Origin of the sequence: Bdellovibrio bacteriovorus (assembly GCF_001592745.1) — a bacterium.
Taxonomy (GTDB): Bacteria; Bdellovibrionota; Bdellovibrionia; order Bdellovibrionales; family Bdellovibrionaceae; genus Bdellovibrio; species Bdellovibrio bacteriovorus_B.
In genome coordinates, this window is sequence record NZ_LUKD01000008.1 from 195,833 (window position 1) to 301,490 (window position 105,658).

Annotated in this window: 85 protein-coding genes and 1 riboswitch; of the genes, 56 read left to right on the top strand and 29 right to left on the bottom strand. The window is 46.0% G+C overall.

The annotated features are described in order from the left end of the window. Nucleotides 1-86 precede the first annotated feature (86 nt). Nucleotides 87-842 carry a hypothetical protein gene (locus AZI87_RS15585; protein ID WP_253696901.1) on the bottom strand — a complete coding sequence of 252 codons (756 nt, stop codon included), beginning with the start codon at nt 840-842 and terminating at the stop codon, nt 87-89. A gap of 83 nt (nt 843-925) precedes the next feature. On the opposite strand from AZI87_RS15585, the gene lgt reads away from it, so the two are divergent. Next, nucleotides 926-1,984 (top strand): prolipoprotein diacylglyceryl transferase, encoded by a 1,059-nt coding sequence (gene lgt / locus AZI87_RS15590; RefSeq protein ID WP_063208963.1) that lies wholly within the window; start codon nt 926-928, stop codon nt 1,982-1,984. 318 nt (nt 1,985-2,302) lie between these two features. Here lgt and AZI87_RS15595 read toward each other — a convergent pair whose 3' ends face one another. Both AZI87_RS15595 and hisS read right to left on the bottom strand, forming a co-directional pair. Further along, complete coding sequence (locus AZI87_RS15595; RefSeq protein WP_155722589.1) at nt 2,303-4,162, bottom strand: C1 family peptidase; 1,860 nt, start codon at nt 4,160-4,162, stop codon at nt 2,303-2,305. A gap of 241 nt (nt 4,163-4,403) precedes the next feature. Further along, on the bottom strand, nt 4,404-5,651 hold the full coding sequence (hisS, locus tag AZI87_RS15600; protein ID WP_063208967.1) for a histidine--tRNA ligase: 1,248 nt from the start codon (nt 5,649-5,651) through the stop codon (nt 4,404-4,406). Between the two features lie 52 nt (nt 5,652-5,703). Here hisS and AZI87_RS15605 point away from each other — a divergent pair, with 52 nt between their 5' ends. The 4 genes from AZI87_RS15605 to AZI87_RS15620 are packed head-to-tail and all read left to right on the top strand — an operon-like array spanning nt 5,704 to nt 8,667. Further along, nucleotides 5,704-6,222 (top strand): DUF3299 domain-containing protein, encoded by a 519-nt coding sequence (locus AZI87_RS15605; protein ID WP_253696903.1) that lies wholly within the window; start codon nt 5,704-5,706, stop codon nt 6,220-6,222. Nucleotides 6,223-6,240: 18 nt separating this feature from the next. After that, entirely contained in the window at nt 6,241-6,723 is a 483-nt protein-coding gene (locus AZI87_RS15610) for a ZrgA family zinc uptake protein (protein WP_063208969.1), read from the top strand. Beyond that, on the top strand, nt 6,710-7,402 hold the full coding sequence (locus tag AZI87_RS15615) for an ABC transporter ATP-binding protein (RefSeq protein WP_063208971.1): 693 nt from the start codon (nt 6,710-6,712) through the stop codon (nt 7,400-7,402). Before AZI87_RS15610 ends, AZI87_RS15615 begins: the two co-directional genes overlap by 14 nt. Further along, complete coding sequence (locus tag AZI87_RS15620) at nt 7,402-8,667, top strand: ABC transporter permease (RefSeq protein WP_063208973.1); 1,266 nt, start codon at nt 7,402-7,404, stop codon at nt 8,665-8,667. The genes AZI87_RS15615 and AZI87_RS15620 overlap by 1 nt, the downstream gene beginning before the upstream one ends. Before the next feature lie 47 nt (nt 8,668-8,714). Here the strand turns inward: AZI87_RS15620 and AZI87_RS15625 are convergent, their stop codons facing one another. Genes AZI87_RS15625 through AZI87_RS15635 form a run of 3 tightly spaced genes read right to left on the bottom strand, consistent with a single transcriptional unit; the run spans nt 8,715 to nt 13,981 of the window. Further along, nucleotides 8,715-10,541: an adenylate/guanylate cyclase domain-containing protein gene (locus tag AZI87_RS15625; protein ID WP_063208975.1), complete on the bottom strand. Its 1,827-nt coding sequence runs from the start codon at nt 10,539-10,541 to the stop codon at nt 8,715-8,717. 15 nt (nt 10,542-10,556) lie between these two features. Further along, on the bottom strand, nt 10,557-12,170 hold the full coding sequence (locus AZI87_RS15630; protein ID WP_063208977.1) for a fibronectin type III domain-containing protein: 1,614 nt from the start codon (nt 12,168-12,170) through the stop codon (nt 10,557-10,559). Next, a complete protein-coding gene (locus AZI87_RS15635) occupies nt 12,170-13,981 on the bottom strand; it encodes a FecR domain-containing protein (protein ID WP_063208980.1) in 1,812 nt (603 codons plus the stop codon). Before AZI87_RS15635 ends, AZI87_RS15630 begins: the two co-directional genes overlap by 1 nt. Nucleotides 13,982-14,073: 92 nt before the next feature. On the opposite strand from AZI87_RS15635, the gene greB reads away from it, so the two are divergent. The 3 genes from greB to AZI87_RS15650 all read left to right on the top strand — a co-directional run bounded on the left by greB (nt 14,074) and on the right by AZI87_RS15650 (nt 16,174). After that, nucleotides 14,074-14,604 carry a transcription elongation factor GreB gene (greB, locus tag AZI87_RS15640; RefSeq protein ID WP_063208982.1) on the top strand — a complete coding sequence of 177 codons (531 nt, stop codon included), beginning with the start codon at nt 14,074-14,076 and terminating at the stop codon, nt 14,602-14,604. A 113-nt stretch (nt 14,605-14,717) separates the two neighbouring features. Further along, on the top strand, nt 14,718-15,209 hold the full coding sequence (locus AZI87_RS15645) for a DUF3465 domain-containing protein (protein ID WP_155722590.1): 492 nt from the start codon (nt 14,718-14,720) through the stop codon (nt 15,207-15,209). Beyond that, a complete protein-coding gene (locus AZI87_RS15650) occupies nt 15,197-16,174 on the top strand; it encodes a YheT family hydrolase (protein WP_063208984.1) in 978 nt (325 codons plus the stop codon). Before AZI87_RS15645 ends, AZI87_RS15650 begins: the two co-directional genes overlap by 13 nt. Here AZI87_RS15650 and AZI87_RS15655 read toward each other — a convergent pair. Continuing rightward, nucleotides 16,171-16,902, bottom strand: coding sequence for a glycosyltransferase (locus AZI87_RS15655; protein WP_155722591.1), 732 nt, complete (start codon nt 16,900-16,902; stop codon nt 16,171-16,173). The genes AZI87_RS15650 and AZI87_RS15655 overlap by 4 nt on opposite strands. 17 nt (nt 16,903-16,919) lie before the next feature. Here AZI87_RS15655 and AZI87_RS15660 point away from each other — a divergent pair, with 17 nt between their 5' ends. From AZI87_RS15660 to AZI87_RS15670, 3 genes are all read left to right on the top strand, one after another. Further along, complete coding sequence (locus AZI87_RS15660; protein WP_063208988.1) at nt 16,920-18,425, top strand: flippase activity-associated protein Agl23; 1,506 nt, start codon at nt 16,920-16,922, stop codon at nt 18,423-18,425. 2 nt (nt 18,426-18,427) lie between these two features. Further along, a complete protein-coding gene (locus AZI87_RS15665) occupies nt 18,428-20,647 on the top strand; it encodes a transglycosylase SLT domain-containing protein (protein ID WP_063208990.1) in 2,220 nt (739 codons plus the stop codon). Nucleotides 20,648-20,718: 71 nt separating this feature from the next. Further along, on the top strand, nt 20,719-22,296 hold the full coding sequence (locus tag AZI87_RS15670; protein ID WP_063208992.1) for a LysM peptidoglycan-binding domain-containing protein: 1,578 nt from the start codon (nt 20,719-20,721) through the stop codon (nt 22,294-22,296). 49 nt (nt 22,297-22,345) lie between these two features. On the opposite strand, the gene AZI87_RS15675 is transcribed toward AZI87_RS15670, so the two are convergent. Further along, nucleotides 22,346-23,449, bottom strand: coding sequence for a hypothetical protein (locus AZI87_RS15675; RefSeq protein WP_155722592.1), 1,104 nt, complete (start codon nt 23,447-23,449; stop codon nt 22,346-22,348). 197 nt (nt 23,450-23,646) lie between these two features. Here AZI87_RS15675 and AZI87_RS15685 point away from each other — a divergent pair, with 197 nt between their 5' ends. After that, nucleotides 23,647-24,384: a DUF5020 family protein gene (locus tag AZI87_RS15685; RefSeq protein WP_063208998.1), complete on the top strand. Its 738-nt coding sequence runs from the start codon at nt 23,647-23,649 to the stop codon at nt 24,382-24,384. A 156-nt stretch (nt 24,385-24,540) separates the two neighbouring features. Next, nucleotides 24,541-24,622, bottom strand: a riboswitch (cyclic di-GMP riboswitch). A 427-nt stretch (nt 24,623-25,049) separates the two neighbouring features. Here AZI87_RS15685 and AZI87_RS15690 read toward each other — a convergent pair. Next, on the bottom strand, nt 25,050-25,844 hold the full coding sequence (locus tag AZI87_RS15690) for an Mrp/NBP35 family ATP-binding protein (protein WP_063209000.1): 795 nt from the start codon (nt 25,842-25,844) through the stop codon (nt 25,050-25,052). Nucleotides 25,845-25,894: 50 nt separating this feature from the next. Between AZI87_RS15690 and AZI87_RS15695 the strand changes: the two genes are divergently transcribed. After that, on the top strand, nt 25,895-26,290 hold the full coding sequence (locus AZI87_RS15695) for a hypothetical protein (RefSeq protein ID WP_063209002.1): 396 nt from the start codon (nt 25,895-25,897) through the stop codon (nt 26,288-26,290). 2 nt (nt 26,291-26,292) lie between these two features. Here the strand turns inward: AZI87_RS15695 and AZI87_RS15700 are convergent, their stop codons facing one another. The 4 genes from AZI87_RS15700 to AZI87_RS15715 all read right to left on the bottom strand — a co-directional run bounded on the left by AZI87_RS15700 (nt 26,293) and on the right by AZI87_RS15715 (nt 30,829). Beyond that, complete coding sequence (locus AZI87_RS15700; protein WP_063209004.1) at nt 26,293-26,775, bottom strand: hypothetical protein; 483 nt, start codon at nt 26,773-26,775, stop codon at nt 26,293-26,295. A gap of 118 nt (nt 26,776-26,893) precedes the next feature. Continuing rightward, entirely contained in the window at nt 26,894-27,277 is a 384-nt protein-coding gene (locus AZI87_RS15705; RefSeq protein ID WP_063209006.1) for a YbaN family protein, read from the bottom strand. Beyond that, a complete protein-coding gene (locus AZI87_RS15710; protein ID WP_063209008.1) occupies nt 27,274-30,375 on the bottom strand; it encodes an efflux RND transporter permease subunit in 3,102 nt (1,033 codons plus the stop codon). The genes AZI87_RS15705 and AZI87_RS15710 overlap by 4 nt, the downstream gene beginning before the upstream one ends. 142 nt (nt 30,376-30,517) lie before the next feature. Next, nucleotides 30,518-30,829 (bottom strand): hypothetical protein, encoded by a 312-nt coding sequence (locus tag AZI87_RS15715; protein WP_155722593.1) that lies wholly within the window; start codon nt 30,827-30,829, stop codon nt 30,518-30,520. A 161-nt stretch (nt 30,830-30,990) separates the two neighbouring features. Between AZI87_RS15715 and AZI87_RS15720 the strand changes: the two genes are divergently transcribed. The 11 genes from AZI87_RS15720 to AZI87_RS15770 all read left to right on the top strand — a co-directional run bounded on the left by AZI87_RS15720 (nt 30,991) and on the right by AZI87_RS15770 (nt 43,122). Then, on the top strand, nt 30,991-32,331 hold the full coding sequence (locus AZI87_RS15720) for a glycine--tRNA ligase (protein ID WP_063209012.1): 1,341 nt from the start codon (nt 30,991-30,993) through the stop codon (nt 32,329-32,331). A 236-nt stretch (nt 32,332-32,567) separates the two neighbouring features. Continuing rightward, on the top strand, nt 32,568-33,272 hold the full coding sequence (locus AZI87_RS15725; RefSeq protein WP_063209014.1) for a MotA/TolQ/ExbB proton channel family protein: 705 nt from the start codon (nt 32,568-32,570) through the stop codon (nt 33,270-33,272). 14 nt (nt 33,273-33,286) lie between these two features. Beyond that, nucleotides 33,287-33,742, top strand: a complete 456-nt coding sequence (locus tag AZI87_RS15730) for an ExbD/TolR family protein (protein WP_063209015.1) — start codon at nt 33,287-33,289, stop codon at nt 33,740-33,742. 10 nt (nt 33,743-33,752) lie between these two features. After that, nucleotides 33,753-34,250, top strand: a complete 498-nt coding sequence (locus AZI87_RS15735; protein WP_063209017.1) for an ExbD/TolR family protein — start codon at nt 33,753-33,755, stop codon at nt 34,248-34,250. Between the two features lie 23 nt (nt 34,251-34,273). After that, nucleotides 34,274-37,267 carry a tetratricopeptide repeat protein gene (locus AZI87_RS15740; RefSeq protein ID WP_253696904.1) on the top strand — a complete coding sequence of 998 codons (2,994 nt, stop codon included), beginning with the start codon at nt 34,274-34,276 and terminating at the stop codon, nt 37,265-37,267. Next, complete coding sequence (locus tag AZI87_RS15745) at nt 37,264-37,518, top strand: hypothetical protein (RefSeq protein WP_063209019.1); 255 nt, start codon at nt 37,264-37,266, stop codon at nt 37,516-37,518. The genes AZI87_RS15740 and AZI87_RS15745 overlap by 4 nt, the downstream gene beginning before the upstream one ends. Further along, the gene (locus AZI87_RS15750; RefSeq protein ID WP_063209021.1) at nt 37,515-38,645 is read left to right on the top strand and encodes an AgmX/PglI C-terminal domain-containing protein; all 1,131 of its coding nucleotides are present in this window, start codon (nt 37,515-37,517) and stop codon (nt 38,643-38,645) included. Before AZI87_RS15745 ends, AZI87_RS15750 begins: the two co-directional genes overlap by 4 nt. 3 nt (nt 38,646-38,648) lie before the next feature. Further along, the gene (locus AZI87_RS15755; protein ID WP_063209023.1) at nt 38,649-39,809 is read left to right on the top strand and encodes a hypothetical protein; all 1,161 of its coding nucleotides are present in this window, start codon (nt 38,649-38,651) and stop codon (nt 39,807-39,809) included. Continuing rightward, nucleotides 39,806-40,516, top strand: coding sequence for an outer membrane beta-barrel domain-containing protein (locus tag AZI87_RS15760; RefSeq protein ID WP_063209025.1), 711 nt, complete (start codon nt 39,806-39,808; stop codon nt 40,514-40,516). Before AZI87_RS15755 ends, AZI87_RS15760 begins: the two co-directional genes overlap by 4 nt. Further along, complete coding sequence (locus AZI87_RS15765) at nt 40,513-42,108, top strand: tetratricopeptide repeat protein (protein ID WP_063209027.1); 1,596 nt, start codon at nt 40,513-40,515, stop codon at nt 42,106-42,108. Before AZI87_RS15760 ends, AZI87_RS15765 begins: the two co-directional genes overlap by 4 nt. Before the next feature lie 3 nt (nt 42,109-42,111). Next, nucleotides 42,112-43,122 carry a VWA domain-containing protein gene (locus AZI87_RS15770; protein ID WP_063209029.1) on the top strand — a complete coding sequence of 337 codons (1,011 nt, stop codon included), beginning with the start codon at nt 42,112-42,114 and terminating at the stop codon, nt 43,120-43,122. Nucleotides 43,123-43,187: 65 nt separating this feature from the next. Here the strand turns inward: AZI87_RS15770 and AZI87_RS15775 are convergent, their stop codons facing one another. Then, nucleotides 43,188-43,493, bottom strand: coding sequence for a hypothetical protein (locus AZI87_RS15775; protein ID WP_063209031.1), 306 nt, complete (start codon nt 43,491-43,493; stop codon nt 43,188-43,190). A gap of 304 nt (nt 43,494-43,797) precedes the next feature. Between AZI87_RS15775 and ppdK the strand changes: the two genes are divergently transcribed. The 3 genes from ppdK to smc all read left to right on the top strand — a co-directional run bounded on the left by ppdK (nt 43,798) and on the right by smc (nt 51,429). Next, nucleotides 43,798-46,512, top strand: a complete 2,715-nt coding sequence (ppdK, locus tag AZI87_RS15780; RefSeq protein ID WP_063209033.1) for a pyruvate, phosphate dikinase — start codon at nt 43,798-43,800, stop codon at nt 46,510-46,512. A 555-nt stretch (nt 46,513-47,067) separates the two neighbouring features. After that, the gene (locus AZI87_RS15785; RefSeq protein ID WP_063209035.1) at nt 47,068-47,589 is read left to right on the top strand and encodes a hypothetical protein; all 522 of its coding nucleotides are present in this window, start codon (nt 47,068-47,070) and stop codon (nt 47,587-47,589) included. Nucleotides 47,590-47,841: 252 nt separating this feature from the next. Next, entirely contained in the window at nt 47,842-51,429 is a 3,588-nt protein-coding gene (gene smc / locus AZI87_RS15790; RefSeq protein WP_063209037.1) for a chromosome segregation protein SMC, read from the top strand. A gap of 85 nt (nt 51,430-51,514) precedes the next feature. On the opposite strand, the gene dbpA is transcribed toward smc, so the two are convergent. After that, nucleotides 51,515-52,900, bottom strand: a complete 1,386-nt coding sequence (gene dbpA / locus AZI87_RS15795; RefSeq protein WP_063209040.1) for an ATP-dependent RNA helicase DbpA — start codon at nt 52,898-52,900, stop codon at nt 51,515-51,517. A gap of 111 nt (nt 52,901-53,011) precedes the next feature. Here dbpA and AZI87_RS15800 point away from each other — a divergent pair, with 111 nt between their 5' ends. Together AZI87_RS15800 and AZI87_RS15805 are read left to right on the top strand one after the other, a co-directional pair. Continuing rightward, the gene (locus AZI87_RS15800) at nt 53,012-53,668 is read left to right on the top strand and encodes a hypothetical protein (protein WP_063209041.1); all 657 of its coding nucleotides are present in this window, start codon (nt 53,012-53,014) and stop codon (nt 53,666-53,668) included. A 131-nt stretch (nt 53,669-53,799) separates the two neighbouring features. After that, a complete protein-coding gene (locus tag AZI87_RS15805; protein WP_063209043.1) occupies nt 53,800-55,155 on the top strand; it encodes a hypothetical protein in 1,356 nt (451 codons plus the stop codon). 52 nt (nt 55,156-55,207) lie between these two features. On the opposite strand, the gene AZI87_RS15810 is transcribed toward AZI87_RS15805, so the two are convergent. The 4 genes from AZI87_RS15810 to AZI87_RS15825 all read right to left on the bottom strand — a co-directional run bounded on the left by AZI87_RS15810 (nt 55,208) and on the right by AZI87_RS15825 (nt 66,762). After that, the gene (locus tag AZI87_RS15810) at nt 55,208-58,573 is read right to left on the bottom strand and encodes a 6-bladed beta-propeller (protein ID WP_081112254.1); all 3,366 of its coding nucleotides are present in this window, start codon (nt 58,571-58,573) and stop codon (nt 55,208-55,210) included. A 150-nt stretch (nt 58,574-58,723) separates the two neighbouring features. After that, nucleotides 58,724-62,071, bottom strand: coding sequence for an NHL repeat-containing protein (locus tag AZI87_RS15815; protein ID WP_063209047.1), 3,348 nt, complete (start codon nt 62,069-62,071; stop codon nt 58,724-58,726). A 116-nt stretch (nt 62,072-62,187) separates the two neighbouring features. Further along, nucleotides 62,188-65,907, bottom strand: a complete 3,720-nt coding sequence (locus tag AZI87_RS15820) for a TolB family protein (protein ID WP_063209049.1) — start codon at nt 65,905-65,907, stop codon at nt 62,188-62,190. Between the two features lie 213 nt (nt 65,908-66,120). Then, entirely contained in the window at nt 66,121-66,762 is a 642-nt protein-coding gene (locus AZI87_RS15825) for an NAD(P)H-dependent oxidoreductase (protein ID WP_063209051.1), read from the bottom strand. Nucleotides 66,763-66,934: 172 nt separating this feature from the next. Between AZI87_RS15825 and AZI87_RS15830 the strand changes: the two genes are divergently transcribed. The 6 genes from AZI87_RS15830 to AZI87_RS15855 all read left to right on the top strand — a co-directional run bounded on the left by AZI87_RS15830 (nt 66,935) and on the right by AZI87_RS15855 (nt 73,225). Then, nucleotides 66,935-67,345 (top strand): RrF2 family transcriptional regulator, encoded by a 411-nt coding sequence (locus tag AZI87_RS15830; RefSeq protein WP_063209053.1) that lies wholly within the window; start codon nt 66,935-66,937, stop codon nt 67,343-67,345. 17 nt (nt 67,346-67,362) lie between these two features. Continuing rightward, nucleotides 67,363-67,917 carry a GNAT family N-acetyltransferase gene (locus tag AZI87_RS15835; RefSeq protein ID WP_063209055.1) on the top strand — a complete coding sequence of 185 codons (555 nt, stop codon included), beginning with the start codon at nt 67,363-67,365 and terminating at the stop codon, nt 67,915-67,917. After that, nucleotides 67,907-68,089 carry a DUF5522 domain-containing protein gene (locus AZI87_RS15840; RefSeq protein WP_063209057.1) on the top strand — a complete coding sequence of 61 codons (183 nt, stop codon included), beginning with the start codon at nt 67,907-67,909 and terminating at the stop codon, nt 68,087-68,089. Before AZI87_RS15835 ends, AZI87_RS15840 begins: the two co-directional genes overlap by 11 nt. A 252-nt stretch (nt 68,090-68,341) precedes the next feature. Next, on the top strand, nt 68,342-69,988 hold the full coding sequence (locus tag AZI87_RS15845; RefSeq protein WP_063209059.1) for a microtubule-binding protein: 1,647 nt from the start codon (nt 68,342-68,344) through the stop codon (nt 69,986-69,988). 9 nt (nt 69,989-69,997) lie between these two features. Then, a complete protein-coding gene (locus AZI87_RS15850; RefSeq protein WP_253696905.1) occupies nt 69,998-70,900 on the top strand; it encodes a hypothetical protein in 903 nt (300 codons plus the stop codon). Then, on the top strand, nt 70,901-73,225 hold the full coding sequence (locus AZI87_RS15855; RefSeq protein ID WP_063209061.1) for an FHA domain-containing protein: 2,325 nt from the start codon (nt 70,901-70,903) through the stop codon (nt 73,223-73,225). Here the strand turns inward: AZI87_RS15855 and AZI87_RS15860 are convergent. Continuing rightward, nucleotides 73,222-73,512 (bottom strand): KH domain-containing protein, encoded by a 291-nt coding sequence (locus tag AZI87_RS15860; protein ID WP_063209063.1) that lies wholly within the window; start codon nt 73,510-73,512, stop codon nt 73,222-73,224. The genes AZI87_RS15855 and AZI87_RS15860 overlap by 4 nt on opposite strands. Before the next feature lie 211 nt (nt 73,513-73,723). Here AZI87_RS15860 and AZI87_RS18435 point away from each other — a divergent pair, with 211 nt between their 5' ends. The 3 genes from AZI87_RS18435 to ftsY all read left to right on the top strand — a co-directional run bounded on the left by AZI87_RS18435 (nt 73,724) and on the right by ftsY (nt 76,933). Continuing rightward, complete coding sequence (locus AZI87_RS18435; protein ID WP_063209065.1) at nt 73,724-73,915, top strand: helix-turn-helix domain-containing protein; 192 nt, start codon at nt 73,724-73,726, stop codon at nt 73,913-73,915. A gap of 129 nt (nt 73,916-74,044) precedes the next feature. Beyond that, nucleotides 74,045-75,631, top strand: a complete 1,587-nt coding sequence (locus tag AZI87_RS15870) for a methyl-accepting chemotaxis protein (protein WP_063209067.1) — start codon at nt 74,045-74,047, stop codon at nt 75,629-75,631. 135 nt (nt 75,632-75,766) lie between these two features. Then, nucleotides 75,767-76,933, top strand: a complete 1,167-nt coding sequence (gene ftsY / locus AZI87_RS15875; protein WP_063209069.1) for a signal recognition particle-docking protein FtsY — start codon at nt 75,767-75,769, stop codon at nt 76,931-76,933. Nucleotides 76,934-76,957: 24 nt separating this feature from the next. On the opposite strand, the gene AZI87_RS15880 is transcribed toward ftsY, so the two are convergent. Together AZI87_RS15880 and AZI87_RS15885 are read right to left on the bottom strand one after the other, a co-directional pair. Next, complete coding sequence (locus AZI87_RS15880; protein WP_172795533.1) at nt 76,958-77,629, bottom strand: NAD(P)H-binding protein; 672 nt, start codon at nt 77,627-77,629, stop codon at nt 76,958-76,960. Continuing rightward, nucleotides 77,629-79,176, bottom strand: coding sequence for a L,D-transpeptidase (locus AZI87_RS15885; RefSeq protein WP_063209071.1), 1,548 nt, complete (start codon nt 79,174-79,176; stop codon nt 77,629-77,631). Before AZI87_RS15885 ends, AZI87_RS15880 begins: the two co-directional genes overlap by 1 nt. Before the next feature lie 162 nt (nt 79,177-79,338). Here AZI87_RS15885 and AZI87_RS15890 point away from each other — a divergent pair, with 162 nt between their 5' ends. From AZI87_RS15890 to AZI87_RS18175, 11 genes are all read left to right on the top strand, one after another. Next, the gene (locus AZI87_RS15890) at nt 79,339-80,967 is read left to right on the top strand and encodes a hypothetical protein (RefSeq protein ID WP_063209073.1); all 1,629 of its coding nucleotides are present in this window, start codon (nt 79,339-79,341) and stop codon (nt 80,965-80,967) included. A gap of 136 nt (nt 80,968-81,103) precedes the next feature. Then, nucleotides 81,104-82,792 (top strand): L,D-transpeptidase family protein, encoded by a 1,689-nt coding sequence (locus AZI87_RS15895; protein WP_063209075.1) that lies wholly within the window; start codon nt 81,104-81,106, stop codon nt 82,790-82,792. A 12-nt stretch (nt 82,793-82,804) separates the two neighbouring features. After that, entirely contained in the window at nt 82,805-83,776 is a 972-nt protein-coding gene (locus tag AZI87_RS15900; protein WP_063209077.1) for a hypothetical protein, read from the top strand. 15 nt (nt 83,777-83,791) lie between these two features. Then, nucleotides 83,792-84,379: a hypothetical protein gene (locus tag AZI87_RS15905; RefSeq protein ID WP_253696907.1), complete on the top strand. Its 588-nt coding sequence runs from the start codon at nt 83,792-83,794 to the stop codon at nt 84,377-84,379. 120 nt (nt 84,380-84,499) lie between these two features. Further along, nucleotides 84,500-84,808: a cell division protein ZapA gene (locus AZI87_RS15910; RefSeq protein ID WP_063209078.1), complete on the top strand. Its 309-nt coding sequence runs from the start codon at nt 84,500-84,502 to the stop codon at nt 84,806-84,808. A gap of 26 nt (nt 84,809-84,834) precedes the next feature. After that, entirely contained in the window at nt 84,835-85,398 is a 564-nt protein-coding gene (locus AZI87_RS15915) for a 5-formyltetrahydrofolate cyclo-ligase (protein ID WP_253696922.1), read from the top strand. 6 nt (nt 85,399-85,404) lie between these two features. Beyond that, nucleotides 85,405-86,970, top strand: coding sequence for a ribonuclease Y (gene rny / locus AZI87_RS15920; RefSeq protein ID WP_063209082.1), 1,566 nt, complete (start codon nt 85,405-85,407; stop codon nt 86,968-86,970). 18 nt (nt 86,971-86,988) lie between these two features. Continuing rightward, a complete protein-coding gene (gene tyrS, locus AZI87_RS15925; RefSeq protein WP_063209084.1) occupies nt 86,989-88,197 on the top strand; it encodes a tyrosine--tRNA ligase in 1,209 nt (402 codons plus the stop codon). 11 nt (nt 88,198-88,208) lie between these two features. After that, entirely contained in the window at nt 88,209-88,616 is a 408-nt protein-coding gene (locus AZI87_RS15930; RefSeq protein WP_253696924.1) for a 2Fe-2S iron-sulfur cluster-binding protein, read from the top strand. 51 nt (nt 88,617-88,667) lie between these two features. Then, the gene (locus AZI87_RS15935) at nt 88,668-89,477 is read left to right on the top strand and encodes an alpha/beta fold hydrolase (protein ID WP_063209086.1); all 810 of its coding nucleotides are present in this window, start codon (nt 88,668-88,670) and stop codon (nt 89,475-89,477) included. Between the two features lie 131 nt (nt 89,478-89,608). Further along, nucleotides 89,609-89,785 (top strand): hypothetical protein, encoded by a 177-nt coding sequence (locus AZI87_RS18175; protein ID WP_155722596.1) that lies wholly within the window; start codon nt 89,609-89,611, stop codon nt 89,783-89,785. A 70-nt stretch (nt 89,786-89,855) separates the two neighbouring features. Here the strand turns inward: AZI87_RS18175 and AZI87_RS15940 are convergent, their stop codons facing one another. The 3 genes from AZI87_RS15940 to AZI87_RS15950 all read right to left on the bottom strand — a co-directional run bounded on the left by AZI87_RS15940 (nt 89,856) and on the right by AZI87_RS15950 (nt 92,952). Next, nucleotides 89,856-90,182: a HesB/IscA family protein gene (locus AZI87_RS15940; RefSeq protein ID WP_063209088.1), complete on the bottom strand. Its 327-nt coding sequence runs from the start codon at nt 90,180-90,182 to the stop codon at nt 89,856-89,858. A gap of 117 nt (nt 90,183-90,299) precedes the next feature. Then, on the bottom strand, nt 90,300-91,490 hold the full coding sequence (locus tag AZI87_RS15945) for a cysteine desulfurase family protein (protein WP_063209090.1): 1,191 nt from the start codon (nt 91,488-91,490) through the stop codon (nt 90,300-90,302). A gap of 31 nt (nt 91,491-91,521) precedes the next feature. Further along, entirely contained in the window at nt 91,522-92,952 is a 1,431-nt protein-coding gene (locus AZI87_RS15950; RefSeq protein ID WP_063209092.1) for a hypothetical protein, read from the bottom strand. A 171-nt stretch (nt 92,953-93,123) separates the two neighbouring features. Between AZI87_RS15950 and AZI87_RS15955 the strand changes: the two genes are divergently transcribed. From AZI87_RS15955 to AZI87_RS15965, 3 genes are all read left to right on the top strand, one after another. Next, nucleotides 93,124-95,418, top strand: coding sequence for a vitamin B12-dependent ribonucleotide reductase (locus AZI87_RS15955; RefSeq protein ID WP_063209613.1), 2,295 nt, complete (start codon nt 93,124-93,126; stop codon nt 95,416-95,418). Nucleotides 95,419-95,652: 234 nt separating this feature from the next. Continuing rightward, nucleotides 95,653-96,846 (top strand): S1 RNA-binding domain-containing protein, encoded by a 1,194-nt coding sequence (locus tag AZI87_RS15960; RefSeq protein ID WP_063209094.1) that lies wholly within the window; start codon nt 95,653-95,655, stop codon nt 96,844-96,846. A 90-nt stretch (nt 96,847-96,936) separates the two neighbouring features. Further along, on the top strand, nt 96,937-97,551 hold the full coding sequence (locus tag AZI87_RS15965) for a DUF4337 domain-containing protein (protein WP_253696926.1): 615 nt from the start codon (nt 96,937-96,939) through the stop codon (nt 97,549-97,551). Here AZI87_RS15965 and AZI87_RS15970 read toward each other — a convergent pair. Both AZI87_RS15970 and AZI87_RS15975 read right to left on the bottom strand, forming a co-directional pair. Further along, nucleotides 97,548-98,651, bottom strand: coding sequence for a competence/damage-inducible protein A (locus AZI87_RS15970; RefSeq protein ID WP_063209096.1), 1,104 nt, complete (start codon nt 98,649-98,651; stop codon nt 97,548-97,550). The genes AZI87_RS15965 and AZI87_RS15970 overlap by 4 nt on opposite strands. Nucleotides 98,652-98,664: 13 nt before the next feature. Next, the gene (locus AZI87_RS15975) at nt 98,665-99,777 is read right to left on the bottom strand and encodes a calcium:proton antiporter (RefSeq protein WP_063209098.1); all 1,113 of its coding nucleotides are present in this window, start codon (nt 99,775-99,777) and stop codon (nt 98,665-98,667) included. A gap of 166 nt (nt 99,778-99,943) precedes the next feature. Between AZI87_RS15975 and AZI87_RS15980 the strand changes: the two genes are divergently transcribed. Continuing rightward, entirely contained in the window at nt 99,944-101,152 is a 1,209-nt protein-coding gene (locus AZI87_RS15980) for an acyl-CoA dehydrogenase family protein (protein ID WP_063209100.1), read from the top strand. 5 nt (nt 101,153-101,157) lie between these two features. Then, nucleotides 101,158-101,874 (top strand): TrmH family RNA methyltransferase, encoded by a 717-nt coding sequence (locus AZI87_RS15985; RefSeq protein ID WP_063209102.1) that lies wholly within the window; start codon nt 101,158-101,160, stop codon nt 101,872-101,874. Between the two features lie 128 nt (nt 101,875-102,002). Here the strand turns inward: AZI87_RS15985 and AZI87_RS15990 are convergent, their stop codons facing one another. Then, nucleotides 102,003-102,623, bottom strand: a complete 621-nt coding sequence (locus tag AZI87_RS15990) for a hypothetical protein (protein ID WP_063209104.1) — start codon at nt 102,621-102,623, stop codon at nt 102,003-102,005. A gap of 103 nt (nt 102,624-102,726) precedes the next feature. On the opposite strand from AZI87_RS15990, the gene AZI87_RS15995 reads away from it, so the two are divergent. Next, entirely contained in the window at nt 102,727-103,611 is an 885-nt protein-coding gene (locus AZI87_RS15995) for a phosphatase domain-containing putative toxin (protein ID WP_063209106.1), read from the top strand. Further along, on the top strand, nt 103,611-104,033 hold the full coding sequence (locus AZI87_RS16000) for a hypothetical protein (protein ID WP_063209108.1): 423 nt from the start codon (nt 103,611-103,613) through the stop codon (nt 104,031-104,033). Before AZI87_RS15995 ends, AZI87_RS16000 begins: the two co-directional genes overlap by 1 nt. Here the strand turns inward: AZI87_RS16000 and AZI87_RS16005 are convergent. Then, nucleotides 104,030-105,598, bottom strand: a complete 1,569-nt coding sequence (locus AZI87_RS16005; RefSeq protein ID WP_063209109.1) for a class I SAM-dependent methyltransferase — start codon at nt 105,596-105,598, stop codon at nt 104,030-104,032. The genes AZI87_RS16000 and AZI87_RS16005 overlap by 4 nt on opposite strands. Nucleotides 105,599-105,658 lie beyond the last annotated feature (60 nt).

Here is a 105,658-nt window from a genome sequence, read left to right on the forward strand (position 1 = left end):
TGAGCAGCTTCGCTGGTGCGGTTATCAATGTTCATACTTATGTAAATTAAAAGGGCCCTGATGGGCCCTTTTGTTTTTTGCGTAATCTAGAAGTAGATTTTCAAACCTGACCTAATCCCTTGGCGATCGGTGACCGTGTCATCCGTCGCCGCAGGGATTTTTGTTTTCTGGTTCTCCTTATACCAGGCACCGAATATGCGCACGGCTTTAAAGTCTATAAAAAGCCCGGCCTCGGTGTAACTTCCTTCCACATCTCCTAATTCATCCGTGGAAGTGGGAAGGAAATAACGATATTTCCCGTCTAATCCAAAGTACTTGGTTAAATAAACTTGCAACGATGCTTGACCGAATTGCTGTGAAAGCCGCGAATCACTGCTTTCACGTGTGCGTTGGCCATAATGAATAGTGAATGACGTGTTTTGAATGGAGTTCCCTAAAAGGCGGATGTTCAGCATTCCGGCCAGATCGTTGAAACTCTCTTCGGTGTTGTTTTCATATTCCGCGGTGAGCCCCACGAATTGCGCGTAGGCCGAAGCTTCTCCAGCGAAGCTTGTGTACGAGTTTTCAACGCCAGAATCTTGAACTTCGGTTTTGAAAGAGTTGTAGGATCCGCCGATCATGAACTCAAAAGGTGAGGGAGAGTTCATGGAAAGCCACATATCCATCATGCGATTGCGATTCTTCATTTCCAGCCACTCCGTCAAAGACCAGCGGCTTTTTTCGCGATTAGCGGCCCGTTGAGTGAAGTCGATACCACTTCCCCAGCGAGATCTGGACTGTGCCTCGGAGATGCCTGAAAAGGCCATAATGCAGAGTAGAAGCAGAGATGAAAATCTAGACATACCCCTATTTTCCCGCTTTTATAGGGCTACGTCTAAATATTCCCACGTTGATACAGTTTTAACGTCTCAGAAAAGGATACGTTGTGGTTCATGATTTCGACCCGTTTGCACTAAGAATTTCCGGAGATTTTGGCGTCCGTTGGTACGGGCTTTCTTACATGATGGGGTTCATTTGTGCTTACTTGCTGATTCGTTGGTTGGCGCAAAGACAGCGTTCCGGCTTGGCACCAAACATGGTGGGCGATTTTATCACGTATGCTGCGATCGGAACTTTGGTGGGCGGTCGTTTAGGATATGTATTCTTCTATGGCATTGATCTTCTGTGGAAGTTCAAACCCGAATTCCCATTCTGGGGAGTTCTAGCCGTGAACGAAGGCGGGATGGCGAGCCATGGTGGTATCATCGGTATCGTGATCGCGTGTATGTTGTATGCCAGAAAGTATGGCGTCAACACTCTTTACCTTTTTGACCTTGTGGCCGTGACAGGTCCTTTGGGTGTTTTCTTTGGGCGCATCGCGAATTTCATCAACGGAGAATTGGTGGGACGCGAATGTGATCCATCTTACCCACTGGCGGTAAAATTCCCTCAAGATATTTACACTTGGCCAAATCAAAACTTCGCGAAGTTGGGTGAGTTGACTCCGGTGATGGAAAAAGTCGGTGTGGCTCGCGAGCAATGGTTAGAACTTGTTGATAAATACCGTTTCGATGGTTCAGCTCGTGAACAAGTATACTCGTTGATGACGAAAGCCATCGATGCGATTCAAAACGGCAACGAAGCAGCGAAAGAGGCGATTGCGCCTTTATTGACGCCACGTTATCCGTCGCAGTTATTTGCCGCTTTTGGTGAAGGCTTGTTGCTTTTCATTCTTCTTTTCTTCCTTTGGAGAAAACCACGTAAACCAGGCTTCATCGCCGCGTGCTTTATCATCTTCTACGCGATTGTCCGTATTGCTGATGAACAATTCCGTATGCCTGATGCTCATATCGGCTTTCAATGGATGGGCCTGACTCGCGGTCAGCTTCTCAGTATCGGAATGTTAATCTTGGGCTTTGTTATGATGTTCGTATGGACTCGCGCAAGTTCATTGAAGATTCCTGGCTGGGGTCGCGGTCAATCGATCAAGTTGAATCGTAAGTAGGATTTTTCTGAAAAATAAATTCTGAATAAAAAAGCCGCTGAAAAGCGGCTTTTTGTTTTTGAGTTATCGTATCGTCGCGTCTTGCAGGGACAAATTCACGTCCACGGTGGAAGTAAGAAATTTCACTGCCATCGTGGCAGTAAACAGCCGTGCCATGTTTCAGCGGTCAGCGTATTCTACCGCCACGGTGGCGGTAAGCGTGTGCGTTATAAGTTCTGAGTTAAGTGAAATGCAAGATAGATGAACTTGTTGGCAGTAAGAATTTCTGTTGGATGAACATAAAAAAACTCCCCAAGGAATCCCTGGGGAGTTCTGTTGTTATCGCCACAAAGCAACGATGGTGCCGGATTTCGCGGATTGGTTTCCTGCGGCGTCGACGGCTGTGAACTGATAGTTATAGTACACGTTCTTTTTGATGTTGCTGTCGCCGTAGCTCAGTGAAGTCGTTTCAGCGATTTTTACCCCGTTACGATAGATGAAGTATTTTACTACTTTCACGTTATCCGTCGAAGCAGCCCAACCCAAGTTGAATCTTGCAGTTCTGTTGCGATTGAATGTCGTTAGGGACAATGTCAATCCAGTCGGGGCAGACGGTGCAATAGTATCAACTACTGGTGTAGGCGTGGGGGTCGGAGTTGGAGTCGGTGTCGGTGCTGGCGTTGTTCCCGCAACCAACATACTTGAATTTCCATCTACAGTCAGTGGTACATTCGCTGCTGACAGCAAAGTATTTCCCACACTTGGATTTACGATGTTGAATGCCGATGTTGTCAAAGCACTTCCGGCAGTTGAGTCTTTCATAGTCAGATAAAACTTCTGCGTATTGATGTCGGATGCAGCTAACGAAGAAATATCAAAGTAAAAGCTTCCAAGCTTCTCTGCCGTTGTTCCGTCAAATGCATAGTTACCACCGCGATTTGCGAAAGCGAACGGTGACCACGTCGCCGAAGGACTGCTTGACGTATTTGCCGAAGAGCCGAACTGCAATGACATCTGTGCGCGCATTGCGTGCGACATTTTGACTTCCGCTAACAAGCGAGGAGCGTACGACGTGTAAGTCGAATAAAATACCATTCCACTTTGCGTAAGCTGAATTCTGCCAGCGGGTGCAAAGTTTGGAACCGTTGAGGTTGCGCGGAAGGCATCATAAGAAGCCCAGGCGTAACCCTGGTTTTTCCAAGACGCCCCAAAAGAGTTGGCAATTTTAAATGCGCCCACTTCGGAAGCTTCAACCGCGCCATTGCCATTGATATCTGTCCAAATCGTGTCGTCGTAACCGACGATCACCATGGCATGACCAGAAACCGTGCCGTTGATGTGTGTTGCGATAGCTTGGCCCACAAAAGGATTTGAAGCCGCTTGTGGATTTGCTTGCACCGTACGGTACACCCAACTGTTGATGTAGGTACCAAAAGACACCACGTGGCCATTGGCTAAGATTTGTTTTACGTTCGCCATATCCGCATCAGTGTTAATGCGGGAATAGCTAAACGGTTTCATGCGTGAATTGATCGCACGCTTCCAGTGATCCGAGTTTATACTCCAGGCGCGGAAGTCGCTGTCATAGGGGAATTCTGCCGATGTGGCTGCGCCATGCTTTTCCATCACCGCAAAAGCATCCGACAAAGAGGAACCGTTGTCGACGCCGCCGTTGATCATATTATAAGTCCATTTGGGGGAATAAATGCGAGCAGCGGATGTTTTGTTATTACAACCCAGTGTTAAGCACACCTCGTGGCTCATCAGATAATAGGTCGTAGCAAAAGCCACGCACGAGCCCAAGGTTCCTTGGCTGACAATAGGGGGGAACGAAGGTAAAGCCGAGTTGTCAACTTGCGCGGGCGCTGATCCTAGAGTCGCCATTGCGGCACTCTCCGCCGTTTCCGAAGACGAAGAAGCTTGCAAGCTGTCGTCTACTTCAACTTCTGGTTTTGTCGTATCGACTTGAACTGGTGCTTGGCCACGACGAGTTCTTTCTTTATTAACGCGCTCTAAGCCCAAACGATTCGGACGAACTTTTTTGATTTTACGGCGTTGCAGTTTTTGCTGCTCTTCCTGAGTCATCTCTTTCAGGCCGGGACGGAAGCCTTGATTGTTAGCAAGAACGGTGGACGGAGAAACGTGCAGACTTAATGTCAGCGCAATCATTCCGCCGACAGGTTTCAAAAAGTTTTTCATTTCTTTTTCTCCAGAGGTTTTTAGTTCCGCACCCGCCAGCAAGTCCGGCAGTGCGACTTCGTCACAATGTTAAGTAGCAAAGCTCTAAAATCCCTAAAGAAATGATCCATTCAAATGCGAATGCGAGGTTATAAACTCGAGATTTGTCGATAATTTCGGCGAGAATAAAAAAGAAAACGGCGAAAGGAAAACCTTTCGCCGTTTGAAGATAAGTCTTTAGTCGAAGTCTTTTACAGGACCTCTATTTAAAATCAAAAGCGGCAAGCTCGGTGCGAGAGATTTCTTTTTGCTCTCCGGTTCCGAAGTTTTTCACGGTGACCGTCTTATTGGTCACTTCATTACCACCTAGGATCAATGCGTAATGCGCGCCAATCTTGTTGGCTTTTTGCATTTTCTTTTGCATTTTTCCGGAAAGAAAATTTTCTGTCTTGAAGCCGCGAGAACGAATTTCATGCGCCACTTTGACGCTTTCTTCTTCGCCTTGATCATCCGCTCCGACAACGGCGATGATAACTTCTTTTTTCGTCGCCAATTCTTTCGGAGTCAGATCCGCTAAACGATCAATGCCCGCGGCCCAGCCTACGCCTGGAGTTTTTGGACCGCCCATAGTTTCAATCAAACCATCGTAGCGTCCGCCGGCAAGGACTGTTCCTTGAGCGCCGAGCTTCGTTGTCGTGAATTCAAAAACAGTGTGACAGTAATAATCTAAACCGCGCACGAGGTGCGAGTTCACGTTGTAAGGGATTCCTAATTTTTCAATACCCGCCAAAACTTTTTTGAAGAAGGTTTGAGATGTTTCGTTCAAGTATTGCTCAAGCTTTGGTGCTCCGGCATTCAGCTTTTTATCGCCTTCGTCTTTTGAATCTAAAATGCGCAACGGGTTTTTTTCTAAACGCATTTTGCTGTCAGCAGAAAGCTGATCCTGGTGTTCGGTGAAATATTTCACCAAAGCATCGCGATAGGCAGCGCGGCTTTCACTGTCACCCAAGGTATTGATCTCGAGTGTGCACTCCGCGGAAATGCCGATTTTCTTTAAGATGTCCCACGCCATTGCAATGCATTCCACGTCAGCTAGCGGACTGTCATAACCTAAACACTCTGCGCCCAATTGGTAAAATTGACGATAACGTCCTTTTTGTGGTCGTTCATATCGGAACATGGGGCCAGAATAATAAAATTTCAAAGGAAGGTTCTGCATCATGCCTTCAGAGATAAAAGCGCGTGCAACTCCGGCCGTTCCCTCAGGTCTTAATGTGAGACTTTCTCCTCCGCGATCTGTAAAGTCGTAAGTCTCTTTATTCACAACATCGGAAGTTTCACCGAGCGTGCGATGAAAAACGTCAGAAAATTCAAAAATAGGGGTTTCGATTTCTCCGTATCCGTACAAAAGAGCCTTTTCATAGGCTGATTCTTCGACAAAACGGAAAAGAAGACTGTCCTCGGGAAGCAGATCGCGGGTGCCACGAACTCTCTGAATTTTGTTGCTCATATTACGTCCTCAATACTAACAGGGAAATTAGGTTATATCAGAGCCTCGGGCAGTGCGCAAAGCTATTGCATTTAAGTGGGTCCGCGTTTTTAATAGAAATGACATGGAATCAGCACAGAAAATGAAAAAATGGGTTATCGCAGGAGCTGCCGTTTTGATCGTCGTTATCGGCGCGGTGGTCTATCAATCAATGTTCAGCAAAGGTGCCGCTTTAACGGGAGTTGAAGTGGATTGGCGTCTTTTGGGCGAGATGGACTACATTACAGGCAAATCTTCTTCGGAACTCCAGGCTTTGAACGGCAAGGGTGTGAAGATCCCTGGTTTCATGGTGCCGCTTGAAGACGACCAAAGAGACGTGGTGGAGTTTTTATTAGTACCAAGCCCTCAGGCTTGTATCCACGTGCCGCCACCGCCACCGAATCAAATGGTTTACGTAAAAATGAAAAAAGGAACCGAAGTAGCTGTAGGCCCTATCTGGGTTTATGGCACTTTGAATCTCGTAACGAAAAAATCCATGTACGGAGATGCATCGTTTGAGCTCGTAGGTGAAGCTGTAGAGCCGTACAAATAACTTTGTGAGGAGGTCTCTATGATGAAGGTTCTTCTATTATCAGCCATGGTCTTTGCTGCGCGTGAACACGGGTCCCATGTACACGGCTCGGGCAAAGCCAGTGTGGCATTTGATGGAAAAAGCGGAAAAATTGAATTGCATGTCCCTGCTGAATCCATCATTGGATTCGAACATCAAGCCAAGAGCAAAGCCGACAAACAGAAAAAAGACAAAGCTTTAGCGAAACTCGAAGAAAAAATCGGCGAAATGATTGTCTTGGATCCAGCACTTAAATGCGAAATTAAAAAAGACATCTTTGAAGTGAACCAACATGATTCGCATGCGGAAGTCGAAGCTGAATTCAATGTAACTTGTGAAGCTCCGGCTGCGGGTAGTACGATCACATTTAATTTTTCAAAACAATTTCCGCGTTTAAAGAAAGTGCAAGTGGATATTCTTGCCGATGGCGTGCAAAAATCCACGCAAGTTTTGAAGAACGGAGACACTGTTGAGCTCAAGTAACATCCTGATTGAAGTACGTGATTTGCAGTACACTTACCCCGGCGCAACTCAACCCACTTTGAAAATCCCTGAATTTTCGGTGTTGCGCGGGGAGGAGCTCTTTCTTTATGGCCCGAGCGGAACGGGCAAGACGACATTGTTAGAAATGTTTTCGGGCGTTTTAAAACCCACCCAAGGCAGTCTTAAAATTTTGGGTTTTGATTTCGTGAAAATGAGTGACGCTGATCGCGATGCTTTTCGTGCCGAGCACATGGGGTACGTTTTTCAAAACTTCAATTTGATTCCTTATCTGAGCGTGCAGGAAAATATCGAACTGCCTTTGCACTTAAGCCCCGCGCGAAAAGCACGACTGGGCAGTGTGGATACGGAAATGGTCATTCGCGCTCTTTGCGGAAATTTGGGGATCGGTGATCTTCTTGGTAAAAAAGTGGCAGAGCTCAGCGTGGGGCAACAGCAACGTGTGGCCGTGGCACGCGCTCTACTGGGAAAGCCCGATCTTATTTTGGCTGATGAACCCACCTCTGCATTAGATACAGATCATCGCGAAAAATTCCTGAAGCTGATGTTCGAACTTGCAGATCTTTACGGCACAACCGTTGTCTTCGTATCTCATGATCGCAGCATGGAAAAACTTTTTAGTCGCAGCATCTCGTTGGACTCCATCAATAGGGTTGGATAATGGTCTTTCTTAAACTTGCTATCAAATCTTTGAAGAACCGTGCTTTTGCTACAACGCTGACCGTACTTTCCATCGCTTTGAGCGTGACGCTTCTTTTATCAGTTGAAAGAGCCAAAAGAGCGGCGGAAGAGGGCTTTACCCAAACTATCAGTAAGACGGACCTGATTGTCGGAGCTCGCAGCGGATCTTTGCAGCTTATCCTGTACACGGTCTTTAATATGGGAAATGCCACTCATAATATTTCCTATGAGACTTACGAGGATATTAAAAAGAATCCGGCCATTGAATGGACCATCCCATACTCATTAGGCGATGGTCACCGCGGGTTTCGTGTCGTGGGTACGAATGAAGATTTTTTTAAGCACTATCACTTTCGTGGCAGCGAAAAGATCCAATTAAGCCAAGGCCAGGTCTTTAAAGACTTATGGGATGTGGTTATTGGTGCCGAAGTTGCGCACAAACTGAAGTATCGTTTAGGTGACCGTATTGTGGTCGCGCATGGAGTGACAAAAGGAGAGGGGATTCAAAATCACGCCGACAAACCTTTTGTTGTCACAGGCATTATGGAGCCAACTGGAACGCCACTGGATCGCGCAGTTTACATGTCATTAGAGGGCATGGAAGCTTTGCACGTTGATTGGGCGGACGGGGCCGCGCCGACGGCAGAAAAGGCAATTCCTCGTGAACAGCTTTCACGTGCCGGGATGAAAATTCACACGATCACGGCTTTCTTCGTGGGAGCAAAGTCTCGCATTGAAACTTTAAAACTTCAGCGTGATATCAATACCTATAAAGAAGAACCCTTGTTGGCGATCATTCCTGGAGTCGCATTGAGCGAACTTTGGAATGGTCTGTCTTATGTTGAAGGTGTCTTAAGAATTATCTCTTGGATGGTGGTTCTGGTGGGCCTTGTTTCAATGTTGATCGCCTTGACAACTACATTGAACGAACGCCGTCGAGAGATGGCTATCCTAAGAGCCGTCGGAGCGAAGTCTTCACAGATCGTCGGTCTGTTGGTGTTTGAATCAGCGCTACTGACTGTTGTGGGCATCACTTTAGGGACTCTTCTTTCGTGGACGCTGATCGCGATTCTTCGTCCGTGGATCGCCAGCGAATTCGGTCTTTATCTTGTGGGCCCGTGGGTCACGAAGATCGAGATTTTATATATAGCTATCACTTTCTTCGGTGGCACGCTGATGGGATTGATCCCGGCATTGCGGGCCCAGAACCTCGCCTTGAAAGATGGGTTGAGTGTGAAGTTATAAAAGAAAAACCCCGGTCGCTCCGGGGTTTTTTAGTTTAGAGCTTCTTTTTAGGCGGCTTTGACTTTCACTTTATCCGCCGCCTCCGCTTCGTAATCCGAATAAGGCGTTTTTACTTCGACCATGGTGCCGTCTTCAGCGCGGTAGCCACGGACTTTGAACATCTTTAAAGCTTCCGAACGACCTTTCACTTCGGCGGCTCCAGCAAGCTCTGTTTTAAAATCTTCTCCGATTTTTTCAATGACCGTATCCGAAATCAAAAGATCGGCGCCGAAAGCTTTTGTAGAAGCCTCAATACGGGAAGCCGTATTCACCGTATTGCCGATAACGGTATACTCCATACGTTCATCTGAACCAATCGTTCCAGAGATCGCAAGACCTGCATGCAAGCCCATACCAATATTGATCGGAGGTTGACCACGAGCAACACGTGTTTCATTGAGTGTTTCAAGAGCACGACGCATTTCTAAACAAGCACGAACGGCATTGTGAGCATCACGATCCGTGGTTTTTGGAGCACCCCAAACCGCCATGATCGCATCCCCGATAAACTTATCAACAACACCACCGTGAGAGTTGATAATCTTAACCATCACACCGAAATATTCATTCAGCATTTCAACGACTTCCTCGGGAGAACGCTTTTCCGAAAATGCGGTAAAACCGCGGATGTCTGAGAAGAAGACCACCACGTCTTTGGATTGACCACCAACGCCGATGTCTTTACCGATCAAATCTTCGGCAACCGAAGAGCCGTGGAACTTTGAAAAAAGGCTTTTCACCTTATCACGCTCCTTAAGACCTTCAGTCATGTGATCAAAAGCTTCTGCCAAGTCTCCCACTTCGTCATGGGATTTCACTTGCGCGCGCGCCTTCACATCAAAGTTACCTCGAGACACCAAGTTGATCATATCCGCCAACTTTTCAATCGGGGAGGTGAGTGTCATTGAGAATAAGAAGATAAAGAAGATGGCCATGGAAATAGCAGAGCCTGCCACAAAGATAGCTCGGCGGCGGACCTCGCGTGACACTTCAAGAATGGTTTCTTCCGAAGTTTGCGAAATGACTGTTGCACCAAATGAAGTTTTTACGGAAGCACCGAAATAATTTTTGTCAAAATCCGGATCCACGAATTTAGTTTGATACTGCGGAGATTTTTGCGTCAGAGCCTTTTTTACAAAAGGGTTCTTACTTACATTCAACCGGGCCATGGCTTTTTGTTCGTCTTTATGCGCCAACAACTCGCCATAGCGGTCGACTAAGTACTGTGTTCTCTCTGAGGGATCAGTAAAGGGTTTTTCTAAAGGCGCTAAGGTCACGTCCGCCAAAGCCACGTGAGTGATTTTACCTTGAGCATCGCGAACCAATGGAATGCCGATTGTAATCAGTGCCGGCGCCTTAGGGTAAGACGCATTTTTTAGTTCGATATTTCCCTGAGCCACATTGCGGATAGGGAACTTCTGCCAAGAGCGAACATTGATAATATAGTTGCTAGCCAAATTGTAAGGACGAAGAACATCTTCCTTTACTTTGCGAGCCACGGTGTGAACCGATGTGCCGTCTAGTCTTAAAATTTCCAAAGAAACAAAGTTTTTATCTTTTGTGAAGTTGAAATCAAAATCATCACTGGCCGCTGTCTGATCCGAAGTGTCCTTCATCAACAAAGAGGCCGTCACACGGGTTTTATCCACCAACGAGCTTACGATATTTTCCACTTCCTTGGCTTTTGCCGCCGCAGATTCAAGATTCGCGATATCGACTTGTTCAGAAGCTTTCTTTTCGAAATAGTCTGAAGAGATCCATGTGATCGTGCCCGTCGCTGCTACCAGGATCAGGATGGTCACCGTAATGAGTTTTGTCGAAATAGGTATTCTCATATCATCTCCAAGAGCTTAGAAAGCCCACTCCGCGAAAATATTTAGATAGTTCCCGACGATGGTGGATTCATTCGTATCTCCGTCCACGGCAAAGTTATCTGATGCAGGGACTGCTTTATAAGACATTTTATCTTCACGACGGGCGTAACCTACCAGGCCCGTGAATGTCGGAGTGAAGCGATAGCTTCCTAAGAAACCATACTGTGTCGACATTGACGGTGTCAGGGGAGCCCCGTTCGGTGTGCTGATTTTCAAAAGTGACATATACATATGAGCATTCACTTGAATGCCTAATTTCGGCGTCAAAGAAAACCAATATTCCGCACCAAAGTGCGGACCCGCCGAAGTGATTTTTAGATCTTCCGAACTGCCAGAGAAAGGATCACCCACAGTTTCTGGAAGTTCTTTGTAGTAAGGGCCGACTTGGAAGCGCAACTCTCCACGGTCACCCATGGTTTTGCGATAGACCGCATTGGCTTCCGCAGAGGCAAAAGTCTGTGTCTTACCATTGAAAGTAAAGCCACTCATATCGATGATACCTAAAAATCCCCAAGGAGTTCTGTCGCCAAACCAACCCAATCCCATACGACCGGTACCACCCAAGGCACTGTAAGCCACGGCCGAATTTTTTTCGGGGTTCTTTCCGCTAAATTGCATTTCTGTTACTAGGTAACTGGCAATCGCATACCATCCCGTCACACGGTCAATGGATTTACGAACAAGTGCTGTGTACTCGGCTGCTGGAGAACGATCTCCGTGACGAACTGAGAAGCTTTGTTTAGCTAGAGGAGAGCTGGGACGTAAATTCGATTTTGCACGTACCGCCACTTGATAGCGGCCACCGGGCCATGTTTCGTCAAAGGGCAAGGACTCTTCCTGCGTGTTTTCGATGACTTTGAACTTTTCCCATTTTTTGTCTTTTTCATTCAACTTCAGTACAAAAACGTCAAAAGAAGAGACATTGTCGGGACGATTCCATTTTACTTCGCGCACGAACTCACTTTCAGGTTTGCTGATCTTTGGATTTTCCAAAGCCTTCCCTAAAACAGAGAATTGTGACACGGAAGTCGCATCACTGCGAATGCCTTCATTCGTGGCGGCTAGAACCTTCCAAGTGTAGTTGTTCGCCACTGGAAGGGACAATTTCACTTTCGTATCGCGAATGACTTCACTGACTTGAGTTTTGCCATCCTCCGAAGTTAGAACGAATTGGTACATGTCTGCGCCGCCCACAGGATTCCATTGGAATTCCATCTTAACACTGTCTTCTTCTTTGCTGGCGATTCTGGCGCGAGAAGCGGGGGATTTTAAAATAGCGGCCTCTAAGCCCACATTGAAATCACTCTCTGGAGACCAATCACCCGGAACACCCCGATAGTCACGCGCACGCAACTTCATGAGGTACTTGCCGGGAGTCAAGCGTCCATTCCATGCAGCTTCTTTCACTTTGAAAGTAAAAGTTTTGGCGTCTTTCGGATCTTCTTTCACCTGGCGAAGTTCGATGTCGTAGCTTTTTGCACCTTCGATCGCATCCCACTCAAAGTTCACCAAACGGCGATAAGGCGCCGCCCAGACCGCCGAGGTCCAGAATGTGAAAATGAGAATAAGGAACGCGGTCATCAAACGCATCAATTCACCTTAATCTTCTTCAATGTGGGGGCGCGCAGATTTGATTTATCTGGCACCAGAAGTTTTCTTGCGGGAGCGACCTCGCTAGGGCGACCATAGTTATCCATCGCCGAAAGCTCGATTTCATATTCTCCTGGAAGAAGATTTTTTAAAGCTGTCATATTGTTTGTGTATTTCGAACGTTTCAATTCTTTGCCATTTTTACGAATGGTCAGCCAATATTCTTTGGCGCCATCGAGTTTCGTCCACTCCAGTTGAGTACGACCGTCAAAAGTAGCTTGCAAAGGTCCTTCAGCAGGAACGAACAACGGAGCTTGAAGTAGTGGAAGAGGTGACACCGTCAAAGGCTGCGACACCTTCGTGCCAAGAATTTGACCGTCTTTATTCACCGCTTCGATGGAAGCGATGTAACGACCTGGCTTGGGCACGGTTGCAGAGAACTTAGTGTCTTTCACTTCCAATGAAGAGGCTGATCTTGGATCTGCATTTTCTTCTAGAAGCTTCACGCGGTAAAGAGCCACATCGTCCGTTTTATCCGCTTTCCATGTCAAACCCACTTGAGGTTTTTCTACATAGTACTGAGTCATTTGCGTTTCAGGCATTGTGAAATCCACATTGACTGGAACCAGCGGAGCACGCTCCACCTTCGCCTGAACTTGTTCCGCAGGTTTTACGGTGAACTTTTGAACTTTTCCTAAGACCGGCTTGTCAGACTCGACATAATAAGAACTCATCCGCCAATAATAAGTGCCAGCTTTCAATGAAGGCAGAGTGTAACTTTCTTCATTTGAAAAAGATTGAGTAGCGATTTTCTTTTGCAAAGTGGGGTCAGACCAAACTTCCAAAGTCATCTGGCGAGTGTCATCACCTTTTTGCCATTTAAATGTCATATCAAACGGAGTTTTCGCCGCTGGGATATCCGCGTCCGCAGTAGGAAACACCACTGTCGGCGCGTAGCGAGCTAAAACTTCTGTTTTATAAATTGGGCTTTCTGCAATCACATTCCCCAGGGATGATGTCCCGACAAGTTTCCAGTAGTGACGCCCAAAGGGAAGTGAAGCATTAACTTGGTTTTGATTTAAAGCGGCTTGAACAAATGGTTTTAACTGCTTTCGACTTGGGCCCACCCACAAGGAAACTTGTGTGCCTTGCGGAAAGCCTGTCCATTGAAACGGTACGGGCTGTGGTGATTCCGCATCCATCGCGATAGGTTTTTGCGGAAGGGGAGTCAAAACTTTGATGACGGTTGTTGAAGTCAAATCTTTGCTTCGACCATCGTCACCTTTTACCGAGGCTTTACCCTCTAAGACTTGAACGTCGACGGAGTTGCCGCGGCCTTTGGATAATGAAGCTGAAGCTTGAGAAAGATCCACTTTTCCATTTGCTGAATTCAACACAAGGCCCGGGGCGTTGGCTTCGGCTCCACCAGCTTTGGCGTTAACGAATAAACTACCTTCCATCAAATCAAGGGCGATCTCGCCCTCTGATTTTTTGATGACGATCAACGACTCGGGCTCGAGATCCAAATAGCGATCTGAATCAACGAACTGAATGCGCACTTCACCGCGTTCGCTGGTGCGAATCGCTTCTCCGTTATAGAGAGGTTCCCCTGTGTTCACGAGTTGCCATAGCAGGCGCGAAGCGGGACGACGTTGAATGTCTTCAACAACTTTCCCAACGTAGGCCAATGGTTTTTCATTTCCATAAGAGGAATTACGGTCTTCGGTGGATTGATACCAATACCAAGTCACAGCGAAAACTGATGATGAACTAAGTGCTGCGACAAGCAGCCGTTTCCACTGTTTTTTCATGCAATCCTCCTTCTTAGTTTTTCGGAGAATTTTTCTCGGTATTTAATAGCGCTTAAGTCTAGGACCGAAGGCTTAGTCAAAAAAAATTAACGATGAATCAGAAAACAGGCTGGAGAGTTTCTATCGAATGGTCTAGAGTCTTGCCTATGGATAATAATAAGAACTACATTACGCCCCAAGGTCTAGCCAAACTCAAAGCCGAGTACCATGAGCTCATGCATGTGGAGCGCCCGAAGCTTGTTGAAGTGGTGGCTTGGGCCGCCAGCAATGGAGATCGTTCTGAAAACGCCGATTATCAATATGGAAAACGTCGCTTGCGTGAAATTGATAAGCGCGTTCATTTTCTGACAAAAAGAATTGAAGACGCCGAAGTCGTGGACCCAAAAGCGATGAAAGGCACGACGGTTCTTTTTAGTGCGACTGTCACACTGGCGGATGAAGAAGGTGAAGAAGTCGTCTATCAAATCGTGGGCGAAGACGAATTTGATCCTAAGAACGGGAAGATCTCCTGGAAATCTCCGGTGGCCAAAGCACTTCTAGGAAAAAAGGTTGGCGACGAGGTTCGTATCGTAAAACCTGCGGGCGAAGAGTACGTCACGATTGAGAGCGTCGAATACAAGTAAAAATTACAGCTGCGTGTTAGTAATAGGGCCTTTATGTGGGCCCTTTTTATTTTTAAAATTGTCTTTGCTTCCATAACCGGACACACTCGCTTCGCACATCCGGGGGGATATTCATGAATATGAAATGGGCTTTTGTTCTAACTTGTGTCTTTGTACTTTCATCTTACGAAACAGTTGAAGCTAAACGCAAAAATCGCCAAGAAGTAAATCCCGTTTTCGAAAAAATTGAGCAGCCTTCTGAATCCTTTCTTATCGACGAAAATTCCAGCGATGCAGACATTGTACGTGCCGTGAATGATCAACGTCGCGTTGATTTCGTTGAGGGTGGCAGCATGGTTGTGGTGAAAGTCCTGCCTGATGACAACCAAGGTTTGGCTCATCAAAAATGGACGGTGCGCCTTTCCAATGGAAAGAACATGCAAGCTGTGTATAATTCAGATATGTGCCCACGTGTTCCTATTAAAGTCGGCGACGTGATCGCGATGGGTGGACAGTTTATTTGGACAAACAAAGGTGGCCTCCTCCATTGGCTGCATCATGACCCGCGCGGCAAACGCCAAGATGGTTATGTTTATGTAAACGGGAAGTTCTATTGCAAAGACTAGATTTGATTCCATGTGAAGCTCCGTTTTGGGCCGACAGCGGTCACGGGCAAACTTTGTGGTCTCACTTTCTTAAGTCTCCCGAACTCGAAAATTTTGGAACTCAATTTGAAGTCGATCTTCCTGATGGAGATCGACTTTTTTGTTTTCATATTCCAGGTGCAAGTGACACGGTCGTAAGTGTCTATCATGGTCTTTCCGGAGATGTGACTTCGGACTACATGCAAAGAACCGCCTTGGTGTGCCAGAAGCTGGGGCACTCTGTGGTCCTCGTCAATCACCGTGGAGCAGGGATTGGAGCCGCTTACGCTCGCAATCCGTATCACTCGGGTCGTGCCGAAGATATGTCGGCGGTGTTAAAAAAACTGCGCGAGATGTTTCCGGCAAAAAAGCAAATCGCCGTGGGTTTTTCGATGAGTGCCAACATCCTGCTTTGTTTGTTAGGTGGATTTCGTGGCGAAGTAAAGCCCGATGCCGCCATCACGGTGAACGCCCCGATTGATCTTATGCAGGGCTCACAGTTACTAAAAACAGGCTTCAATCGTATTTATGATTTGCGTTTTGTTCTGCGTTTAAGAAAAAACGTTGAAGAAAAATTTCGTCAGGGATTGATCACTCAGAAATACGACATTCCCGCTTGGTCGACAATTTGGGATATGGATCAGATTTACACAGCGCCCGCAGCCGGATTTAAAGATCGTTCTGATTATTACCAAAATTGCTCGGCGATTCATTATCTTTCAAAAATCCAGACGCCCACTTATGTTTTAACCGCACAAGATGATCCTTTTGTGTCCGTGGAAAATTATATGAAGGCGTCTTTTTCTAAGAGTACCATGCTGCACGTAGAAGCTCGTGGTGGACATATGGGGTATTTGGCAAAACAAAATACGCCCTTAGGTTCTGTGCGCTGGCTAGATTATTACGTCCACGAGGCTTTGCAGTCTTTGAAACAGGTGTTGGCTTAAAGAACACTTTTCTTCAACAAATCCCAACGCGCGCTCCAGTACCCATAGGATAAAGACGTTGCGCCAGAATCCCAGATAGGAACTTCCAGAATCTTACGGGCATGTTGCGCATAAGCGTGATGTAAATCCGGGTGTAAGTACCAACCGGAAAGCTTGGCCGGCAGTGATTTGTCGATGGCTAACCAAGACTCCTTCGTGAATCCTCCGATTTCGCAGAAAGGGTCCAGTGAGCTGAAGCTTTTGTTCTTCTCTTTAAAAATTCCGGTGAATAAGTGTTCGATAGAATGTCGGGGACCCGTGCGACGGTGGAACAGACTGTCCTTTTTCGATATGCGTTCACCCCAACATAAAGCCACAGTCGGGTCTGTCATCAGGTTCTGCAAGACTTTGAAAAGATCGCCAAAGGGCGTGGAAAGCAAAGGATCTGCAACCAGAACATAAGGCGCTTGGGCTTTTGAAAAAGCTCGGCGTAAACTTTCTGCACGCCCCAGATATTTCTCGTTAAAAAGAGTTTGAATGTCTTCACGTTGTGGAGATTCTGTTTGAGCGGCTTTAACCTGAGCCAGCGCGTCTTCTGCATCTTTTTCGATAACCGCGAGGAGTTCATAGTTCAGTGGGAACTTCTGAAAAAAACCGCGCAGATCCTTCATGAAAGAAGGAATAAACGCTGCATCTTTATGCAGATAAATAACGAATGAGCAATGCAGGGTTGACTCTGAAGATTCCATCTTTACGATAGTTAACAATGAAATCAGCAAAGGTCACGCAATACTATGGGACTCTGTTTTGGCTAGCACTGCTGCTTTTGACAGTTGTCACACGATTTTATGACTTAGATAACAAGCCCATTCACTTTGATGAAAGCATTAATGGCTGGTTCGTGATCCAAATGAAGTCTTGGGGTTACTACAAGTATGACCCTAATAACTATCACGGACCTTTACTTTTCTATCTGATTCAGGTCTTCGAGTATCTTTGGGGGAAAAGTCTTGAAACACTGCGCGCTGTACCTGCAGTCTTCAGTGTCTTTAGTATCATGTTGTTTGCCTTTCCGGTTTTACAAAATCGTTTTGTCCTGACAGCGACCTCTCTATTTCTTTTACTTAGTCCGGCGTTTTTATTTTTTGGACGTTCAGGAATTCACGAATCGCCCTTTGTGTTCTTTCAGTTGTTGTTTGCCATGGGATTTTTGCGCTGGTTTGAAAAGCCAGATGGCAAAGCATGGGCCCTGGTGTTAACCGGTGTTGTCGGCATGATGACGTTGAAAGAGACATTTACAATCACAGGTTTTTGCTGGCTTCTGGGTCTTCTTGCTCTGGGCCCCAAAAATTTTCAACAGATATTTTCGTGGACCCAGTTAAAGCAAACATGGTCTAAGAAGACAACAGTTCTTGCCTTTGTGCTTTTGATCCTTTTCGTGCAATTGTTTACGGGTTTTTTCCAAAACATGGCCGGCCTTGCGGATTTTGTGAAAGCGATTGTGCCATGGTTGAAAACGGGCGTGCATGGAAAGGGACATGAAAAGGAATTTCTATATTGGGTGAAAGTCATGTGGCAGGCCGAACCGCTGGCGTTGTTGGGCGTGCTTCTTTCTTTTGCCGGGATGTTTTCAAAACAAAAAAGTCTTCGTGTCCTGAGTGTGTTTTCGTTGTCGCAGCTTTTGATTTACTCTTTAATTCCGTACAAAACGGTTTGGTGTATTCTGTCCTTGGTGTGGGTTTTTTATCTAGTGCTGGCTTTTTATCTCCAACTGTTTTTTACCAATGTGAAGATGAGGGCCGTGTCTTTAGCGGTCGTGACAGCGTTGTCTTTCTTGAATGCGCGAAGTCTTTACGCTTCTTCTTACGCGGATCCCTTGGATTTTGATCATCCGTATATTTACGTGAATTCCACCTATGATCTTGAGAATCTGCAAAGATTTATTTTGGAAGAAGCTCGTAAGCGTCCCGAACTATTTTTGCAGCCCGTCCAAATCGGCATGAAAGAGCAGTGGCCGTGGCCTTGGATTTTGCGTTCGTTTCAGAATTTAGATTATAATTTGTGTGAAAAAAATCTGATTGAAGACGCGTCCGTTTACTTCTGTGATCCTACGGAGTCTTTGGATGTGGATCGGGTCTTGAATGAGCCATATTGGAAATTGCAGATCGTGCTTCGACAGTCGAGAGAGCCTTCAATCGTATACTTGAAACAATCTGTCTTCCCGAAGATTCCGTTTCAAAATAATGTCGACGTTGTCGGGGGTGAGGAGTGAGTATGAAAAAAGCGACTTTCTTAAGTGTCCTTCTTTGCAGCAGTTCTGTTTTAGCGCAGGTGCAAAAAGTCGATGTTCTAAAGGATCTCAGCGCCAAAAAAAGTGTGGACCTGTATCAATCCTCTGATAGGAAGCAAAAACTTTCTCCATTATCACAATTGAAAGATTATGAAATTCATTTGAAATGGTCTGAATGTTCAAGGCTGGCGCCCTCGGTTTTTTCCGCCCAAAAAGAATTGCGCGGGTGGGTGGCGCAAAGCTGGTTGCATTGTTTGACTCAAGAACAGAAAAAGAAACCGAATTTCGCGACAGTCGAAAAAGCTTTAACTGCTATGTCTGCGCATAAGAATCTTTTTCAAGAGGGCCCCTGGGCCGATCAAGTGGCGGAAAATTGGGTGAGTCTGCGTCTTTCCTATCTTACGGATCAAGTGGAAAAGAAAAATCAAAAGGCGGGTCCGCAGCTAGAAGATCTTCTAGGAGGCGGGCTTAAACTCAATAAAGAACAAAAATCCCTGATCTTTCAATTGTTGGCCGACCTGGCGATGTTGAAAGTGAATTACACCGAAGCCCAGTTTTTATATGAAGAGGCGCAAGACCAGAAGGATTCCAAATACCTTCAAGAGAAAATCGAATTCTTATTAAAGGCCAAAGGGGATCTAACAGAAAAGGCACCGACGCTGGCTGGCAGCGAAGTGCTGACGGAAGAAGTAAAAATTGAAGAGCGTTTGCGCCAATCACTCAAACAGAATGATTCGATTTCCGCTTTAAAAGATGCCGTGCTCATTCTTAATCAGTATCCAGGCAGTCGTTCGGCGAAAAGACTGAAAGACAAGCCTTTGGAGATCTATAACTCTCTTTCTGAAAAGCTCGCGAAGATCAAGGCGCTAGATGAAATGGAAGAGGCCGACGGAACGCGATTGATTGAATGGGCGCAGTTCCTACACCGTCGTGGCGATTTCAGCGGCTCTATGTCGCTTGCGCAAAAAGCCTTGCAGAAAAATCCTGGGGCCACTCAGTCTACAAGCGCTCTTTGGATTGTCGGAAGATCCGCCCATTTCTTGGGACAGTATGATCGCGCCCTTGAAACTTATAATTCCTTGATGTCTTACCACAATGGATCTGATGAAGCTGCCGAAGCCATGTTCCGGTCTGCGTTGATTCATTTCCGTCGCAAAGATTATTCTTCAGCCAGCGCTCTTTTAGAGAAACTTCTTTTACAAAATCGCGATCGTTACGATCTGAATGCGCAACACTGGTTGGTGCGCAGCCTTCAGGAAACAAATCCAGAACGGGCAAAGCAAGCCGCGGCTGAGCTTATCGAAAAATATCCTTTTTCATACTATGGCCTTCGTTTGAAAGCGGAGGCGCAAAATGGAAAGCTCACTTGGCCTGAGTTCAAGGACAAAGCTCCGAAGTTGCAAAGTGAGTTATTCTTGGCGGGTCCACAAAGAAAAATGTGGCAGCGGTTTAAAACTCTTTCCGATGCCGGATGGTTGATTGAAGCGCAAACCGAGTTGGAAGGTTTACCGTTTATCAAAGATCCCACTCTTAAAATGGCGTTGGCAGAAAAGCTCTCGGAGCGACGGCAGTACATGACAGCGATTCGCTTCGTCGGCTCCGCGATGGATGCAGATCCTAGATTGCGTCGCGAGCAATTTGTGAAGCTGGGGTATCCGCAAGTGTATGCATCCCTGTATCAAGCTGAAGCAGAACGCTATGGTATCCACATCAATTTGTTGCGCAGTCTGACTCGCCAAGAGAGTGCTTTTAATCTTCAAGCGGTATCAACATCGAACGCTCTGGGGTTGATGCAGATGATTCCACCGACGGCTCAGGAAGTTTCAAAAAAACTCGGGATGAAAGTCGAGCTTCCAGAGGATATGTTCCGCCCCGAAGTGAATATACCGATGGGATCTTTCTATATTTCCCAGATGTTGGACCAGTTTGAGAGAAACGTGCCCTTCGCCTTAGCTGCGTATAATGCGGGACCCCACCGTTTGAAGACGTGGATGGAGGGCCGCACAGAGATCACGGAGCTTGTTTCTCAGAGTGCAGGCAGTGTTCGTGACGAGATTTGGTTTGATGAGCTTCCCTGGACGGAAACAAGCTTCTACGTGAAAGCCATTCTGCGTAATATTTTGCTCTATAGTCTCGTCGAGGACGGCAGTTTCACTCTGAAACCAGTACTATGGCAGGATATGCTGAATAAAAAGGCAAAATAAGGGAGATACTTTATTGAAAAAAGGCTCTGAGTTTTGTAGCCTGAAATCTGTGTGTCGATAGGAGAGGACTCATGAGGAGACTTTTAACATTGAGTTTGGTTCTGGCCTTTGTGGCGGGATGTGCGCATAAGGGCAGCAACACTGGAAACGGTGGAGCCGCAGGAACCCAGTCTGGTGACGGTGAAATTAAAGATATCGGTTCATTCCGTCTATCAGATCCCGAAGGCCCTAAAGTGGTCGACCAAGAATTGGAATCCATCCCAACGGAAGTCAATCCGCTGGTTGAAAAATGGATTGCTTACTTCCAGGGACGTGGACGTCCTCACATGGAAAGATATTTAGCCCGTTCTACTCGCTACGAAAAACTCATGAAAAAAGTTTTGCGCGATAACGGTCTTCCTGAAGATCTTTTCTATATCGCTTTGATCGAATCCGGTTTTAGTTCCAAAGCCACTTCTCATGCTTCTGCTGTTGGTTACTGGCAGTTCATTCGTGGAACAGGGAAGCGCTACGGTCTTGATATCAACGCGTTTGTTGATGAAAGACGTGACCCTGTCTTCGCCACTCAAGCGGCGGCAGAATACTTCAAAGGTCTTTATAGTGTATTCGGTTCTTGGTACTTGGCGATGGCTTCGTACAACGTCGGTGAAAACCGCGTAAAACGTGAAGTGATGAATCACTACACACGTGACTTCTGGGAACTGGCTCGCAAAAAAAGACTTCCTAAAGAAACAATCAACTATGTTCCAAAATTCATCGCCGCGAAGTTGATCGCAAAAGAGCCAGATAAATATGGTTTCGGCGAGATCGATTATCTTCCACCTATCGAGTTTGATCACATCACAGTGAATAAACCTATCAACCTTCGAGCGATGGCTGATAAGTTGAACCTGAACTACGAAGACTTTAAAGCTTTGAATCCAAAGTATAAAGGTGAAGTGGCTCCGGTAAAAGGATCTGAACTTGTTCTTCGTATTCCTCCTGGAACTTCCGAGCAAGCCTTGATTGCTGCAAATGAAAGCGTTGTTTCTAGCGTGCAGTTCGTTGCGGATTCTGGTGATACCCAAGTTTACCGTATCCGTCGGGGAGATACTTTGAGCACGGTGGCTCGTCGTTACCGTACGACAGTGGCTTATCTTCGTGATTTGAATGATCTTCCTCGTCGTAAACCATTGCGCGTCGGTATGAGAATCCAAGTTCCAGACCGTACGCCACTGAGAGAGCGTTCAACTTCAACGATGTTGGCGAAAAAATCTAAAACAGAAACTCGCAGTGTGAGTGTAAGTACCGATGGACGTTATTACATCGTTCAGCAAGGGGACTCTTTGTTCACGATTGCGCGTAAATACTCAACAAGCGTGTCTGAACTTCAGCGTTTAAATCAAATCAAACGCGGTCGTACTTTGAAGGTCGGCATGAAGTTGCGTGTGCCGACTCCTGACAGCTCTTCGGCTCGTGAAACAACGAAGTCGGTTGCAAAAGCGAAGTCAAAAGTTCACGTTGTTAGAAGAGGCGAAAACCTAGTGGGTATCGCGGAACGCTACAATGTTTCTATGACCGATATTAAAGAAAAAAATAAAATCCGCAATCCATCGTCTTTGATGGTGGGTGCAAGAATTCTGATTCCGGTAGCGGAAGCAAATCAATAAAATTGAAAAGCAGAATAAAGCAAAAAAGGCGATCTTAAGATCGCCTTTTTTATTTCTGATATTCGAAAGTCAGATGCGTGATCGCCTCTTTGATCTTACGAATAGAGATATTTTGATCAGGCGTCGCCGTTCCCTGAATAATGGACTGGTGACGGCCCTGGTAAAGGTAATACAGATAGTCTTGCAAAGTCTCTTCGCGGATGCCCTCATGTTGAGGAGCCCGATTGCGAAGTTCTTTTAGTAGCTCAGCTGCAAAAGCCAAAGTCGCGACGGCGGCGTTTTCTGGGTATTTCAGAGTGGACTTTGTTAATCGATACTTTTCTTCAACAGAGTCTGGAATGTCCTTAATCTGAGTGGGACCGCGGCTGTTTTCATCCGTATCAAGCCCATTTCCTTTAGCGATAGAGACGACAACAGGAATCGACTGTTTCAGGCGATACTTCATGCTTTTCCCATAATCAGTCTCTGGGGAAAGAACGCCAAAAGCAAACTCTGCCAACATGTTGTACTCATCATCTTCCAGTTTTAGAAGCTCCATCAGTGCTTCTTTTTCTTTCTCTAAAGTTTCTACGTACGTGCGTTTGAAAGTGTCGTTGTCATCGACGCTGAAGCGAACTTTCACACTTTGTTCGTTGAAAGGGGAGTAGTTAAAACTAGGGCGGTTGCGCAAGACGCGAGCAGCGTTGAAAGTCAGAACGTGATTGCGAATGCGGAACTTGTGATCTTCTGACACAGGTAAAACGTAAACGAATGTGCCTTCAGGGATTTGCAAAGAGCCTTGAAACACACTGCGAACTTGCGCATCTTTTTGCGCTTTCAAAAAATGAGTTCCTGCGCGTTGGCCGGCGTGAACGTAAATTCCTGCGCCACCTTGATCCAACTCATCGCCGTTTTTAACTTTGATTTGGGATGATGAAATCACGTTACCTTGGGCAGAAAAGTACGTGGCAAGTTGTTTGGTCTTATTCACCACAACGTAAGGAGCATGGTGAAACTTTTCGTGCGCCAGACGAATGACGGTTTGATTATCCTGAGAATTGATCTTGTTTCGTTCTTCAAAGTAAGACCGAAAGCTTTCCGCATGGGCCGAGAAGGCCATGGCGAAAGTGAGGACTAAAAAAGCGGGAAGGGGTAAAAACGCGGTTTTCATCATGTCTCAAATCCGTGCAAATATGCGACCTTCCAAGGCTTAATGTATTGATTGTCATAGGGAAAACCTGACGGGGAATTTGTCAGTATGACGATTCTGGGCACTGATATTTCCGCCTCTGAAATACGCATTTCCCCTCTTACGACTAGATCTTCAAACCCGAGTGCAAAGCCTTCGGCAGATTGCATAGCCTTAAAAGCATGAAAAAATGGGGCTTCGTATTCGCATCTGCTGTTCTTGTTCTGACAACTCAAAATTCTGTCGCCGCCGATTGGCAAGAGACGAATATTCAGTTTCTGCACTGGGATTCTTATAAAACTCCGACTGGAAAAGAACTTTCTCAAAGCGTGATCACGTTAGAACACGCAAGCAGTTGGACCTATGGAAGCAATTTCTTTTTCATCGACATTTCAAATCCGGATACGGAAGATGAAACCAGTTTTTACGGCGAGATTTCGCCGGGATTTAGTTTAAAAAAGATGGGGTTATTAGAGCTCAGTGAAGAGAGTGGACCTTCTGACGTTCTTTTGCAGCTTAACTACGAGTTCCCTCAAGGACCGGCGAAAAGAGCCGCGCTCGCGGGCGTGAATTTCGTGTGGAAAAATCTTGGTTTTGATTTTCTTTCAACCCAATTTCTATTTCGCGACACCTTGGGGTTGGACGGTCATACGGGCCAACTTACACTGGCGTGGTTGAAACGCTTTGGCAGCGAAGCATGGCCTTTGGAATTTAGTGGTTTTATCGACTGGGCGGGGGCCGAGGCCACCTCTCACGAAAATATTCACACGCAGCCGAATCTGCTTTTAGATTTCTCTCGCAAAACAGCACGCAAGGTTCCTTTAAAGCTCGGCATTGAATGGAAGTACTGGAAAAACAAATACGGTATCGACGGCCTTGAAGAAAGCGTTCCTCAGGCAAAGCTCGTCTGGATTTTTTAATTCGGAATTTTAAAGAAGAAAAAGTGAAGTCCCCAAAAACAAAAGTGCCTGCGAGGAATCTTCAGTGATAACTCACAGGCTAAGGGGAATGAAACCAATCCTTGTATGTATTGATACCTTCCATATGCACACCTCTGATTCCTCAGGTGACTCACCTTTGGCAGCTGGCTGGCGTGGACGAACCGACACCCCTCTAGCTTTGCGTCCCGCCGTTTCCGACGGTTTGCCTTGAGGCAAAGGAAGGATCTAAATCCTAACGAGTATAACCCTAGGAACCTCCTTATGAGTTATTCGATAGATCCAACCAGTTCATCGTTTTTTATAGAGGCCTGAACCCGGAACCTCTGCGTAGTAATCCTGGTGACGCCTCGTCACTTCGGTGGTTCATCATGATGATCGTGAATACGGTTTTTCATCTGTGTCCTCCTTAGCTGGCCCTAAAGCATTCACTTACTCAGAGGTAAGTCTCACGAGCCATCTGGTTTCAACTCTTTTAGGATAGCTCGACCAAAGTTTTATTTTCAAGGGGACCACTTTCGATTCTCAAAATACGTCGAAATCTCGTTTCCGTCTGAGAAACAAGGTGTGATTCTGTTTTAGGATGAAACAAATTTAAGAAGAAAAAGAAGATGAAGAGGCTCGAAAAACCTCTTCATCAGAAATTTTTAAGGCAGGATTTCGCGGATGTTGTTCGCGATGGACATGAATTCTTGAGCTTCCGCACCGTTGCTGTTGGCTTCAACGATAGGGATGCCAGCTTCACACGCAAGACCTACTGAAGGATTGAAGGGAACGGCTCCCAATTTTTTCATTCCTTTGGCGTGAGCGTAAGTGTCCATTTCTCCCTTAGGGAAAAGTTGGATTTTTTCACCATTCGCTGGATTGATCATGTAGGCCATGTTTTCAACCATGCCCAGCAAAGGCACGCCCACACGCTCAAACATATCGACGGCTTTTTTCACATCGAGCAAGGCCACGTTCTGCGGTGTAGAAACCACGACCGCACCACTGACCGGAACTTTTTGTGCTAATGTTAGTTGGATATCGCCAGTGCCCGGAGGAAGATCCACGACCAGGTAATCAAGTTCGCCCCAGTTCACATCGCGTAGGAATTGATCCATGGCTTTAAAGAGCATGGGACCACGCCATACGACAGCCGCATTTTCATCAACTAAAAAGCCGATGCTCATAAGTTTGATGCCATAACGAGTGATTGGCTCAAGTTGATTCGTTTCAGGATTAATTTGTGGTTTTTGTCCTAAGCTACCTAACATGCGAGGAATACTTGGACCGTAGATATCGGCATCCAAAAGACCGACACGGCTCTTTTTACCCAAGGCCATAGCCAAGTTAGTGGCGACGGTGCTCTTACCAACTCCACCCTTGCCTGAAGATACGGCAATAATATGTTTCACTCCGGGAATGGGGGTCTGTTTCTCGAACGGATTTGGTGCAGCCATGAAGGTGACTCCTTGATAAATTTAAGCTCCCAACGAATAATAGAAAGTGGATGAATAGCCAAGACTTTTTGACATTGAATTTAGTGGGAGCGGGAGCTTTCATCTTCTGGTACTTACTCTCGCGAGGAGGGTCGCGTCGTCCAACGCAGCTCAATATGGGTGCAAAGGACAGCGCTCCGCCTTTAATCACAGCTGAAGAGCCTCCACCGGCTCTCGAACCCTCGCGTCGTCATCCTGATCTGACTCAAGCCAAAGTAAAATCCCTAAATGTGATGTTTAATTACAATGGTCACACCTGGGACGCTTATGAAGTCCTCGGAGTTCCGGCGGGGGCGTCGATCAAACTTGTCACCGAAGCCTACCATGTGGCCCTGCGACGCTGTGATAAGGAATCGATGGAGTTTATCGAAACGGCCTATCGGGCCATTCTGAATAAAGGTGCTTAGTTTTATTGCTCGCGGGTGAAGAGACAGCTAAAGCCGCGTCCGTTCTGACTGTGTTCCCAAAGAAACTTTCCGGTTTCATCCACAATCACCGTGTCTTCTTCGGAAAGACTGGCAGAGCTGTTGTTGTTAATGAAGATCACTGTTTGGTTCTTGCTAATCAAGTTTTCTGACTTCGTCACTTCCGACAGAATTCTTTTATGACCGCGCTCTAACTTTTCAAGCTCCGTCTGCGGGCCTTTGTTGGCGTGACAGAATTTTTGGACAAGGGGAGCTTTCGCGGAAAGAGAATTCAGAGTGAAGCCTTGGCATTCGGCAATCCATTCGATCTGCTTAGGGCAGTCATCAGTTCCGCTTACGAGTGAATAAACAGCTCTTGCAGCAGGCACCACGCTTTGTGGCGCGCGCATCGTGGTCTCGACGGAAGTAAAATTCTTTCCGACCCAGATCAGTCCCAAAATGAGAAATAATGCGATATTGCCCAGCATGCGGCTCCTTTGCTTTTGGATTTTTAAAGCAAGGGTTGTGCTTTGTGAGCTGAACTAAATTTGAGCACAGGGAGGTGTTCTCAAATTGAAATGTTGAACTTCTCCGGAAGTGACAAAATTAGTTCGCGGGCTTGCGCGAAGGACGGGTCCAAATAAAAACTAAGACGCAGGTGCAGATAATGCCCGCACACCACTTGGCATAAACGGGGACCGTGGGTTTTAGCAATGAGAAAGTCACCAGCGGCACCATTAAAGCAGTCGCAAGAATTTTAGCGCGGGGGCGAATCACGCCGTGCAGTTGCCAGTCTAGAATAAAAGGTCCTAGATGCGGTTGATTGATCAACCAACGATGCCATTTTTCAGAGCTTCGTGAAAAACAAAACGCCGTCAGTAATAAAAACGGCGTCGTAGGCAAAAGGGGAAGAAAGATGCCTATCACCCCCAGGCCTAAAAAGATCCAGCCGAATACAAAATAAATCGTGCGCTTTGTCTGTTGAATCATTTCGCTGGGGCCACCGAAGTAGGAAGTTCATCATCAAGTTTATGAGTCTTCTTACTTTCAAGTGGCGAAAGCATCAAGTACAAAGCGGGTACAACGAACAATGTTAAAAGCGTCGAAACAATCGTTCCCCCGATGATGGATAAACCCATCGGAATACGTGTTTCCGCCCCAATGCCAGATCCAATCACCAAAGGAGTTGCCGCCGCCACAGTTGCGACCGAAGTCATCAGGATCGGGCGAAGGCGCACGGGGCAGGCCTCTAAAAGTGCTTTGGAAATATCTTTTTCCCCGTGATGTCGCACTTGGTTTGTGAACTCCACCAAAAGAATTGAGTTCTTCTTCGCGATACCCATCAGAACGATCAAGCCGATAAAGCTAAACAGATTCAAAGAAACATCAAACATCCAAAGGGCAATCAAGGCCCCGGTCACACTGAATGGAAGAGCAACAAGAACCGAGATCGGATGAATGAACGAGTTGAATTGCACTGCTAAGATTAAGTACGCGACTAAAATACCGACCATCATCGCTGAATAGAGACTTTTAAACGAGTCGGCAAAACCGGCAGAAGCACCTTCCAGCGCGAATGAATAGCCCGCGGGAAGAATTTCTTTGGCGATGGAGCTGGCACGCTCTAAGACTTTTGCTTGAGATTCTCCCGGAGCCAAGTTTCCGAACACAGAAATCGCTCTTTGACGATTCACGCGCGAAATTCCCTGGATGGCTTTTTCTTCCTTAATATCTACCAACTGAGATAGAGGAATAAGATTTCCGAAGTTGTTACGTACGTAAAGACGTTTAAAATCTTCAGGTTTTTGAATCTGATCTTCTAAAAACTTAAAACGGATGTCGTAACGACGTCCATCGGCCGTGTAACGCCCTTCGCGAAGGCCTCCTACACCGGCAGAAAGAATTTGCCCGACGTCTTCAACTGAAACTCCTCGCGCCGCCATGGCGCCGCGCTTAGGAAACAAAACCAATTCCGGAATCCCCATACGGAAATCCGTATCAAGATCTACCGCCAGTTTTTCTTTTTCTAGACGCTCCATCAATTCATTGGATTTATCAAAAAGGACTTTCAAATCCGGTCCACGCAAGTTGATGGCCAAAGGATTTTGGCGTCCTGTCGAAAGATTTCGTGCGGAAATATCACGCATGGAAATACGCATACCTTTAAGTTCTTTGAATTTTTGGCGCCAGATATTCATGATCTGTGTGTGACCCAATTGACGATCCGCGCGGGGCTTTAAGGCCACCGGAAGGAAGAATTGATTCACGTTTGCGGAACCACCACCTCCACCGACAGAGATAACGAAGCCTTCGACGTTGGCGTCCGCCTTAATGATAGCTTCGACCTTTGCGGCTTCCGCACTGGTTTTTTCCAGAGAAGTGCCCGGAGGCATCTGGCCATTGATGATGATGAAGTTTTGATCTTGCGCCGGTACGAACTCTTGACGTACTTTGCTGACTAAAACCAACGAAACGACGAAGAACACCAAAGATCCGCCGACAACTAAATATTTAAATCTTAAAGTGCCGTGCAAAACTTTTTGGTAAGAGTGAGAGAACTTTTCAAAAAGAACATCCAAGAAGTGCTCAAGCTTTGAAACTTTTGGTTCTGTACTTAAAAGAGCTGCGGCCCGCATCGGTGTGATGGTGACGGCTTCAAGAAGTGAAAGCGATACCGCCGCACTCATCGTAACGCCGAACTGGAAGAAGAACTTACCGATAATACCGTCCATAAAGACGACGGGTAAGAACACCGCGATAACGGCCAATGTGGCTGCTGTCGCTGCCGGCAAAACTTCTTTGGAACCATCAGAGGCGGCCCGGGCAGAGCCTTTACCCATGCGATAGTGACGGACGATGTTTTCTAAAAGCATGATGGCATCATCGACGACGATCGAAATGGAAAGCGTCAGTGCCAAAAGCGTAAATAGATTCAGCGTAAAGCCCGAGAAGTAAAGAATGATGAAAGTTCCGACAATAGAAGTCGGAATTGAGAAAAGAATGTTTACTGCTGCCTGAATACTTCCTAGGAACAAGAAACAAACCAGGATGGTGATTAGGGCTGCCACCCAAAGTTTCTCAATCGTTAAGTGAACAGTGGCATCTGTAGGAAGTGTGAAGTCCACATTCACGCGGAAATTAAATCCTTCAGGAAAACTGCCTTTGATGGAATCTAATTTTTGACGAACTTCCTGTGCCACGGTCACTTCGTTCGTGCCGCGCTGTTTTTTTACGGAAATAGAAATCGCCTGACGACCATCGACACGCGCTACACGGCGAACATCAGAAAGACCATCTTCTACGCGAGCCACGTCGCGAATATAGATGTTGCGGTCATGAATACGCTGCCCTCCGCGACGAAGAATTTGGATGTTCGCCACTTCGTCAACATTAGTTGCTTCGCCCAACCAGCGAACACGCAGTTCACGTTCTTTTTCGGTAAATTGTCCTGCGGCACTTTCCACGTGCTGCGTGCTGATGGCTTCAATCACATCGGACAAAGTAAGATAAAGAGCTTCTAGTTTTTTAGTATCCACCCAAATACGCAAGTTTCTTTGACTGAAGCCTTGGATGCTGACTTCGCCCACACCCGGAAGGAAACGGATCTGATCCAACAAGTAGTTCTCAGTCCAGTTAATCATCTCGCGCAAGTCAGACTCGCCATAGATGGAAAGAATGATAATGGGGTCTTCTTCAGGGTTTTGTTTACGGACGGTCGCAGGATCGACACCAGGAGGCCAACGCATACGGCTGAGCGCGGTTTGCACTTCTTGCAGCACGACGTCGACGTTGCGGTTGATGTCGAACTCTAAAGTCACCGAACCTGAACCTTGGCGCGCACTCGAACGCATCTCTTTGATGCCTTCGATCGCCAAAAGTCTTTCCTCGATGGGATCGATCAACTCGGCCTCGACAATTTCTGGCGCAGCCCCTTCATAATCCACCGAAACGCTGATGACTGGGAAGTCGACGTCGGGCAACTGGCTGATCCCCATGCGGTTCATACAGATGGCACCAAAGACGATAAGAGCAAACATTAGAACCCAGGCAAAGACGGGGCGGCGAATCGAGAGATCGATCAAATTCATGGGTGTTCCTTTCGCGCACAGATATTTTTACCCATTAAAACAGGGTGTCAACAAAGCGGGCTTTCGGCCGACTGAATTTAGACGGAATGCAGAGGCATTTAGTTCGAATTATTTTCGAAAAAAAATGGGAGCTAATTTTTAATTACTGAGCTTTGGCAGAAAGAGGCTCTTTATAATCGGGCATCAATTTCCCACGATGACACATGTAACACGTGGCCATGGGGCCTTTTTTCCCATCGAAACCGTTTTCTTTCAACATTTGAGTCAGCTTCATATGGTCTTTGCCGACTTTGAAAGATTTCTTCGAATCGTCGCGGAAATTTTGAACATTGTGGCACTCAGCGCAGGTGACTCCCAGCTCGCGAGAGATAACGATCATCTGTTCGCGAATTTTTTCTTCTTTGGTGACAAACTTAGTGACGGATTCTGAGTGCGCCTTTGGTAAAAGGAGCACGAGGCCTAGTAAAAAGAGGGCGTGGCTTTTTCGGATGCGCTGCATGAGATTAGCTTCGCTGACGTCAGGTCCTTTAGGCAAGCAGACCCTGACTTCTTGACTGCTTCTGGACCAAATGTAAAAGTACACGTGGTATTGTCTTACCTATTTTGGAGCCCAGCATGAAAATTAAGCACTGTGAAGACCTCAATACTCTTGTAAGTCTTAGCAAACGTCGTGGTTTTGTCTTTCAATCGAGTGAAATCTACGGAGGTCTAGCTAGCTGCTGGGACTACGGTCCTTTGGGCTCTTTGATGAAGTTGAACGTGAAGCGCGCATGGTGGAATGCTATGACCCGCAGATCGGATATCGTGGGTTTGGATGCGGCTATCTTGATGCACCCCACAGTTTGGAAGGCTTCCGGTCACGTCGATGGTTTTAGTGATCCTTTGGTTGACTGTAAAGAATGTAAGACACGTTTCCGTGCCGATAACACAGAATCTTATCTTAAAGATAAAAAGTGTCCGAACTGTGGCAGCAAGAATCTTTCTGAAGAAAGAAACTTCAACTTGATGTTCAAAACTCACATGGGTCCTTTGGAGGATTCTGCGAGCGTAATCTACTTGCGTCCAGAAACGGCTCAAGGTCACTTCGTGAACTTCCAAAACTGCCAACAATCATCTCGTTATAAAATTCCATTTGGTATCGCGGCGATCGGTAAGTCTTTCCGTAACGAAATCACTCCAGGAAACTTCATTTTCCGTACGCGTGAATTTGAACAAATGGAGATGCAATATTTCGTAAAACCAGGCACCGACGAAAAATACTTCGCGGACTGGAAAGAAACGCGTTGGAACTTCTATATTAAGTACGGCATCCGTCCTGAGAACTTAAAATTCAAAGACCATGATAAGCTTGCGCACTATGCTCGTGCCGCCGTGGACGTGGAATACAAATTCCCAATGGGCTTTTCAGAGCTTGAAGGTATCCACAACCGTTCGGACTTTGATTTGACCCAACATTCGAAATTCTCTGGCAAAAACTTGGAATACTTCGACGAAGCCAACAAAGAGAAATACATCCCTTACGTTATTGAAACAGCCGTAGGTTGTGACCGCCTGTTCTTGGCTTTCTTATGTGATGCTTATCGTGAAGAAATCACGACGGATGAAGCCGGTAAAGAGGACACACGTGTGGTTCTGGGGCTTCACCCGGATATCGCGCCATTTAAAGTGGCCGTTCTTCCTTTATCTAAAAAAGAAGAGCTGACTTCGATTGCTGAAAAGTTGCGCGATCAATTGGCGGAAGACTTTGATGTGACTTACGACGAAACGGCTTCCATTGGTAAGCGCTACCGTCGTCAAGACGAAGTGGGGACACCTTATTGTGTGACCGTGGACTTTGATACTATCAACGACCAAGCTGTAACAGTGCGCCATCGCGATAAAATGACTCAAGAGCGTGTGCCTATGAGTCAATTAAATGCGTACGTGGCCGCAAAGTTGAAAACATTTAATCAGTAGTGCAATTCAATTTTGGGAGCCTGAAACGGGCTCCCAGTCTTCCTGTCGTTCCGCCAACATACCATTTAAGATCTGCGGACATTTTTTAGAATTCTGACAATTAAAAGTTAAGTTTTTGTAGTTAATAGGCCGTGTCAATGTGCATTTCGCTTTGCAAACCCCTGGACCATGGTCTGTAATCTTTCGCGAATAGGTGGGTAATTCGTTTTTATCCACAAACATATTGGAGGGGAAATATGGAATTCCTAACGAAAGTTGCTCAAGCATTTCAACACGGTGGATTTTGGATGTGGCCTATCATGTTCATTCAAATTACATCAATCGCGATCATCATCGAAAGAACTTACGCGCTTTTCGTGCGTCGCAAGTTGAATCAAACTGCTTACGCATTGGGCTTTGAAGAGTCTATTCGTCGTGGCGAAATGGATGCGGTTATCACAAAAGCACAATCAGGTGCGACTGAAAACCCAGTAGCGCGCGCGATTGCAGCCGGTGCAATGGCGGCTCGTAATATGGGTGGTAAAGAAGAGATCCAAGGTAAAATGGATGAAGTTCTTCTAGAAGAGAACGGTCACCTTGATTACCGTACAGGTTTCCTAACTATGCTTGGTAACGTGGCGACGTTGACAGGTCTTCTTGGAACTATCAGCGGTATGATCAGCTCGTTCGCAGCGGTGGCTTTCGCGAATCCAGCAGAAAAAGCTTCTTTGCTTTCTGCAGGTATCTCTGAAGCGATGAATGCGACAGCTTACGGTTTGATCGCAGCGATCCCAGCTCTAGTAGCTTACGCTATCTTGCAAAACAGAGCGAATCGCTTGGCTGAAGATTTGAATCAGGGTGGTTTGAAAGTTTACAACTGGTTGAGCTACTCTTACGATCCAATCACATCTTACCAAATAAAAACGAACAAATCTGAGCGCCACACTGAAGTGAATGCGTAAGCTTAAGAGGGTTTATGAAACACTCTAAAAAGCATTTGGATTTTGAAGTTAACCTTATTCCGTTCATTGACTTGTTGTCAGTGTCGATCTGCTTTCTTTTGATCACAGCAGTGTGGTTGAACGTGGGATCGATGGACGTGAAGCAAGCCGTTGGCGGTCAAGCACAAGAGGATACTAAGAAAAGTCCTCTTGTGTGGATCCGTATGACTCCGGCAGGGGACTTGGACCTTGAAGTGCAGCAAAGCTCTTTGGTTCCAGCAGGTCTTCGTAAGTTTCGCGTTTCTCAGGTCGATAAAAAGGTGAATTACGAAGGTTTGGAAAAAGCTCTGACGAACTTAAAAGCAGTCGAGCCTTCTTTGAACACAGGTCTAATTCAACCGACAGCGGCAACATCCTACGAAGAGATCATCGACGTGATGGATAAGTTGAAGAAAAGCGGAATGAACGATTTGGGCGTTTCTCCTTTATAATGGGGGTTTTGTGATTTCTGATGGCATTTTAAAGACATCAGTTTTAACGGGGACTTTAGAGGGTCACTCTATTATCAGTCCTCGTGGAGCTAAAGGAAAACGCAACATCGCGGCCGATCTTCTTTTGACGGCTCTGATTGATGCGTTCTCTATTCTTGTGATCTTCCTTCTTATGAATTTTTCCAGCACGGGTGAAATCCTGATGATTGGTAAAAACCAGGAACTTCCTAAAGCCCACCTTGCGGCGGTTTTAGAAAGAAATCCGGTGATCAAAATCGATGATAACAAGATTTACGTTGAAGATAAGTTAGTCACTGCAGACACCATCACTGCGGAACTTTTGGAGCTTCGTAAAAAGCACCAAGAGCTTCACCCGAACGTCGAATTCCAAGGAGTGGCGACGATTCAGGCGGACCGCCGAGTGAAGTATGAGTTCTTAAACCAGATCATACTCGGAATGAATCAAGCAGGATACAGCGACATTAAATTTGCAGTAGTACTGAAGTAGTTTTAGGGACGGAGGGGGTCTCGATGATGAAAAAAGGACTTTTAATATTCTCTTTGTCAGTGGGTGTGGCAGCGTCAGCTCAAGCATCTGCGACTCAAACAGGGTCAACTCAAGACCTCCTAATTCAAAAACTCACACAAGTGCAATTGGGCTTGGCTCCGGCAGATCCTGCCAGAGCCGGAGTTCTTTTGCGTTTGGCGGATCTACATGCAGAACGTGCCCGTCAACTTTCAATGAAAGAGTTGAATGACGGTTGCGTGGTTTGTAAAGCGGGTGAAAAAGACCGTGAAAAAGCGCTTTCATACTATACAGAGGCTTTGACGAAAGTTCCGGCGAACTCTGTGGCGAAAGTGCATTTGCAAATGGGTCATCTTTATGAACTACAAGGTCGCAATGAATTGGCTGAAAAAAGCTATCAAGCGATGTTGAGTTCTTCTTCATCTCCGATTGAGATGGCCGAAGCCAATCTGTCACTGGCAGAAATGGCCTTTAGAAAATCTGATTTCAAAAAAGCCCAAGAACTTTATGGAAAAGTTTTGGCAACAGAAGGAGCGAGCTCTCAAGGTCTTGCGGCTTACCGCAATGCTTGGTGTTCGTTCCGTATGGGTGATCTTGAAGGTTCTATCGTGAAACTTCAGGACATTCTTAAAAATCCAAAATTGCAGTCTCGCATGGCGGCTTCCCGCGGTGTTGCGGACGTGCAATTCTTGGAAGAGGTTTCTCGTGATTTAGCGACCTTCATGGCCGCACGTGGAATCAAAGACGGTGATGCGGAAACTTTATTCGCGCTATCTCCTGAACAATTCAAACTTCAACAAGTGACGATGCTGGCTCGCGAAGGTCTTCGCTTGGGTCAAAAAGAACCGTCATTGAAAGTTTGGGATTTCGTTTACCAAAAACAAGCAGATCCAAAAATGCGTCTTGAAGCTCAAGTGCGCATGGCTCAATTAAACTTCGATCTTAAAAACGTTCCTGCCGCTTTCAAAGCTTACCAAATGGGTTTGAACCTTTGGGGAGCGACTGACTGCACAGCGACGACTTGCGAAGAATCTGCAAAAGGTCTTCGTCAATTTGTTGTAGGCTGGAATCGTATTGAAAACAGCAAGCCAAGTGCCGAGCTTTTGGGTGCTTACGACGAATACTTCAAAGTCTTCCCTGAAGATGAAGATATGTACGTATGGGGTTCTCAAGCGGCAGCAACAGCAGGCCAGTATGCGCAAGCGGCTCAATGGACAGCGTCTGCGAATAAAATGATTCTTGCGAAGTACTCTGTAGAAAAAGATTCGGCTCAACAAAAAGTTCAAGCTGAAAAGCTAGAGAAGAATTTGCTTTTGGGTATCGAGAACGCAGAAAAATCAAAAGACGAAAAGCTTTTGGTCGCGGCTCAAGACGACTACCTAACGAAATCTGTATTGAAACAAAAATCTTTCGATGTTCAGTACCAAAAAGCTTATGCGATTTACCAAAAGGGTGATTACGCAGCGGCGGCGGGACAGTTGAATGATCTAGCAATCAACGGCAAAGGTTCAAGCCAGATTAAAGTTCAAGCGGCAGAATTGTCTTTGGATGCTTTAGCGCTTCTTAAAGACGACGCTCGCATTCAACAATGGTCGGCGCTTTACGCTTCTAAATTCGCGGATAAAAAAGGCGAGTTCCAACAGATTCACGAAAAGTCCGTGTTGACTCAATCTGCGAAACTCGCAGAAGCGCAACCAGATCAAGCTTTGACTGTATTGGCGAGCTTCAATATGGCGGCGGCGACTCCTGAAGACAGAAAGATCTATCTTAAAAATAAAATCTTATTGAACGAGAAACTGAATAAGATCACGGAAGCTCGTGTGGCGACCGAAGACCTTCTTCGCGAAAAAACTTTGACGACAGAAGAACGTGAGTTCGCTTTGGGTCGTAAGGTTTGGTTCGCAGAATTGGAATTGGACTTCGCGACGGCTTTGGCGGCCGCAGAACAAATGCAATTCAGCTCTTTGTCTCAAGAAGAAAAGGTTCTTAAGCTCGCTCTTTACTCAGAGCTCGCAGACAAGAGCCCGGCAACTTATTACTCTCAATACTTGAAACAATCTAAAGACGACGAAAAGAAAGCTTTGATTGCGACTCAATTGATCCGTTTGTCGAAAGCTCCGGCGAAAGACTTCGATGCCTATAAACCTTACTTCAAAAACAACGCGGGTCTTTATGCTCGGGCGGCTCTTGAAGTTTACGGCATGACAAAAGACCGCAAGGTTCTTGAGAAAGCGTTGAAGGAAAAAGGCAGCTCAAAACAAGATGCTTTCGTGATGATCGAAAAAATTCTGGTTTTGGCTGATCTTAAAGATCTAGGCAAACAGACTGCGGCTCACAACATCGATACTAAAAACCAGAATACAATCGCGATGGGTCTTAAAGCTCGCGTGAAACTTTTGGAAAAAATCGATTCCCTTGCAAATCGTGCTATTGCGACGGGCGACTGGTCGTCTCAATTGTTGGCTTTGGATCTTGTGGCGAAGGAAAACTCTCGCTTCTACAACGAAGCTTTGGCTTTGCCGATGCCTGCGGGTTTAACTCCTGAACAAGAGAACGAGTACCTAACTATTCTTTCTCAGCAAGTGGCGCCAAATCAAAACACCGCGATGATGGCAGAAACGAAAGTGAAAGAGTTCTGGAGCCAAAAAACTGCTTTGGATTCTTACAAAACTTTCGCACACCAAAACTACAACTGGGCGAATTACATCGTCGAAGAAGTTGAAGCTGTAGCGGCGATTGCTCCCGAAGATCAAAAGATCGCTTGGACGGGAGCAGTTTCTGAAATCAAAGCTTCGGTGACGGCTCAGCAAAAACCTTCTTTGGCTGAAATGGAAAAAGCGCGCACTAACTTGAAACAGAATCCATTTACGGTGAGCGCGATCGAAGAAGCGATTGCCGTAGAAAAGAAAGCTCAACGTAAGAGCATGGTCGAGTACCTACAGGGACGTTTAGCAACACTGGCTAAAAAAGACGGTGAAGTGAAAGGGGACAAACAATGATGAAATACGCATTGATGATGGTTTTGGTTGTAACATCCACAGTGGCATTTGCCGCTCCGGACGCAAAACCGGCAAAAAAGACTGACATGAACTTCGAAGACCTTTTGGTCAGCGGTCAGTACCACTTTTCTGACGAAGCCGTGACAACAGTGGAAGAAGATAAAGTATTAAACAGCTTGATTGGCGTTAGAGCAGACTTCAAAGACCGCATGAAACAATCGGCGACTTTGGGTGAGGTGAAGGGCAAATGAATCTTAGACTCATTTTAGAAGACAATGCAGGTAATGTGACTCGTCAGATTCCGGTAACGGAAAAAAAGGCGCAGTTGATTCAACGTTCTGATACGAAACGTTTGGAAGTTGTGACTGACACTGCGGCTTTGACGAAAGAAAAAATCAAATTCTCAAAACTAGCGGATCTAGATTTTGACGAAATGAAGAACAAGAAATTCCCATTGGGTAATTTCGGATCTCTTCGTCTGGTTGAAGCGATCGAAACTGTTCCTGTGGATGGTTCTGTTCGTGCGGATGAAAAGAAAGACCTTAAGGCTTCTATGCTTTTGGCTTTCGCGGTCCTTCTTCTTTTGATTTCGATCATTAAGTTCGCGCCAAAAGAAAACGCGAAAGTGACTGAAGAATTGAAACAACAAGTTGTTAAAATTGTTCAGACAAAAGAAATGAAGCGTAAGACGGTGGCTCCGACAAACAATATGGCCGCAGATCCTACCGCGACAAAAATGCCAACGAAACGTGCGGAACTTGTAAAGCGTTCGGGAGCTCTTTCCGCTCTAGGAAGCCTTCGTTCTGGTAAACAACGTGGTGGCTTGAACTTGGGTGCCGTGAATACAACAGCGGGCATCGGTTTGGGTGGCACAGGTGGCAGCGGTGGTGTGCAAACATCACTTTACGGTAAAGGTATCACTTCCGCACCTCTAGGTACGGGTGGAAACATTCAAGGTGGCGGCGGCTACGGAACTAAAGGGAAGGGTGGCGGCCAAGCTGGTTACGGCAGTCTTTCTTTGGTGGGTTCTGCGGGTGGCGCGCCAGTTCCATTGGGTGCAGAAGCTGAAGTTGCACAAGGTTTGGACCGTTCAGCGATCGACGAAGTCATTCGTCGCAACTTAGGTCAAGTGCGCTTCTGTTACGAGCAAGCGTTGCAAGGCACACCGAATTTGAGCGGTCGTGTGGCGATGGGTTTCACCATCGGTGGCAACGGTCTTGTAAAATCAGCATCAGTTGAAAACTCTTCGATGGCGAATAAAGGTGTCGAGGATTGTATTACAATGCGTTTGAAAACGTGGAAGTTCCCAGTGCCTCAAGGAGGCGTGGACGTAAAAGTAACTTATCCGTTCGTATTACGCAGACAAGGGCAGGGGTAGACAATGAAATTAGTATTGGCTTTATTAACAGGCTTGATGTTTTTAACTGCCTGCGAAATGCAGCAGGATCCTTTGAAGGATGCTCCCGAAGCGGTTCGTGAAGGACGCGCTCCTGAGGCGGAAAAACCCGTTCAAGAAAAACCGTTCTCTAAAGATGCGATGTTCATTGATGCTCCAACGGTTGTTAACGGCCGTGTGGGCAGCCCTATGGAATTTAAAATCAACGGCCGCGTGATGGTTGAAGGTGTGACATTTAAATTGAACATCGACAACTTGGCGGACTTTGAAGGGGCGACATTTGATGCTGCCACTGGCGAATTCAAATGGATTCCAACGAGAGCGGTTGTCGCGGGACTTCCAAGCATCGAGCTTCCTCTTCGTATCACTCTAGCAACAGATTCTTCGGCGAAATATCCTTTGATCTCTGTTGAAAAGAAAACTCTTTCTTTGATGGTTGTGAATGTGTACTCAAAACCTATCGTGCAAACGATCACAGGCAATGGAACACTAACGACAGGAACGACTCATTATCTAGACTACACGATGGAAGACATTGATGCTTTCAGTGAAGCGGATGTGACTTTGGATGTTCGTGACTGTGGCATCGCAAGCTATCGTGATTCTATCGCTCACTTGGTCAGCGTTCGTAATATCACGAAGTCAACGACGACTCCGAATAAATACGAAGGTCGTATCGAGATCGACTTGAGAAATGCCGATCACTTGGCAAGCACATACTACTGCTTTGCTTTACAAGCGATTTCAAAACACGGTGTGAAATCCGAAATCTATAAACGTGATATCACTATCAACACACGTCCTAAATCAACTCGTATCACGATGGAATCAGCTCCGACGTTGCTTGTAGGTCAATCGGCGCAAATCGCGTTCACGATCTATGATACGACGGCGAACGGAAGTCTAAGAATGGTTTCTATGGATGACATTGCAAAGGTTCTTCCGGGCAGTACTTTGACTTGTAAATCAAACTACACAAGCAAGTTCCAAATGGATTGTTCAGGTTATATCACAACGACAGGTTTGACAGCTCCAACAGCAGACGCCGTTTACAACATCAAAATGGAAGTTGAAAATACAGTTGGCAGCGTGTCCGTGAACACTACTCACACTCTTCGCATTAATGTTAAGGCGGTGACTCTATGAAATCTTTAAGCTTTATTTGTGCTCTTTTCATTTCTTCTATGGCTTTTGCTCAATCTGTTGAGCATGAAGTGGATTCTTTCGGTGGTAACGAGGCGCTTTACCTTAAAGCGAAAGCTTTGAACCCTGAAGTGGAAAACGAAGTGGTTCAAAACCGTTTCATGGAAAGATCCAATCGTTTTGAAGTGGCTCCTGAGTTTTCAGGTGTTTTCAATGGCGATTCTTACAACCGCACGACGAATGCGGGTTTGAACGTTCACTACCACATCAATCCAAGCTGGAGTGTGGGTGTGAAGTACAACTACTCTTTCAACACTTTGACTCCAGAAGGAAAATCTGCGGTTGATAAGGCGAGCCAAAACGCGGCTCAAAATCCAAAAGAGCCTAGCTATCTTTTCCCGCAAGTGATTTATCCTAAATCAGAAACTTTGGGACTCGTGAACTGGTATCCAATCGTAGGTAAATTGAGCTTCGGTAAATATGGCGTAGCACACTTCGACACTTACCTGACAGCGGGTTACGGCCAAATGGAACTATCTAATGGCACAAGTCCTGCGGCGACATTGGGTGTGGGTTTTGGTTTCTGGGTGAATTCAAATCTAACAACGCGTTTGGAATACCGCGCTCAACAATACAAAGCGGAATACTACAACAAAACTGAGAACATGTTAACAAACGTGGCCTCTGTACAAATGGGTTGGATGCTATGATGTTAGTTAAATCTTTAACTGTTGCTTCTTTAGTTCTTGGAGCTCACACAGTCGCTTTCGCAGAAGACGACTTGATGAGCATCCTTGAAGGAAAGACCAGCCAAGCGGCGGCTCAGTTCGTAGAAAGCGAAGAAGTAGCCAAGCTAAAAAAAGCGGTGAATCCTTCAACGGCGGAACAAAATATCTTCTTCCAATTCTTGGTTGAAAAGAATTATGAAAAAGCTTTGTTCCAATGGGCAACAGCTTTCAATGGTTCATCATTTCAACAAACTGAAACGGGCAAGGCTCTTGAAGCTTTCTTGAACTATAAAAACGGTTTGAAGCTGACGGGTGTTGAAGCGCTTTTGAACATTTCGGCTCCAGAGAAAATCGACAGCACAGTGATCAGTCTTTGGAAAGAAAACTTGAATGACAAAGACCCTGTGTGGGGAATGGCGCAAGTCACTTGGAAACCTTATTGGACTCAAGTGTTCGGCGTGGGTGCTGAGATGGCGGTTCTTCTTCAGAAGAACTACGTCAACGAAGATATCGCCGCTTTGACTGAGCTTATTAAAAAGACACCGGTAGATTCAGTTGAAAGAAACCTTTTGCAATGGCAATTGGTTTTGAATCTAGGAATCCGTGGTGAAGCGGGTAAAGCAGCGCAAGTTCTAGCCCACTTGATGAAAGCTAAGAACAATCCGATTGATAAAGATCTTATGACGATCACTGCGGGTCGTTTGCTTTACCAAAACGGTTTCTTGGATGCTTCTATCCAGTACTATAAAAAGATCGGTAAAAAATCAGACTACTGGTTCCAAGCGCAAGAAGAGATGGCTTGGGCTTTCATGAGAAAAGGTGAGCCGCAAAATGCGATCGCGATCACGAAAACTCTGACTTACCCGCACTTTAAAGGTTGGGTGGGTATTGAGTCTTATCTTTTAAGCTCGTTCAGCAGCTTGAAAGTGTGTGATTACCCTCACGTTCTTCAGACAATGAAAGCGATCAAGCCACAATTCGGCGAGCACTTGGTGGCTCTAGAAAAATTGACGGTAGATCCAAATCAGCCTGCAGTGACAAACTTGATGAAAGCTTTGTCTGTAGGACCTGTGAGCCCTGAAAAATTGGGTAAAGATGCTCACCTGATCCCAGCGCACGCATCTCGTGACGAAGTTTTGACGTTGCTCGTGAAAAGACATGCTTACCTGACGAAAGAATCTGAATTGGCTGAACAGCTTTACGCTCGTTCTTTGACATTCGGGAACTTGCAAGGTCAGTTTGAAACTTTGAAGAACCAAGTTCAAACGCGCGCGCAAATGACTCAAGGTGCGGGTCTGCAACGTGTTCAAGAGTTGGCGAAGTCTGAACTGGAAGATTCAAAACAAGTCATGCAACGTCTTCGTATCGTGGAAGTAGAAATGATCCAACAAGTGGACTCTGCTTCGAAGTTCATCAAGAACGTAGGAACGACGGAATCCAAAATGGGTTCGACGGGTTCAACGAACAAATATGCGATGAGCTTTGCAAATGACAAAGAAATCTGGTTCGACGAACTTTCTAACTTCAAAGTAGACGTTAAAAAGGGCTGCGCGAAAGCCAGCGTGAAGGAGTAAAGAATGAAGTTCGTATCTAAAGCTCTTTGCTTCGTCGTTGCTTTTGGTGCTTTGTCGGGATGTGGAAGTGATTCTCCAGATCTTATCGGTAAAGCCATCCTTAAAAACGAAGAGTTCCAAGAAAAACCAAAAGACTTTACGGTGTTCAATCCGAAGGTCGACATCCTTTTCGTGATCGATAGCTCAGGAAGTATGGCCGATGCGCAAGCGAACTTAAGCCGCAATGCTTATGCTTTTGCTGATGCGATCTCGAAAGTATCTATCTTGGATTATCACATTGGTGTGATCACAACTGACATGGACGACTGCCGCAACCATTGCGGTAAGTTGGTAGGCCTTCCGACCTTCGTTGAAAAAACAACGCCGAATCTAGTGACATCTTTGGCTCGTCGTATGGAAGTAGGTACAAACGGAAGTGCGTCTGAAGAGATGTTCGGCCCGGTTGTTGAAGCGCTTTCTCCTTCTTTGGAAGTGGGCGCGAATATGGGCTTCTATCGTCAAGATGCGTTCTTGGCGGTGATCTTCATCACAGATGCGAAAGACCAATCTCGTTTTGCTCCTCAGGATTTCTTGCAAATTTTGACGACGAAAAAAGGGGATGCATCTCGTGTCTTGGGTTACGGAGTTATCCGTACGTTGGCGCAAGAAAAAGTCTGCGTAGCCTCCGAAGACCTGGATGAAAAATTGGAAGTTTTCCTAGAGTCCGTGGTGAATGGTGATAAAGCTCAGAAAAACATCTTGAGCCTTTGTTCTCCAGACTACGGTGTGAAACTTGCGGAGTTCGCGAAAGACATCGTAAAAAGAACGGCGGGGACAGTAAAACTAAGCCGTACCCCTGATGTGAAAACGATCAAGGTTTCTTACGGTACCCAAGTGATCCCGAACAGTTTGACTGAAGGTTGGGTTTACGAGCCTTCGACAAATTCTATTCTGTTGTCAGAAGGAATTGTGTGGAATGTGCAAGGCCCTGGCGTAGGTCTGACGATCGACTTTGAAGCCATTGATATGGAATAGTCGAAAATTCAAATTTCTCTAAAGAAAAAGGGCTTCGTCAGAAGCCCTTTTTTATTTTCAAATTCTTAGTACAAATAAATCTCTGTCGGAGAAGCGTTGATATCGCGGTAGACGATACCCGTCACGGTATCGCCCTCTTTCACATTGCAAGATGTGATCACGCCAAAAGAGCTGACTTCATCGATATCCAAGGGGCACTGAAAGCTCGGGTTGAGCTGCCAATTGCCAGTCCAAGACAGCTTCACACGGCATTGACCGTTGTTTGCGGGTTCAACGGATGCTGCTTTTGCGATCAATTGAGCTTCTAGTTGGTTGCAAGCAAAGGCGGGAGTTGCTGCAAAAATTGACAAAATAATCAGAGCTTTTTTCAAGGGGATCTCCTTCTTTTGTGGGGTGTCGTCGGTTTACCACAAGGACGGCGCGATTTTCTTTAAGATTGTGTCAGGCTCGATGTCGGTTTTAAAAACGCCTAAGTCCTTCATTTTTTAAGGGAATTCCTAAAGCATTTTAAACGGCTTGTGATTGAGCACTGGCTCTATAACTCAACGCGAAGTCTGACTAATATATTTCATTGATATTAAGGACTTAGAAGTGTTTTATACCTTAATATAGCTAGCTCAAAATATAAGTAGTTAGCCATAGATATTACTTCGTTACTTTTCTGGAGGGAGACTTATGCACCAGAATGTAAACACGGCTGAAAAAGCCTCTTCAACATCTACGATTCCGCAGAAGTTCGTGTACTTCTTTGCTGCCGGCGAAGCCGAGGGCAATGCGGGAATGAAAAACATCTTGGGCGGTAAAGGGGCCAATCTTGCAGAGATGACGTCTTTGGGGATTCCTGTTCCTCCGGGCTTTACAATCTCGACAGAGATTTGCGCGCACTTCTATGAAGCGGGCGGCAAACTTCCAGAGTGGGTTCGTCCTGCCGTGACGGCCGCCATGGCGAAAGTGGAAGCGAAGATCGGTAAAAAATTTGGTGATGTGAACAATCCACTTCTAGTCTCTGTTCGTTCAGGTGCTCGCGCCTCTATGCCGGGGATGATGGATACAATCTTGAACTTGGGATTGAATGACCAAACGGTGGAAGGCTTAGCGAAGTCTTCAAACAATCCACGTTTTGCTTGGGATTCTTACCGTCGCTTTATCCAAATGTACTCTGACGTGGTGATGGGTATGAACTCCTCTCTTCTTGAAGTGACTTTGGAAGACATGAAAGAAGACAAGCACTACAAGGCAGACACAGAGCTGACTGTTGATGACTTGAAACTTCTTGTTAAAAAATTCAAAGAGCTTGTTCATCAAATGACAGGTCAGTCTTTCCCAACAGATCCTTGGGAACAATTGTGGGGCGCAGTTTCTGCGGTATTCCACTCTTGGAATACTCCACGCGCGATTACTTACCGCGAACTTCACAGCATCCCAGCTTCCTGGGGTACAGCCGTGAATGTTCAATCCATGGTCTTTGGGAACATGGGGGATGATTCTGCAACGGGCGTGGCGTTCACGCGCAATCCTTCTACGGGTGAAAAAGCTTTCTACGGTGAATTCTTGATCAATGCCCAAGGTGAAGACGTTGTTGCGGGGATCCGTACGCCACAGCCTATCACTAAGATTGCGGCTCAAGGCTCAGGCATGAAGTCTTTGGAAGAAGCTCTTCCTCAAGCTTACAGCCAGCTTGTCGACATTTACAAAAAACTAGAAGCTCACTATCGCGATATGCAAGATATTGAGTTCACAATCGAGCGTGGCGTTCTTTGGATGCTACAAACTCGTAACGGAAAGCGTACGGCGGCGGCGGCATTGAAAATCGCTTGCGATATGATCGATGAAAAGTTGATCAATCAAGATGAAGCTTTATTGCGCCTAGATCCAGGTGCTTTGGATCAACTTCTGCATCCAACTCTAGACCCTAAAGCGCAGAAAACTCTTTTGGCGAAAGGTTTGCCAGCGTCTCCAGGAGGCGTGAATGGTCAAATCGTATTTACTTCTGAAGAAGCTGTTGAATGGAAAGAACAAGGAAAGAAAGTCATCCTTGTTCGCGTTGAGACGTCTCCAGAAGACATTGCTGGTATGGTTGCCGCGCAAGGTATCTTCACGACTCGTGGAGGTATGACATCTCACGCGGCGGTAGTAGCTCGTGGTATGGGTAAATGCTGTGTGGCGGGTTGTGGTGAAGTGGAAGTCGACTACCGCACGGAAACTATGAAGGTGAAAGGCTACGTTCTTAAAAAGGGCGATGTGATCACTTTGGATGGTTCTACGGGTGAAGTGTACTTGGGTGAGGTAAAAACTATCGAGCCAAAACTTGATGGCAACTTCGAGCGCATCATGAAAATCGCTGACCAAGTTCGTAAATTGAAAGTTCGCACGAACGCGGATACTCCGAAAGACGCTCAAACAGCGCGTAACTTCGGTGCCGAAGGTATCGGTCTTTGCCGTACAGAGCACATGTTCTTCGGTGCGGACCGTATCGATGCCGTTCGTGAAATGATTATCGCGGATAATAAATCAGACCGTGAAAAAGCCTTGGTTAAACTGCTGCCCATGCAACGTGATGACTTCTATCAGTTGTTTAAGATCATGGACGGTTTGCCAGTGACGATTCGTTTGTTGGATCCACCTCTTCATGAGTTCGTGCCTCACACAGACGAAGAAACTAAAGAATTGGCAAAACGTTTGGGCACGGACTACGAACGTCTTCGCGCGAAAGTAAAATCTTTGCACGAGTTCAATCCGATGTTGGGTCACCGTGGTTGCCGCTTGGCGATCACGTTCCCAGAGATTTATCAAATGCAAGTGCGCGCGATTGCGGAAGCGGCTTGTATGTTGATTGGTGAAGGTAAAAAACTTGTTCCTGAAATCATGATCCCCCTTGTGGCGACGGATAAGGAATTGGACATCCTTCGTGTATCGGCGATCAACGAAGTGAAGAAAGTACAGCAAGAAAAGGGTGTGAAGTTCGACTATCTAGTAGGAACTATGATCGAGCTTCCACGTGCCGCTATCACAGCAGATGCGATCGCTGAATACGCGGACTTCTTCAGTTTCGGTACGAATGACTTAACTCAAACGACATTGGGTCTTTCTCGCGATGACTCCGGTCGCTTCTTGGGTTCATATGTTTCTTCCGGCATCTTGCCTAAAGATCCATTCATGTCGATCGATCAAACGGGCGTAGGTTCGTTGGTGAAGATGGGAACAGAGTTGGGCCGTCGTACGAAGCCAGACTTGAAAGTCGGCGTGTGCGGTGAGCACGGTGGTGATCCAGAATCTATCGAGTTCTTCCACAAGGTTGGACTTGATTACGTCTCTTGCTCTCCATTCCGTGTCCCCATCGCGCGCCTAGCCGCAGCTCGCGCCGCCCTTTTAGGAAAGAAACTCCATTAAGGTGCCTGCTTCTTTTTTGGGTCTACGCTGCAGCATTGTTGCGGGGCCCTTAAGAAGTACGGAATGTTTTTAAATAAGAAAAAGCCGCTTTCAACGAGCGGCTTTTTTATTTGATGGCTCAGAGATCTTGAGCTCTGAGGATTTCATTTACTTTGTGAAGTAAGTGACTAGGATCGCAAAGATCATCGTTGAGAAAAGAATCTTGAACGCGATTTCGCCATTAGAAACTCGCGGTCGTTATTCAGTTTCAGTTTTTTTGTACTGCATAGGTCCTCCTGAATATGAAGGTACTCTTGAATATCTTAAGGCCGAGTTAAAAGACGGATCTTCGCTATAAATTTATCGTAAAAACCCTGTTTCACTCTGAGACGGCTGTTCCGTCAGTGACACTTTAGGGGATGCCCTTTGTCGGCACTGTCAAAGCTGCAGACAGATTTAGGGTGTCTCACATTGATTCCACACTTAGTTAAGTTCATAGAATCAGGCGGGAAGTCGCCGTGCCAGTGTTCTTGGCAGACCCCTTGCTCTTACCTTAGTCATCAAGGAAAAAAATATATGAAAACAAACAATATCTTTTCGAAAATTTTTAAAGCCCTGGCTCTTGTTTCTTTGTCAGTGTTCCTAGTGAACTGTAGCAAGGACAACAAAAGCTCTACGACAAACACTGGTTACGTTATGCAAAATGGTATTTGCTATCAAAACGTAAACGGGCAGCTGATTCAGCAAGCAAATACTTCTCTTTGCTATAACAGCGGAAATGGCTACGTGATGCAAAATGGTCTTTGCTACCAAAACATCAACGGACAGTTGATCCAACAAGCTAATACGTCTTTGTGCTACACAAACACAGGCAGTTACGTTTACCAAAACGGCATGTGTTACCAATACGTGAACGGACAATACATCCAGCAAGCAAACACGTCGCTTTGCTCTGGCTACAATACAGGTGGTTATACAACTCAAGTTTGTAACGGGTACCACACTGATGGTTACCAATGGGTGAACTGCGGTGTTCAATTTAACTGCTCTGGTTACACTTTGATGAACCAGTCTGGTCAGATCACTCGCTGCCAATAGAACCTTGAACTTCCGAAAAGATATGCGGCGCACCACACATGGTGCGCCATTGTCTGTTTTGATATGCGTAAGAGCTAAGCAGATCTGATCCCTGAAGATATTGCGACGCGAAAAATACGCTCCCAACTCTGCCTAAGTTTTCAGCTTCCCTTCCTCTTTTGTAAGCCTGTTGTTGACATAGTTTCTAACTCTCGCGAGATTGAAATGGTCTTTGGTCTAGCTAGACCAAGGGCGGTATGAGGGGAATGTTTCGTGAGAATCAAAAAAATTGAACTGATTGGTTTTAAGTCATTTAAAGATCGCACCGTCATTCACTTTGATGCTGGTATCACTGGTATCGTGGGTCCGAATGGTTGCGGTAAATCCAATATCGTCGATGCCCTCATGTGGGTTATGGGTGAAATGTCTGCGAAAGATCTTCGTGGATCGCAAATGACTGACGTTATCTTCGGTGGTGCCGAAGGTTATGCTCCACTAGGTATGTGTGAAGTGTCTTTGACGCTTGAAAATGACGGTGGCGCTTTCCCAGCTAAATACATCAAACACACTGAGATCATGGTGACTCGTCGTCTTCACAGAAATGGTGAAGGGGAGTACTTCATCAATAAAGAACCTGCACGTTTGAAAGACGTGCAAGAGATCTTTATGGATACGGGTGCGGGCTCTAAAGGTTTCTCTATCATCGCTCAAGGTATGATCGGTAAGATCATCACCGCGAAACCTGAAGATCGTCGTATGCTTATCGAAGAAGCTGCCGGTATTACGAAGTTCAAAGCTCGTAAGAAAGAATCTCAACGTAAACTTCAGGCAACAGACCAAAACTTGGTGCGTTTGCAAGACATCATCGGAGAGTTGAAACGCCAAATCGATTCTTTGCAAAGACAAGCACAGCGTGCTGAGCGCTATCGCAACATCAAAAACCAAATCGAGGATTTGGATCTTTGGTTGTCTTCAGCTCAATACATCGAGTTGAAACGTGCGGCAGATGAAGCTCAAGCGATCTTCAATGAAGCGCAAAGCATGGAAGTCGAAGGTGAAACAAACCTTTCGACTCTTCAAGGTCAGTTGGAAGTTCTAAAATTGCAAATTCTTGAAAAAGAAAAGGCAGTAGAAGAACAACAAAACGAATTCTACACAAAGCAGTCTTCTGTTCAGAAAAAAGAGATGGAGATCCAAGAGCTTCGTTTCGAAATCGAACAGGCTCGCCGTAACGAACAAATGACAGGTACGATCTTGCAAGAACAGCAAGCTCGCCAGGAGCTTTTGGCTCGTGATAAAGCGCAACTTGAAGCGCAAGTGGCAGAACTGAAAGAAGAGTCGGAGTCTTTGACGGCGGCCTTCACAGAGAAAAACGACATCTACCAAAACTTCAACTCTCGCATTGCGGAAGTCGATGAAGAGTTGACGACGAAACGTCGTGAATTGTTCGCGGTCGGTCAGTCCGAATCTTCTTTGGATGCTCGCGTGAATTCATTGTCAGCACAAATCGCTGATTTGACAGAGCGCCAAGATAACGAACAACAAGTCGTGAACGAACTTCGCGAAAAACAAGTTGAGTTCGAAGCTCGTCGTAAAAAAGTATTCGGTGAGCTTGAAAAAGAACGCCAAATGCAATTGGACTTGGCTTCTGACGTAGACTCATTTGAAGCGAACAAAAAGATCCTGACAGAATCTGTGGCCGAGAAAAAAGCGGAAGTGGAGTCCTTCAAAGATTCTTTGAATGAAGTGGCTTCTCGCTTGTACGGTCTAGAGAACTTGCAAAACAACTTCGAGGGTTTCCAAGAAGGTGTGAAGCAAGTCATGCTATGGCAGAAAACTCGCACTCAAGAGTTGATGGCCGATGGTTCTGTAGTCACTCACTTCCAACCGGTTTCTGAGGTTGTTGAAGTTCCTGCAGAATACGAAGTGGCGATGGAAGCAGCATTGGGTTCACGCCTGCAAATGCTTCTTTCTTCAGATGCGAATATCGCGGTAGACGCGGTTACACATCTTAAAGAACAAAAATCAGGTCGCTCTAGCTTCCTATCTGCTAACGACAAAGGTTTGACGTTCAACCGTTCTGAAGCCCCTGTGGGTGAAGACGGTGTTCAAGCCATCCTTAAAGATGTTGTTCAAGCCGCTGATAAATTTAAAAACACAGTGACTTATATGTTGGACGGAGTTGCGATTGTTGACTCTATCCGCACGGCTTTGAATCTTCGTGCAAAATACGAAGGCTGGACATTCGTGACTCTTGACGGGGACACGTTGACAGCGGACGGAGTTTTGACGGGTGGTTCTTCTGAATCTGCGGATTCAGGTGTTTTGAAACGCCGTCGTGAAATCAAAGAATTGTCAGAGAAAAAAGACGAATTCGCCGGCAAGTTGCAATTGGCTCAAATGGTTTTGAAAAAGACAGAAGAGCAATTGGCAAATGTCTTGAATGATTTCGAAGGTGCGCAAAAACGTAAGATCGATCAAGAGATCAAAGTTACGGAGCTAAGAAAAGACCTCGAGCGCGCCGAAAACGAATTGGTAAACGCCCAAACAGCGGTAGAACGCCAAGAGCGCGAGCTTAAGAAAATCACAGAGCAAGTGGAACTTCAGGAACAAAAACTTGAAGAGTTGAACGAAGCTTTGATTGAAGCTCGTGAGAAGAAAGTTCTTCTTGAAGGTGAAGTTGAGTCTTTGAATACAGAGTTGAACTCAACTCGTACGGGCTTTGATGGCTTGCAAGCAGAAGTGACAGATCTTCAAGTGAAGTCGGCTTCTAAAACGCAAGAATACACAGGCGTTCTAAGACAGCTTGAGATGGTTTCTAAATCTTTGAGCGATCTGGATACTCAGCTAGCTCGCATGAGCGAAGAAGCTGAAGGTTACAACTCTCAGATGACTGAGAGCCAAGTGACTTTGGAAGAAAAGAAAATCGAATTTGAACGTCTTTTGACAGAAGTAGAGACTTTGAAACTTCAAGTGTCTCGCACAAAAGATGAATACGAAGTGATGTCTGAATCTGCACGCACGATCGAAGAAGAAGCAATGTCTTCTCAACGTGCGCGTAACGAAAGACAGCACAAAATGAACGACTCTCAACTAAAACTTGAGCAGGCGAAGATGAAAGAGCAGTACCTCATTGATTCTATTCGTGAGCGCTACATGCTAAATCTTCCGGACGTTGTTGAAAAATACGCAGATCGTGAAGGCGACTTCTCGACGGCAGATGCGGAATTGAAAGAGCTTCGTGAAAAACTCGCTAAGATCGGTGAGGTTAATCTTTCGGCGATCGAAGAGTACGAAGAAACAGCACAACGTTACGAGTTCTTGACGAAACAACACGCCGATTTGACCGAAGCGAAAGAACAGCTTCGCAAAGTGATCGACCGTATCAATAGAATCTGCTCGAAACGTTTCAAAGAGACGTTCGACCTTGTGAACGACAGATTCACTCGCGTATTCCCAGTGCTTTTCGGCGGTGGCGAAGCGAAGTTGGAATTGATCGAAAACGAAGAAAAAGGCGAGATGGGTATCGAGATCATCGCTCGTCCTCCGGGCAAAAAGATGCAAAACGTGTCTTTGATGTCAGGTGGAGAGAAAGCTTTGACTGCGGTCGCGCTGGTCTTCTCGATCTTCCTAGTAAAACCTTCTCCATACTGCTTGCTGGATGAGGTTGATGCTCCACTTGATGATGCGAACGTATTCCGTTTCAACGACCTTGTTCGTGAGATGGCAAAACGCTCTCAAATCATCGTAGTTACGCATAATAAACACACGATGGAAGTGGCTAAGAAACTTTACGGTGTGACGATGCAAGAGCGCGGTGTTTCGACAATGGTTTCTGTTTCTTTGCAGGACATCCACTAGTTCGAAATATAAATCAGATCAAAAAAGAAAACCCCAAAGGAAACTTTGGGGTTTTTTTATGCTTTCAATCAGCTCGCAAATCTTATCAGTGCTTTCTCACCGGAAATTTCGTGCCTTTGATCTTGCCATTGCGAAGATGGTCCATGGCTTGATTCACGGCCTTTCTGGAAATTGCGACATACGTGACTTTATCTAGTACTTCGATTTTACCTACATCGGTGGCTTTAAGCCCGGCTGTTCCTGTTAAAGCCCCCAGGATATCGCCAGGTCGTAACTTGTCTTTGCGTCCCCCCGAGATTGAAAGAGTCTGCATGCTTGGAAGAGTCATTCCAGTTAAGCCGTGCTGATTTTTATAACCTAACGAAGGGCGAAGAAGCTTTCCGCCTGTCAGTTTCTCAAGTTCTAAAAGTTTTAATGTGTCCTTGGGATTGGCTAGAGTTATAGAAACTCCCGAGCGACCGGCTCTTCCTGTGCGACCAATGCGATGAACGTAAGTTTCAGATTGTACGGGAAGGTCATAGTTTACGACCATCTCTAGGGCATCGATATCTAACCCACGAGCCGCCACATCGGTTGCGACTAGCAAAGTGATACTGCCGTTACGAAACATCGCCATCACTTGATCGCGCTCGCGCTGGTCAAGATCGCCATGCAACCCACCACAAGGAACATCATTCTTTTCGATAGCAGCGACAACTTCGTTAACGGTCGCTTTCATATTGCAGAAGATGATTGTCGATTTTGAAGGATGCTGTTGCAACACGCGCATCAGAACGTTCAGCTTTTCATCCTCACGAGCGTCGTAAACGATCTGCTCAATGGAAGAGCTTTCTCCCTCGGGATCGGCGATCTGAACAGGCACAGGATGGCGCTGATAGCTTTTACTTAAAGCTTGAATGGATTCAGGAAAAGTTGCTGAAAACAAAGCGGTTTGGCGTTTCGGGGGAAGCCCTTTCATGATCGCACGGATTTCTTTTTCAAAACCCATTTCCAGCATTTTATCGGCTTCGTCAAAAACCACTGTAGCCACATCATTCAGATCAATACGATCTCGCGTGATATGGTCTAAGATTCTTCCCGGAGTTCCTACGGCAATGTGAACTCCGTTTTCCAAAGATTGCGCTTGGTCCCGACCGGTCTGACCGCCGATGAGAGGAAGAACTTTAAGGCCTACAAACTTGCGGCCCCATTTGCGGATTTCCGTAACAACCTGGGTGGCAAGTTCCCGAGTCGGGCAGATGATCAATGCCTGAATGTTCTGATTTTCAAGATTCACTTTATTCAAGATCGGTAGTGAAAACGCCGCGGTTTTTCCGCTGCCAGTTTTCGCTTGGCCCAGGACATCTTTTCCTTCCAGAAGAAGGGGGATGCTAGCCTGCTGAATGGGCGTCATTTTCTCGTAGCCTAATTCCTGAACGACGGAAAGCAGTTCGGTGCTGAGTTTTAGGGATCGGAAGTCAGTTGAATCCAAAGGAACCTCGAGATCGATTATTTGTCTTTGGTGTACCAGAATGCGGCCTTATTGCCTAGGTTCGCCCAAGTTTAAGTTGCTTTTCCTGCATGAATTTCACATTGTAGGGCCATGAAAAACGCCACAATCGGTCTGATCATTGGAGTCTTGCTTGTCGGGGGCCTTTCCCTTTATTTCCTTACGGACAGTCAGCCCGGCTCCGACTCGTTTTTACGTAATGCGTTTGTAGCATCGACGTCTCAAAAAGAAGAACCAAAACAAATTGAAGTTAACGGCGACGAGCCTTCCAATACCGAAATCCACGTATCGACGGAGTTTCGGGATTGGGTGAAAAATTCTTCCGAAAGCCTTCATAAATCGGTCGAGTCCCAAGAGCAGACGGAAGCTCTGCTAAGAACGAAGTCGTTGGCGTTGTCCCTTCAAGAAAGCCAGTATCTGGCGCAAATGGCCTTGCAAGCCTCGGCCCCAGCAAATACGCGCATTTTTTCGGTATATCTTTTAGGGCTTCAGGCCCCTCATAATCTTGCGGCGATCAGTGCGGTTCTAGAAGCTCCGTTAAGCTTTCAGGAAAAGCCGGCGACCCATTCTCCAGAAGAGACTTTGGCCATGCAGGAAAAGTCTTTGCGTCGTATGGCCATTGAAGATCTTTTAAAGAGCTTTCAAAAAGGGGAGCTTCCCCGCGAACAGATCGTTCAGACCTTTGATAAGATTCCCGACGCGCAGTTGAAGAAATACGCCCATACTCGTCTGCAGGAACTGACGAAGTAATTGGCAGGCCACATGTTCCGCGAAAAGTATGTGTTTTTTGTAATAGGCCGCATTAATCCTGCGTTTTTTTGGTGATATTGTTCTTCAGGCGACTACACTCTCCGCCAAGTTCATTAAATGGAGGGGATTTTATGAACAAACTTTTCATCGTATTGGTACTCACGTTATTGGGTTCCACTAGCTTCGCTGCGGACTGCATTTCAAAAAGCGAGATGCAAACAATTGCTTCACACTTTTCTCAATTTCGACAATTAGCGAATAAAGATTACTGCTACGACGGCTCGCAAACAGCGAACCTTCTTCAGGCGATCATGTTCATGCGTAAAACGGCGTTTGAACCGAACATGCAAAAAAGCCAGGACGAGTTATTCTCAGGTCGTTTTTCTTCCAGCTGGTATGACTACTTCATCGGCCGTATCGAGGACATCGATGTTCAGGCGAACTGCCCCAAAGGTGTAGGCGCTTATGTTTATGGATTCGGAAACACCATGTACGTGTGCCCGATGATGTTGACAGAAAGTTTTTCAGCATTAGATCGCGCGAGCGTTTTCATGCACGAAGCTCGTCACATAGACGGTTATCCTCATACAACTTGTTCTCGTGGAGCGCGCAAAGGTCTTTCTGGCGCTTGCGACACGCGTATTTCCGACGGCGGTTCCTATGCGGTCAGTGTCGAAACTTACGCGCAACTGGCGAAGTACGCGACAGACATTCACCCAGCGTTAAAAGCTTACGCCATGTCTTCCGCAGTGACTTACGCGGATGAAGCTTTCGAAGTCCCAGTGAAAATTGATCGTGAGCAAAAACTTTTGTTGATGGCGGACTCCACACAGCTTTATTCAATGGATCTTTCGGGCAACAACCAGTTGACGGCATTAGGCAATGCTCCTTTCTTGGGTAAGATCGTTCCGCGTGCACAGCACATGATTTTGATTCCAACAGATCGCACACAAAACGCCCGCTACATGTTCGCCAATAACGAAGGTGAAATCGTACAAACAGCGGGGGATGCAATCGTAGAATACAACACGCAATCTCCAACACAACGTGCGGAACTTGCTGATCTTCACTTGGGTGCACAGTGGACAGCGAAGGTTTACACTTCAAAAATCACTTTTGCCTGTGACCCGCGTTCACCTTCTGCAAAAGATGTAAAGATCCCGCAAGGGGAGGCTGTCAGCATTCTTTACTCGAATGGGTACTCTCGCGCGGCTCGTTCGAACTATCTTCTAGCTTCTAACGGCCAAGTCTATGAATTCGGCTGCAATGAAAGAGGACTTAGCCCCTTCATCAATCCGGTAAATACGCCGATGGCTTCAGGACTGGTAAGAGCTTACAAAGTGAATGGCCAGGTGATTGGTCTGACAGAAGGCGGTTCACTAGTAGCTGTGAACGGCACGCAAACAACTCCTTTGAATACGGGACTCGAGGGGCAGATTTACGAAATCGCGCCTCGCGAATCCTTCAGCTTCATGGACGCACAATAAAATAAAAATCAAAAACCCCGAGAGCGATCTCGGGGTTTTTTGTTTAAAAGACTTATTGAAGTAGAGGCGCACCGCTAGAGTTGAATTTTTGCACGCGATGGCGATTAGGCTCAACGATATAAATATTTTCATTGGTCGGATCTATTACAATGTTCATGGGATAGACCAGTTGACCTATACCGTATCCAAATGAACTGAACTGTGACTTATAGGTGCCCGTACTATCGAAAATTTGCACTCGATTTACGCCACCATTTTCAAGAACGTAGATATCTCCGTTTGGCGCGAACGTGAGATCAGAAATGCTGCCGAATTGACCGTTGCCAGTCCCGGGGCCACCGATGGTTCCCAAATAGATGGCATCATGACTGAATTTATGAATAACGGTGTTGATGGGATCTGCAACATAGACGCTTCCGCTAGCATCCACAGCCAACCCCTGGACTGTGCCGATAGCTCCAGAACTGTAAACTTCTATAATACTACCATCGGTCGCAAATTTGACGGCATCTTTTGTGGAAGACCGGCTGGCATAAAGAACGTCGGAGGAGGTAATGACCATATCGGCAACTTGACCAAACGGAAATTGAGATAAATAAGTTCCACTGGAATCAAACTTTTGAATACGAAGATTCAGTGAGTCTGCTACGTAGATAGAACCATCCGAGGCCGTTACGACGGCTGTAGGCTCTTTAAACTCTCCATTGCCCGTTCCACAGCTACCAAAAGCCATCAACCAGGTTCCGGTAGAGCTGAACTTTTGAACTCGACATCCAGTGCGTTCAACAACCCAAAGGTTTCCTGAGGAATCTCGAAAGATGTTCTGAGGATTATTGAATGAGCCGTTTTCTCGAACAGTGCTTCCCACAGTAAATTGATGAACAAGGCTGTTATTAAACTTGGAAACGATCTGGTTGCCAGATTGAAGCACATAGAAATTTCCAAGAGAGTCTAAGCTCAGTGCATGGGCATAGTTAACAAGATTTTCACCAGTTCCGATCGGAGAGGAAGATTGAAACACGAAAGCACTATTGAATATTTGCAGCCTGTTTTTATCCATCACATAAATATCACCTGAAGGCGCGATCTCAATATCAGCAATGGCGTCGAAAAGGCCGTCAGTCGTTCCAGGACCACCGAAAGTCGCTAGCCAAGTTCCGTTACTATCGAACTTTTGAACACGGGAGTTTCCATAATCCATGACGAAGATGTTTCCGCTGCTGTCGACCTCGATGTCTCTGGGAACAGAAAATTGTCCATTACCGGTCCCCAAACTTCCGAAGGTAAAGACCCAGTTGCCCGTAGAATCAAATTTTTGAACTCGACCCGTGTTGTCTGCAACGTACATGTTTCCACTATTATCAACATATACAGCCCAAGGATTTTCAAAGTGCCCATTGGTGGGGGAGTCCATCACCCCATCCGCCGGTACAGTTCGACTATAACTTCCACTGGCCTCGAAGATTTGAATGCGGTCGTTGCCTTGGTCGACCACGTAAAGTCTGTCGTTGGAGTCCACAAAAATTCTAGCTAGGTATTTGAAGAATCCCGTCTGCGCCGTAGGATTGTCACTACCTAGAGTCATGAGCCAGTTTCCATTGGCGTCATATTTAAAAACTTTATTCAAAGATGAATCAGCAATCCAAAAACCGTCGCTCGAGGTTGCAATACCTGACGGAGAACCAAAGTTGTTTTTAGATCCCAATGGAAAAGTGGAATTAAAGAACTTATGACTTGAAGCGGATGCAACGGCACTGCCTCGACTTACAAAGGCAAAATAGCTGCGACCTTCGCGATAAAGTTTATTCGTATCAAAAACTGCCGGTAATGTGCCATTCTGCCAGACACAAGCAGAGACATAGTTAAGTCCCTCTAAAATGCACCACTTATCATATTCACTGCCGGCTGCGCTGACATTCACGATATCAGAAATGTATGGGCCGGAAATTTCGAATTGAGAAATCGAAGGTGGATTTGTAATATCCGCGGTGACATTCACACTGGTGCCGCCAGTATCGGTGACTTGGATTGTCGCCACACCCAACGTACCTGGGGCCGTGTAGTTGAGCAGACTCAAGGAGCCTCCACCACTAAGCAACGTCGTCGTGTAAGGTGGAATACCGCCCGAGGGAGTAAATGTGATGATCGAGTTTATCGCAACTTTGAAAGTTGAAGTGAGTAATGGGTTGTAGGCCGTAGTAATAAGAGTGGTTGAAGCGCCTGTAGAATCGGTAACACGAAAACGTTTAGTCCCTATCGTGGTCGTTGTAAATTCACCTGTGGTACTGTTTAACGTTCCTGTTCCCATGATCAAACTATAAGTGTAAGGAGGAATTCCATCAGCACCCGAAACAGTGATTGAGGTATTCGTATAATATTTTGTTTTAGTCGCCGATATTTTTACTGGGGGATTTACTTGCACTGTCGCTGTGGCCGTGGTTCCCAAAGCATCTGTGACGGTGACGGTCTCACTAGCGGCAATTCCCGGGGCCTGATAAGCACCCGTCGTGAGTCCTACTGTACCTGTATTTCCGATCCCGACCGCATATGAATAAGGGGGTACTCCACCCGAAGCCGTGAACGTCGTCGTAGTATTCACCAAAATTATTTTATTTATCGGAGATATCGTTAACAATGGCGCCACTGTGACACTTTGATCTGAAGTTTTACCGGCAGCATCGGTCACTCGTAAAACGACGGTGCCTGAAGTGCCGCCGGGACTGTAAACTCCCGTTGATGCGTGAATTGAACCAGACCCAGAGACAAGGGAATACGTATATCCACCGGCTCCATCAATACCACTCATAGTAACGGTGCTAGTGGCGGCCATGGTAGACGCCGTGACTGCTGAGTTTAATGCAGGTCGAATGGTTAAATTGAGCGTGTGAGTATTTCCTAAACTATCAGTGACGGTAACAGTCGCTGCCCCAGTACTTCCATCGGCAGTGAACAATCCCGAAGAATCGATAGTGCCTCCTGTCGCAGAGTAAGTATACGGCGGGACGCCATTCGCCCCAGAAAAATCAAATGTATCAGAAACTCCTAAAAAAACTTGTGCAGGAGAAACCGTCGGTGTTGGAGCTACAGGAATTTTAATGTGGCTGACGTCTCCATTGGCATCCGTAATCTTAATAATAACATCGCCCGTCGTCGCACCTGGGGTATAAGTGGAGCCTGAAATACTTCCGCTGCCTTCTATAATTTCATATGTATAAGGACCTGTTCCAGTTGTAGGGACCGTCGATAAATCCAAGGGGTTATTGATTGTGATAGCTGGCCCATCTGTGAGGTCTTCGTAAGTTGGCGACGGGGTCGGAGTCAGCTCGCTGGCAAGCTTGCTGATCTGAGCGGTGACGCCGCAACCACAGATCAACATCGAGAGTGTGACAGCTTGAAGTAAATGTCTCAAATTGAGCATCTTTGAATCCTGTTTTTACAAACGTTCAGTAGGTTCAAAGATCTCTTCGTCAGTAGTTAAATTTCACTAAAAGGTAAAATATGAAATGAGGTTCTGAATTCTCATTCCGAACCACGAAAAATAAAGAAACTGTTTGGGTGCACATGCAGATCAATCAAAAAGCTGAACACCCGCTGGTGAAAACTTCAGGACCTGGTTTCTCGTGCTATCGCTGATATAAATATTTCCTGCGCTATCAACGGCGATACCTCGGGGAGAATTAACTTTTCTGCCAAGGCCGGAAGAGCTAATGGTTGCTTTGAATGCTCCTGTACTACTGAATATGTGCGCAACTCCACCTTGGTCAGCCGCGATAATGTCGCCATTCGGTGAAACAGCCGCATCGCCTAAAACTTGACTAAATTTACCACTTGTAGACCCCCATCCACCCGACGAAAACAAAAATGTTCCCGTGGGACTGAACTTCAGCACGTGGTAGTCAGATGCGATATAAAAATTGTTAGAGCTGTCGATACTTATTCCAGCGGGAGAAAAAAATCCACTATCCGGTGTGCCCGCAGTGTCGAAGGCTTCAGTGACAACGCCCGTATCTGGATTAAGACGTCTGATTTTTGAACCCGTCGAGGTGAAATAAAGCTGACCGGCAGAATCCAAAGCCAAGGCGGTAGCTTTCATTCCGATAGGATAGGTCCTTTGCCAATTTCCCGCCGCATCGAACTTTTGAATTCGGTTGCCGTTATCAGCAACAAAGAAACTGCCGTCATTCGTGACTGCGATAGCCCCAGGATATTGAAACTGGCCGTCTCCGGTACCGTTTGAGCCCACTTTCATCAAGAAATCACCGTTATTATCAAACTGTTGAATTCGGTGATTGTGGCTCTCTGCGACCCAGATATTTTGAGAGGCATCGACTGAAATTTTTTGAAGAATGTAGAAATGTCCATCATCGTTGGAAATTCTTCGCACCAAAGGCGTTGGGTTTAAAGCACCATCAAATTTTACGATGCCCATCAAATTGGAATCGGCGACAACAAGAGTGCCTTCCGAGTCGATCGTAAAACTTGAAACATACACCGGAAAGCTTGTCGGTGACGTTAATAAAACCTGTTTAGATAGCCAAGTGCCCGTGCTGCTGAACCTTTGAAGACCACTTTCGTCTAAAACCAAAATGTCCCCTGAGGAATCAAGAAAAAGATCTTTGAGGCCACTGAACTGCCCATTTCCAGTTCCGTTGCTGCCGAACTTCATGAGGAATGTGCCGCTGGGACCGATTTTTTGAACACGATGATTTCCAGTATCAGCAACAAAGATATTGCCGGCAGAATCAATTTTTATGTCTTCAATGTTTATGAATTGGCCATCACCAGTTCCCGAGGAACCGATATTAGCCTGCCACTCTCCAACGCTATTAAATTTTTGAATTATGTGGCGACCGTCAGCCACATAGACGTTTCCTGCTGAGTCTACGGCGACTTCTCTCATGTCGTTAAAATATCCGTTTTCTGTCGAACCTACTGGGGTCGCTGGTATTTGCATCAGCCATGCACCGGTTGGGCTGAATTTTTGAACCCGCCGATTCACGTTATCACCGACATACAAATTGCCTGCAGAGTCTGAAGCAAGACCTTTAAGTGGATTGATCATCCCTTTGAAGGATCCGAATTCACCAATGGTAAAAAGAACATTCCCGTGTTTATCGAATTTGCGAACAGACGGTGTCGCTGCATCATACACCCAAAGGTCGGTGCCATGGGCGAAGACATATTTTGGATCAAACGCGGCCCAAGGACTTCCCAACGGAAATTTGCTGTTAAAGATTTTGTGATCCGAAGCGGCGGCAATGCTGTTACCCCGTTTTAAAAAGGCATAATACGATTTGGGATCTTTATATAATTTTTGTGGGCGAGTAATGTCCAACGAAGTGGGAAGAGGCCCTGTTTGCCAAGTACAACCGTCCGTAGAATTCACATTCAAGCGAAGGCACCAGGAGTCATAATTCGCACCCACCATAGTGACGCTGACATTGGCGCTTGTGAAAGGACTGTTGACTGAAAAACTTGTGAACGAAGGCGGGGGAGTGATGGTCGCAATAGTATCAGCCACATTTCCATCGGAGTCCGTCAAACGTAAAGTCGTCGTACCGGCTGTGCCTGGAGCGGTGAATGTCAATCCACTGACCGAGCCTGCGCCACTGAGTATGGATGCGCTGACCGGAGGAACCCCACCGGTGTACGTCACGGTGGCGGTGTCGCCAATGCCGACGGCAAATGCATTTCCCGCTAAAGGTTCATAAACGGTGATGGTCATTTGTGAAGTCATGCTTAAGCTGTCAGTAACGGCGATTGTTTTACTTCCCGAAGTTGAAGCAGAGTAAACACCCGAGATGGCATCAATGCTTCCGCCACCAGAAACAATCGAATATGTATAAGGTGGAAAACCATTTGAGGCCGTAAAGGTCACGGCGACTCCCGGTGGCATCGAGGAACGATTTACAGCCAGTGAAACAGAAGTAACGACATCAACCAGCGAGGTGGCTGTGTTCCCCAAAGAGTCCGTTATTATAACGGTGTCGGCGGAAGCCGTGTTGGGTGCCGTATAGGAGCCTGTCATAAGACTGATTGTTCCTGTGCTGCCAACACCCATCGTGTAGGTGTAAGGTGGAACCCCACCTGTCGCTGAAAAAGAGCTTAAAGTCGAAGTCAATAATCGAGCGCTCGCTGGAGAGGCCGCCAACACTGGATTCACCGTGAGTGTACGATCGAAAGTATTTCCTAAGGAATCTGTCACTCGTAAAGTCACAGTACCCGTGCCTCCTGCGGAAGTGTAGGTGCCCGTGCTAGCACCAATAGATCCTGGTCCCGATACAAGCGAATAACTGTAGCCGGGAACGCCGCCGCTTCCTGTCAGTGTGGCGCTGTTGTTGGCGGCAATAACTCCGTGATTCAGCGAAGAACTCAATGCTGGATTGACGGTGATATTTATAGAAACTGAATTTGCAAGACTGTCCGTAATTGTGACGGTCGCGGGATTTAAAGATCCATCGGGAGTGAACACTCCGCCTGTCGTGATAGTTCCACCGGTCGCAGAAAATGTATAGGGTGGCACGCCATGATTTGCCGTATAGGTATAAGAACTATTTGTGCTTAAGGTCAGTTGTTTCGGAGAAATATCAAGTGAAGCCGTCACCGGAATTTTTATGAAAGTCTCTGTGCCGTCACCGTCGGTAATTTTAACAAGAACATCTCCGGGAGTTGTTCCCGGAGTTAACGTGCTTCCAGAAATAGTGGCATCACCGTTAACAACTTCGAAAGTGAAAGGAGATTTTCCTGTGGCAGGAGTTAGGGCTGATAAATCAAGAGTGTTATCGACACTCACGGTGGGTCCGGGAGAAACTGTGGCTAGGGGCGTTTTTCCAAGAAGGCTTGCGATATTCGCAGTAACACCGCAACCAGTAATGAGCATCAGACTTATGAGACTGACCCAAAAGCGAAGTGACATTTTTATCCCCAAAACACAAAAAAATGAAAACGAACCCGACAGAAGTGTTTCCCTACTCTTCGTCATATTATAGGTGGGTACTGAGCTAAATGTACGCGATTCGTGAAGGGAGCGTTTTAAAGTGAGTCAACGAACAGCTCTAAGAGCTGATTTTGATAAGCATCACTTAGGAAAAACACATGCGATGTACTAATGACAGGGGAATACCAAACGCCGGTGTTTCCTGAAAGTCCAGGCATATGATTTTTTAAACCCGTTCCATCGGCGTTTACGGAATAAAGACTTAACATTCCATCTGCGTCGGCATCTGCACGATAGAACACGCGCGTGTTTCCCGAATACACGAAGAAATCATAGATATCGGCATAAGCAGGCAAGGTGACGAGTTTGCGTTGTAAAGTCCCGTCCCACTTCACGGCGTAAAGATCCCATTTTCCTAAGGTGTCGATAAGACCTGAATAAACAATCGTGCGATCCGCATCGTCTAAAATGCGCACGGCTTGCAAAGTATTGGCATTCACCTGACCGCCAGCGTAGGGAGCTTTACTAATTTTTCTTGAATCAGTTCCATCAAAATTAGAACTGTAGATTTCATAAACTTCCGGCGCCGACTCGCTAAGCGTGATTAAGCGCTTGTTGCTTCCTTCGATGAGCGCTTCAGACCAACTGGTGTTGGCGGTGGCATCCAACGAAGCGTTGATAGGATATAAAGTTTGGGTGCTGATATTGAAAGTTTTAAGGGCGGTCTTTCCATCTGTTGCCCAATCGCCTTTGATAATAGCGTAGGAAGAATCCGGACTGAAATTACAGTCTGTCGCCATTCGTGCTGTATCGATGCCTACGTCCACCAGATAATTTGTTGCTGGCGTGGCTACATTTACCAGGCGTACATCGTTTCGGCGGGCCACCGTGAGGTAACCCCAGTAACAAACCCAAGCAGAGTCTTTCGAAATTGAAAACCCGTTGACATCGAAAGCGGATCCAATCGCGGCATTCAGGGCGACAGGTGCTCCGCCGGAAAGGGGAATCATATCCACTTCAATTTTTGTAGCCACTCGATAGTCCCATCGCACGACAATGGCAGAACCATCGGGTGTGACATCCCATTGATTGATCGTCGTGGTATGCGAGTAAGCCGGTGTAAGTTTCGTGTTGCCTGTGCCATCAAAATTGACGACGTAAATATCCATCACGGAATCCGCGGCAAGATCACCCATGTAAAGGATTTTGTTCGCAGACTCGATGACTTTGTACTGAGTGATGTTTCCGCCAGACGCTGTGATGGCTGCGTTCAATTTTAAAGGTGTGCTGGCTGAAGACGTGTCCGAAATATAAAGCTCTTCCTTGCCAGCTGTATCCTGATCCGCGATGTAGATCACCTTTGCTCCATCCGCTGTGACGGAAAAGCTGCGTATTGTTCCACCACCTGTAGGAAAATTTTTGGTCATTCGCAACACATTGGAACCGTCAGCATCCGCAACATAAATGTGCATTTCTGCGTCCAGAGTGGGATTCTGACGGAAAACGATTTTGGATCCATTCGCCGCAGCAAGTGGGGCAGGAACGTCGCCAGAAATAATTTGTGGCATCGTAATGCTAGTTAAAGAAGGAGACGAAAGACTGAGAGAAGCTAAGTAAACGCCATAGACATTATCCGTGATAGTGTCGGACTGAAACACGGCCAGGTTGCGTGTCCAATCGATAAAATAATTCTGATTAGCAAACATCACACCGCCAGTAGCAATGGAAATTGCGGGACTGATTTTTCGAATAGAGCTGCCATCGACTGATGCCAAAAACATCTCGTAGCGTGCATCGACCAAAAGATCTGAAATAAACACAACCCGATCACTGGTAGGGCTGACTTTTATAACGGGGTAGTCATGCGCGAAAGTCGCAATCGAGTTTGTAGTCAATTTTACGGGAGGTTCTGATCCATCTACTTTAGCACTATAAAGGTCGAACTTCATATCGTTGGTGGAGGCATAAGCGACTCCTGATAAATCCGCAATGAACAGCACTCGCGTATTGTCCGGAGTAAATACAATCGAATCTTCTTTGTAGCCTCCATTAACGCCGTTGCGTGTTGCCGCCACGGTGGTGATCTGATGAGAGTCCGTGCCATCAAGATTAGCGACGAAAAGGTCATAGTAATTCGCCGTTGTGGTCATACCGAAGCCCAGCTTTCGCGAGTCTTGCGACCAGGCGTAGCTAAGCAGATCATTCGTGGAGCTTGTGCAAGCAGGAGAAGCTTGTGTCTCTGCTTTTGTTTCTAGATTTAAAACCAGCAGCGAATAACAGCCCACGAAAGGTCGATCAATACGATAAGCAAGATATTTAGAATTAGGACTGAAGGCACCGATCTCGACGAAACCTTGAGTTCCTGTTGCGGAAATATTCGTGATTTCTCCGCTGACCAAAGAAACCACGGATAAGGCGGTATTGGACCCGCTCAAGAAGGTTTGGTTTTCACGGAAAGTCACCCACTTGCTATCAGGACTGATGCGATACCCGGCATACACACTTTTTCCGGCAGCCATGGTGGGACTGATCTTGCGCAGATTTGTACCATCTAGTTTCACGGCATACAGGTCAATGCCTTCATCAGTATCCTTGTCGGCGCGGAAAATCACTTCTTCGCCGTTGGGTGTGATTAAGAAATCTCGCACATCACCACCGCTCACTAACGAACCGTTCAGTTTAACTTTGGCTCCAGAAAGCACGCTGATGGCGTAAAGATTAAATTCATTGTCGGTGGATTCAATGTCACCCAAAGCGACAACAATATCCTGATTGGGAGCTAATAAGTAGTTAGTGACGCCCCCCACGGGATTTGCAGTTGTCGGTCCCATCAACACCTTATCGTCGGTGCCGTCGATTTTGACAGAATGAAGTTCGCGCAGTTGAGTGCGACCAATGGTAGAGCGCACGTACAGTGCACGTCCGTGTTTGGGCACCGCTGCCAGAAATTTCGAGGTATCAAGACCCCATTGGCCAGAAAGAGGGTTGATGCGAGTAAGACCTGTGTTGTTGAAATTCACGATGCCTAGATCCACCAGGTCGTCGTTGCGAAGGGGACTCGCCATGAGAATGCGCCCGCTGTCTCCGTATTGCGTGAGGATCCGCACAGACGGAACTCCTGTTGCCGTAATATCGGGGCTGATTTTTTGCCAGCGCGGATAGGCGATGTTCGCCGTCACTGCCGTCGAAATATTTCCTACGGAGTCGAAGTGTTGAATATAAAAATCGATGGAGCTGGCTGTCTCAGAGGAGAGATTGAGTTTGATTTCCCACTTCTGCGATGCTGAACACACGGCCAGATACTCCTGAGAAAGCGACGTCGAGACTTTAACCACATTGAAGGGTTCGGAGCAATCACCGCCGACGGGATAGTCTGCTTTTAGTGACGACAAAGAATAATTCTGTCTGTTATCCAAGGGGTTCACGGTGACAAGAGGTGGAGTTAGATCCACTGTCACCGTTTCAGTATCTTCCGATGTTTTTTTCGCTTCGGTTTCTTCTTGGCGAGCTGTCAGGGCGTACTCGCCCTCAGTAATTCCCTCTAGATCCAGAAGCACCACGAAAGTTTTGTCAGGCAGGCAGGTAGTATTGCCTGAAAAGGAACCCAGTTGAACCTGGACTTCTTTCCCAACGTGGATGCATGAGCCCATCACTGAATAAGAGCGATAATTTGAGGATGAAACAGCTTTATTGTTTTCGTCAAAATTTAAGTGCAAGCGATTAATGCTACGGAAGTCTTCAAGCGATGCATCTAAAGAGCAGGCTGAAGTAAAAAAGCAAATGAGCAGAACGTACCGGTAGATATTTGCACCCATACAAAACTTTTCGGCCTAAAAAGCAAAAACGTTGAGTTTCAAAATGAGATTTTCAGAATGAAAAATTCGAAAACATGAACGCGAGTTTGCGACAGGGATTTTTAGTGGCTTTGAAGCTGGAAGGCCATCTGGATTGCGAGATTTTCCTCGAGGAAACAGAAAAGAAAAACCCCAGCGTCGGAGGGATGAACACTGGGGTTTTTGCGGCGGGATCTACTTCACGTACTGAATAATCGAGTCTTCTGCGAAGCGGACTTTTTTGAGATTTTGAAATGAGTCTTCAGGATGTCTATATCCCAAAGCAACTGTAGCAACGGATTTCCAGCCTGTTCCTTGCAAACCTAAGATTTCGTCGTAGGCAGCAGGATCAAAGCCCTCCATCGGAGTCGCATCAATCTTTAACATCGCCGCAGTTTCTAATAAGAAGCCCATGGCAATGTAAGCTTGACGTTGCGACCATACACGAATTTTTTCATCTGGAGCTTTAACTAAATTTTCAATCATCATACTTTTGAAGCCATCCAGGGAGGAGTGGGGGATAGAGCGAACTTCAGAAATACGATCGATATATTTTTGTATGAAAGCCTCGTCCATTTCTTCTTTATATAAGAAGACGACATAGTGGCTGGCATCAGTCACTTGGGTTTGATTCCAAGAGACAGTCTTTAATTTTTCACGCAGAGCAGGATTTTCAATGACTAAGAACTTCCACGGCTGAATTCCGTAAGAAGAAGGAGCGAGTTGCAAAGAGTCCTTTAATACTTCCCAATCTTTTTCTGAGATCTTTTTTGTAGCGTCGTAGCGCTTTGTTGCATAACGCCAGTCTAGAGCTTCTTTAATACTTGTATGAGTCATATATTCTCCATGATCTGCATAAATGTAACAGACATGAGCACAATATAATGGGATCTGAGTTTAAATGCAACAGTAAAACGCACATTTAAAAGTCCTATAAACCGCTTAAATTGATTTAGGGCCCTAAGTCCTTAAGATTGTTTATTTTTAGGGATTGAGGTAAGATCTCATTATGGTCGATCAAAGATTTTCTGTCTCAGTTCATATCATGACGGTCCTTGCTTATCACAAGGGCGAGTTGCTGACGTCAGATCAGTTAGCCAACAGCATTCGCACGAATCCAACAGTGATTCGTCGTTTGGTTTCTCGTCTTGTCGACGCGGGCCTTTTGGAGTCCTTCAAAGGAAAATCAGGCGGAGTCAAAATCTTAAAATCACCCAAAGAAATTTCCTTGAAGGAAATTTACACCGCGGTTTGCGATAAAAAATTGATCGCAACACCAGATAAAGAGCCAATGAAACAATGCCTTGTCAGCTGCAACATGGGAAAACTCATGGATGAAGTGGCCAACGGGATTGAAAAGAACTCCATGGAGTATCTGTCAGGAATTCGCCTTTCTGATCTTTGCGGAAAAATCAAATAACAATTAAAGAGGTTGTTGTGACTCCTCATCATCTCCCCGAAACGATCGCGGCCTCGCGTGTGACTCTGAAAAAGCACCGTATTGAGCTTGCGACCGAAATGTTTCGTCGTGTGGATGAAGATCGTGAGCGCTTAGGAAAATTTCTTCCCTGGGTGGCTTGGACAAAAGGTATTCACGACGAGCGCGAATACATCGAGATGACTCACAAGCAGTGGGCCGACTTTAAGATGTTCGATTACGGCGTCTTTCTTAATGACGGCGATATCTATCTTGGAAATGTCGGTGTGCACACCATTGCCTGGGAGCACAACCGCTGCGAACTGGGTTATTGGATCGTGGGTGGGTACGAAGGCCAAGGCTATATTAGTGAAGCCGTAAGAGCCTTGGAAAACGTCCTTTTTGACGAAGGTTTTTTTCGCATTGAAATTCGTTGCTCGGGTGCGAATGCGCGCTCTGCGTCCGTGGCCCTTCGTTGTGGATATATGTTGGAGGGGCGGTTGCGCAAACACTGTATCGAAAACGGGCAAAGACGCGACACTCTTATTTACGCGAAACTAAAAAATGGAAATTAAGAAAACCGACGAACTTCATCGCAAAGCCTGCGAGGAAGGGAAAGACAGCTATATAGATCCTGAAACTGGCTATCTGGTTTTCACCGAACTTTTTCACAAACGTCGCGGTCAGTGTTGCAACTCAGGCTGCCGTCACTGCCCCTATAAGAAAAAAGAAAAAACGCCAAATTAGAAAACACGTTTTAAGTATTGGCAAAATCCGCACGGGCTTTAGGTAACATAAAACTTGTGAAGCTTCCTTTGACAGAATCTCAACAGAGGCTGAAAAAAAAGTTTTCATAATTATTTGGAATCGTGTCTCGACACCTGGGACATGTTTAACTGTTCGACATTTCTAAGAAAACAAAAACACAAGATTCTGTTTTTGAGGCATAGGACTTCTGTAAACCCCTGTTATCCTTGGTTGCAGGTGGGGTGCGTCTGTATGTCTTTTAATTATAACAAGAATAAAGACCATAATTCGCAAGACAGTTTCTGGACGTCGTATTCGGATTTGTTCTTGGGTTTAAGCACGATCTTTCTGTTGCTTTACGTGACGGCAAGTTTGCGCACAGGGACCGAAGGATTGCGAAATCAAATTGAAAATCAAAAGCTTTCCATGAAAGTGGAAGAGCTGGAGCATCAATTGAAGATGTATGAATCAGTCAAGAATGACTATCTGGCAAACCAGGCCACGAAGGACGAAGCGCAAGAGTACCAGGAGCTTATGGATAAGCTCACTCTCTTGCAAGAAGATGCTAAGTCGGAGAAAGACCGCTTAGTGCAAGAAGCTTTGGAAAATGAAAAGAAAGTCAAAGCTCTTAATAAGTACCAGCAAATGGTGCGCAACGTTCTTAACGCCAATAAAATGGCAAAATCTAAGATCATCAACCGTGATGACCTTATTAAAGAACAAGACGTGGAAATCGAAACTCAAGAAACAGAAATCGCTGACCTTAATCAGGATATTCAAGAAAAGAAGCAGCTTATTGCTCAGGGCGAACTTAAAATCCGCCAGACTCAAGCTGTGTTGCAAAAGCGTGTGAACGACCTTCGTGCCGCTTATAAACTGAACAAGATCACGAAGAACTTATTCGAGCAAAAAATGGCGCAGGCTCGTGCGGAAAGCCAACAAAAAGTTCAGCAACTTTCGCAAGTCAATGCTCAATATCAATCTCAGCTTCAAGAAGCGACAACTCAGTTAGGACAAGCTCAAGGAGAGCTTGCAAAAACTCAAGGATTGTTGGCGAAGAAAGAAGGCGAAGTCGTGGGCTTGAGCGGTCAGTTGGCTGAAACAAAAGCCCAAGCGCAAGCGCGTATGGCAGCGATGCAGGCAGGCTTTGCGAATGAAAAAGCTGGTCTCGCGGCAGGATTTGCCAACGAAAAGGCGCGTTTGCAAGCTGGGGTGGCTGCGGCGGAAGCTCGTGCGCAGGCCGAGCGTTTGGCCGGAGCGCAAAGAGCAGCCGCACTTCAAGGTCAGTTATCTGATACGCAAGGGCAATTGGCAAAGGCCAAAGCCGAAATCGAAGCGCGAAAAATGGTGGCCGGAGAAATTCAAAGAGGTTTTGCTAAAGCCGGTGTGAAAGCTGATATCGACATGCAAACCGGCGATGTGGTTTTAGATTTCGGTCAAGCGTACTTTGATAGCGACTCCGACCGCTTGAAAGCCGAGATGAAAGGTGTCCTTGAAAAAGCGATGCCGATTTATTCGAAATCTCTTTTTGGCAATCCAAGAGTTTCTGACAAAATTTCAGCCGTCGAAGTGATCGGTTTTGCGTCGCCTACTTATCAAGGACGTTTTATCGATCCGCAAAGTAGCAAGCCTGAAGACAAAGCGGCGATCAAGTACAACATGGACTTGAGTTATCGTCGTGCGAATTCCATTTTTAGTTACATGTTGGATCAACAGAATGTGTCCTTTGATCACCAAAAAGAACTTCTGGGCCTGATGAAAGTCTCTGGTCGAAGTTTCTTGGAAGTGATGAAGGTGCAAAATAGAAATGTCGCTTCAGCAGCCGAATTCTGTAAGCAGAATGACTGCAAAAAAGCGCAGCGCGTGATTATTCGTTTTAGCATGGATCAAAAGAAATAGGGGTGGGTTGTGACTTCAAAAGCTTTAGCAGAATATTTTATTATATTTCTACCTTACGCGATGGGCGCGGTGTTCATGGTTGGCTTCTTCTTCAGAGCCATGATCTATTACACAGTTCGCCGTCATGAGTGGTTTGCCAAAGAATTCGAAAAACGCGTGAATCGTTTTATCGAAGGCGAAGTGCCAGGCAAAGCGCAGAATGTTTCTTTCTATGTTCTTTCGAAAAAACTTTTGGAAAGAACTTATTATGAAGTCTTTGAAATCCGTGATCGTATGAAACGCCGTAAGCCGGATTCCATTATGGCAACAAGTGACCGTGTGTTTTTGGTCCGCCAAGGCTGTGCTTGGTTGGTGAAAGACATTCTTAAACAATTGAAGTTCTTAAAGTGGAGCGAGGGAAATCCTAAGCTCTTGAATATCACAAAGGCGACTTTGCAACATAATCCTTGTTTCAATCGTGTGTTTGGTGTGATCCCGATGGTAGGACTGAATGACTTGATTTCTATCTTACCAGGTCTTTTCGTTGTCGGTGGTATTTTAGGTACCTTCATTGGTATTGCCGGCGGTCTTCAAGAGTTGGGAACTATGAATCTTCAGGATCTAGAAAGTACGAAGAATATCATGGACCGCTTCCTTCATGAAATCTCATTTGCGATGAAGACGTCCATCGTGGGTATTATCTTCTCGCTTTTATCGCACGTGACGAACGTGATTCTTTCTCCGGAAAGATCTTATGTGTCGATGGTCGACCGTTTTGAAAGTGCTTTGGATTTGTTGTGGTACCGCAGTGACAACAACAACTACCCAGAACACGAAAGACCTTTTGATGAACATCGTGATGCCGTTGAAGCTTTGGCCGAGGATGCTTTGAATAAAGAGATAGGAAAGGCAGCCATTGCCCGGGGTGCGTAATTGAATAAGTTTACTGTCACAATCCAAAGGAAGGATCAGGTGCTCAGCCGAGAGGTGAACAAAGACTCGTTCACCATCGGCCGTTCTGTCGATTGTGATATCGCTTTAAACGATAATCACATCAGCCGTGTGCATCTTGTCGTCAATCGTCGTTGGAACCAGATTTGGATCGAAGATAAAAATTCGTCCAATGGGACGTTTATTAACGGAACGAAGATTGTGCAAGGCACACCTGTCAATGTCGTTGTGACTGATAAGGTCCAACTGGGCCGCTCGGAGTACGTTCTGACTTTTGATCTTAAGACGGATGAAGTGGAAGAGCCACTGCCTCAGGAAGAGCCTGTTCCCGAAGAGGAACCGGTTCTTCCGGATACAGTGGCAATGCCGCCACCAAATACTCCGCATTTCCAAGCGGAAAAAATCCTGCATGAAGCAAAACGCAAAGCCGCGCAGATTATTTTAGAAGGCGAAACCCAAGCCGAAAAAAGGGTTCAAGCCATTTATCAAAAGGCGCGTGAAGCCCAATCTCAGGCAGAATACTTTTATCAAACGCGCATGGCGGAGGCTCATAAAGAAGCGGATGCCATTCTTTCTGATTTCCAATCTCAAGGACGTCAACTGCTGACCGAAGCTCGCAAAATGGCTCAAGAGCTGCGAGAAGAAGTTGATATGTACGTGCAGTCTTTAAAAGACAAAGCGAAGGTCGATTCTGAAGACATAGTCTCGGAAGCGACGCTCGCGGCAGAGAAAATGAAAAGCGAAGCTTTAGAAAGTGGTCGCTTAGCAGCGCAGACCGAAGCGGACAGCATGCTGCGTGGGGCCCGTGAAGAGGCGCAACGCATATTGGAATTTTCTCAACTGCAAACGGCAGAAGCGCAGGAAAAATTGCGTTTAGATAAAGAAGCCTTGGAAGTTCTTGCTAAAAACCTGCAAGAAACGGAAGAAAAGCTCCGGTCAGCGCAGTCTACGTTGACAGAAACGGATCAGCGCAACGCCGAGCTGATAGAAAAGAATCAACTGGAAGAAGAACGCGCTGAAGCTCTTTTGAAGAGCGAAGCTTTGCGTTTAAAAGAACTGCACGACAGTGAAGAACTGCGTCTTAAGAATTTGCTTGAAAGTGAAACAGCGCGATTAACGAACTTGCGCGAAACCGAAGACGCGCGGCTAAAAGAAATCGTCAGTAAAGAAGATCAGCGCATTAAAGAGCTTCTATTAAAAGAAGAAACTCGCGTGAAAGAGCTTCTGACTTTGGAGGACTCAAAGCTCAAAGAGCTTCGTTTAGCGCAAGAGATGTTCACCCAACAAAACACGAAGCTTGAAGAATCCATCAAAAACCTTCAACAAAAGCAGGCTCATCTCAGCATGGATGTCCGTGACATCGAAGCTAAAAAAGCCCACTTGTTTAAGGAATACGACGCGCAGAAGATCTTCCTGAATGAAAAACTAGAAAAAGAAAAATCGCAGATGGTAAAAACGGAAGAAGAGCGTCTTGAAGAAATGCGCCTAGAGATGTCGAAACGCCTTCAAAGAATGGAACAAGATCTTCTGACCGACGTGATTCAGAAAAAATCTTCTTTAATTAAAGAAATCCACGCGGCCGTTGAAAAAGAGATTGTAATGCTTATGGAGCCATCACAATGGCGTAATATCTCTCAATCCGTCGAAAACCACATCAAAGAAGCCATCGAAGGCAAAGTGGCCTCGCTGGCCCAATCAACGACCGCATCTTCATCTAAACCGGTTGATTTGATGAAGAAACGTAAGTCAGAGAAAGTTCGCTGGGCGTCCGTGGGGCTTGCCATGGGGGCGTTGGTGTACTTCGTAAGCCAGGTTGTGGTCGAAAAAGTTTCTTCAGATCAAGCACCGATGCAAAGTCTTGTGGCTCAAGAAGCGAAAAAACGACAAGAGGATTTGGAAAAACGTAAGTTCAATCCTCCGCAAGCGGAAGAAGTGAAGGATTCATACACAGACGCGGTTATTTATACGAGAAATTTTCCGGAAATTTACACCGACGAACAATTTCAGCAGAAGTTTTATAAGTCGGCTGCTCAATATTTGTTAAAGACCTGGCGTGTAGATGAAGATAAATCCATCCAGGTGATTTCGACTGCGAATGCCCTGGTGAAAGAGCTAAATGATAAGCGCGCAAAAATTCATCCGGACTTTATTAAAGAAGGTATCGAAAAAATGCGTCAGCTAGAAAAAGACAGCTTGGTGCGCATGAAGGATATTCTTGGTTCAGAAGTGCGTGTGGAATCCTTCCGTCGTTTTGAACGCAACTTCTATAAAGAAGAAGTTCAGCGTCGTCGCATGGCGCAGCACTAATCGTTAAAAGATTCATCTTTTGGAATGTCTGGAAGCTCAATAACACCGCGGCTACCAAAACGTGTGGTCATTGCCATTGTTACTCGGCGCAGCCCCTCAATATTGCGGCCATTTTTTCCTAACAGCACTCCATAGTCATCCGGATGACACTCCACCTTATAAACAGTGGTTCTGCTTCCCGCTGTATATGTGACGTTTACATCGTCTTCGTTCGTGAGCATGGTTCTTAAGATCGAAAGAATGATGTCTTTGACTTCGTCGCGGAAAGGGCGCATTGGTTGATCCATTTTTACTTACCTGCCGTACTATTATTGCTTCCTAAAAATCGGGAAGCGCAATGAAAAAACAAAGGCTAGTTTTGTGGGATCCTTCTATCAACATGTGTTTTGGCAGAAACATGACTCGACCAATGACGGTATAAGAACACCACTGGTAGAATTATACCGTATATATAAACTTGATTAGGTGGCATCCATAGAGACAAAATATGAGAAGCTGATGGTTCGAATTGCGGTGAATATAAAAAGGATCCGCAAGAATAAGGGCCTATCCCAGCGAAACATGGAGGATTTCGGCTTCGATCTCCGCAACTATCAAAGGTTGGAGGCGGGGAATCACTCGCCGAGTCTCTACACACTTCATAAACTCTCCTTAGCATTTAGGGTCGAGATCTCAGAATTTTTTGAGTAAATTTTTAATTAGCCTCTTTAGAACTTGAGGAACACTCCGATAACCCCAGCATGTTTACGGTATAAAAACACCACTAGGTGAACTTTGACCGTCTTCGAAAAACAATCAAACACATGCAGGGGATGAAGTATGTTTGCGCGCTTTAGCTTGAAAGCCAAGATGATATTGGCTTTTGTCGGAATTTCGATGTTGTTATTATTGGTCGGCGGTATTGGGTGGCAATCCAATCGCACTGTTGTTGGCGTTTATAGCGTGATTGCCAACCAAAATTTGCCTAATGTGAACAGCATTGGTCGCATTCGTTATCGTGCCCAAGAATTAAATCGTACGATCTTACGCGCGTCCTTGGCGAAAAACCCGCAAGAGGTTTCCAAGTGGCACGAGGAATTCAAAGAATCCATCGTTCGCAATGACGAATTGACGAAAAAGTATTTAGAGGTTCCTTTCCTGCCGAATGAAGAAGCCATCTTCGCGAAGGTCGATGCGGGCTGGAAAAAGTTCGTTGAAGGCGGAGAAAAGTTGATGGAAGCCGCCCTTAAAGGTGATCAGGCTTTAGTTGATAAAATCCTGGATGAAGAAATTCCACAGTTGCGTCGCTCTCACGACGATGCCTTATCAGAACTTCTCGTTTTCCACGAGGAAGCCGTAAAACAGGCCAAGATCAAGGCTGCTGAAGCCACATCACGCGGTGAAACCTTTGTCGTTATTATTATCGCTGTCGGATTTTTGGCGGCGACGTCCGTCGGTTATATTTTCGCGACATCTTTGGCCAAATCATTGACTCGTATCAGTGGTGAAATTTCAAATTCCGCAGACCAAACTTCGGCTTCAGGTACTCAGCTTTCAGCGGCCAGTCAGCAGTTGTCATCAGGTTCCTCTGAAGCGGCAGCATCGCTGGAAGAAACAGTGGCCTCGATCGAAGAACTTTCCAGCATGGTAAAACTAAATGCGGATCATGCAAAAGAAGCCAATGCGTTGTCACAGAAGTCGAAAGACTCGGCGGAACATGGGGAAAGTGAAATCACAAAATTGATTGGCGCGATGGAAGAAATCGCCAAAGGCTCTAAACAGATCGAAGAAATCATCACCGTTATTGATGACATCGCCTTCCAGACAAATCTTCTGGCGCTGAATGCAGCCGTGGAAGCGGCTCGTGCGGGAGAGCAAGGTAAAGGTTTTGCTGTGGTGGCCGAGGCCGTCAGAAATCTGGCGCAGCGAAGTGCCGTGGCCGCGAAAGACATTACGACGTTGATTCAAGAAAACGTCGCGAAAAGTGAAAACGGCGCTCGCGTGGCTAGTCAAAGCGGATCGGTTCTTAAAGACATCGTAAACTCTGTGAAGAAAGTCGCGGATCTTAATAATGAAATCTCTGTCGCGAGCCAGGAACAGGCCAGTGGTTTAGAGCAAATTTCAAAAGCGATGAATCAATTAGATCAAGCAACTCAAGGAAACGCAGCGTCCTCTGAAGAAGTGGCTGCTTCTTCGGAAGAAATGTCGGCGCAAGCGGTGGCTTTGGCTGACCTTGTGGTGGATCTTCGTACGCTCGTTCAAGGTGTGAGCACCCCTCAACGTGCAGCTTCTGTAACACATGCGAAAGCGCCTTTGGCTTTTAAAACTCCAATGAAGGCCGCTATGGTGAAACGCAAAGCGGAAATGGAAAACGTACTTCCTTTGGAAGACGGTGACCGTAAAGTTGGAAATGTAGCAGGTTTCTAAGTTTCAAGTCCTTTTAAAGCTGGGCCGCAACCGAAAGACGCGGCCTAGCTTTTAGATTCATCTAGTCTCTAAGGCGAAAGTGCGCTAAATAAGATGGTTTTAGGACTATCTGTGACGCACGCTGTTGGAGGTTTTATGATGTCAGCCGGACATGCTCAACAAATCGAAATTCTATTTTACGTCGTAGGACTTCTTCTTTTTGTTATCTTTGGTGTCATCATCCTAAGCTACTTGCGCCGCACGCGCCAGCCTTCGCAACAACTTCCTCATGAGGCAAAACGTGAAATGCCAACAACGGCCGAGCCCGCAGAAGAAAAAGAAGCGGTCTTAGCGCACGTGGATTCCACGGGTCAAATTGTCTCTGATATTGAAGCACCTGCGGTCGATCTTAAAGAAGCTTTAAAGAAAACAGAAGAAAACCTTTTCGGCCGTATTCGTAATCTATTTAAAAGTGATTCCGGAAGTGCCCATTTAGATGAAATTGAAGAGATTCTTTACACGAGCGATTTGGGTCCAACGACCGTGCAAAGATTGATGGCCGCTTTGGAAGAAAAGCTTTCGAAGAAAGAGCGTGCCGATTACGACACGGTTCGCTCGGCATTAAAAGAAGAGATCAAAAATATTTTTGCCGGTTCTCATTCTTCAACGCCAGAGCAAGGCATTCTTTCTAAAATCCAGTTTGCAGCACACGGGCCGACAGTCCTGATGATCGTAGGTGTGAATGGCGCCGGAAAAACGACTTCTATCGGAAAAATTTCGTCTCAACTTGCTAGCCAAGGTAAAAAAGTTTTGGTGGCAGCTGGTGATACGTTCCGCGCGGCGGCTGGGGGACAATTAAAAGTTTGGACTGATCGTGCGCAAGTTGAAATCTTCTCTCCTGAAGGTGTGACAGATCCAAGTGCGGTGGCCTTTGATGCTGTCGCAAAAGGAAAAGCGCAGAACTATGATGTCGTGATCGTCGATACGGCGGGGCGACTGCATACACAAGCCAACTTGATGGAAGAGATTAAAAAAATGAAGCGTGTGATGGCAAAAGTCATCCCGGAAGCTCCTCACGAAACCTTGATCGTGCTTGATGCAAATTCGGGTCAAAACGCCTTGATGCAAGCCAAAGAATTTCACAATGCTCTGACTTTAACGGGCGCGGTTTTAACCAAGATGGATGGCACTGCAAAAGGTGGCGTGGCGGTGGGACTTGCCCAAGAGTTGCAAATTCCGATTAAACTCATTGGTGTCGGTGAAAGAATCCAAGATCTTCGCACTTTCTCTTCACAAGAATTCGTCGATTCTCTTTTTCAGTAATTTAAAGGCAAGATCGCTGACCGTTTATTTTTGGTCAGCGATATCCTGAATTTTATTTGACGGGTAGACATGAAATCCCGGATGAAAATTCAAAATGGCAATCGCCATGGCCTTGGCAATATCGCTGGCTTTGATTGCGCGGTATTTTTTCAGCGGTCCGACCAAAAGTGGATTCAGGTAAGGACTTAATTTTTGCGCGATGTCTTCTCCCGCACGAGGCTCTTTTCGATCACCTAAAATCAATGAGGGTCTGAACACCTCGATCTGCGGAATTTTCAGCTTACGCAGATCATTTTCCATTTCGCCTTTCACGCGATTGTAAAAAACCGACGAATTTGCATCCGCGCCCATGGCAGAAACGACTAAGAACTTCTGCGCTCCGACTTTTTCTGCGACCTTTGCGAATTCAACGACGTAATCGTGATCCACTTTGCGAAAAGCCTCTTGGCTGCCGGCTTTTTTGATCGTGCTTCCCAAGCAGCAGACAAAGATATCGGCTTTTAAAACCGAGTCATAATCTTTCAATTTATTAAAATCTAAAAGAATGTTTTCGATACCGGCAGGAAGCCGACCCAGAGGCGAGCGAGTGACCGCTTTCACAGAAGAGATTTCATCAAGAAGCCCTAAAAGCACAAGGAGCTCGTGTCCCACGAGCCCCGATGCGCCAACCATACATACACTGGCAGGATAATTCATTAGTTCCCTCTAGGTCCTCCGTTATCCTGTTCAGCTTGGTATTGGATCTCTGGAGGATTGTGTGCTCCAGTTGTTGCTAAGAACTCTGGAACTGTCGTTCTAAAATCAGCAAGACCGCTAACTTTGATCACGCCTTTTGTAAGACGAGAATCAGGGTGAGCGTAATCTACAAAACGACCTTCGTCCACTAGGAAGTAACCACGGAAGTTTGTTTTGTAAGCGTCTTCTTTTTTACCAGAGTCGATTCTGTAGCGGTCACCACTCTTACCGGAAGCTGCACCACGACCGTAGTTCAAGCCCATTGCATTCGGGTATTGATCAATCGCGTACTGACCAGCTTCAATCAAGTTGTGGTCAGGAATAACCTGAATAGCTTTTTCGATGATCGTTTTTGCGTCCGCAGTCAAACCGCCGCTTTGTTGAGCGCCATTCGTCAACAAGATGTAATCCCAATTACCTGGTCTTTCATACTTGTCAGCATAGCGTGGAAGTGGCTGCACTTTCTTTTTAAAGAAGCCAGATACGATTTCTTTTTCACGAGTCGACTCACGAGCATAAACACGATAGATGTCTGTACCCACTGGCAACAAGCTGCGCAGGTAGGCAATCGCACGGTTTTCAAGACGAGTACAACCAGAAGAACCAGGGTTCGAGAATAAGTTCATGAAGAATCCACGAGTCAACTCGATAGTTTCAGAACCATCTTTACCCCAACCAATAGTTCCATGCATCCATTGGTAGTTCATACCATTTGTTTCATCTGCCGGAGTCACCTTTGCCGCATACCAACCGAAAGCACCATAGATGGTTTTTTCGCCACGAGCATCGTCCACCATCCACTTGCGTGAATTGACGATTTTAGAAACGCCATCGGTGATGGGTTTTGGAATTGTTTTTAAGTCCTGACCAGCACGATACCAGTGAGGATAGTGAGCCATACCGTCTTGATAGAATTTAATCCATTCAGAGATGCGTGAATGTCCTAGCCAGGTTTTAAAAGCATGCGGATCTTCTTTCGTTCCTTCTTCAGGACGGCCGACGACCATCTCTGTTTCCATCACAAGTTTGTGCGGGCAGTTCGGAGTTTCCGTGCAGCGCTCGTAAACACGCGTGATTTCCGTTGCCACGTTTTGAATAACAAAGTATTTGGAAGCGGCTGTTAGCAACTGCTTTTCTGAAAGATAGTCTTTAGAAACAAAAAGTTCGGGAGCGATATCTGCTTTAACAGAGGCCGATTTGATGATCTTGATTTGCACCAAAGGTGTTGCTTCATTTAATAGATCATAAATTTCCACTTCATCATTAATGGAAAGTTTGCCGACGATATTGTTGCCAGATGTCGCATTGCTACTGCGGACATTCAGGCTGTCAGCGGAAATGAAGTAACGTTGACCCACTCTGAGTTTGGATTTTTCCATTCCAACTGCGGCGGCATTGGCAGACTGAGTTTGCTCTGTTAATGCTTGCGCCTGACTGATCATCGGCGAAGTGGCAATTAACACGCTTAAAACTGCTGAGCACAATCTGCGAGTCGTGGATTTTGTCATGATACGTCCTCCGTACACTTTTCAATTAAACCTTTGTCATTGACTCAAACAGTTTTAGCAAGAAGCGTGACAGGCTCTAGACCTCCGGTATTTTTTAATGTGCTTAAAATCAGCGTCGATGTTTTTTGCACAGTGCCCAAAGTGGGCACGCAGGGAGGCTTCATGACCAAGATATTCTTACTTCTTCTATTAATATGTTCAGGCACTGCTTATGCCCAATACGATACAAAGTGGAGGATCACCAAACCATACTGGACGACGCAAGATGAAGAAAGATTCGGAGAATTCATTTCCTATATAGGGGCTGCTGTGAATCGACGTGAGTGTGGAACCGTCGATTCCTGCTTAAAAAATCCGCTAGCAAATCCCTATGCCGGCACCGACCCTGAAGAGTTGAAACTCTTCGCAGATTGTGCCGATCTGCCTTACTATTTGCGCGCTTATTTCGCTTGGAAAAACGGTTTACCGATGTCCGTTCAGGATGACATGGCTCCGCGGGAACCAAATGATAAAAAAGATGTTCGCTACACCAAATTTGGCAACTACGTAAAGTCACGTTATGACATTGTCGCTGGAAGATGGCGCGGTATTAATGCGGTGGATGTATTAAATGAGGCGATCATCGATAAAACCTACACAGCCTCTTTTCGAGTCATGGGTACGGAGGACCGCGGTCTCTTCACAGATTTTTATCCCGTCAAATTAGGCCGGGATAGCATTCGTCCCGGGACGGTGATCTACGATCCCAACGGACATGTCGCCATCATTTATCGTGTCAGTGATGATGGCCGTATTTATTATATCGATTCGCATCCGGACAACACTTTGACTTCAGGCATGTACACGCCCAAGTTTGTACGAAGCACTCCGTTTCAGGGGGCAGGGTTTAAAAATTTCAGGCCCCTCGCGCTTGTTAATGCTAAGTTAAATTCAAGTGGTGAATATATTGGTGGCAGAATCGTCGGCGCACCGAATAGCTCCTTGCCTCTTTTTAGTGTTGAGCAGTTTTATGGAAATCAGCCGGATCCCGCGGGTGATTGGCAGAAAGGGCAGTTTTTATTTCACGGAATGGCCTTTCCTTATTACGACTATCTCCGGTTAGTGATGGCGCGCGGTGATCTAAAAATTGATCCTCTGGTCGACATGCAACAGAACCTTGTCGATATCTGCACAACACTGAAGGATCGAGTGACCGCGGTGGCCACCGCGATCAAAGCGGGCATTGATATGAAGGAGCACCCGGAACGTCTTCCTCAGAATATCTACGGCACAGATGGAGAATGGGAAACTTATGCAACGCCCGCACGTGATGCACGCTTAAAGGTGGCGTTTATGGATTTACTTCTGCAAACAAAGCAGCTGATTGCAAGGCAAAGAAGTGGCGACCCGATGATAGTTTATTCGGGAACAAATCTTCCCGCAGATATGCTTCAAGTTTATTATCGAGAGGCGGGAGCTTGTCAGTTCTCTTATGCAAACTCATCTGGAACACAGATTCCTCTGAATTTAGAAGTCGCACGACATCGTCTTTTTGATTTAAGTTTTGACCCATATCACTGTGTCGAGCTTCGCTGGGGCGCTGCCAGCCCCCAAGAACTCGCCAGTTGCCTAGATACACCCGTGAAAAGAGAGTGGTACAGCCGTGAAAGATGGCTTCGCTATCAGTGGGAACGCCGCTATGATGCACGCATGGATTATTCATTGGAAGAATTGGACGGCCCTAAACCCGGTGCTGGAATCGCGGCTCCGCCTGACGTGGATGTGGTCCGGTTTTTAACTTATGGCCGCTAAATATCCTTCGTCTCATATTGAAACACCGGTGACGCTTTAGGGATGCTGTCAAAACTTTGTGCGTTCCACACGTCCCCAGAACCTTCTTCGATCTGGCATCTTACTTGTAAGTAAGGCTTTATCGAAGAGGGTTTATATGAAGATGATGAGAATACTTCCGAAGTCTTTTGTTTTGGGCATGAGTCTAATCGCCATTGCACCGCAATTGACGTGGGCGCAAAGCCAGACGGCTTATATTCAAGATCAAGTGACCCGCGCTCGTACAAATCCAATTATCAATCCTAAATGGGGAAGCTTTCTTCTTCGCACAGATCGTTTAGATAAACTTTATTCTTTACGTGGTTATCAATCTATTTGGGTCGACTCTACGGGAACGCCTAATGCGATGGTAAACACTTTAAAAAATATTCTTTTGAGCGCCGACCGACACGGTTTGAATCCCGCTGACTATTGGGATGCGCAAATCGAAAAAGGTTATCAAGCGACGATGAAAAATCCTGGCGTGCAGTGGATTACGTTTGAGCTTTTGGCCTCCGAGGCTTTGGTTCGTTACGTGACTCATCTTTCAACAGGTCGTTTTGATCCTGAACTTATTGATACAGACATTAAATTTAAGAAAAAAGAGTTCACAGAGTTTCAAGAATTGAATGCGGCGATCTCTTATGGACCGGCTTCTTTGGCGGCGAACTTAGAAAACTTCGCGCCCACACATCCTCGTTATAAAGATTTGCTTTCGATTTTATCGACTTTGAAAACGCAGAAAAACAGTGGCGGGTGGGCGACGATCAATTCACCGGGCTTTGCCTTAAAGCTGGGGGTCACTGATCCAGTGATCAGCCAGTTGCGCGCGCGTTTGAATCAATTGGGGTATTCCATCTCCAATAATGGTGGCAATACATTCGATAGCGAATTTGATACAGTTCTTAGAAAGTTTCAAGCGGCGAACGGTTTAACTTCGGATGGGATTATCGGGACGCGCTCGGAAGTATTAAGAGCGTTGAACTTCACGCCATCGCAAAGAATAGCGCAAGTGGAAGCGAATATGGAAAAGCTTCGTTGGCTGCCTAAAAACTTGGAAACGCGCCATATCTTTGTCAACTTGGCGACAGCAGAGTTCCGTCTTTTTGATGAGACCGGAAGAGTCTTTTATTTTAACACCGTGAATGGCCAAGCCTTCCGTCGCACGCCTTCGATGCGGGACCAAATCACTTTCGTGAACTTAAATCCTTATTGGACGGTTCCCCGCAGTATCGCGATTCGCGACAAGCTGCCATTGCTGAAGCAAGATCGCAATTATTTGCAAAAGCACAATATGATTCTGATCGAAGAAGCGACCGACGAAGAAGTGGATCCTTCAACGATCGACTGGAAAAACATGACGGCTCGTAACTTCGTCTATTACATCCGTCAATTACCAGGACCGGAGAATGCGTTGGGTGTTGTGAAATTCCCATTGCAAAATCCTTGGGCTATTTACATGCATGATACGAACGAAAAAAATCTTTTCGCAGAAAGCAAACGTCATCGCAGCTCGGGTTGTGTGCGTTTAGAGCAACCGTTAGAGCTGGCGGCGTACCTTCTGCAAGATCAACCGGGCTGGAGTCTTTATGACATCCAAAACTATGTACCGTTGAACGACAATTACATCCCCGGTGAGATCGACAAGAAAGTGACTTTGAAAAAGCCGATGCCCGTTTACTTCATGTACCTGACGGTTGAAAAAGGTGAAGACGGTTCGATGCGCTTTATCGACGATGTCTACGGACAGGACACTCGCGTGAGTAAAGCCATTTCCAATAAACGTTCTGGCGATGAGCTGTTCTAAGAGGAGAGAGTTATGAAAAAGTGGTGGATCGCGATTTCGACATTGTTATTCGCAGGACTGGCTCAAGCTCAATCTATGGGTGCGATGCAGGTGAACGGCCAAGCGGGCAGTCAGCAGCTCTTTCAAAAAGTAAAAGCCGTGCGTTGCCAAGTTGGGCAAAGAGGCGCTTGTGATGCGGCGGTGTTTTTTGATTTGAATAAGCAGCAGGCTTTGAATCCCGGAACTTATGTCGTGGGCTTTGAGAACTCCATTTATCCGGAGCTTGTTACTGTGAATGCAGGACAGGTGACGAATCTCTATTTAGAACGCGTGAATGTACCATCGCAAGTGAAGGGTGCAAAAATCCGCGTCTACCGAGATTTTACGTCATTGGTAGAACAAAAAAAGATTTATCTCACAATGTTTATGATGAACCGTCACTTTTTCCGTTTGGATAAAGATAACTTCGGTGATCTTTATTTAGCGGGTCTGTGGGAACGTGACTTCGTTCAACGTTTTACTTACGAAGTATGTCCGAAAATAGATGCCTATGGTGAAGTGGCGAGCAGCGCTCGCACGATCTGTAAAGCTTGGAATTCAGCAAAAACTTCGAATGATTTACGAGACCTCTATAACTTTGCAAACGATGGTACATTTCAAGAAATGTGGGTCACATTTCCGGGCGACGTGATCGCTTCGAAACACCCTCGTTATCTGGTTTCTGCGCCGATCACGGCAGGTGATTTTGTTGCTGTTTTTCCGGGTGTTTACAAGGTCCAGGCAGAAGGAAAAAATCAGACGGCGGTGACGGTGAAAACTGGTCAACTGTCCCAGAATGCCTCAAACTTTGGATTTTCATTGAACGCGGTTCGTTCTTTCATTAGCCTAGACGGTGAAGACTGTTCAACGGCGCGTACTTGGAAGACAGATTCTCGCTCTTATTGCACCAGCGATTCGGCTGAGGGTTGTGATCGTTCTTCTGCGGAGAGCTGCGAACCCATGTAATGGAAAAAGGTTTCAATGCGATTTGTAGTAAGTTTTATTATTGCTCTTGGGCCTCAGGTTTTGTGGGCCCAAGGTATTAAGCCCGTTTCTGTTTCCTATGAAAATCTGATGCGTTGTTTTCCTGAGCTTCAGGATGAACAACTTTCCTTTAAAGTCGATCTCAATCGCCTGAAAGACATCTCTGACGAAAAATTCGTGACCTCACAATCGCAACTGCGTCAAAGAAAGATTCATTACTTGGATGCCGAGAAGCAGGCCATGAACTTGATCTTGCGCACCAAGTTCTCTGGCGCGAAGAAAATGGATACCGAGCTCACTTTGCAGCAAGTCGATGAAAAAGGCGTGGTGACCAATGTAGGTTTGACGGCGAATCAGCGCATCAACCCCAAGCAGGACATCATCAACAACTTTTTGCTCAATGCGACGATCAAATCTGATGAGTATTCGTACAATGACACAAAGCTTAATGGAGTTATTGCCACTTATAAGCGCAACTTCAAAGAAGTTGAGGAGTATGAACTCCACGACAAACCCAACAAGCGCTCTGTGAGCTGCGAGAAGCAAAAAGACTTAGGCATTATTTGCACTTGTTCCAAAAAATAATCTGTTGAATATCGGACCGATAGAGATATACTTTTTCTTGTGTTGATCTAGGATTTTTCTAGAAATTTAAAAGGTTTAGAACATCGGTACTAACAAGATTCTGCAGCTATTGAGGTGCTAGTGACATCTGATAAAAAAACCTACAATTTTCTAATTGCGGGTGTCCCTTACAAATTAAAAACCTCTCATGACGACGCCACAGTCGAAGAGCTCGTCACATTTGTAAACACTAAAATGAATCAGGCCATGTCAGTTACTAAAAACGGTTCTTACCAAAACGCCGCTGTTTTGACAGCGATGAACTTGGCAGAAGAACTGATCCTTTTGAAAAGAAAAGCGCATCGTGAACTTGAAAAGTTGGAAGAAAAAGCGATGCAACTTTCCGTTGAACTAGAAAATTCCAAGAACAACAAGGTTTTGAACAACTAACTTTGTTTTGATCTCTTGGAGTGTCCATGTCGTTTCCTTGGAGCTCTAAAAAGGAATGTCGTTCCTTCTTTAAATCTCTTTGCGCTCGAGAGTTCGCGCAAGGTCTTGTTCAAAATCAACAGCAGCTTAATTCCGTTTTGCAGGATTTTTTAAAATCGCAAAGTGGAGTGTGGGGAGCTTATAGAGCTCTGCCAGAAGAAGCCCAGGTGGAAGAGGTCTTTCGTATCTCTCACCTGAAGTGGGCTTTTCCGCGGATGCGGGAGGGCCATCTGGAATTCTTTGATGCACACAAGTTTGTGCTGGGACCTTACGGAGTCCTGGAGCCTGCTCCAGATTCGCCCGCGCAAGATCTCAAAGACATTCAAGGCCTGCTGATTCCCGGTTTAGTTTTTAATAAGAATGGCAATCGTCTGGGAAAGGGAAAGGGTTTTTATGACAAAACACTTTCTGCTTACCAGGGGATCAAAGTGGGCGTCTGTTTTAACTTTCAAGTGACAGTAGACCCGATCCCGACCGAAGCCCACGATGTGATCATGGATTATTTGATCACAGAGACTGGTGTGGTCGATTGCAGGAAGTATCAGGAGTAAAGAATCATGGAGTTAGTAATCACCGCTATCGTGGCGTTGTTGTTGGGTGGAGCCATTGTTTTCATCATCAAACGTGTTCAAGACGAAAATAAAAAGAAGTCAGCACGAGTAGAAGCAGATCGTATCGTTAATAAAGCGAAGTCCGAAGCTGCAAAAATCAAAAAGGACTCTGAAACCAAAGCCAAAGACTTTGAGTCACGTGCCCGCAAAAATGTCGAAGCCGACATCCACAAACAAAAATCCACTTTGAAAAACAAAGAATCTCAGTTGGACCGTCGTTTGAAAGAGATCGAAGATCAGTTCAAAAGCAAAATGGAAGAAAACGAGCGTTATCTGAACACGCTGAAGGACCGCGAAGAAAAAATCGCGATCTCTGAAAATCGTATCAAGGATTTAGAGAAAAAAGGCGAAACACACATTGGCGAATTGAAACAGAAGCTAGAGTCTGTGGCAGCAATGAGCCAAGACGAAGCTCGTCGTCAACTTTTGAACGCTCTTGAAGACGAAGCAAAACAAGAAGCTTCTAAAAAGATCGCGCAGATCGAGGAAGAAGCTAACAAAGAAGCCGACAAAAAAGCCAAACGCATTTTGGCAACAGCGCTTTCTCGTTTCGCTTCTGAGTACACATCTGAGCGCACGGTGAGTGTGTTGGCTCTTCCGAATGACGAAATGAAGGGTAAGATTATCGGCCGTGAAGGTCGTAACATTCGTACTCTAGAAGCTCTTTGCGGTGTCGACTTGATCGTGGATGACACTCCAGAGGCCGTAGTTATTTCTGGTTTCGATCCGGTTCGCCGTGAGCTCGCTCGCCGTACGATTGAAAAGTTGATGGAAGACGGTCGTGTGCATCCAGCACGTATTGAAGAGGTCGTTGAAAAACAACGTTCTGAACTTATGAAGTCCATCAAAGAAGAGGGCGAGCGCCACGTGATGGAATTGGGTATTCCAAACATGCACCCAGAACTTATTAAGATCATCGGTGGTTTGAAATATCGTTCTTATCAAGGTCAAAACGCTTTGAACCAAGCATTGGAAGTGGCGAACATCGCCGGTCTTCTGGCAGGTGAAATGGGTGTGAACGTGAAGATCGCACGTCGTGCGGGTCTTCTGCATAACATCGGTAAAGCCATCGATCATACGGCGGAAGGCAGTTACGCATTCGTCGGTGCTGATTTCGCGAAAAAATACAATGAATCTGAAGACGTCTGCCACGCGATCCGTGCGCATGATGAAGAAGAAAAGCCGCACTCGATCCTTGCTTGGATTGTGCACGCGGCATTCATCCTTTCGAGCTCTCGTCCAGGAGCACGTCGTCCACAAATGGATTCTTTCATCCACCGTTTGGAAGATCTTGAAAGCATCGGTAACAGCTTCGATGGCGTTCTTAAAACTTTGGCTTTGCAAGCCGGTAAAGACGTTCGCGTGCTTGTAGAAAGCAGCAAAGTGACTGATGACCAAGCTGTGATGTTGTCTCGTGATATCGCTCGTAAGATTGAGCGCGAGATGCCACAGGCGGGTGCAGTGAAGGTGACAGTGGTTCGTGAAACTAGAAGCGTTGAACACGCTCGCTAGGAAAAGGATTTTAGGTATATGAGTTTTTTAGATCCTCGTGAGCAGCTTGAAAGAATCAAATTCGGCGTCGCTGAGTTCATCAACGACGAAGACATGCTCAAAAAACTTAAAAAAGGAAAGCCTCTTAATATCAAATTAGGAGCCGATCCCACTCGTCCTGACATTCATATCGGGCACACCGTTGTTATCAATAAACTTCGTACGTTTCAGGAACTGGGTCACAAAGTTTATTTCTTGATTGGGGATTTCACCGCAATGATCGGGGACCCTTCGGGAAAAAATACAACTCGTCCGATGTTGACTCGTGAAGAGATCGAAGAAAACGGTCGCACTTACGCAAAACAGATTTTTAAAATCTTAGATCCAGAAAAGACCGAGATTGTTTACAACTCGTCTTGGATTGGCAAAATGACTCCGCAAGAATTCATCAAGATGTCCGCGCAATACACAGTGGCGCGCATGCTTGAGCGTGAGGACTTTACGAAGCGTTACCGTTCTGGAACGCCGATCGGTATTCACGAGTTCTTGTATCCCTTGACTCAAGGCTATGACTCCGTGGCTTTAAAAGCCGATGTCGAGCTGGGTGGTACGGATCAGAAGTTCAATCTTTTGGTAGGTCGTGACATGCAAGGCTCTTACGGCCAGGAAGCTCAGTGTATTCTGACGATGCCGATCCTTGAGGGTATCGATGGTGTGAACAAGATGTCGAAGTCTTTAGATAACTACATCTCTGTAATCGATACGCCGAAGGACATGTTCGGTAAGACGATGAGAATTTCTGACGATTTGATGTATCGTTGGTACGAACTTTTGACAGACATCACGGCCCATCAGCTTTCACAGCTGAAAACCGATGTGGCGGAAAAACGCAAACATCCAAGAGAAGTGAAAGTGAATCTGGCGAAGTTCCTAATTAAACGTTTCCACTCGGAAGCAGCGGCACAGGCGGCGGAAGATGAATTCAACCGTATCTTTGTCGATAAAGGGCTTCCAGATGATGTTCCTGAGTTTACTACAGATGCGGAAGAAATTGGTCTTCCAGCGTTGATGGTGAAAGCAGGTCTTGTGGCCTCTAACGGTGAAGGCTCGCGCCTGATCCAAGGGGGCGGTGTGCAAATTGACAGCGAGAAGATTTCCGATCCTAAGCTTAAAATGAATTTGAAATCGGGCGAAAGCTTCGTGATCAAAGCAGGTAAGAAGAAGTTCGCGAAGATCATTGTTCGCTAAGCAGGTTTATTATGAAGATTAAGTTTCTACCGCAAAATATTGAAGTCGAGGGCACTCCGGATAAGAGTCTCTTGCAAATTGCGACGGAAAATCACCTCGAGATCCGCTCTATCTGTAAAGGCGTTCCGTCATGTGCAGAATGCCGTATCCGTATCCAGGAAGGGGAGGCCAATATTTTGCCTCCGAATAAAGCAGAACTCAGTCTGATCGGAACAAGCCACTTTATTGATGGCCGCCGTTTGAGCTGCCAAGTGCGCTGTTTTGGTGACGTGACTGTGGATATGACGGAACAAGTTGAAAAGACTGAAAATCAAACGAAGAAAATTCGTGGTTTCCGAACTAATAAGCAGATCGAATCTAAAGCCGTAAACGACACGATGCTTTTAAGTGATAAGCCTGAAGAAAAAGAGAAGAAGTAAGTCTTTAGTCCAGTGAGTCTTATCGGTTTTTTAACCGATAAGTAATCTGGGATGTCTCATAAAATTACTTTCCGAGAACGCGGGCAAGGGCCCATTTTAATTCTTCTTCATGGTTATGGAGGAAGCGTTCATCATTGGGAAGCCGTTGCCGAAAATCTTTCGTCACAATATCGTGTTGTAGTTCCCAATCTCACCCATGTCTACCTCAGCTCAGATAAATTATTCTTTACTGTGCAGGTGGAAGTGTTGGCGAAATTTATCAAAGAACATTTTCCAGAAGAAAAAGTGTCTGTCGCAGGATTAAGCTATGGCGGTGCTTTGGCTTGGGGTTTGGCAACTCAACATCCGCATCTTGTACAGAAAACGGTGCTGATCAATCCGATGGTGACGGATCCGGTAAAACACTTTTTGCCGAAAGAGCTGCGTTTCTTTTTCTCTGTGCCATTAAATTTAAAAAGCATTTATGTGATGCTTTCAACGCCGATGGGACGGTTGTTTTTAAAAAGAGCCGCGCAAATCTTCCGTGACGAGCGCTCTGAAGGTGTGACGGCGATTGAGAACCTGAAAGGCCGGAAGCTGCAATTTGTAGCGCATATGATCCACCACTTTTCCTGGATTCTTCGCTCTGAAGATTGGAATTTCTGGCATCAGCGTCTTTACACGTATCGCGGTGACTGCCGTTTGATTTTTGATACGGAAGATCTCTTATTTGATCAGGCGGCGTATCGCAAGTTTGCTCATCACATCGGTTGTGAAGATGTCATCGCTTTGACGGGGGCGGGACACCTGGCCATTAAGACACGTCCAGAAACTGTCGCTCAACTCATCTTAGAATTTTTAGAAAACAAGGTCGCGGCTTAACTGTTATTTGTTAGGCCGATGCCTCTACCTTGCTCCTATTTCTTACACATTTTGTCTGCAGATCCTTACTTTCGCTCGGTGGGGAGATGAGTCCATTTCTGATATTCTGTTATCAACACAGGAGGTCCGCGATGTCTCATCGTCATCTTAAAGGAAAAGGTTTTAGTCAAACCACGAAGAAGTATGATGGAGAAATTAAAGCTCAAAAGCAGGCCAGTCGAAACACACAAATGAGTCACTCTCGCCACGAAGAGGAAACTGAACCTCAGCACGAGAGAGTCCCTGGAGGAGCCGCTTCGCGGAAATAACTTGAGGGGTGAAAATAAAAAGGCGCAAGAATTCTTGCGCCTTTTTATTTATCTTTATTGAAGAAAAAAATTAAACGTTGAAGCTAGAACCGCAACCGCAGTGCTTCGACGCATTGGGATTGTTGAAGACAAAACCTTTGCCATTCAAACCACCGGAATACTCTAAAGTCATACCCAAAATGTACAACATGCTTTGAGGATCTACGGCGACTTTTTGGCCGTGAGATTCAAAAACTTTATCACCTTCACGAGGGTCAGATTCAAAGTGCATCTTGTAAGACAAACCTGAGCACCCACCTTTTTTCACCTCAACGCGTAGAAAAGCAGAGTCGTCTTTTCCTTCTTCTTTTTTTAGGGAAGCCAGTTTTGTAGCGGCCTCTGGTGAAATTTGGATCATGGAAACTCCTTATAACTAAATACTACCTTGGAAGTATACCACAGCTGTCAAGAGTTGAGGAGAATAGAAAAAGGCCCGCGGGGCGAGCCTTTAAGTGTATGTTTTTTCTGGGATTTTTTAATGAAGAGCGTTTTTTAGGATCTCTGCTGCGCGAAGAACTTCTTCTTCGTTACTCCACCTGCCCAGGCTCAAGCGAATCGAGCACTGAACTTCGTCCACCGAAAGACCGATGCCGCGAAGGACGTGGCTGACAACCATCGCACCCGTGCCACAGGCAGAACCGGTGCTAACACCCAGCTTCTGCAAACGAGGTAAAAGACCTTCAGTTTTGTATCCCGGCAAAGTGATATTTAATACGTTCGAAGCGCGCTCTGTAGGATGTCCATTCATGCGGATGCCCGGGATTTTTTCTTGCAATGTTTGCCAGAAAAGATCGCGAAGTTGGCGCAAACGTTTGCATTCCTCGGCCATCGTCGCTTGGCAGATTTCAGCCGCCACACCCATGCCGACAATGCCTGGAACATTCAGTGAGCCCGAGCGAAGTCCACGCTCTTGGCCGCCACCATGAAGAAGTGGATTTAATTGTACTTTAGGATCTTTGCCACGAATGTAAAGAGCGCCGACACCTTTGGGGCCATAGATTTTGTGTCCCGAAAATGACATCAAATCCACGCCCATTTCGGTCACATTCATCGGAATTTTACCCGCCGCTTGAGTGGCATCGGTGTGCAGATAAATTTTATTCTCTTTCGCGATTTTTGCGATTTCTGGAATCGGATTGATCGTGCCGATTTCGTTATTCACCCAGATAAAGCTCATCAATTTTGTATGTGGCTTGATGGCTCTGCGAATTGTTTCTAATTCTACTTGTCCGTAAGAATTCACAGGAAGGAAGTCGACTTCAACTCCCATTTTTTCTGCGGCCGCCATCGCCTTCATGATGGAGCTATGTTCAATAGTGCTGGTGATAAAGTGAATAGGTTCCGACGGATTTTCTTCGCGAATTTTCGTCAAAAGACCAAAGATCGCCCAGTTGTTCGCTTCGGTAGCGCCACTAGTAAAGAAAACTTCCATGGATTTTGCGCCGATCAACGAAGCCACTTGGCCACGCGCTTTCGTCACCGCATTTTCAGCGATCCAACCCCATTGGTGAGCCGCACTTGCGGGGTTTCCAAAGTACTCTTTAAAGTAAGGTTCCATCGCGTGATAGACTTGAGGATCCACCGGAGTGGTTGCATTGTAATCAAGATAGATCGGTTTGTCGTGTTGCAAACTAGTTCCCATCGGACGTTCAGAGCTTAATTCCATGAGAAGAGCTAATCCTGCTCGAAGGGGCGCGTCAAGCCGTTTCTTTGGCGCTTACTTTTTCCTCAAATTCCTGGATTTTTTCATTCAGGAAATTCTGTGCTTTGTATCTATCCAGATCTTGCAAATCGCCTTTAAGAATGTGCAGTTGCGAGATTCCCTGGTTTTTTAAGCGCTCTTTTTGCACATTGTAAAACACTCCACCGCGGGGAGTGTAGAGGACGTATTTATTGTTTCTGGGCAGATAGATATAAACATTGAATTCCACGGCGACGTTGCCAGCCATTTCTTCCAGTTTGATTGAGGCCATTTCTTCGGCCGGAGAATCGCCGTAACGTGTTTGTACGTTGTTGCAAGGAAAGAAGGCCATGGCGACTTCATTGCCTTCATGCAAAGACTTTCGCAGAAATTCTGCGCAATCCAAGGCCCAGTCTTCAAAGGGAACTTGTTTGATTTGCAAATCCATGCGTTCGCTCTCTTTGATGTCTTCGCCATTTTCTTTTAAGAAACGAAAAAGACGGGTTTGCACTTTCTCCATAAATGCGCTGTCGATGTTTTTATTTTTGGCCATCGCCGTGATGAGGTAACCTGAAAAGCGTGAAGACTCTATGACAATGCAAGCCACGTTGGTGGTTTGTTGAAGCGACGCGGAGTCTTGAAAAGAAGTGATATTGCACGCGCTTTCTAAAGCCTGCTTTGTACCGCGCAGAATGACCGAATCATTTTTCGTCGCGCGGGGATCAGCTTCAATTTCTTCTGGAGTTCGACGAGAATGTTGTGGAAGAGAACCCCCTGTTGGAACCCAAGTGCCATACGGGTTTTTTGCCAAAGGAGCATACAGACCGCCATGAGCAGATTTTGGGTGAGGTGTGAACATGCTTCCATGCAATGGAGTTTGTCCCATACCTTGCGTCGCAAAGCCTGACTTTTGGGAGCCTGGGCCGCTCATCATCGCCGAGGATTCATCTCCGGCCAGCATTTGCGCAAGAATATTTTGTGCGTTAGCTGGATTAAAAGAACCATCTCCTTTAATAGCGATAACGCCGTCTTGAGTGCCATCATCCGCAGATCTTACCTGGTGAGGTGTCAGTCCGCGCGTCTGCATGTCTTTATAGTATTTATTCACCGTTCTTTCTACAGCCGGGCCGGTGACAGGAGGATATAAAATGTATTCTGTCGGACAGGCATTTAAAAGTTCGTAGGTTGCCGCCGAAGTGTCTTCAGAAAAAGCGATCACACAGACGGGGAAAGCTTGTGCAAGAATCTTCGGAAGATTGCGCACTTTTTTATTGGGATGATCAATGCTGATCATAACGAAGGCCGGCTGTTGTTGAACTAAAAATATCAATGCTTCTTTAAGATTTGTCGTCGACTTGATCACCCAGTCGCGATTGCGCAGAAAACCTTCAACATTTCCTAGACCACCTGGCGACGACTTTATAATCAACAAGGATTTTTTAACCAAAACGTGCTCCTAGGTTTTATTTCTTAACGGAGCTTTAAAGTAAAAAAGTATGGTTTACTCATATTCTTAACCTACATTGCCGAAGCTTAACCCCGACTGGCCGAATGTCTTAGAACACCCGTGCTAAGTCCTCAACTTGGCGTGTTCACGAAGAAGCGTTACGATAATGGAATGAAAAAAGCCCCACTGCACAGTGCCTCTTATTTTGTAGCACCCGGAAAAAATCCTGAATCCATGTTCGCTTGGAAGAAGGTCGACTCACAAATTCGCAATCGTCAGGGAGAAGTGTTTTTCGAAATGAAAAATGTGGAAGCTCCCGAGGCTTGGTCACAGCTTGCGATCGACATTGGTGCTAGCAAATACTTCCGCAAAATGGGCGTGCCTAAGACGAAGCATGAAAACTCTGTTCGCCAACTTGTGAATCGGGTTGTAAAGGCCATCGCGGCTTCGGCGTTGAAACAAGGCGGATATTTCAAAAGCAAAAAAGACGCGGATATTTTTGCCAATGAATTGAAATACATTTTGTTATCACAGCGAGGAGCTTTCAATAGCCCCGTATGGTTTAATGCTGGTTTGTGGGAGTCGTACAAAATCAATTCACCCAGTGAACATTTCGCCTGGGATGAAAAGAAAAAGAAGATTCAATCGACGCACAACGCGTATGAGCGACCTCAGTGTTCGGCGTGCTTTATTCAAAGTGTGGATGATTCCATCGAAGGAATTTTTGAGTTGGCAAAAACCGAAGCCAAACTTTTTAAGTACGGTTCCGGTACAGGCAGTAACTTCTCAAAAATTCGCAGTCGTTATGAATTGACGAGTGCCGGAGGCATGAGCTCCGGTCTTCTGTCATTTCTGGATGTCTTAGATAAAGGCGCGGGCGCAATTAAGTCCGGCGGTACGACAAGACGTGCGGCAAAGATGGTCGTGGTTGATATCGATCATCCTGAGGTGTTGGATTTTATCGAATGGAAAATGCGTGAAGAGCGAAAAGCTCACATGCTGATTGCCGCAGGTTTAAGTGCGGAGTTTGAAGGGGAAGCGTATCGCACGGTTTCAGGTCAAAATGCGAATAACTCGGTGCGTGTGACCGATGTTTTTATGAAAGCTGTTGAACAGGTAAAGCCTTGGAAGCTTAAAGCCCGTGTCACGGGGAAAGCTTTGCGCGAAATGCCGGCTCCGGAAGTGTGGAATAAGATCACGCATGCGACATGGGTGTGCGCGGATCCGGGTATTCAATTTCATGATACTATTAACAAGTGGCACACGTGCCCGAACACGGATGATATTCATTCGAGCAACCCTTGTTCGGAATACATGTTCCTGGATGACTCCGCTTGCAACTTGGCTTCTATCAATTTGGTGAACTTTTTAGATAACGAAGGACACTTCGATTTTGAGTCTTTCATTCACACGGCTCGCACCTTGTTCGTGGCTCAAGAAGTTTTAGTGGATTACTCTAGCTATCCCACAGAAAGAATTGCGCAAAATTCTCATGACTACCGCCCGTTAGGATTGGGGTTTGCAAACCTGGGAAGTCTTTTGATGAGAAAGGGCATTCCGTACGATAGCGATGAAGGGCGTGCATGGGCTGGGGCAATCACGGCTTTGATGAGTGGGGTCGCTTATTTGACGAGTGCAGAAATGGCACGCGCGAAGGGGCCATTTGCGGGTTTTAAAAAGAATCGCATTTCAATGCTGAAGGTGATGAAGATGCACGAATCTTCATTGAAGGGTGTTAACTGGTCCTACTTACCTGAGGGCCTTGATAAAGCCGTTAAAAATCTATGGAAGAGCGTTATCTATAACGGCACAAAGCATGGCTTCAGAAATGCGCAAGCAACCGTCATCGCGCCAACTGGAACCATCGGTCTTTTGATGGACTGTGATACCACGGGGATTGAACCCGACTTTTCCTTGATCAAATTTAAAAAACTTTCTGGCGGCGGAGAAGTGCAAATCGTGAATCAATCTGTTGAACAGGCTTTGCAGGTTCTTCAGTATCCAGCGGAAGCGATCGCAAAGATTTTGCAGTACGTGCAAGATCACAACACCGTCGTCGGTTGTCCTGAAATTCGCAGTGAAGACATCGCGGTTTTTGATTGCGCGACGGGAGTCGTCGGTCAACGCGTTCTTTCACCGGAAAGCCATGTGCAGATGATGGCGGCTGTGCAGCCGTTTATCAGTGGCGCCATTTCCAAAACGGTGAATCTTCCTAACACGGCGACGGAAGGCGATATCAGTCGCATTTATTTCTTAGCTTGGAAACTGGGAGTGAAAGCGGTAGCGATCTATCGTGACGGCAGTAAACAAAGCCAACCCCTGAATGTTCATAAGGTTAAGAAAGAGGAAGCGGAGGAAGTTCAACCCGATTTCACCATGAAATGCCCCGAATGCGGAAGCGACACCGTCCTCACAAGTGGCTGCTATCGATGCCCCAACTGTGGCACGACTGTCGGCTGCTCGTAAAGCCTTCTCCAAATTCCAAATTACGTCTTCGAAGGGGTCAATAATACCAAATCCTGCTGGCTGCGACCCTTGGTATAAGCATTTTGGGGCTTCGCTTCAGGTTTTTATTCGGTCTGTTAAAGTCGTGGTGCGTTTTATGTGTATTGGGATTTGAGTTGTATTTGGCCGTTGGTTTTTTGTGGGTTCAAGGGTAAGCTTTCGGACTCTCGGTTATGAGTTAAAAAGGACGATTTTATGTCTAAGAAAAAAGATATTTTTGGTGATGATATTGAAGAGTCGAAGGACTTTGCGAGTTTTGAAGAGTTGTTTGCACAATCTGAAAAAGGTTTGGATCGCAAACTTCGTGTAGGTGATGAGGTTCGTGGAGAAATTCTTTCTATTGGTAAAGAAGAGGCCTTTGTTTCTACAGGGACTCCGGTGGATGGATTGATTTTAACAAAGGATCTTTTGGACGAAAATAAGGAAGTTAAATACAAAGTCGGTGATGTGATCGACTGTGTGGTGACGGCTTTTAAAAATGGCGAGATTCGTCTTTCTAAGCGTGGTTCCAAGAATGCGACGACGGATTCTTTGGAAGATGCTTTTGATATGGAGCTTCCGGTTGAAGGGCGTGTGACTGAGACTTGCAACGGTGGATTCCGTGTCAGTGTTCAAGGTAAAACAGCTTTCTGTCCGATCAGTCAGATTGATTTGAAGTTTGCTACCGATGCTAACGAATACGTAGGTAAGAAGTTTGAGTTTTTGATCACGCAAATGGATAAGCGCAACATGGTTGTGTCTCGTCGTCGTTTGTTAGAGCTTCAACGTGCAGAAAACGAAGGGACTTTCATGTTAAAGCACCAACCCGGTGCTCTTCTTGACGGTAAGATTGTTCGTATCGAACGCTTTGGTGCTTTTGTTGAGCTTGAAGCGGGTATTGAAGGTTTGATCCACGTTTCTGAATTGGGCTGGTCTCGTATTCATGATCCGCATGAAGTGGTTTCTATCGGTCAATCAGTGACGGTGAAACTTTTGAAGACTGAAGAGCTTGATGGTAAGTTGAAGATTTCTTTGTCTTTGAAGCAAGCTGACGGCGAAGGCAATCCTTGGTTGCAAGTGCCTCAGAAATTCCCGGTGGGAACTGTGGTCAAAGGCAAAGTCGAAAAGAAAGAAGTGTACGGTCTTTTTGTGAATATCGCCCCGGGTGTCACGGGCCTTTTGCCAAAATCAAAATGGCGTGACTCTGTGGACGCCAGCCAGTTTGAGAATAAAAAACGTGGCGATGAGGTGACTGTTCAAGTAGATCAAATTCTTTTTGAAGAAAAGAAGATCTCTCTAGGTTTGCCAGGCGAGGTGGAAGACACAAGTTGGAAACAACACACGGCCGCTAATTCTGGTTTTGGTTCTTTGGGTGATGCGTTTAAGAATTTGAACATCAAGCCAAAATAATCAGACGGCATTGACGAAAAAAATCAAAGTCATTATAACTAATGCACTTAACAAATAGGGGACCGCAAGGTCCCTTATTTTATTTGCATCATGGTTATGACAGAAGTAAAGAATTCAAATTTTGAAATGCGTTGTGGGGTTGTGATCGCGGTTTTTGCGGCGGTCATGGCGGTGAGTGACCTTATAGCAGGCAAGTACGGTGACGATGAAATCATCGGGACCAATGAAAAAGCCGCCGCTTATATGTGGTACCAATCTAAAAGTATCAAAGAAACTCTGGTTGAAGGCGAAAAATCCTTATTGATGAGTTTGAAAGAGGCCGGCGCTATCCAGGCACGCGCCAGTGAGGGGATCGACAACCATATTGCCAATCTGAACAAGAAAATCCTGCGCTATAAAAAAGAAAAAAATGAAATCCTGAAAGGTTCAGAATCCGTTGGAAAAGAAAACTGGGTTCAGGACGTGAACGGTGAACTAGGTAAAATCATCGGTGCCCAAGAGATGGAAGTTCATCTGGCGGCATTGGGAAAAGCCGGGGACCGCTTTGATATGGCCAGTCTCTTCTTTCAGATTTGTCTAGTCTTAGGAGCGTTGAGCTTGGTTCTAAAAAAAGAAAAGCTGCAAATGCTCTTCTTCACCGGCATGTGCAGCTTGGGGCTTCTTGGCACCAGCATTTCGCTCTGGGCTTTTTTGTCGTTATCTTAATTTAAATTTTTCATCCAGAAGATCAACGCCATCTCTGCAAAATACTGATGGCGTCTTTCACGCATGTTCGCAGTCTTATATGGACTGCTGATCACGTCTTTTAACTTCTTGCCGCGGAACTCAAGGCTCACTTCACAGGTGTGCTCGTCTTTAGGTAAGACATGCAAATGCAGGTCAGCGGGGCTTTTCACCGTACGAGATTTTGAAAAGCTCCACGATTTATCTGTCATATACTCACGGAGGACGGGCATCAAACGATTCATTAAGAATTGCCCGGTCACTTCGTCGATAAGGCAAATTGAACTAATCTCTTTTAGTTTTTGCGCAAAGACCTCAGCTACATCCTCGGCGTCGCGAGTGATGGTGCAAAAGTGAAGGGCCTCTGTCAGATTGCTAACAGCCCTTTCCATTTCCTTTTCTTGCGATTTGAAATAAGAAAGCTTCACCTCGACATAAGGAAGATGAACTCGATAACCCTTTTCGACAGTCACATTCTTTAAAACATCTTCAACGATCACGGCGACGTCGGATTCACCAACGCCGATCGTGTCCCACATGCGAGTGACAAAAGGATCTAAATGTTTCGTATTCTCGCTCAGCCAGCCCGTAATGTAATCATCCCACACCGATTCGATTTCACGAGGAGGTCCCGGAAGTACGAAAACTTTTTTGCCGTGAGCCTCTAAGTAAAAGGCATTGGCCGTGCCTTGCATGTTTTTTAGAACTTTACTTCCCTCAGGAAAGTAGCACTGCTGTCTTTGAATTTCTTTAACGGTGTAGCCACGCGATGTCAGGCGGTCGTTGACGTGTTGCCAAGAAGCTTCGTCAAATTTCAAAGGAACCCCGGCCCACTCGGTCACGATATCGCGAGTGAAGTCGTCGGATGTCGGGCCCAAACCTCCGGTGATGAAAATCAGGTCGGCTTTGCTAGCGCAGAACTCCAAACCTTCGCGCATCAGTTTGCGTTCGTCAGGGACTACCAAGTGAGCATTTGTCGTTAGGCCGCGTGCTTTAAGTTTCTTAGAAATCCACGAAGCGTTTTTGTTAACGATCTGTCCATCAGTAAGTTCTGTGCCGATGCCGAAGATGGCTGCTTTCATTTTCTAAAACTCCCTAAGGGCTGAATACCAAAGTGATGTAAACGAAGAATACCGTGAGATGCACAGCACCCTCAAGCAACGTCGTTCTTTTATTAGAAAATGTGAGTGTGCTTAGCAGCAATGTGATCGCAAGCAAAGTCATCTCGGTGGGCTTAAGGCCTAAAACCACGGGCTGCCCCGTGATGAGTCCGATAATCAGGACAGCAGGGACAGTTAAGCCTACTGTGGAAGCTGCGGAGCCTAAGCAAAGATTGATGGCTCTTTGCAAATCATTGCGCGCGACAGCTTTTAATGAACTGATGGCTTCTGACGTGAACACGATAGCGGCAACAACCACACCACCCAGTGCCGCAGGAAGCTGTAAATAATTGATCCCATGATCCAGGATTTTCGCAAGGCTTTTTGAAAGAAGAACGATAGGAAGAATATTAAGTATCAAAAGAATCGTGTGTTTAAAAACGGTGTGTTTGGCAATCTCCACCGCATCTTCACCGCTGTGATCTGCTTTGGTAGCTTCAAGAGCATCGGGGTGAACGTAAAAAGCGCGGTGACGACCCGTTTGCGTGATCAGAAAAATTCCGTATAGCGCTATCGTAAAACCGGCGACGGCCACCGACTGGAAGGTCGTCAAAGTTCCGCCTTCTGTGGAAGTTGTAAAGTTCGGCAGAATCAAAGGTACAGTCGTCAGGGGAATAAGAACTGAAAGATAAGAGGCGGAACCCTGAAGGTTATAGGATTGTTCTCTGAATTTATAGCCGCCAATCAGAAGCCCTAAACCAACAACGCCATTTAATATAATCATTAAGACCGCAAACATGGTGTCACGACCTAGTGTCGGAGCTTCCTTAGCTCCCAACATAACTGCCGCAACCAAGGCCACTTCAATGATGACGATGGAAAGAGTCAGAATCAAAGTGCCGTGGGGCTCGCCCAGAAGTGCCGCCAGTTCTTCGGCTTCATGCACGACGCCAAAGGCTGACCAAAGAATCACGGCAAAGAGCCACAGAAATAAACCCGTTAAGATCACCGGAGATCCCAAATCGCTCAACCAGGAAGAACCGAAAACTAAGAAGCAAAGAACGGTCACCCAGGCGACGATAAGGCGGGTTAAACTGACTTTCTGCATGGCGACCTCCTAGGCTGAAGCGGATTAAAGTTATTTACTTATGACTTCTATGCGTTCATCGGTCCAGACACAATGCATTAAGAGGGCCAAAACCTTGCTCATCTGGGCGTCTCTCAATAGATTCCTGCGTTGAATAATCATTCTACTGAGCTCAAGGAGTTTACTCATGTCTTTCAATTGGAAAGAGTTTGATCTTTATAATCCGACACCAGAACACGCGATGTTGCGCGAAACTGTGAAGGCTTTCACGGAAGCCGAAGTTGAACCTCAAGCTCATGAGTACGATCGCAGTGAAAAATTCAATCTTCCTCTTTTCAAAAAAATCGGCGAGTTGGGACTTTTGGGTATCACAGTTCCAGAAGAGTTTGGTGGAGCAGGCATGGATGCAACGGCGGCCGTGATCGTGCACGAAGAACTTTCAGCTTCCGATCCAGGTTTCTGTTTGGCTTATCTTGCGCACTCGATGCTTTGTGTGAACAACATTGCCGTGAACGGCAGTGATGAGCAACGTCACCGCGTTTTGCCAAAACTTTGCTCTGGCGAGTGGGTGGGCTCTATGTCGATGTCAGAACCTGCTGTCGGTACGGATGTTTTAGGCATGCAAACGCGCGCTGAAAAAACAGCGAATGGTTATGTTTTGAACGGTCGCAAAATGTGGATCACCAATGGCACGATTGATGAAAACAACACGCCTTGTGATCTGACTCTGGTCTATGCGAAAACGGGCGAAAAAAATGGCCGTGCGCAAGTTTCCACATTCTTGGTTGAAAAAGATCATCCTGGATTCCAAGTTGGTCAAAAGATCAAAGACAAATTGGGTATGCGTGGTTCTAATACCGCAGAACTTGTTTTCCAAGACTGCCAAGTTCCTGCGTCGGCGCTTGTGGGTCACGAAGGTGATTCGATGTTGCACATGATGAGAAATCTTGAGCTTGAGCGCTTAACACTCGCGGCGATGAGCTTAGGTATCGCTCGTCGTTCGATTGAAATTATGAACCGTTACGCGACAGAGCGTGAAGCTTTCGGTAAATCTTTGAATTTCTTTGGTCAAGTTCAGCGTTACGTGGCGGACAGCTATGCAGAATACAAATCGGCGCGTGCTTATGTTTACGAAACAGCTCGTCGCATGGATTTGAATAAAGAAGGCAACCGTTTGGATTCAGACGGCGTAAAACTTGTTGCGACAACAATGGGTAAAAACGTGGCCGACCGCGCGATCCAAGTTTTGGGTGGTTACGGTTACGTGGGTGAGTACGTGGTTGAAAGACTTTGGAGAGATGCAAAGCTTCTTGAAATTGGCGGCGGTACTATCGAAGCTCACCAAAAAAATATCACTCGCGATTTGGCTAAAAATCCTGAGTTCTTGTACAAGTAGGTCAAATGTTTCCTTACGGGCCCGAGCTTGAAATCAATGCTCATTTGAAAGTTCATTATCAATTAGTACTTGAGAAAATCGGGCCTTTGTTGACCGACGACCGCCGCCAAAAAATTGAGCGCGTGGTCTCTTTAAGAAATTTCGACACGGCGGTGGTGCTTGAAGGCATCTATGATCGCGGTAATATTTCTGCCGTTATGAGAAGTGCCGAAGGCTTAGGTTTCGGCAATTTCCACGTCATTGAAACCCAGGAAAAATTCAAAGAAGCCAATCGTGTCACGCAAGGTGCGGATAAGTGGGTCGAAGTTCAGAAGTGGAAGAAAACTTCGGACTGCGTGAAAACTTTGAAAGAACAAGGCTATAAAATCTGTGTCACACACTTGGATGCAAAATCCAAACCTCTTCATGAAATTGATTTTTCGGGAAAGGTCGCTCTTGTATTAGGAAATGAAAAAGACGGTGTATCGCCAGAGATGATCGCTGCCGCGGATGAAACAATCATCATCCCGATGACGGGATTTGTGCAGAGCTTTAATATTTCTGTGGCGGGTGCCTTAAGCCTTTATCACATCGGCCAAGACCGTTTGAAAAAACGGGGAACGAATGCTTCTTTGACTGAAGAAGAGCAAGCCATTCTTCGTGCGCACTACTACATGCGCACTCAAGACTCGGCCGTACAATACTTACAAGAACTCTATGACCGCGGCACTCTGCAAGGCTGATGAAAAAGGTCCATCCGACTGCGTTGTCGGACTTCAACTTGCTCTCCAGCGTACTGAAAGTACGCTTACGTGGCAGCTGAAATCCTCCGCCTTGCGGCTGAACCTTTTTGATCAGCCTTAATTAATATTTATTTTTGGCCTGAGGATTCTTTTTGTTGGTATTTTTTGGTGCCGGATTTTTTTAAAAGCTTCTCATAGAAGGGGAGCTGCTTATCCAGGCTTTTCTGTAATTCCGGATAATTGACGTTGCGACACTCCAAAAGCGCATCAATGGTGCCCTGCGGGTCGTATTTGTTTTGATATTCGCCTGTGACGCTGTTCATTCGGCGCACCAGATCTTTTTTGAAAATAGCTAAAGTCGCGCCGTCGAGTTTTGCTTTGGGGGCTTCCGCCTTTTGCTTTTCTTCCTTGCTTAACTCCGCATAGGACATGCCACCGATTTCACCATTGGCTTGAAAGCTTATTTTTACGTAAGGCATTTTGCTATCTTCAAGACGAAAGACAGCTTCTTTACCCGAGTATTTATTATCGATCACATAAGAAGATGAGTCGGTAATGAAGTAAAGATGCTTTCCCCAGGGAAGAACTATGGGCGTTGCGGTTTCAAGCCCCAGCTTATGGCTGCGGCCTTCTGATTTATCGTTCAAAGCTTCATGGCAACGAACGACGTTCTTTAATTCCTGAGAGGCCAGGGCAGAAGTAGAGATTAAAAAACTGAAGACTAACAAGTTAACAGAAAGCTGTTTCATATGTTTTCAGATTAAAGAAGCTTTGATGTGGACGCGAGTCCAGTTTGACGGTTGTTTCAGAAAGTAAATGCCTTTAGGCTAAACATTAACAGGTAGGGTAGCTATGAAACTTACATCCTTGATGCTGGCATTGTTTTTATTGGCTTCGTGTGCAGAAAAAGGCGTGCAAAGCGATGGCTCAGAGAGCGTGATAAAAGAATCTCCGAAGTCGTCGTTCTTTATGACGAAGCCCCAACCCACAGAACCCGTTGAATTGGTCTTCGATAAGAAATACGCAGGCCAACAAGCCGTGAACTATCGCAAGAATGATAACTTAAGAATTTCAGGAAGCGCGACTTTAGGCCCGAAAGCCCTTAAGCAAGTCTCTAAGGTCGTCAAAAAAGATAAGGCGGCCTTATATGTTTTTGATCTAAGGCAGGAGTCTCATGGTTTGATCAACGATGTCCCCGTGACCTGGCAAGCGGATCGCGATTGGGCTAACGCTGATTTAAATCATGACGAAGCCGTTCGCCGTGAGCGCCGTCTTTTGGGTGATCTTCGTGTAGGTGAGAAAATCGCCGGAACTGAAATCAAAAGCATCGAAACTGAAGAGAGCATGGTTCGAAGTGCCGGTCATCAGTACGTGCGCTTAACGGTGACAGATCATGTGCGCCCGGTGGATTCTGAAGTCGATCGTTTTATTGAAGCATTCAGAGCTTTGCCAGAAAATTCGTGGGTGCATTTTCATTGCCGCGCAGGTAAGGGCCGCACCACCACGTTCATGGTTCTTTATGACATGCTTATTAATGCCAAGTATGTTTCTTTCGATGAAATCATCGATAGGAATACGAAACTGAGCAATGACTACGATGTCTTAACCGTTGGCGATCCCAAAGATTGGAAGTATCCTTATCAGAAAGAGCGCGCGGATTTTGTTCGCCAGTTTTATCAGTATGCAAAAGAAAATCCTCGCGGTGAAAAGCAGCTTTGGTCGGAATGGGTGAAGTAATGAAAAAGTTTTTAGTTTTAACAGCTTTGATCTTCGTCTGTGGTTGTGCCACTCAAAAAAAGGAAACTGCGAACTGGGACGAGTTTAATGATTTAAAATCGTCCTCGACAGAAAAGTCCAAGAAGTCCGAGAAGCCTGCGCCAGAAACTTCGTCAAAGCCCAGCGCCATCGTAGTTGATGGCAGCGATGTTCAAACCCTTGAGAAAATGACAAAGGCCGTTGAAGCTTACGTTCTGAAAAATCAAAAAGATGATTTCACAAAGCTTTGCAAAGACAAGCGCTTTGATTGTTTTGTCGATAGCAAAGCCTTTCCCAAAGGAAAGAAAACTGTGAAGCGCACAGTGCCACCTTATGCGAGCGGTTCGAAGATGGGCCTGCAAGGTGAAACACGCGTGCAGGTGAAGTACGACTTTTATCCTTAGTTCTTTCTTAAGATGATGGATTTCATCAGGGGCTCCTGATCGGGGAGCTCAAAGTCCACACCTTGGGAGGGTGCTGGTAAAATCTTGAAAGAAAAATCCTTTTTCAACTTGTTCAGTTTCAGATGCAGATCACCGGGGGTCCACTTTTCGTAGTTCGTACAGAAAAGCAGAAGACCGTTTTTTTCTAAGCAATACATCGCATTGATAAGAAGCTCATCAAAGTTTTTGCTGATTGAAAATACGCCGTTTTTCGAGCGGCCAAAAGACGGGGGATCACAGATGATCAGATTGAATTTTCTTTTACGACGGATCGTTCCTTTTAAGAACAAGATGCAATCTTGAACCCAGAATTCGTATTTATCGTCTTCTGGATTTAACCCGTTGATCTCGAAATTCTTTTTGCTCCAGTCGATGAAGTTTTGTGAAACATCGACGGTGCAGACTTCTTGGGCTCCCGCAAGTGCCGAAACCAAGCTAAAACCGCTTGTATAAGAAAAAAGGTTCAGAACACGGCGGTCTTGTGCGTGCTCTTGCACCCACAGACGATTTTCACGCTGATCTAAGAAAAGACCTGGCGACAATCCCGTATTGTTGCGAAGTTCGTACTTCACACCATTTTCTTTGGCTATCCATACCGGGGAGGTATTACCAATATTCCAAAGAATCTCGGCGTTAGGGTCTTCACCGCGATTCAGCATCTTACGAATAAAGATTTTCTTGTGATGTTTCTTCGCCAACTTTTCAAAGCGCAAGAGATCTTGAACCGTAGGATCAGACTCTTTGTACCAATAGACCCAAAGATGATCGCCGTACTGATCCACACGGTAAGAGTCAATTTCACGATGACTTAGACGTAAACACTCTTCCGGAAGTTCAGAAAATTTATACATGCGCTCGCGGCGCTCGAAAGCTTCGGCAAGAGTCAGGGCTTCGATGTCAGTAAGCAAATCACCCGCCGTTGCCCACACAGGCAACGCCGTTTCGTAGTGAACCTTTTGCCCGCGCAATTCAAAACTCAAAGAGTGGGAATGCAGGCACAAGCGATTGAAGTGAGTACCGCCATGTTCTTCGTCACCTAGAATAGCAACGCCATTGGCCTCGGCGTGCAGACGAATTTGATGGGGCTTTCCAGTGTGAGGAATCGCTTCCCAAAGTTCGTAAGGTCCTACGGACTCAAGCCACTTGAATGTTGTTTTAGAATTCGGCTCTTTGCTAGGGGAGCTTACGAAAGAGTTTTTCTCTTTTGTAATCAAAGACTCGTACGTGAATTCCTTTTGCTCGATCTTTTTATCTGTCAGGAAAAGATAGCGTTTAGCGACCTTGTGCTGCTCAAAAAGTTGAGTCAGTTCGGCCGCTACTTCCGAAGAGGTTGGAAACACCAAGGCGCCCGAAGTCGCCTTATCCAGGCGGTGCACGGGATAGAGTTTTCTATCAAGCTCTTCTTCATAGATTTCGACGCAACCGCGCTGGCCATACTCTGGCGTATGCGTGTTAAGCCCTGCGATCTTGTCAACAAAGATGCAGCCGGCAAATTCGGTGTATTTGAGCTTAATAACTCGTGTCATCAGTCTACTATAGTTCGGTTTTCATTGAGGGTCATCGGTATATTCGCTAGAAAGTATAGC

What these genes read in the sequence shown, in the direction of transcription:
- AZI87_RS15810 (WP_081112254.1), bottom strand. Translation starts at nt 58,573, where the DNA reads ATGCTCAATTTGAGACATTTACTTCAAGCTGTCACACTCTCGATGTTG.
- AZI87_RS15705 (WP_063209006.1), bottom strand. Translation starts at nt 27,277, where the DNA reads ATGATTCAACAGACAAAGCGCACGATTTATTTTGTATTCGGCTGGATC.
- AZI87_RS15655 (WP_155722591.1), bottom strand. Translation starts at nt 16,902, where the DNA reads ATGGAATCTTCAGAGTCAACCCTGCATTGCTCATTCGTTATTTATCTG.
- AZI87_RS18435 (WP_063209065.1), top strand. Translation starts at nt 73,724, where the DNA reads ATGGTTCGAATTGCGGTGAATATAAAAAGGATCCGCAAGAATAAGGGC.
- AZI87_RS15645 (WP_155722590.1), top strand. Translation starts at nt 14,718, where the DNA reads ATGAATATGAAATGGGCTTTTGTTCTAACTTGTGTCTTTGTACTTTCA.
- AZI87_RS15765 (WP_063209027.1), top strand. Translation starts at nt 40,513, where the DNA reads ATGATGTTAGTTAAATCTTTAACTGTTGCTTCTTTAGTTCTTGGAGCT.
- AZI87_RS15900 (WP_063209077.1), top strand. Translation starts at nt 82,805, where the DNA reads ATGAAAAAGTGGTGGATCGCGATTTCGACATTGTTATTCGCAGGACTG.
- AZI87_RS15915 (WP_253696922.1), top strand. Translation starts at nt 84,835, where the DNA reads ATGTCGTTTCCTTGGAGCTCTAAAAAGGAATGTCGTTCCTTCTTTAAA.
- AZI87_RS15825 (WP_063209051.1), bottom strand. Translation starts at nt 66,762, where the DNA reads ATGACTCATACAAGTATTAAAGAAGCTCTAGACTGGCGTTATGCAACA.
- AZI87_RS15610 (WP_063208969.1), top strand. Translation starts at nt 6,241, where the DNA reads ATGATGAAGGTTCTTCTATTATCAGCCATGGTCTTTGCTGCGCGTGAA.
- AZI87_RS15620 (WP_063208973.1), top strand. Translation starts at nt 7,402, where the DNA reads ATGGTCTTTCTTAAACTTGCTATCAAATCTTTGAAGAACCGTGCTTTT.
- AZI87_RS18175 (WP_155722596.1), top strand. Translation starts at nt 89,609, where the DNA reads ATGTCTCATCGTCATCTTAAAGGAAAAGGTTTTAGTCAAACCACGAAG.
- AZI87_RS15675 (WP_155722592.1), bottom strand. Translation starts at nt 23,449, where the DNA reads ATGATGAAAACCGCGTTTTTACCCCTTCCCGCTTTTTTAGTCCTCACT.
- AZI87_RS15965 (WP_253696926.1), top strand. Translation starts at nt 96,937, where the DNA reads ATGGTTATGACAGAAGTAAAGAATTCAAATTTTGAAATGCGTTGTGGG.
- AZI87_RS15955 (WP_063209613.1), top strand. Translation starts at nt 93,124, where the DNA reads ATGAAAAAAGCCCCACTGCACAGTGCCTCTTATTTTGTAGCACCCGGA.
- ppdK (WP_063209033.1), top strand. Translation starts at nt 43,798, where the DNA reads ATGCACCAGAATGTAAACACGGCTGAAAAAGCCTCTTCAACATCTACG.
- AZI87_RS15595 (WP_155722589.1), bottom strand. Translation starts at nt 4,162, where the DNA reads ATGAAAAACTTTTTGAAACCTGTCGGCGGAATGATTGCGCTGACATTA.
- AZI87_RS15740 (WP_253696904.1), top strand. Translation starts at nt 34,274, where the DNA reads ATGATGAAAAAAGGACTTTTAATATTCTCTTTGTCAGTGGGTGTGGCA.
- AZI87_RS15895 (WP_063209075.1), top strand. Translation starts at nt 81,104, where the DNA reads ATGAAGATGATGAGAATACTTCCGAAGTCTTTTGTTTTGGGCATGAGT.
- AZI87_RS15710 (WP_063209008.1), bottom strand. Translation starts at nt 30,375, where the DNA reads ATGAATTTGATCGATCTCTCGATTCGCCGCCCCGTCTTTGCCTGGGTT.
- AZI87_RS15970 (WP_063209096.1), bottom strand. Translation starts at nt 98,651, where the DNA reads ATGAAAGCAGCCATCTTCGGCATCGGCACAGAACTTACTGATGGACAG.
- AZI87_RS15940 (WP_063209088.1), bottom strand. Translation starts at nt 90,182, where the DNA reads ATGATCCAAATTTCACCAGAGGCCGCTACAAAACTGGCTTCCCTAAAA.
- AZI87_RS15730 (WP_063209015.1), top strand. Translation starts at nt 33,287, where the DNA reads ATGAAACACTCTAAAAAGCATTTGGATTTTGAAGTTAACCTTATTCCG.
- AZI87_RS15755 (WP_063209023.1), top strand. Translation starts at nt 38,649, where the DNA reads ATGAAATTAGTATTGGCTTTATTAACAGGCTTGATGTTTTTAACTGCC.
- ftsY (WP_063209069.1), top strand. Translation starts at nt 75,767, where the DNA reads ATGATGTCAGCCGGACATGCTCAACAAATCGAAATTCTATTTTACGTC.
- AZI87_RS15975 (WP_063209098.1), bottom strand. Translation starts at nt 99,777, where the DNA reads ATGCAGAAAGTCAGTTTAACCCGCCTTATCGTCGCCTGGGTGACCGTT.
- AZI87_RS15870 (WP_063209067.1), top strand. Translation starts at nt 74,045, where the DNA reads ATGTTTGCGCGCTTTAGCTTGAAAGCCAAGATGATATTGGCTTTTGTC.
- AZI87_RS15670 (WP_063208992.1), top strand. Translation starts at nt 20,719, where the DNA reads ATGAGGAGACTTTTAACATTGAGTTTGGTTCTGGCCTTTGTGGCGGGA.
- AZI87_RS15995 (WP_063209106.1), top strand. Translation starts at nt 102,727, where the DNA reads ATGAAACTTACATCCTTGATGCTGGCATTGTTTTTATTGGCTTCGTGT.
- tyrS (WP_063209084.1), top strand. Translation starts at nt 86,989, where the DNA reads ATGAGTTTTTTAGATCCTCGTGAGCAGCTTGAAAGAATCAAATTCGGC.
- AZI87_RS15960 (WP_063209094.1), top strand. Translation starts at nt 95,653, where the DNA reads ATGTCTAAGAAAAAAGATATTTTTGGTGATGATATTGAAGAGTCGAAG.
- AZI87_RS15990 (WP_063209104.1), bottom strand. Translation starts at nt 102,623, where the DNA reads ATGAAACAGCTTTCTGTTAACTTGTTAGTCTTCAGTTTTTTAATCTCT.
- AZI87_RS15685 (WP_063208998.1), top strand. Translation starts at nt 23,647, where the DNA reads ATGAAAAAATGGGGCTTCGTATTCGCATCTGCTGTTCTTGTTCTGACA.
- AZI87_RS15805 (WP_063209043.1), top strand. Translation starts at nt 53,800, where the DNA reads ATGAACAAACTTTTCATCGTATTGGTACTCACGTTATTGGGTTCCACT.
- AZI87_RS15695 (WP_063209002.1), top strand. Translation starts at nt 25,895, where the DNA reads ATGAATAGCCAAGACTTTTTGACATTGAATTTAGTGGGAGCGGGAGCT.
- greB (WP_063208982.1), top strand. Translation starts at nt 14,074, where the DNA reads ATGAATCAGAAAACAGGCTGGAGAGTTTCTATCGAATGGTCTAGAGTC.
- AZI87_RS15690 (WP_063209000.1), bottom strand. Translation starts at nt 25,844, where the DNA reads ATGGCTGCACCAAATCCGTTCGAGAAACAGACCCCCATTCCCGGAGTG.
- AZI87_RS15980 (WP_063209100.1), top strand. Translation starts at nt 99,944, where the DNA reads ATGTCTTTCAATTGGAAAGAGTTTGATCTTTATAATCCGACACCAGAA.
- AZI87_RS15635 (WP_063208980.1), bottom strand. Translation starts at nt 13,981, where the DNA reads ATGAAAAAACAGTGGAAACGGCTGCTTGTCGCAGCACTTAGTTCATCA.
- AZI87_RS15720 (WP_063209012.1), top strand. Translation starts at nt 30,991, where the DNA reads ATGAAAATTAAGCACTGTGAAGACCTCAATACTCTTGTAAGTCTTAGC.
- AZI87_RS16000 (WP_063209108.1), top strand. Translation starts at nt 103,611, where the DNA reads ATGAAAAAGTTTTTAGTTTTAACAGCTTTGATCTTCGTCTGTGGTTGT.
- AZI87_RS15860 (WP_063209063.1), bottom strand. Translation starts at nt 73,512, where the DNA reads ATGGATCAACCAATGCGCCCTTTCCGCGACGAAGTCAAAGACATCATT.
- AZI87_RS15700 (WP_063209004.1), bottom strand. Translation starts at nt 26,775, where the DNA reads ATGCTGGGCAATATCGCATTATTTCTCATTTTGGGACTGATCTGGGTC.
- AZI87_RS15625 (WP_063208975.1), bottom strand. Translation starts at nt 10,541, where the DNA reads ATGAGAATACCTATTTCGACAAAACTCATTACGGTGACCATCCTGATC.
- AZI87_RS15800 (WP_063209041.1), top strand. Translation starts at nt 53,012, where the DNA reads ATGAAAAACGCCACAATCGGTCTGATCATTGGAGTCTTGCTTGTCGGG.
- AZI87_RS15890 (WP_063209073.1), top strand. Translation starts at nt 79,339, where the DNA reads ATGACCAAGATATTCTTACTTCTTCTATTAATATGTTCAGGCACTGCT.
- AZI87_RS15985 (WP_063209102.1), top strand. Translation starts at nt 101,158, where the DNA reads ATGTTTCCTTACGGGCCCGAGCTTGAAATCAATGCTCATTTGAAAGTT.
- AZI87_RS15725 (WP_063209014.1), top strand. Translation starts at nt 32,568, where the DNA reads ATGGAATTCCTAACGAAAGTTGCTCAAGCATTTCAACACGGTGGATTT.
- AZI87_RS15750 (WP_063209021.1), top strand. Translation starts at nt 37,515, where the DNA reads ATGAATCTTAGACTCATTTTAGAAGACAATGCAGGTAATGTGACTCGT.
- AZI87_RS15935 (WP_063209086.1), top strand. Translation starts at nt 88,668, where the DNA reads ATGTCTCATAAAATTACTTTCCGAGAACGCGGGCAAGGGCCCATTTTA.
- AZI87_RS15830 (WP_063209053.1), top strand. Translation starts at nt 66,935, where the DNA reads ATGGTCGATCAAAGATTTTCTGTCTCAGTTCATATCATGACGGTCCTT.
- AZI87_RS15745 (WP_063209019.1), top strand. Translation starts at nt 37,264, where the DNA reads ATGATGAAATACGCATTGATGATGGTTTTGGTTGTAACATCCACAGTG.
- AZI87_RS15945 (WP_063209090.1), bottom strand. Translation starts at nt 91,490, where the DNA reads ATGGAATTAAGCTCTGAACGTCCGATGGGAACTAGTTTGCAACACGAC.
- AZI87_RS15815 (WP_063209047.1), bottom strand. Translation starts at nt 62,071, where the DNA reads ATGTCACTTCGCTTTTGGGTCAGTCTCATAAGTCTGATGCTCATTACT.
- AZI87_RS15660 (WP_063208988.1), top strand. Translation starts at nt 16,920, where the DNA reads ATGAAATCAGCAAAGGTCACGCAATACTATGGGACTCTGTTTTGGCTA.
- hisS (WP_063208967.1), bottom strand. Translation starts at nt 5,651, where the DNA reads ATGAGCAACAAAATTCAGAGAGTTCGTGGCACCCGCGATCTGCTTCCC.
- rny (WP_063209082.1), top strand. Translation starts at nt 85,405, where the DNA reads ATGGAGTTAGTAATCACCGCTATCGTGGCGTTGTTGTTGGGTGGAGCC.
- AZI87_RS15630 (WP_063208977.1), bottom strand. Translation starts at nt 12,170, where the DNA reads ATGCGTTTGATGACCGCGTTCCTTATTCTCATTTTCACATTCTGGACC.
- AZI87_RS15885 (WP_063209071.1), bottom strand. Translation starts at nt 79,176, where the DNA reads ATGACAAAATCCACGACTCGCAGATTGTGCTCAGCAGTTTTAAGCGTG.
- AZI87_RS15585 (WP_253696901.1), bottom strand. Translation starts at nt 842, where the DNA reads ATGTCTAGATTTTCATCTCTGCTTCTACTCTGCATTATGGCCTTTTCA.
- AZI87_RS15840 (WP_063209057.1), top strand. Translation starts at nt 67,907, where the DNA reads ATGGAAATTAAGAAAACCGACGAACTTCATCGCAAAGCCTGCGAGGAA.
- AZI87_RS16005 (WP_063209109.1), bottom strand. Translation starts at nt 105,598, where the DNA reads ATGACACGAGTTATTAAGCTCAAATACACCGAATTTGCCGGCTGCATC.
- AZI87_RS15785 (WP_063209035.1), top strand. Translation starts at nt 47,068, where the DNA reads ATGAAAACAAACAATATCTTTTCGAAAATTTTTAAAGCCCTGGCTCTT.
- AZI87_RS15760 (WP_063209025.1), top strand. Translation starts at nt 39,806, where the DNA reads ATGAAATCTTTAAGCTTTATTTGTGCTCTTTTCATTTCTTCTATGGCT.
- AZI87_RS15845 (WP_063209059.1), top strand. Translation starts at nt 68,342, where the DNA reads ATGTCTTTTAATTATAACAAGAATAAAGACCATAATTCGCAAGACAGT.
- AZI87_RS15930 (WP_253696924.1), top strand. Translation starts at nt 88,209, where the DNA reads ATGAAGATTAAGTTTCTACCGCAAAATATTGAAGTCGAGGGCACTCCG.
- AZI87_RS15770 (WP_063209029.1), top strand. Translation starts at nt 42,112, where the DNA reads ATGAAGTTCGTATCTAAAGCTCTTTGCTTCGTCGTTGCTTTTGGTGCT.
- AZI87_RS15905 (WP_253696907.1), top strand. Translation starts at nt 83,792, where the DNA reads ATGCGATTTGTAGTAAGTTTTATTATTGCTCTTGGGCCTCAGGTTTTG.
- AZI87_RS15665 (WP_063208990.1), top strand. Translation starts at nt 18,428, where the DNA reads ATGAAAAAAGCGACTTTCTTAAGTGTCCTTCTTTGCAGCAGTTCTGTT.
- AZI87_RS15820 (WP_063209049.1), bottom strand. Translation starts at nt 65,907, where the DNA reads ATGGGTGCAAATATCTACCGGTACGTTCTGCTCATTTGCTTTTTTACT.
- AZI87_RS15880 (WP_172795533.1), bottom strand. Translation starts at nt 77,629, where the DNA reads ATGAATTATCCTGCCAGTGTATGTATGGTTGGCGCATCGGGGCTCGTG.